The 115343-nt window shown below is 66.0% G+C and carries 102 protein-coding genes, 2 pseudogenes and 1 riboswitch (2 of these 105 cut by a window edge); of the genes and pseudogenes, 52 read left to right on the top strand and 52 right to left on the bottom strand.

Going from position 1 to position 115343, the window contains the following annotated elements:
• Positions 1 to 1993, top strand: partial view of a multicopper oxidase family protein gene (locus tag EWV37_RS03035; RefSeq protein WP_129699718.1) — the 3' portion only. The gene continues 212 nt to the left of window position 1, outside the view; 1993 of the gene's 2205 nt are visible here — the last part of the coding sequence; its start codon lies off the left edge, out of view; it ends in the stop codon at positions 1991 to 1993.
• Positions 1994 to 2218: 225 nt separating this feature from the next.
• Here the strand turns inward: EWV37_RS03035 and EWV37_RS03040 are convergent, their stop codons facing one another.
• Positions 2219 to 2497: a chorismate mutase gene (locus EWV37_RS03040; RefSeq protein WP_095798631.1), complete on the bottom strand. Its 279-nt coding sequence runs from the start codon at positions 2495 to 2497 to the stop codon at positions 2219 to 2221.
• A 105-nt stretch (positions 2498 to 2602) separates the two neighbouring features.
• Here EWV37_RS03040 and EWV37_RS03045 point away from each other — a divergent pair, with 105 nt between their 5' ends.
• Positions 2603 to 3343 (top strand): DNA alkylation repair protein, encoded by a 741-nt coding sequence (locus EWV37_RS03045; RefSeq protein ID WP_129699719.1) that lies wholly within the window; start codon positions 2603 to 2605, stop codon positions 3341 to 3343.
• Positions 3344 to 3371: 28 nt separating this feature from the next.
• Here EWV37_RS03045 and EWV37_RS03050 read toward each other — a convergent pair whose 3' ends face one another.
• The 5 genes from EWV37_RS03050 to EWV37_RS03070 form a co-directional block, all read right to left on the bottom strand.
• Positions 3372 to 4595, bottom strand: coding sequence for an amidohydrolase (locus EWV37_RS03050; RefSeq protein WP_129699720.1), 1224 nt, complete (start codon positions 4593 to 4595; stop codon positions 3372 to 3374).
• 12 nt (positions 4596 to 4607) lie between these two features.
• Positions 4608 to 5351, bottom strand: a complete 744-nt coding sequence (locus EWV37_RS03055) for a hypothetical protein (protein ID WP_129699721.1) — start codon at positions 5349 to 5351, stop codon at positions 4608 to 4610.
• 31 nt (positions 5352 to 5382) lie between these two features.
• The gene (locus EWV37_RS03060) at positions 5383 to 6135 is read right to left on the bottom strand and encodes a DUF5058 family protein (RefSeq protein ID WP_129699722.1); all 753 of its coding nucleotides are present in this window, start codon (positions 6133 to 6135) and stop codon (positions 5383 to 5385) included.
• Positions 6136 to 6273: 138 nt separating this feature from the next.
• Positions 6274 to 7359 (bottom strand): DUF808 domain-containing protein, encoded by a 1086-nt coding sequence (locus EWV37_RS03065; protein WP_129699723.1) that lies wholly within the window; start codon positions 7357 to 7359, stop codon positions 6274 to 6276.
• A 55-nt stretch (positions 7360 to 7414) separates the two neighbouring features.
• Positions 7415 to 8005, bottom strand: a complete 591-nt coding sequence (locus EWV37_RS03070) for a class I SAM-dependent methyltransferase (protein ID WP_202976173.1) — start codon at positions 8003 to 8005, stop codon at positions 7415 to 7417.
• A gap of 225 nt (positions 8006 to 8230) precedes the next feature.
• Between EWV37_RS03070 and EWV37_RS03075 the strand changes: the two genes are divergently transcribed.
• The 9 genes from EWV37_RS03075 to EWV37_RS03115 all read left to right on the top strand — a co-directional run bounded on the left by EWV37_RS03075 (position 8231) and on the right by EWV37_RS03115 (position 15356).
• On the top strand, positions 8231 to 8533 hold the full coding sequence (locus EWV37_RS03075) for an urease subunit gamma (RefSeq protein WP_031272590.1): 303 nt from the start codon (positions 8231 to 8233) through the stop codon (positions 8531 to 8533).
• A gap of 9 nt (positions 8534 to 8542) precedes the next feature.
• Complete coding sequence (locus EWV37_RS03080; protein ID WP_129699724.1) at positions 8543 to 8851, top strand: urease subunit beta; 309 nt, start codon at positions 8543 to 8545, stop codon at positions 8849 to 8851.
• Positions 8852 to 8863: 12 nt separating this feature from the next.
• Positions 8864 to 10591, top strand: a complete 1728-nt coding sequence (gene ureC / locus EWV37_RS03085; RefSeq protein WP_129699725.1) for an urease subunit alpha — start codon at positions 8864 to 8866, stop codon at positions 10589 to 10591.
• Between the two features lie 61 nt (positions 10592 to 10652).
• Positions 10653 to 11138: an urease accessory protein UreE gene (gene ureE / locus EWV37_RS03090; protein ID WP_095798622.1), complete on the top strand. Its 486-nt coding sequence runs from the start codon at positions 10653 to 10655 to the stop codon at positions 11136 to 11138.
• 8 nt (positions 11139 to 11146) lie between these two features.
• Entirely contained in the window at positions 11147 to 11911 is a 765-nt protein-coding gene (locus EWV37_RS03095) for an urease accessory protein UreF (protein ID WP_165189199.1), read from the top strand.
• Positions 11912 to 11968: 57 nt separating this feature from the next.
• Complete coding sequence (gene ureG / locus EWV37_RS03100; RefSeq protein ID WP_016996236.1) at positions 11969 to 12580, top strand: urease accessory protein UreG; 612 nt, start codon at positions 11969 to 11971, stop codon at positions 12578 to 12580.
• Positions 12577 to 13497, top strand: a complete 921-nt coding sequence (locus EWV37_RS03105; RefSeq protein ID WP_238663031.1) for an urease accessory protein UreD — start codon at positions 12577 to 12579, stop codon at positions 13495 to 13497. The genes ureG and EWV37_RS03105 overlap by 4 nt, the downstream gene beginning before the upstream one ends.
• 13 nt (positions 13498 to 13510) lie before the next feature.
• Positions 13511 to 14596, top strand: coding sequence for a HoxN/HupN/NixA family nickel/cobalt transporter (locus EWV37_RS03110; protein ID WP_375545514.1), 1086 nt, complete (start codon positions 13511 to 13513; stop codon positions 14594 to 14596).
• A 10-nt stretch (positions 14597 to 14606) separates the two neighbouring features.
• Positions 14607 to 15356 (top strand): sulfite exporter TauE/SafE family protein, encoded by a 750-nt coding sequence (locus tag EWV37_RS03115; protein ID WP_095798621.1) that lies wholly within the window; start codon positions 14607 to 14609, stop codon positions 15354 to 15356.
• Between the two features lie 67 nt (positions 15357 to 15423).
• Here EWV37_RS03115 and EWV37_RS03120 read toward each other — a convergent pair whose 3' ends face one another.
• The gene (locus tag EWV37_RS03120) at positions 15424 to 16632 is read right to left on the bottom strand and encodes an MFS transporter (RefSeq protein WP_095798620.1); all 1209 of its coding nucleotides are present in this window, start codon (positions 16630 to 16632) and stop codon (positions 15424 to 15426) included.
• Complete coding sequence (locus EWV37_RS03125) at positions 16629 to 17240, bottom strand: GntR family transcriptional regulator (RefSeq protein ID WP_095798619.1); 612 nt, start codon at positions 17238 to 17240, stop codon at positions 16629 to 16631. The genes EWV37_RS03120 and EWV37_RS03125 overlap by 4 nt, the downstream gene beginning before the upstream one ends.
• 124 nt (positions 17241 to 17364) lie before the next feature.
• Between EWV37_RS03125 and EWV37_RS03130 the strand changes: the two genes are divergently transcribed.
• From EWV37_RS03130 to EWV37_RS03155, 6 genes are all read left to right on the top strand, one after another.
• Positions 17365 to 18402, top strand: coding sequence for a LacI family DNA-binding transcriptional regulator (locus EWV37_RS03130; RefSeq protein WP_165189202.1), 1038 nt, complete (start codon positions 17365 to 17367; stop codon positions 18400 to 18402).
• Between the two features lie 61 nt (positions 18403 to 18463).
• A complete protein-coding gene (gene uxaC / locus EWV37_RS03135; protein WP_129699729.1) occupies positions 18464 to 19873 on the top strand; it encodes a glucuronate isomerase in 1410 nt (469 codons plus the stop codon).
• Positions 19870 to 21291 carry a mannitol dehydrogenase family protein gene (locus tag EWV37_RS03140; protein ID WP_193554292.1) on the top strand — a complete coding sequence of 474 codons (1422 nt, stop codon included), beginning with the start codon at positions 19870 to 19872 and terminating at the stop codon, positions 21289 to 21291. Before uxaC ends, EWV37_RS03140 begins: the two co-directional genes overlap by 4 nt.
• 41 nt (positions 21292 to 21332) lie before the next feature.
• On the top strand, positions 21333 to 23123 hold the full coding sequence (uidA, locus tag EWV37_RS03145) for a beta-glucuronidase (protein WP_129699731.1): 1791 nt from the start codon (positions 21333 to 21335) through the stop codon (positions 23121 to 23123).
• Between the two features lie 239 nt (positions 23124 to 23362).
• Positions 23363 to 24796 carry a glycoside-pentoside-hexuronide (GPH):cation symporter gene (locus EWV37_RS03150; protein WP_165189205.1) on the top strand — a complete coding sequence of 478 codons (1434 nt, stop codon included), beginning with the start codon at positions 23363 to 23365 and terminating at the stop codon, positions 24794 to 24796.
• Positions 24797 to 25085: 289 nt separating this feature from the next.
• On the top strand, positions 25086 to 26036 hold the full coding sequence (locus EWV37_RS03155) for a glycoside-pentoside-hexuronide (GPH):cation symporter (protein WP_129699735.1): 951 nt from the start codon (positions 25086 to 25088) through the stop codon (positions 26034 to 26036).
• Here the strand turns inward: EWV37_RS03155 and EWV37_RS03160 are convergent.
• Positions 25989 to 26999 (bottom strand): IS481 family transposase, encoded by a 1011-nt coding sequence (locus EWV37_RS03160; protein ID WP_129699737.1) that lies wholly within the window; start codon positions 26997 to 26999, stop codon positions 25989 to 25991. The genes EWV37_RS03155 and EWV37_RS03160 overlap by 48 nt on opposite strands.
• A 148-nt stretch (positions 27000 to 27147) precedes the next feature.
• Here EWV37_RS03160 and EWV37_RS15460 point away from each other — a divergent pair, with 148 nt between their 5' ends.
• The 3 genes from EWV37_RS15460 (at position 27148) to EWV37_RS03175 (ending at position 29416) form a co-directional block, all read left to right on the top strand.
• Entirely contained in the window at positions 27148 to 27486 is a 339-nt protein-coding gene (locus EWV37_RS15460; protein WP_420843744.1) for an MFS transporter, read from the top strand.
• 164 nt (positions 27487 to 27650) lie between these two features.
• Positions 27651 to 28880, top strand: coding sequence for a D-mannonate dehydratase ManD (gene manD, locus EWV37_RS03170; RefSeq protein ID WP_129699741.1), 1230 nt, complete (start codon positions 27651 to 27653; stop codon positions 28878 to 28880).
• A gap of 5 nt (positions 28881 to 28885) precedes the next feature.
• Complete coding sequence (locus tag EWV37_RS03175; RefSeq protein ID WP_231885481.1) at positions 28886 to 29416, top strand: gluconokinase; 531 nt, start codon at positions 28886 to 28888, stop codon at positions 29414 to 29416.
• 167 nt (positions 29417 to 29583) lie between these two features.
• On the opposite strand, the gene rlmC is transcribed toward EWV37_RS03175, so the two are convergent.
• Positions 29584 to 30723: a 23S rRNA (uracil(747)-C(5))-methyltransferase RlmC gene (gene rlmC, locus EWV37_RS03180; RefSeq protein ID WP_129699743.1), complete on the bottom strand. Its 1140-nt coding sequence runs from the start codon at positions 30721 to 30723 to the stop codon at positions 29584 to 29586.
• A gap of 124 nt (positions 30724 to 30847) precedes the next feature.
• On the opposite strand from rlmC, the gene EWV37_RS03185 reads away from it, so the two are divergent.
• Both EWV37_RS03185 and EWV37_RS03190 read left to right on the top strand, forming a co-directional pair.
• Entirely contained in the window at positions 30848 to 31801 is a 954-nt protein-coding gene (locus tag EWV37_RS03185; protein WP_238663032.1) for a serine/threonine-protein kinase, read from the top strand.
• Between the two features lie 215 nt (positions 31802 to 32016).
• Positions 32017 to 33768, top strand: coding sequence for an alpha/beta hydrolase (locus tag EWV37_RS03190; RefSeq protein WP_129699745.1), 1752 nt, complete (start codon positions 32017 to 32019; stop codon positions 33766 to 33768).
• A 162-nt stretch (positions 33769 to 33930) separates the two neighbouring features.
• On the opposite strand, the gene EWV37_RS03195 is transcribed toward EWV37_RS03190, so the two are convergent.
• From EWV37_RS03195 to EWV37_RS03230, 8 genes are all read right to left on the bottom strand, one after another.
• A complete protein-coding gene (locus EWV37_RS03195) occupies positions 33931 to 36696 on the bottom strand; it encodes a glycoside hydrolase family 2 protein (protein WP_238663033.1) in 2766 nt (921 codons plus the stop codon).
• A gap of 5 nt (positions 36697 to 36701) precedes the next feature.
• On the bottom strand, positions 36702 to 37811 hold the full coding sequence (locus tag EWV37_RS03200) for a DUF1839 family protein (RefSeq protein WP_129699749.1): 1110 nt from the start codon (positions 37809 to 37811) through the stop codon (positions 36702 to 36704).
• The gene (locus EWV37_RS03205; RefSeq protein ID WP_129699751.1) at positions 37808 to 38749 is read right to left on the bottom strand and encodes a class-II aminoacyl-tRNA synthetase family protein; all 942 of its coding nucleotides are present in this window, start codon (positions 38747 to 38749) and stop codon (positions 37808 to 37810) included. Before EWV37_RS03205 ends, EWV37_RS03200 begins: the two co-directional genes overlap by 4 nt.
• Positions 38746 to 39951, bottom strand: coding sequence for an acyl-CoA dehydrogenase family protein (locus EWV37_RS03210; protein ID WP_098053639.1), 1206 nt, complete (start codon positions 39949 to 39951; stop codon positions 38746 to 38748). The genes EWV37_RS03205 and EWV37_RS03210 overlap by 4 nt, the downstream gene beginning before the upstream one ends.
• Positions 39944 to 40198, bottom strand: coding sequence for an acyl carrier protein (locus tag EWV37_RS03215; protein ID WP_064845610.1), 255 nt, complete (start codon positions 40196 to 40198; stop codon positions 39944 to 39946). The genes EWV37_RS03210 and EWV37_RS03215 overlap by 8 nt, the downstream gene beginning before the upstream one ends.
• Positions 40199 to 40280: 82 nt before the next feature.
• The gene (locus EWV37_RS03220; RefSeq protein ID WP_129699753.1) at positions 40281 to 40736 is read right to left on the bottom strand and encodes a holo-ACP synthase; all 456 of its coding nucleotides are present in this window, start codon (positions 40734 to 40736) and stop codon (positions 40281 to 40283) included.
• Positions 40733 to 41878, bottom strand: coding sequence for an alpha/beta hydrolase (locus EWV37_RS03225; RefSeq protein ID WP_129699755.1), 1146 nt, complete (start codon positions 41876 to 41878; stop codon positions 40733 to 40735). The genes EWV37_RS03220 and EWV37_RS03225 overlap by 4 nt, the downstream gene beginning before the upstream one ends.
• On the bottom strand, positions 41866 to 43539 hold the full coding sequence (locus tag EWV37_RS03230) for an alpha/beta hydrolase family protein (RefSeq protein WP_238663034.1): 1674 nt from the start codon (positions 43537 to 43539) through the stop codon (positions 41866 to 41868). Before EWV37_RS03230 ends, EWV37_RS03225 begins: the two co-directional genes overlap by 13 nt.
• A gap of 523 nt (positions 43540 to 44062) precedes the next feature.
• On the opposite strand from EWV37_RS03230, the gene EWV37_RS03235 reads away from it, so the two are divergent.
• The 4 genes and pseudogenes from EWV37_RS03235 to EWV37_RS03250 all read left to right on the top strand — a co-directional run bounded on the left by EWV37_RS03235 (position 44063) and on the right by EWV37_RS03250 (position 48383).
• Positions 44063 to 45322: a glycosyltransferase family 4 protein gene (locus EWV37_RS03235; RefSeq protein WP_129699757.1), complete on the top strand. Its 1260-nt coding sequence runs from the start codon at positions 44063 to 44065 to the stop codon at positions 45320 to 45322.
• A gap of 51 nt (positions 45323 to 45373) precedes the next feature.
• Positions 45374 to 46414: a GDP-mannose 4,6-dehydratase gene (gene gmd, locus EWV37_RS03240; RefSeq protein ID WP_035964951.1), complete on the top strand. Its 1041-nt coding sequence runs from the start codon at positions 45374 to 45376 to the stop codon at positions 46412 to 46414.
• Between the two features lie 59 nt (positions 46415 to 46473).
• Complete coding sequence (locus EWV37_RS03245; RefSeq protein WP_165189220.1) at positions 46474 to 47475, top strand: GDP-L-fucose synthase family protein; 1002 nt, start codon at positions 46474 to 46476, stop codon at positions 47473 to 47475.
• A gap of 206 nt (positions 47476 to 47681) precedes the next feature.
• A pseudogene (locus tag EWV37_RS03250) lies at positions 47682 to 48383 on the top strand (zinc-binding dehydrogenase).
• Here EWV37_RS03250 and EWV37_RS03255 read toward each other — a convergent pair.
• The 5 genes from EWV37_RS03255 to EWV37_RS03275 form a co-directional block, all read right to left on the bottom strand.
• Positions 48370 to 48720, bottom strand: coding sequence for a phosphatase PAP2 family protein (locus tag EWV37_RS03255; protein ID WP_129699759.1), 351 nt, complete (start codon positions 48718 to 48720; stop codon positions 48370 to 48372). The pseudogene EWV37_RS03250 and the gene EWV37_RS03255 sit on opposite strands and share 14 nt — an antisense overlap.
• Positions 48721 to 48758: 38 nt before the next feature.
• The gene (locus EWV37_RS03260; protein ID WP_129699761.1) at positions 48759 to 50018 is read right to left on the bottom strand and encodes a lipopolysaccharide biosynthesis protein; all 1260 of its coding nucleotides are present in this window, start codon (positions 50016 to 50018) and stop codon (positions 48759 to 48761) included.
• Positions 50012 to 50866, bottom strand: coding sequence for a glycosyltransferase family 2 protein (locus EWV37_RS03265; protein ID WP_129699763.1), 855 nt, complete (start codon positions 50864 to 50866; stop codon positions 50012 to 50014). The genes EWV37_RS03260 and EWV37_RS03265 overlap by 7 nt, the downstream gene beginning before the upstream one ends.
• A 68-nt stretch (positions 50867 to 50934) precedes the next feature.
• The gene (locus EWV37_RS03270; protein ID WP_129699765.1) at positions 50935 to 52347 is read right to left on the bottom strand and encodes a hypothetical protein; all 1413 of its coding nucleotides are present in this window, start codon (positions 52345 to 52347) and stop codon (positions 50935 to 50937) included.
• Between the two features lie 17 nt (positions 52348 to 52364).
• Positions 52365 to 53711 (bottom strand): tyrosine-protein kinase domain-containing protein, encoded by a 1347-nt coding sequence (locus EWV37_RS03275; RefSeq protein WP_129699767.1) that lies wholly within the window; start codon positions 53709 to 53711, stop codon positions 52365 to 52367.
• Between the two features lie 564 nt (positions 53712 to 54275).
• Between EWV37_RS03275 and EWV37_RS03280 the strand changes: the two genes are divergently transcribed.
• From EWV37_RS03280 to EWV37_RS03295, 4 genes are all read left to right on the top strand, one after another.
• On the top strand, positions 54276 to 54812 hold the full coding sequence (locus tag EWV37_RS03280) for an LbetaH domain-containing protein (protein WP_064845620.1): 537 nt from the start codon (positions 54276 to 54278) through the stop codon (positions 54810 to 54812).
• Positions 54813 to 54817: 5 nt separating this feature from the next.
• Positions 54818 to 55933: a glycosyltransferase gene (locus EWV37_RS03285; RefSeq protein WP_129699769.1), complete on the top strand. Its 1116-nt coding sequence runs from the start codon at positions 54818 to 54820 to the stop codon at positions 55931 to 55933.
• Between the two features lie 127 nt (positions 55934 to 56060).
• The gene (serA, locus tag EWV37_RS03290) at positions 56061 to 57257 is read left to right on the top strand and encodes a phosphoglycerate dehydrogenase (RefSeq protein WP_129699771.1); all 1197 of its coding nucleotides are present in this window, start codon (positions 56061 to 56063) and stop codon (positions 57255 to 57257) included.
• A 193-nt stretch (positions 57258 to 57450) separates the two neighbouring features.
• Complete coding sequence (locus EWV37_RS03295; protein WP_129699773.1) at positions 57451 to 59139, top strand: SLC13 family permease; 1689 nt, start codon at positions 57451 to 57453, stop codon at positions 59137 to 59139.
• Between the two features lie 93 nt (positions 59140 to 59232).
• Here EWV37_RS03295 and EWV37_RS03300 read toward each other — a convergent pair whose 3' ends face one another.
• Complete coding sequence (locus tag EWV37_RS03300; protein WP_129699775.1) at positions 59233 to 59892, bottom strand: Dps family protein; 660 nt, start codon at positions 59890 to 59892, stop codon at positions 59233 to 59235.
• Between the two features lie 188 nt (positions 59893 to 60080).
• On the opposite strand from EWV37_RS03300, the gene EWV37_RS03305 reads away from it, so the two are divergent.
• Positions 60081 to 62141: an NADPH-dependent 2,4-dienoyl-CoA reductase gene (locus EWV37_RS03305; protein WP_129699777.1), complete on the top strand. Its 2061-nt coding sequence runs from the start codon at positions 60081 to 60083 to the stop codon at positions 62139 to 62141.
• Positions 62142 to 62205: 64 nt separating this feature from the next.
• Here EWV37_RS03305 and EWV37_RS03310 read toward each other — a convergent pair whose 3' ends face one another.
• On the bottom strand, positions 62206 to 62862 hold the full coding sequence (locus EWV37_RS03310) for a PepSY domain-containing protein (RefSeq protein ID WP_095798608.1): 657 nt from the start codon (positions 62860 to 62862) through the stop codon (positions 62206 to 62208).
• A 210-nt stretch (positions 62863 to 63072) separates the two neighbouring features.
• On the opposite strand from EWV37_RS03310, the gene EWV37_RS03315 reads away from it, so the two are divergent.
• Genes EWV37_RS03315 through pknB form a run of 7 tightly spaced genes read left to right on the top strand, consistent with a single transcriptional unit; the run spans position 63073 to position 72805 of the window.
• The gene (locus tag EWV37_RS03315; protein WP_129699779.1) at positions 63073 to 63894 is read left to right on the top strand and encodes an FhaA domain-containing protein; all 822 of its coding nucleotides are present in this window, start codon (positions 63073 to 63075) and stop codon (positions 63892 to 63894) included.
• A gap of 1 nt (position 63895) precedes the next feature.
• Positions 63896 to 64414 (top strand): FHA domain-containing protein FhaB/FipA, encoded by a 519-nt coding sequence (locus EWV37_RS03320; protein ID WP_095798606.1) that lies wholly within the window; start codon positions 63896 to 63898, stop codon positions 64412 to 64414.
• Between the two features lie 3 nt (positions 64415 to 64417).
• Positions 64418 to 65962, top strand: a complete 1545-nt coding sequence (locus EWV37_RS03325; protein WP_095798605.1) for a PP2C family protein-serine/threonine phosphatase — start codon at positions 64418 to 64420, stop codon at positions 65960 to 65962.
• Positions 65959 to 67563, top strand: coding sequence for an FtsW/RodA/SpoVE family cell cycle protein (locus EWV37_RS03330; RefSeq protein WP_238663035.1), 1605 nt, complete (start codon positions 65959 to 65961; stop codon positions 67561 to 67563). The genes EWV37_RS03325 and EWV37_RS03330 overlap by 4 nt, the downstream gene beginning before the upstream one ends.
• Complete coding sequence (locus tag EWV37_RS03335; RefSeq protein ID WP_095798604.1) at positions 67560 to 69005, top strand: peptidoglycan D,D-transpeptidase FtsI family protein; 1446 nt, start codon at positions 67560 to 67562, stop codon at positions 69003 to 69005. The genes EWV37_RS03330 and EWV37_RS03335 overlap by 4 nt, the downstream gene beginning before the upstream one ends.
• Entirely contained in the window at positions 69002 to 70798 is a 1797-nt protein-coding gene (locus EWV37_RS03340) for a protein kinase domain-containing protein (RefSeq protein ID WP_129699781.1), read from the top strand. The genes EWV37_RS03335 and EWV37_RS03340 overlap by 4 nt, the downstream gene beginning before the upstream one ends.
• Before the next feature lie 6 nt (positions 70799 to 70804).
• Positions 70805 to 72805 (top strand): Stk1 family PASTA domain-containing Ser/Thr kinase, encoded by a 2001-nt coding sequence (gene pknB, locus EWV37_RS03345; protein ID WP_129699783.1) that lies wholly within the window; start codon positions 70805 to 70807, stop codon positions 72803 to 72805.
• Positions 72806 to 72943: 138 nt separating this feature from the next.
• Here the strand turns inward: pknB and EWV37_RS03350 are convergent, their stop codons facing one another.
• On the bottom strand, positions 72944 to 73585 hold the full coding sequence (locus tag EWV37_RS03350) for an anthranilate synthase component II (protein ID WP_129699785.1): 642 nt from the start codon (positions 73583 to 73585) through the stop codon (positions 72944 to 72946).
• 172 nt (positions 73586 to 73757) lie between these two features.
• On the opposite strand from EWV37_RS03350, the gene EWV37_RS03355 reads away from it, so the two are divergent.
• Entirely contained in the window at positions 73758 to 74210 is a 453-nt protein-coding gene (locus EWV37_RS03355; protein ID WP_095798600.1) for a cell division protein CrgA, read from the top strand.
• Positions 74211 to 74255: 45 nt separating this feature from the next.
• Positions 74256 to 74546, top strand: coding sequence for a hypothetical protein (locus EWV37_RS03360; protein WP_095798599.1), 291 nt, complete (start codon positions 74256 to 74258; stop codon positions 74544 to 74546).
• A gap of 38 nt (positions 74547 to 74584) precedes the next feature.
• Here the strand turns inward: EWV37_RS03360 and EWV37_RS03365 are convergent, their stop codons facing one another.
• The 5 genes from EWV37_RS03365 to EWV37_RS03385 all read right to left on the bottom strand — a co-directional run bounded on the left by EWV37_RS03365 (position 74585) and on the right by EWV37_RS03385 (position 78586).
• Positions 74585 to 75136, bottom strand: a complete 552-nt coding sequence (locus EWV37_RS03365) for a YceI family protein (RefSeq protein WP_095798598.1) — start codon at positions 75134 to 75136, stop codon at positions 74585 to 74587.
• A 185-nt stretch (positions 75137 to 75321) separates the two neighbouring features.
• The gene (locus tag EWV37_RS03370; protein WP_095798597.1) at positions 75322 to 76359 is read right to left on the bottom strand and encodes a pirin family protein; all 1038 of its coding nucleotides are present in this window, start codon (positions 76357 to 76359) and stop codon (positions 75322 to 75324) included.
• Between the two features lie 48 nt (positions 76360 to 76407).
• Positions 76408 to 77097, bottom strand: a complete 690-nt coding sequence (locus EWV37_RS03375) for a flavin reductase family protein (RefSeq protein ID WP_238663036.1) — start codon at positions 77095 to 77097, stop codon at positions 76408 to 76410.
• A 185-nt stretch (positions 77098 to 77282) separates the two neighbouring features.
• Positions 77283 to 77810: a flavin reductase family protein gene (locus EWV37_RS03380; protein ID WP_095798596.1), complete on the bottom strand. Its 528-nt coding sequence runs from the start codon at positions 77808 to 77810 to the stop codon at positions 77283 to 77285.
• A gap of 104 nt (positions 77811 to 77914) precedes the next feature.
• Positions 77915 to 78586 carry an alpha-ketoglutarate-dependent dioxygenase AlkB family protein gene (locus tag EWV37_RS03385; RefSeq protein ID WP_095798595.1) on the bottom strand — a complete coding sequence of 224 codons (672 nt, stop codon included), beginning with the start codon at positions 78584 to 78586 and terminating at the stop codon, positions 77915 to 77917.
• Positions 78587 to 78703: 117 nt separating this feature from the next.
• On the opposite strand from EWV37_RS03385, the gene EWV37_RS03390 reads away from it, so the two are divergent.
• Entirely contained in the window at positions 78704 to 79684 is a 981-nt protein-coding gene (locus EWV37_RS03390) for an LLM class flavin-dependent oxidoreductase (protein ID WP_095798594.1), read from the top strand.
• 3 nt (positions 79685 to 79687) lie between these two features.
• Here the strand turns inward: EWV37_RS03390 and EWV37_RS03395 are convergent, their stop codons facing one another.
• The 3 genes from EWV37_RS03395 to EWV37_RS03405 all read right to left on the bottom strand — a co-directional run bounded on the left by EWV37_RS03395 (position 79688) and on the right by EWV37_RS03405 (position 83392).
• The gene (locus EWV37_RS03395; RefSeq protein WP_129699787.1) at positions 79688 to 80503 is read right to left on the bottom strand and encodes an alpha/beta fold hydrolase; all 816 of its coding nucleotides are present in this window, start codon (positions 80501 to 80503) and stop codon (positions 79688 to 79690) included.
• A gap of 192 nt (positions 80504 to 80695) precedes the next feature.
• A complete protein-coding gene (locus tag EWV37_RS03400; protein ID WP_129699789.1) occupies positions 80696 to 81853 on the bottom strand; it encodes a CaiB/BaiF CoA transferase family protein in 1158 nt (385 codons plus the stop codon).
• 33 nt (positions 81854 to 81886) lie between these two features.
• A complete protein-coding gene (locus tag EWV37_RS03405) occupies positions 81887 to 83392 on the bottom strand; it encodes an SLC13 family permease (RefSeq protein ID WP_202976174.1) in 1506 nt (501 codons plus the stop codon).
• Between the two features lie 196 nt (positions 83393 to 83588).
• On the opposite strand from EWV37_RS03405, the gene EWV37_RS03410 reads away from it, so the two are divergent.
• On the top strand, positions 83589 to 84257 hold the full coding sequence (locus EWV37_RS03410; protein WP_238663037.1) for a GntR family transcriptional regulator: 669 nt from the start codon (positions 83589 to 83591) through the stop codon (positions 84255 to 84257).
• Positions 84258 to 84317: 60 nt separating this feature from the next.
• Here the strand turns inward: EWV37_RS03410 and EWV37_RS03415 are convergent, their stop codons facing one another.
• Complete coding sequence (locus tag EWV37_RS03415) at positions 84318 to 84863, bottom strand: MaoC family dehydratase (RefSeq protein WP_129699791.1); 546 nt, start codon at positions 84861 to 84863, stop codon at positions 84318 to 84320.
• A gap of 43 nt (positions 84864 to 84906) precedes the next feature.
• Positions 84907 to 86076: an acyl-CoA dehydrogenase family protein gene (locus tag EWV37_RS03420; RefSeq protein ID WP_129699793.1), complete on the bottom strand. Its 1170-nt coding sequence runs from the start codon at positions 86074 to 86076 to the stop codon at positions 84907 to 84909.
• 194 nt (positions 86077 to 86270) lie between these two features.
• Here EWV37_RS03420 and EWV37_RS03425 point away from each other — a divergent pair, with 194 nt between their 5' ends.
• Positions 86271 to 87194 carry an HpcH/HpaI aldolase/citrate lyase family protein gene (locus EWV37_RS03425; RefSeq protein ID WP_129699795.1) on the top strand — a complete coding sequence of 308 codons (924 nt, stop codon included), beginning with the start codon at positions 86271 to 86273 and terminating at the stop codon, positions 87192 to 87194.
• 190 nt (positions 87195 to 87384) lie between these two features.
• On the opposite strand, the gene EWV37_RS03430 is transcribed toward EWV37_RS03425, so the two are convergent.
• The 11 genes from EWV37_RS03430 to EWV37_RS03480 form a co-directional block, all read right to left on the bottom strand.
• Positions 87385 to 88098, bottom strand: coding sequence for a hypothetical protein (locus EWV37_RS03430; RefSeq protein WP_095798588.1), 714 nt, complete (start codon positions 88096 to 88098; stop codon positions 87385 to 87387).
• Positions 88098 to 89045: an ATP-binding cassette domain-containing protein gene (locus EWV37_RS03435; RefSeq protein ID WP_095798587.1), complete on the bottom strand. Its 948-nt coding sequence runs from the start codon at positions 89043 to 89045 to the stop codon at positions 88098 to 88100. Before EWV37_RS03435 ends, EWV37_RS03430 begins: the two co-directional genes overlap by 1 nt.
• Positions 89042 to 89404 carry a GntR family transcriptional regulator gene (locus EWV37_RS03440; RefSeq protein WP_095798586.1) on the bottom strand — a complete coding sequence of 121 codons (363 nt, stop codon included), beginning with the start codon at positions 89402 to 89404 and terminating at the stop codon, positions 89042 to 89044. Before EWV37_RS03440 ends, EWV37_RS03435 begins: the two co-directional genes overlap by 4 nt.
• A 262-nt stretch (positions 89405 to 89666) precedes the next feature.
• Positions 89667 to 90536, bottom strand: a complete 870-nt coding sequence (locus EWV37_RS03445) for a prenyltransferase (RefSeq protein ID WP_129699797.1) — start codon at positions 90534 to 90536, stop codon at positions 89667 to 89669.
• Positions 90529 to 90954 carry a lycopene cyclase domain-containing protein gene (locus EWV37_RS03450; protein ID WP_129699799.1) on the bottom strand — a complete coding sequence of 142 codons (426 nt, stop codon included), beginning with the start codon at positions 90952 to 90954 and terminating at the stop codon, positions 90529 to 90531. Before EWV37_RS03450 ends, EWV37_RS03445 begins: the two co-directional genes overlap by 8 nt.
• Positions 90951 to 91391 (bottom strand): lycopene cyclase domain-containing protein, encoded by a 441-nt coding sequence (locus tag EWV37_RS03455; protein ID WP_129699801.1) that lies wholly within the window; start codon positions 91389 to 91391, stop codon positions 90951 to 90953. The genes EWV37_RS03450 and EWV37_RS03455 overlap by 4 nt, the downstream gene beginning before the upstream one ends.
• Entirely contained in the window at positions 91391 to 93067 is a 1677-nt protein-coding gene (gene crtI, locus EWV37_RS03460) for a phytoene desaturase family protein (RefSeq protein ID WP_129699803.1), read from the bottom strand. Before crtI ends, EWV37_RS03455 begins: the two co-directional genes overlap by 1 nt.
• Positions 93064 to 94059: a phytoene/squalene synthase family protein gene (locus EWV37_RS03465; RefSeq protein WP_129699805.1), complete on the bottom strand. Its 996-nt coding sequence runs from the start codon at positions 94057 to 94059 to the stop codon at positions 93064 to 93066. Before EWV37_RS03465 ends, crtI begins: the two co-directional genes overlap by 4 nt.
• Positions 94060 to 95220: a polyprenyl synthetase family protein gene (locus EWV37_RS03470; protein WP_129699807.1), complete on the bottom strand. Its 1161-nt coding sequence runs from the start codon at positions 95218 to 95220 to the stop codon at positions 94060 to 94062.
• Positions 95217 to 95681 (bottom strand): MarR family winged helix-turn-helix transcriptional regulator, encoded by a 465-nt coding sequence (locus tag EWV37_RS03475; RefSeq protein WP_238663038.1) that lies wholly within the window; start codon positions 95679 to 95681, stop codon positions 95217 to 95219. The genes EWV37_RS03470 and EWV37_RS03475 overlap by 4 nt, the downstream gene beginning before the upstream one ends.
• A gap of 245 nt (positions 95682 to 95926) precedes the next feature.
• Positions 95927 to 96787 carry a fructosamine kinase family protein gene (locus EWV37_RS03480; RefSeq protein ID WP_129699811.1) on the bottom strand — a complete coding sequence of 287 codons (861 nt, stop codon included), beginning with the start codon at positions 96785 to 96787 and terminating at the stop codon, positions 95927 to 95929.
• Positions 96788 to 96845: 58 nt separating this feature from the next.
• On the opposite strand from EWV37_RS03480, the gene EWV37_RS03485 reads away from it, so the two are divergent.
• The 6 genes from EWV37_RS03485 (at position 96846) to EWV37_RS03510 (ending at position 105022) form a co-directional block, all read left to right on the top strand.
• Positions 96846 to 97589 (top strand): SDR family NAD(P)-dependent oxidoreductase, encoded by a 744-nt coding sequence (locus EWV37_RS03485; RefSeq protein WP_095798577.1) that lies wholly within the window; start codon positions 96846 to 96848, stop codon positions 97587 to 97589.
• A gap of 121 nt (positions 97590 to 97710) precedes the next feature.
• Positions 97711 to 98682 carry an SDR family NAD(P)-dependent oxidoreductase gene (locus EWV37_RS03490; RefSeq protein WP_129699813.1) on the top strand — a complete coding sequence of 324 codons (972 nt, stop codon included), beginning with the start codon at positions 97711 to 97713 and terminating at the stop codon, positions 98680 to 98682.
• Between the two features lie 65 nt (positions 98683 to 98747).
• A riboswitch (SAM riboswitch) is annotated at positions 98748 to 98865 on the top strand.
• 42 nt (positions 98866 to 98907) lie between these two features.
• Positions 98908 to 99903 carry a methylenetetrahydrofolate reductase gene (locus EWV37_RS03495; protein WP_129699815.1) on the top strand — a complete coding sequence of 332 codons (996 nt, stop codon included), beginning with the start codon at positions 98908 to 98910 and terminating at the stop codon, positions 99901 to 99903.
• 130 nt (positions 99904 to 100033) lie between these two features.
• Positions 100034 to 102478, top strand: a complete 2445-nt coding sequence (gene metE / locus EWV37_RS03500) for a 5-methyltetrahydropteroyltriglutamate--homocysteine S-methyltransferase (protein WP_129699817.1) — start codon at positions 100034 to 100036, stop codon at positions 102476 to 102478.
• Complete coding sequence (locus tag EWV37_RS03505; protein WP_165189211.1) at positions 102475 to 103845, top strand: aminotransferase class I/II-fold pyridoxal phosphate-dependent enzyme; 1371 nt, start codon at positions 102475 to 102477, stop codon at positions 103843 to 103845. Before metE ends, EWV37_RS03505 begins: the two co-directional genes overlap by 4 nt.
• Positions 103832 to 105022, top strand: coding sequence for a cystathionine gamma-synthase (locus EWV37_RS03510; protein ID WP_129699821.1), 1191 nt, complete (start codon positions 103832 to 103834; stop codon positions 105020 to 105022). Before EWV37_RS03505 ends, EWV37_RS03510 begins: the two co-directional genes overlap by 14 nt.
• Before the next feature lie 63 nt (positions 105023 to 105085).
• On the opposite strand, the gene EWV37_RS03515 is transcribed toward EWV37_RS03510, so the two are convergent.
• Both EWV37_RS03515 and EWV37_RS03520 read right to left on the bottom strand, forming a co-directional pair.
• A complete protein-coding gene (locus tag EWV37_RS03515) occupies positions 105086 to 105985 on the bottom strand; it encodes a VOC family protein (RefSeq protein WP_129699823.1) in 900 nt (299 codons plus the stop codon).
• Positions 105986 to 106157: 172 nt separating this feature from the next.
• Positions 106158 to 107096, bottom strand: coding sequence for an SDR family oxidoreductase (locus EWV37_RS03520; RefSeq protein WP_129699825.1), 939 nt, complete (start codon positions 107094 to 107096; stop codon positions 106158 to 106160).
• Between the two features lie 178 nt (positions 107097 to 107274).
• Here EWV37_RS03520 and EWV37_RS03525 point away from each other — a divergent pair.
• Positions 107275 to 107721 (top strand): annotated as a pseudogene (locus tag EWV37_RS03525) (NAD-dependent epimerase/dehydratase family protein); the annotation flags it as partial.
• A gap of 98 nt (positions 107722 to 107819) precedes the next feature.
• Here EWV37_RS03525 and EWV37_RS03530 read toward each other — a convergent pair.
• Positions 107820 to 108818 carry a LacI family DNA-binding transcriptional regulator gene (locus EWV37_RS03530; RefSeq protein ID WP_238663039.1) on the bottom strand — a complete coding sequence of 333 codons (999 nt, stop codon included), beginning with the start codon at positions 108816 to 108818 and terminating at the stop codon, positions 107820 to 107822.
• Between the two features lie 375 nt (positions 108819 to 109193).
• On the opposite strand from EWV37_RS03530, the gene EWV37_RS03535 reads away from it, so the two are divergent.
• Positions 109194 to 112259 carry a glycoside hydrolase family 2 TIM barrel-domain containing protein gene (locus EWV37_RS03535; protein WP_129699829.1) on the top strand — a complete coding sequence of 1022 codons (3066 nt, stop codon included), beginning with the start codon at positions 109194 to 109196 and terminating at the stop codon, positions 112257 to 112259.
• A gap of 35 nt (positions 112260 to 112294) precedes the next feature.
• Complete coding sequence (locus tag EWV37_RS03540; RefSeq protein WP_129699831.1) at positions 112295 to 113689, top strand: MFS transporter; 1395 nt, start codon at positions 112295 to 112297, stop codon at positions 113687 to 113689.
• Between the two features lie 33 nt (positions 113690 to 113722).
• On the opposite strand, the gene EWV37_RS03545 is transcribed toward EWV37_RS03540, so the two are convergent.
• Entirely contained in the window at positions 113723 to 114634 is a 912-nt protein-coding gene (locus EWV37_RS03545; protein ID WP_129699833.1) for an aldose epimerase family protein, read from the bottom strand.
• Positions 114631 to 115343, bottom strand: the 3' portion of a protein-coding gene (gene galK, locus EWV37_RS03550; RefSeq protein WP_129699835.1) for a galactokinase. 526 nt of this gene lie beyond the right edge of the window; the window shows 713 of its 1239 coding nt (coding positions 527-1239); its start codon lies off the right edge, out of view; the stop codon is at positions 114631 to 114633. Before galK ends, EWV37_RS03545 begins: the two co-directional genes overlap by 4 nt.

Raw genomic sequence — 115343 nt, forward strand, 5'->3', positions numbered from 1 at the left:
CGATTACTACGAGATCTCGATGAAACAAACGACACAGCAGATGCTTCCGACCGGAATGCCCAAGACCACCGTGTGGGCCTATGGGCCGACAGGTGGTTCCGATTCCGCTTTCACGTCACCTGGTCTGAGTATCTCGGCGCTGCAGAACCGGCCCGTACAGATCAAGTGGACCAACGAACTGGTCGATCGCTACGGCCGTTACCTGCCGCATCTCTTTGCCGTGGACCGCTCGCTGCACTGGGCCAACGTGCCGCAGGAGCCCGGTCACGAGGGACTCGTCAGCACGGACATCAAGCCCACGCTCGAGGGCCGCCGTTATGTCACGCCGGACAAGTACACGGACCCGGAAACCCAGTACACGGACTACACCGGGCCGGTCCCGATCGTGACCCACTTGCACGGTGCGTTGGCGGTCAAGGACCACTCCGACGGCTATTCGGAGGCCTGGTACCTTCCCCGTGCCAATAACATTCCCGTTGGCCACGCAAAGTACGGCCGGTGGTGGGACTTCCTGAAGGAAAAGCACCGCCGCGAAACCGGCGTGGACTGGGGCGAGGGACACCAGACGGTGACCTACCCCAACACCAACCGCGCCACCAGCCTGTGGTTCCACGACCACGCGCTGGGCCTCACCCGTCTCACCGTCTACGCGGGTGCTGCAAGCTTCTACCTGATGCGCGGTCTGGAGTACGAGGTGCTGGATTCCCGCACCGGACGCACCGCCCGCGCACCAGCCGGCCCCAGCAACGTGTACGGACAGAACTCGCCGAACCCCGGTGCGGACCTCGCCCTGGCCATTCAGGACCGTTCGTTCAACAACGACGGCTCCCTGTTCTACCCGTCTTCCAGGTCGTTCTTCGACGGCTACCAGGGACCCTTCTACCCGGAGGAGCCGGGCATCCCGCCCAACTGGGTGCCCGAGTTCTTCGGTAACACCATGGTGGTCAACGGCCAGACGTGGCCCTACCAACGTGTGGAGCGGCGTCGTTATCGCATGCGATTCCTGAACGCGTGTGGTTCGCGCACCCTGTACCTGGATTTCCGGGGCATCCCGGGCGTGGAGGTGTGGCAGGTCGCCAACGACGGCGGTTACCTGGACGAGAAGGTCAACATCATGCAGCTCGAGGGCTGGCGCCGTGGCCGCGTGATTCTGGCCCCGGCCGAGCGCAACGAGCTGCTCGTTGACTTCACCAACGTGCGCACCGGTCGTTACACGCTGCGCAACGTGGGGCCCGATGCGTTCTTCCCGGGCGGTCGCCCCGCGGAGAACGGTGAGGAACCGCGGGTCAAGCTGTACCCGTTCGAAGAGCGCGACGTGGTGTTCCCGCCGGCGGATCCGAACACCACCGGCAAGGTCATGGCCTTCGATGTGGTTCCGTACTGGGGTATCGACACGTCTACGCCGGGACGTTATCTGAGGATGAAACCTCAGCCCAAGCTCCCCGCGCCCGTGCGTACGCGGCGCCTGGCCACGACCATGAGCTTCCACAACGTCAACGAGGATCCCGCGCCGTACGCCTCGCACACCATGCTGGGGGTGCTGCACGGTGAACCCGGCGGCAAAATGCACATCCAGGACACCATGTGGAGTGATCCCGTCACGGAGAACCCGCAGCCCGGTGACGTGGAGGATTGGGAGATCTACAACCTGGTCCAGGACGCCCCGGTACCCCACCCCATCCACATTCATGAGACCGCTTTCGAGATCCTCGAGCGCCGCATGATTTGGTACAACTGGGACACCGGCGTCATGGAAATGGGACCCGAGACCCCGCTGCTGCCGGGTGAAACCGGTCGCAAGGACACCGTGTTCGTCTACCCGGGCGAAATGATCCGGCTGCGCATGCGCTTCACCACCCCGGGCCAGTACATGTGGCACTGTCACCTGCTGGAGCACGAGGACAACGAGATGATGCGCCCGTTCCGAGTCGGCCCCGAGCAGCCCGGCCAGCCCGGGGACCTGCCGAGTCACGACATGCCCCACGCTCACTGAGTTCGGCCTTCACGACGACGCCGCCCGGCCACCTCGCGCTCCCTCGCGCGGGTGGGCCGGGCGGTTTCGTTGCCGGTGGTGACCGCGGTTGAGCCTGAGTGCACTCTGATGAACGCTACGACCCGCCTTTTTGGGCCACCGTAATCTGATAGACGTTGCGACCAAGATCTTCGATCTTTTCGGCATTATCGTCGATCAGGTTGCAGCCCACAGCCACGGATGGCTTTACCGTGCAGCGTTCTGCTCGTAGTCGGTGAACGCTGCCAGAAGTTCCTTCCAGATCCGCTCGGCGACCTCAGGGTCCAGGCCTGCATCGAGTGCCTGTTCGCGGCGTGCGCGCAGAATTGACTCCACGCGTTCAGGGTCGTGGGCGTCTTGAATGCCCTGGCCGGCTTTCACTTCACCGGCACGAGTCACGAAGGACTGCCGCTCGGCGAGAAGTGAGATCAGCTGCGCGTCGATGTTGTCGATCGCGGCGCGGACCTGTTCGATGTTGTGAGGCATTTGAGCGTCCATAAAGCCACACTAACGGCTCTCCCACGTGCTCGAACAGGACTGCTTCAAGCGGAATTGGCTCCAGTTAACTGGGGAACCGCTACGCTCCTTTGCGTGAACACTCCCTCGGCCGATCTGCCCACCCAACTGATCGTGAAGCTCATCAGCATGGGCAACGAACGGGACGCCCAAGCCAAGGCGAAGTACCTCCAGGCAGTGCCCGGCGGTTACGGCGAAGGCGACCAGTTCGTAGGAGTCCGAGTTCCCGCCATCCGATCACTGGCCAGGGAGGCTAGGAAGCAAGCCACCTTGGACGACGCCGCTGTCCTCCTCGATCATGAGATTCACGAGGTGCGCCTGCTGGGCGCCGTCCTGCTCGTTGAGCTGTTCAAGCCCACGCGGGCCGACAAGAACGCCGTCATCCAACTGCTTCTGGCCAAGGCTGATCGCCTCAACAACTGGGATCTCGTGGACACAGTGGTTCCGTACACGTTGGGTCCCTGGCTACTCGCGCAGCCGGCAGACAAGGCGACTGCGATTCTCGACGGCTTAGCAGACTCTCTCGTTCTCTGGCGGCGTCGCATGGCCATGGTCTCCACGCTCGGCCAGATCCGCCTGGGCCACCACGACCAGGCCCTCAGATTGGCGGCCAAGCTCCAGACCGACCCGCACCACCTCATGCACAAAGCGGTCGGGTGGATGCTGCGCGAAGTGGGCAACAAGAACCGTGTCCTCCTCGACGCGTTCCTCGATGAGCACGCTGCCACTTTGCCTCGCACCGCCCTTCGCTACGCGTTGGAAAAGCACGACGACGGCGCCCGCGCCCGCTACCTAGCCATGGCCCAGGAAGGGTGACGAGCGGCGTCGTCGACATGCGGGACCGCTACTTCCCGACCCGCGAGGCCAACGCGGTGACCGCGGCCTTGACGCCGGTGGATAGCGTGGGCTCCATGACCGGCGCGAAGAACGGCGAGTGGTTCACGGGAACGGGACCGTCGCCCTCCATGACCTCAGCGGGGTGACCGCCGAACATCCAGAACACGGAGGGCACGTCGATGGCCTCGGCCAGCGCACCGAAGTCCTCCGAGCCCATCATCGGCTCCACCTCGACCACGTTGTCCTCACCGAGCTCGCGCTTGAACTCGTCCATCACCGCAGCGGTGGCCTCGGGATTGTTGTAATTACGAGGAAATTGCGACAGCACCTCGATGGTCGGCTCGGGAGCACCGGATGCCGCTGCCTCCGCGGAAATGATGCGGCGCAAGGACGCCAGCACCTTCTCGCGAATCGCCGGATCGAACGTGCGCACGTTCAGTGTGAACTCCGCGGACCCCGGGATGATGTTCTCCTTCAACCCGCCGTGGAACGTGGCGATCGTGACCACGGCAGCTCGCCGCGGATCGATCTCGCGCGAGACCACGGTCTGGATGCGAGTGATCATGTGCGCGCCCAACACGATGGGATCGGTGGAATCCTGCGGCTGCGACGCGTGCGCACCCTGCCCGTGAATCGTGATCTTCCACGAATCCGCCAGAGCCATGGCATCGCCCACCGAGTAGTTGATGGTCCCGGCCAGCGAGGGCATCACGTGCTGACCGTAAACCACCTCGGGTTTGGGCGCCTTATCCCACAGCCCGTCCTCGAGCATCGCCTTGGCGCCGGCCGCGGTTTCCTCACCCGGCTGGAAGATCCACACGATGGTCCCGGACCACGCGTCCGTGGCGCCAGCGAAGATCTCCGCGGCCGCGAGCGCCGCGGACATGTGCGTATCGTGCCCGCACGCGTGCATCACCGGCACCTCGGTGCCGTCGTCAAGCTGGCCCGTTGCCGTGCTCGCGTACTCCACGCCGGTGTCCTCGGCCAGGGGCAGGGCGTCCGTGTCCGCGCGGAAGGCGACCACGGGCCCCTCCCCGTTCTTCAGCACGCCGACGACGCCGCTCCCACCACAGCGGAAATTCTCGATTCCCAGCGCGGTCAAGCGCCCCTCGATCAACTCCGCGGTGCGGTGTTCCTGCATGGACAGCTCCGGGGCAGCGTGAAGTTCGCGGTAGAGCTCATGCATACGGTTCCGGAGGTCATCGGTGAGTTCGAGTGACTGAGCGGTCATGGAAGTCGCTTCCTAACGGTTACGGGTATCGGCAAGCTGGGCGTCTTCGGAGTCATCCAGGAGGCGCGCGGAGCGGTCCCTCAGGAACCATGCCAACACGGCGGTGGCGATCACGGCAATGGCCGTGCTGAAGAACGCCAGCGACGGAATGGCCGGAACCAGAAGGAACACGACCGAGGCCGACACCACGATGGCAATGATCGTGGCGCGCAGCTGCTTGAGCGAGACGATGGCCTGGACGACCACGGCACCCAGCACGGAGGCCAAGATGTAGGTCTGTACCACCTTGGTGACGTCCTCCGGGATCACGCTCACGAGCCACGTACCCATGAAGCCAACAAAGATCAGCAGCGAGAACAAGTGCACCATGGCCGCACCGCTGATGGCCATAACCGCGGCCAACTCGCCCCGGCGGGTACCCGGCTTGGCGTTCACCGCAGACTGCGCGATCAGCGCGGAGGGCAGCAACTTGTTGGAGATGTTGCCGATCATGAAGGCCTGGTACATCGAGGCCTGCCCGAGGATCGGATAATAGGTCAGCGGTTCCACGATCCAGATCACCGCGAACGTTCCGGCAATCGCCAGGAAGGCGGTGAGGATCTTGGTCTGGTCCACTTCCAGGCCGCTGAAGAACACCAGGTACGCCGGGCCCGCGAGCGAAATCAGCAGGCCCACGATCATCGTGAGGCGACCCCAGCGGGCGGTGGTGCGGTCGAAAGTCTGGAGAGCGGCGTCGTGGCCGGTCACTGTAGTCATGAGTTAGTCCTTTGAGATCTCAGAAACCGGTTCAGGCCGCGAACAGCCCGGAGGAGACAGCCACGTAGGTGAGCACCAGGGCCGTGAGGATGGCGATGCCCAGGGCCCATTCGCGTAGCCACTTGAGATTGAGCTGCTTGGCCAGGAACAGGCACGCGCCCATCACGGCCGCCGACGAGAAGAACGCGACCACGTGATAGCCGGACTTGGGCAGCTCGGCGAATCCGAGGGCGAAGAACGCGGCAAGCATGGCAGCACCGGGAACCACGATCATCACGGCCGGGTTCACGCGGCGCAGCTTGGCGTCACCGCGCTTGAGGATGGGCGTGAAAATCAAGGTGGCGAGCATCCACATGGCACCGCCCAGGCTCATGGCCATGAACGCGACGGCGAACACGCTCTGCGTGTAGGTGGGCCCACCCAGCTCGGCCTCCATGGTGCCGGCGGCGATACTCGCGGCGGCCGTTTCGTAGGAGACGGAGCCGATCAGACCGATGCGAACCAGCACGGCGGGCGTGCCGAACACGGTGAGCAGCGCAACGGCCACGAGCACCACGGCCAGCGACGGGCCGATGGCGGATACTGCGCCGGTGCGGAACGATGTCTTGAGTTCGTCGGAGGTCATACCCACGGCGGGTGCGGCTTGCCGGACCGCGCGGACGTAAATCAGGGTCTGAACGATGATGACCGCAAAGACACCCAGGGCGCAGATCCACAAGATGGGGGTGTTGGCTGCGGCCAGAATGTCCGTTGAACCGCTGTCGAAAGCAGTGGGGATGTGCATGGGGACTCCGAAGATCGGGCAAGTTGAACGCCCCCATCAGAACACAAGGCGTGACCCCTGTCACGAAAAATCTCACATTTCGTTCTACGGGCCACGCCTTGGGTGGAGTTTTTTACATGATTGCGGTGTTTTGCGTGATCAATCCTTCACGGGCCGGTCCCCGCCCGAATCCGCACGATAGGCGCTCGAGCCGGCGCCAGCGGCGTCGTCGTTGATCGTGTCGACCTTGGGTGCGTCCTCAGTGTGCGCATCCGCGTGCTTGTCGGAACCCTCGTGGCCGTTCGCGTGGCCGTGACCCTTCTTACCGAAGGGCAACAGGTGCATGATCACCACGATGATGGCGCCCCAGATGAGGCCCAGCAGGAGCGAGAAGAACGTCTCGATCAGCCACGCCAGCGCGCCGCCGATGCCTGCGACGTGATGGGCCGGCTCCGCCAGGTGGTGAACCCACTCGTAGGGGGCGGTGAGGCCCAGCTCGTCCATGCCCACCAGGATGATGTGGCCACCCACCCACAGCATGGCGAAAACGCCCACAATGGAAATCACCTTGAGCACGATGGGCATGGCCTTGACCAGCGCCATGCCGAATTTCTGCGCGCCTTCGGATTCGCGCTTGGCCATGGACAGGCCGATGTCGTCCATTTTCACGATCAGCGCGACAAAGCCGTACACGGCCACGGTGATGCCGATGGCCACGACGATCAAGATGACGGCGCGCGCCCAGATGCTTTCGGCGGCGACCTCGTTGAGGGCGATCACCATGATCTCCGCGCTGAGGATGAAGTCCGTACGGATCGCGCCGGACGTCACCTTCTTCTCGGCTTCAGGTCCGCGTTCCGACGCCGGCTCCTCCGGAGCGTGGTCCTTCTTGGAGAAGTGCTCGTAAACCTTTTCCGCACCTTCGAAGCACAGGTACGTGCCGCCGAGCATCAGCAGGGGCGTGAGCAGGAACGGCGCGAACTGGCTCAACAGCAGCAATGCCGGAAGGATGAAGAGTAGTTTGTTGCGCAGCGAACCCTTGGTGATCGTCCAGATGATCGGGAGTTCCCGCTTGGGATCCACGCCGTGCACGTAGCGCGGGGTCACCGCAGCATCGTCCACGACGACGCCCGCGGCCTTCGCGCTCGCGCGACCGGCCGCCGCAGCGACGTCGTCAACGCTGGCCGCCGACAACTTCACGAGAGCGGCAATGTCATCCAGTAATGCGGCCAACCCAACAGCCATGACCGTTCCTCAATTCGGTGGGAAGCAATGTGTCTGGAGTAAGGGTAAGGCCAGATCAGCCCGCCCGCTTGCCCAACACCGCCACCAAGAACTCGCTGTCTTCACTGAACGGGCGCAGGTCCCAGGTCGACAACCGAAGCTGCGGCTCGAGACCGGCCGCGGCGGCGTCGTCGAAGAATTCCTGGAATGGATAGCCGCGGCCCGCGCCGAAGCCGATCACCGCGCGACCGTCCTCAGCAAGGTGGGATGCGAAGCGTCGCAGCACCTCGACCCGCGTGCTCGGCGCGAGGAACGTCATCACGTTGCCCGCGCAGAGGATCGCGTCCAGGGGTTCGGCAATACCGTGTGCCGGAAGGTCCATTTCCGCGAGGTCGGAAACCACGTAGTCGGGGCCGGGGTAGTCCTCGCGCGCGGCCTCGATCAGGGCCGGGTCCACGTCCACGCCGACGACGCCGTGCCCCACCGCATGCAGGTAACCGGCGTTGCGTCCGGGGCCGCAACCGGCGTCCAGAACCCGGGAGCTGCGGCCCACCATGGCGTCGATCAACCGAGCCTCGCCCACGATGTCGTCACCGGCGGCGGCCAGCTGCCGGAACCGCTCGATGTACCACTGTGAGTGCCCGGGGTTGGCCTCGACCTGTTTCATCCACTGACTCTGTTCAACCACACGGCCAGCGTACCGAGCGCGAGGGTCCGCTGATGCATCGCCTAATTGATGGACCGGCCGCCATTTAACACGCACGAAACACAACGGTGCTTTTTCTGACTCATGGGTCTAACAACATGGTCATCGAACCGAGCGGTAGGTGGAGCTCACAACGTGAGCTCGCCGCGCTCGACCCTTAAACCACGGATGAACCACGGAGCCACCATGCACCTGCTACCGCGCGAGCACGAGAAACTCATGATCGTCGTGGCCGCGGACCTCGCCAGACGCCGCCAAGCGCGCGGTCTCAAACTGAACCACCCCGAGGCCGTGGCGATCATCAGCTACGAGCTGCTCGAGGGCGCCCGTGACGGCCGCACGGTGGCGGACCTCATGAGCTGGGGCACCACCATCCTGACCCGCGAAGACGTCATGGAGGGCATCCCGGAGATGATCCACGACGTCCAAGTGGAGGCGACCTTCCCGGACGGCACCAAGCTCGTGACCGTCCACGACCCCATCCGATAAGGACTCCCCGTGATCCCCGGCGAATACCTGCTCTCCGACGAACCCATCCTGTGCAATCCGGACCGCCCCACCGTGGAACTGGAGGTTACCAACATCGGTGACCGCCCGGTTCAGGTGGGGTCGCACTTCCACTTCTACGAGGCCAATGCGGCGCTGGACTTCGACCGCGAGGCCGCTCGCGGTTTCCACTTGGACATCCCCTCCGGCACCGCCGTGCGCTTCGAACCCGGCGACCAGAAAACCGTGCGCCTGGTGACCATGGCGGGCGCACGCGCCGTCCACGGTTTCCGCAACGCAGTCAACGGCCCCCTCGACTAGGCAAGGATCCCCATGAGTTTCGAGATGTCCCGGCAGCAGTACGCCGGGTTGTACGGCCCCACCACCGGGGATGCCATCCGCCTGGCTGACACCGAGTTGTTCCTGGAGATCGAGGCGGATCACACGGTCCGCGGCGACGAAACGATCTTCGGTGGCGGCAAGGTCATGCGCGAGGGTATGGGTCTGAACGGCCAGGCCACGCGCGACGGCGCTCCCGGTGATCTACCCGTGGCCGACACCGTGATCACCAACGCGATCGTGCTCGATTACACCGGTATCTACAAGGCGGACATCGGCCTGCGGGATGGCAGGATCATAGCCATCGGCAAGGCCGGGAACTCCAACATCATGGACGGGGTGGACTTCACGATCGGCCCCGCCACGGAAGCCATTTCCGGCGAGGGGAAGATCCTCACCGCGGGCGGGATCGATTCGCACATCCACTTCATCAGTCCGGAGCAATTCGGCACCGCGCTGAATTCCGGGATCACCACCATGATCGGCGGCGGCACAGGCCCGGCGGAAGGCACCAAGGCCACGACCGTCACACCGGGCGCGTGGCACCTGGCCAACATGCTGCGAGCAGTGGAGAACTTCCCCATGAACGTGGGCTTCCTGGGGAAGGGGCACGCGAGCGCCGTCGAACCCCTGGCCGAACAGATCGAGGCCGGGGCGATCGGACTGAAGGTGCACGAGGACTGGGGTTCCACGCCGGCGGCGATCGATAACTCGCTGCGCGTGGCGGACGAATACGACGTTCAGGTGGCCATCCACACGGACACGCTCAACGAGGCCGGGTTCGTGGAGGACACCATCAATGCCATTGCCGGGCGCGTGATTCACACGTACCACACGGAGGGCGCGGGCGGCGGGCATGCCCCGGACATCATCAAGATCGCGGGCATGCCCAACGTGTTGCCGGCGTCCACCAATCCCACGCTGCCGTTCACGCGCAACACCGAGGAAGAGCACCTGGACATGCTCATGGTGTGCCACCACCTCAATCCAGATATCCCGGAGGACGTAGCTTTCGCGGATTCTCGGATCCGCCCGGAGACCATTGCCGCGGAGGACGTCCTGCAGGACATGGGCGTTTTTTCCATCACGAGCTCTGACTCACAGGCCATGGGTCGGGTGGGCGAGGTGGTGCTACGGACGTGGCAGGTCGCGGACAAGATGAAGAAGCAGCGCGGCAAGCTCCCCGGTGACAGCGAGCGCGGGGACAACGCTCGGCTCAAGCGCTACATCGCCAAGTACACGATCAACCCGGCGCTCACCCACGGGATTTCAGGGCACGTGGGCAGCGTGGAAGTCGGCAAGCTGGCGGATCTGGTGTTGTGGGATCCCGCGTTCTTCGGGGTGAAACCAGCCCTGATTCTTAAGGGCGGGCAGATCGCCAGCTCGGTCATGGGTGATCCGAACGCCTCGATCCCCACGCCGCAGCCGCAGTTGATGCGCAACGCCTTTGGCACGTTGGGCTCGGCGGTGTATTCCTCGTCGATCACGTTCATGTCCCAGGCCGCCGTGGACGCTGGGGTGCCCGATCAGTTGGGGCTGCGAAAAATGGTGGAACCCGTGCACGGGATCCGATCCCTGCGGAAAGCGGACCTCCCCTTCAACGGTGAAACCCCGCAGCTCGAGGTGGACCCGGAAACCTACGAGGTACGCGTGGACGGCCAGACCATCACCTGTGAGCCCTCGGACGAGTTACCCATGGCGCAGCGTTATTTCCTCTTCTAGCCCCCGCTTTCCGGCTCGATTTTTCGGGCCATTCCCCGACAACTTTTGAAAGGAACCACCCATGATCGTTGAACAGGTGATCGGCAACGTGGCCGATCTGCCGCCCGCCGAACGCGAGAGTCTCCACGTAGAGAAAGTGGTCCTGCCCAGCGCCGACCTGGTCAAGCGCATCCAGCGGGTCACCACGGATCACGGCCGCACCCTTGGCTTGCGCTTGAATTCCCCGCACGGCCGGGACGGCGATCTGAAGGACGGGGACATCCTGCTCCGGGATGAATCCGGCGTGGTCGCGGTGTCCGTGGAAGCCACAGACGTGCTGGTCATCGCGCCGCGCTCCATCACCGAAATGGGCGTGACCGCGCATGCGCTGGGCAACCGCCACTTGCAGGCCCAGTTCTTCGATGCCTCCTCCGAGTACGGCGCTCAGGTCATGGTCGTCCAGTTCGATCACACCGTGGCCGACTACCTGGACGCCCAGCAGGTCCCCTATCAGCGCCAGGACCGCGTGATGCCCGTTCCGTTCCGGCACGCCGAGCACACGCACTAGGACTTTTCATGCTCAGTTCGACGACGCCGCACGAGCCCTTACTCACGCTCCTCCAGTTGTGCGATTCCGCCCTCCCCACGGGCGCGTTCGCGCACACCTTTGGCATGGAGACGTATCTGCAGCGCGGCACCGTGCACGACGAGGCCACGTTCCAGGAGTGGCTCGCGCAGTTCGTGGATCACCAGTTGGTCTACGCGGACGGGCTGGCCGTGCGATTGACGGCGGAGGCGTGCGCTGCGCCTGGCACTGGCACTGGCACTGGCACTGGCACTGGCACTGGCACTGGCGAGGATGCTCAAAGTGGCATCGACTTTCTGATCGAACTGGACGACCTCATGTACGCCCAGGCCCTGCCCTCACAGGTCAGGCAGGCCGGACTGACCATGGGTAAGCGGCTGCTCGACATCGGCCGGCTGTCCCTGCCCGGTCCCTGCCTGGAGAAATACGCCGCACTGGTCGACGCCGGACCATGCCACGGTCACCAGGCCATTGCATTCGGGCTGATTGGCACGGACCACGGCGTTCCCGCTACGTCACTGGTGAGCGCCTATTTGTTCTCCACGGTCACTGCATTGATGCAGAACGCAGTGCGCGGAATCCCCATCGGCCAGAACGCAGGGCAGCGGGTCCTGGGGGTCATGCGTAGTCATGTCACCCGAGCGGAGGCCCGGATTGCCCAGCTCACGCTCGACGATCTGGGGGCCGTCTCCCCCGGACTGGAGATCGCCCAGATGCAGCACGAGACCCAGCGAGCCCGCATGTTCATGAGCTGATCACCGACTCACCACCCACCCAGCACTTCGCAGACCCATCGCAAGGAGATTTTCACCATGAACGCCATCAAAGTCGGCATCGGCGGACCCGTCGGAGCGGGTAAGACTCAGCTGATCGAACGCCTGACCCGTGCCCTGAGCGATGAGATGTCCTTGGCCGCGATCACCAACGACATCTACACGATCGAGGACGCCAAGATCCTCTCGCAGAACAGCGTGCTGCCCCTGGACCGCATCATCGGTCTGGAAACCGGCGGCTGCCCACACACCGCTATCCGCGAAGACACCTCCATGAACCAGGCGGCCATCGACAAGCTGGAGGCCGAGCACCCTGACCTGGACGTGATTTTCGTGGAGTCCGGCGGCGACAACCTCTCCGCCACGTTCAGCCCCGAGCTGGTGGATTTCTCCATCTACATCATCGACGTGGCCCAGGGTGAAAAGATCCCCCGCAAGGCCGGCCAGGGCATGATCAAGTCCGACCTGTTCATCATCAACAAGACGGACCTGGCACCCCACGTGGGCGCGGATCTGTCCGTCATGGAGTCGGATTCCAAAGACTTCCGCGGTGACAAGGCCTTCTGCTTCACCAACCTCAAGACCGACGAAGGTCTGGAGCATGTCATCCAGTGGCTGCGTCACGACGTACTCATGCTGGATTTGGCATGAGTTCCCCGATCCTCACGGGTGCTCTGAACGCACCGTCCACGGGCCACAACGAACCTGCGAGCCTGGCGCGAGCGGCGTCGTCGTCCGTGGAAAATGGCACCTGGCGTGGCGAACTGGACTTGACCGTGGCCCCGCGCGCCGGGCGATCCGTGGCCGTGCGGCAGTTCCACCGGGGCTCGCTGCGGGTGCTGCGGCCGCACTATCTGGACGCGTCCGGGCAGGTCACGTACGCGGTGGTCAATCCCGGCGGCGGGTACCTGGACGGCGACCGCTACCGCACGAACCTCGCGCTCGAGCCGGGCGCGGACCTGCTGCTGACCACGCAATCGGCGACCAAGGTTTATCGCTCGCCGCGCGACCACACGCTGCAGGAAACGGACGTGCGGCTCGGTGCCGACAGCCGGCTCGAATACCTGCCGGACCAGCTGATCGCCTATCGGGATGCGCGCTACGACCAGGTCACGCGCGTGGCCATGGAGCCGTCGGCGAGCCTCGTGCTCGCGGACCTGGTCACGCCCGGCTGGTCCCCCACCGGCGAACCGTTCCGCTACGACCGCGTGCGGCTGCGCACCCGCGTGAGCATGGCGGGGCGGCCCGTGGTGGTCGACAACTTGCTGCTGGAGCCCGGCGCTCACGGGCTCGACGGTCTCGGATTCTTTGAGGGCTACACGCACGTCGGCTCGCTTCTGGTGATCGATCCCCGCGCCGACGACGCCGCTCTGGCCGACGTCCGCGCCCTGCTCGCCGAGCGCTCCGGCCACGTTAGAGCCGGTGCCACTGCAACGCCCGTGCCCGGCATGGCCGTGCGTGTCCTGGGCCGTTCCACGCCCGAGGTCTCCGAGGCCATCGAGGCCGTGGTCAATCTGCTGCGTGAGCGTTGGTTCGGGCAGGGCGCCGTCGATCTTCGCAAGTACTGAACAGGAGAATTCCGTGTCTGCACTCTCGACTCTGAACCCCGCTGTGGGCCGCCCATCGGTGGACGATTGGCCGTTCCGCACGCGTGTGCTGTGCACTCTGGGTGCCGTGGCCGTTCTGCACCTGGTCGCGCTGGGGCTGTGGGGGTTGGGAAGCCTGGGCGGCTCGGTGCCCCTGGCCATCGGCCTGGTCATCACGTGCTATCTGACCGGGGTGAAGCACAGCTACGACTGGGACCACATTGCCGCGATCGACAACTCCACGCGGCGCTTCGTCGGTCAGGGGAAGCGCCCCGCGAGCGTGGGCCTGGCCTTCAGCATGGGACACAGTTCCGTGGTGATTCTGGCCGGAATTCTGGTGGTGCTCGGCGCGACGTTCGTGTCCTCGTTCATCTCCGAAGGGACCGCGGCGAACACGACTCTGGGGATCATTGGCGGAACGGTGTCCGGGGTGTTCCTGCTGCTGATCGGCCTGTACAACGCGGGTGCGTGCGCCCACAGTTGGAGGCTGCGGCGGCGCGTACGCGACGGCTACGCGGTGGGTGAGGAGGATCTGCACGCTCAGGGCCTGGTCTCGCGGGTGATGGCCAAACCGCTGGCCCGGGTGCAGCGGCCGCGCAACATCTTCACGCTGGGGTTCTTGTTCGGACTCGGTTTCGATACCGCCAGCACCATTTCACTCTTAGTCCTGACAGTCTCCGCGTCCGTGGCGGGAGTGTCCGGGTGGACGCTGTTGTCGCTGCCGTTCTTCTTCGCCGCGGGCATGTGCCTGTGCGACTCGCTCAACGGGCTGGCGGTGCTGCGCATGTACCGGTCGGCCTGGCGGGATCCAGCCCGCAAGCTGGGCTTCAACACCGCCATCACGGGACTCTCTGCGGCCGCCGCGCTGTTCATCTCGGTCATCACACTGGGCGGGGTGCTCAACACTGCGTTCGGGCTGAGCGACCCGGTCACCTCGTGGCTCGCGGACATCGACTTGGGCGACGCCGGACTGCTGCTGGTTGCCTCGCTGCTAGCTGTTTGGGGTGGGTTCGTCCTGGTGCGGAAGGCACGGAGCGGCGCAAACTCAGATGTAGGCTCGGAGCAGCCGATTCACCCGTAGAAAGTGCCCCATGCTAATCCTCACCGCCGCGCTGATCGCTGTCCTGGTGGGCAGTATCCTGCAACGGGTCTCAGGTATGGGCGTGGGGTTGGTCGTAGCTCCGGTGTTGTCCCTGCTGATGGGCCCGGCCACTGGCGTGCTGGTGACCAACGCGGCCACGGTGTGTTCGGGGTTCATGATCACGTTGTCCGTGCGGCGGATGGTCGAATGGAAGCACGCGGCCATCCTGATCGCTGCGGCCCTGCCCGGAGTCATCCTCGGGGCGCTCGTGGTCAGTTGGGTCTCTGCAGAGTGGCTTCAGATCGGAGTGGGCGCAGTGGTTCTGCTGGCCCTGGCCATCACCAAGTTCTCCCGGAGCACCGGTGACGTGCAACAGCGCAAAGCCGTGGTACCGGCCGGCCTGATCGGTGGATTCTTCAACTCTACGGCGGGCGTCGCCGCTCCGGCAATGGTCGTGTACTCACGCATCACCAATTGGGATCAGCTGCGATTCGCCGCCACCATGCAACCCGTGTTCATGTCCCTGGGCGCATTGTCCGTGGGTTCCAAACTGATCGCGGGGGTGCCGTTTGTGCTCCCGGTCCCGGTGTTTGTGGCCTTCGGCTCCCTCATTGCCACGATCTTCGTGGGCATCACCGTTGGCACGTGGCTTTCACGTCGCTTGGACAAGGCCGCGGCCTCCAAACTGGCGATGACGCTGGCGGCGGTGGGCGGCGTCGTCGTCATGGTGCGAGGCGCGTTGGCTCTGATTCTGGCGTGAGGATTTAGGGTTCCCTATTACCGAATCCGAGACGGAAATCAGTAATAGGGAACCACGAATCACCCCGCTACCGACGGGCGGGCAACTCCCGCACCTCATGGCGCTTGCCGTACGCCATGATGCCCAGGCAGACGACGGCGATAACCGCGCCGGAGAGGAACAGCCACGGGTAGGTGGTGACCTCGGAGATCACGGCGAGGACCATGGGCACGAAGAAACCGATGTAGGTCAGTGAGTAGAAGACGGCGGTGAGCCCGGCCAGGTCGTCCACGCGCGCGATGCGCTGAACCTCTTGCAGACCGGAGACCAGTACCAGGCCATAGCCGCAGCCCAGGATTGCCGCGGAAATCAGCACGACCGGCAGCGACAAAGTGGCCGATGCTAAGACGGCGCTGAGCATGCCGATGACCACGGCAATCATGCCGACCACGAGGGAGCGGATGGAGCCGTCTCGGTCCAGACGCTTGCCCAGCGGTTGGATGAAGAAACCGAAAGTCAGGCAGACCAAGCACAACAGGCCCGAGAACGCGATCCCGTAGTCCGGCCCGACCACCTCCGCCATGAGTGCTGGGAGGATCGCATAGCCGGAGGCCGCGCAGCCGAAGACCCATGGCGCGGACGGTGCAACCACGAACCAGAAGCGATGCTGTTTGGCCGCGGGGATCTTCAAATCGGACCACAAGGAACCGATGTGGCGACCGGTCTCACGCGTCTCCGGCGCACCGGCCACAAGGAACACCGTGGGGATGCAGATCAGAATATTGATCAGGTAAGGCAGGACCGTTTGCAGAGGAGCGAACTGGGCAAGGGTGGCGGCCACCGCGGCGCCCAGGGCAAAGCCGGCGGTCAGGGACAGGGACGCTCGGCGTGCACCGGACACCTTTTCAGGGTGAGATTCGTACGGGCGCCCGGAGAGTTCCTTGACCCACGATGTGCCCACGGCCATTCCCAATCCGAGAGCCACGCCGGACAGAACCCGGCCGATGAACAACAGGGTGAGGCTGCCCGATCCCAGCGCCAACAGGCCGCTGCCCAGCATGGCGATGATGGGCGCGGGAATCATCAGTGCCCGGCGGCCGTGTCTGTCCGACAGCGGCCCGCCGATCAGCAGCGCCGGAACGATGCCCAGCACGTATGCCGCCAAAAGCATATCCACGGCGACCTGTTCGAAACCCTCCACATGGCGATACATGACCAGTAGCGGTGTGAATTCATTGCCACCCCAGGCGACCGCGAACAATCCGGCGGCCACCCGCTTCCAGGGTTTGATCCTCATTCGACGATTCCTTCGTAGACGTGGCGCAGGTGATCGGACAGCAACGCTCGCACTTGCTCCGCATCACCGTTTTCAACGGCGCGAACGATGTCACGGTGCTGATCCAGAATCTCGGAGGCTTTTTCATCCACGGTGCGAACGGCCGTGGCGATCAGCCGCATCTGCCGGTCACGCAGCCCCGAGTAGAAGGAGCTGAGCAGTGAGTTCTCAGCGGCCTCGATGATGGCCGTATGGAAGGCGGCGTCCAGCTCAGTGAACCGCTCCGTGCCAACTGCCTGAGATTGCTGCTCGAGTAGCTCATTCAGGGTGGCGGGCAACGCAGGGTCCCGCAGCGCCGCGGCCACGCATCCGCATTCGACGACCCGGCGGGCTTCGATCACTTCGCGCGCCTCGGACGGACCCACCGGAACGACCAGGGCACCCCGCTTGGGGTAGAGCCGCATGAGGCCCTCGGCCTGCAACCGCAGGAACGCCTCGCGCACGGGAGTGCGAGAGACCCCGAGTTCCTCCGCCACCGTTCCTTCGGACAGAAGTTCGCCATCCAGTTCTCCGGACAAGATGCGCGCCTTCGCGTGCGCATACGCGCATTCCGCTGCGTTGGTTGGCACAGTTCTCCCCGGTCATCGGCGCTTAGATACAAGATGCATGCTAAGCGTGGATGGGTTGGATCACCAATTAAATGGAGTTGTCCGGCCTTTGACACCCCCGCGGCGACTCATGACAATCGAGAGTATGAGCGCAGATCATCGGGACCCACAGGCATCTCCGATCATCGCGCCCACTATTTACGACGTCGCTCGGCACGCGGGCGTCGCACCCTCCACCGTTTCGCGCACCTTTGCACGCCCCAGCCGGGTTTCGTTCGATACCGCTCAGAAAGTTCGCGCGGCCGCCGAGGAACTGGGTTACCGCGTCAAGTCCGCCAACCGTGCGGGACTGGACGGCGAGCGCCGCACCAAGATGATTTCGTTAATGCTCGCGGACATCTCCAACCCCGTGTTCTTCGAGCTGATTCGCGGCGCGGAGGAAGCGGCGTCGGAGGCCGGGTATCTCGTGCTGCTGAACAACACGCACGAGGACGACCGCGTGGAGCGAAACATCATCGAGCGCACTCTTCCCATGGTGGACGGTGTACTGCTGACGAGTTCTCGCATGTCCGATTCCGCGATCCGCATGATGGCCAAGCAGAAGCCCACGGTGGTGGCCAACCGGGCGGTGAACGGAGTGGCGTCCGTGGTGCCGGACAATGCCCGGGGGATGCGCCGAGCCGCCGAACATCTTGCTTCATGCGGGAGGCGGAATATTCTCTACGCCGCTGGCCCGGAGGCCTCCTGGTCGGACGGTATGCGGTGGCGGGCGCTGCGGGAATCCGCCCTGGAACTTGAGCTGAAAGTCCACCGCATGGGACCGTTCGAACCCACCTCGGCGGGTGGTCGCAGGGCGGCTCAGCATTGGCTCGACCACCGCGCACCCGCGGTCGTCCTCTACAACGACCTCATGGCCATGGGGTTCCTGCGCGAGCTGCGCCAACACAACGTGCGGATCCCGCAGGACGTGGCCGTGGTGGGTTTCGACAACGTTCAGGAATTGGACCTGATCAGCCCGTCACTCAGTTCCGTTGCCGCACCCATGCACGCGATCGGTGCCACGGCCGTGCAGAATCTCCTGGCCATGGTTCGAGGAGCCACGCACACGGCGTCGAAACCCGTAGTGGTACCGTCCCGACTGGTCGTCCGCGAATCCAGCGCACTGCCCCTGCTGGGCGGCTGAAAAACTCAGCAACTCACGGCAACCCATTGCCCGAGCCGGTTTTCGCGGCTGGGATGGGGGTATGTCAACGTCGATAGCAGCCCACCCTGACCGATTGTTGCCGGCTGACCCGGGCACCCGGAGCATCGCCCGCAACCTTCTGAAGCAGGTCGAGGACCTGCCGATCGTCTCTCCGCACGGGCACGTGGATGCCCGGATCATCGCGAACAACACCCCGTTCCCGGATCCCACGGAACTGCTCATCAGCCCGGACCACTACGTGACCCGGTTGCTGCACGCCAACGGCGTGAACCTCTCCGACCTCAACGTGGGCAAGAGCAACGGCGCCGACCCGCGTGAGGCCTGGCGGATCTTCTGCCGCAACTGGCACCTCTACGACGGCACGGCTTCCGGCTACTGGCTGCGGTCCGAGTTCGTCAACGTGTTCGGCATCGATGACTCCAAGATCAACGAGGCCAACGCTGACGAGATCTACGACCGACTCCAGAAGATCGTGGAGCAGCCCGATTTCCGCCCGCGCGAACTGTTCGAGAAATTCAAGCTCGAGGTCATGGCCACCACGGACGACCCCCTGGACGATCTCTCCGCCCACGAGCAGATCGCGGCGGACAGTTCCTTCTCGGGTCGCGTGCTGCCCACCTTTCGCCCGGACGCCTATGTGAAGTTCCACGGCGCCGGCTTCGAGGACAAGGCGCAAAAGCTCATCGACACCGCCGGCGACGGTCTCACCGGCTACGAGGGCTACATCCGCGCCATGGAGAACCGCCGCACGTACTTCATCGACCGCGGCGCCGTCTCTGCCGACCACGGCACGCTCAATGCCAACACCCTCAAGCTGGATCCGGCGGAAGCCGCCCGCTTGTTCGAGAAGGGCCTGCGCGGCGAAGCCACTGTCGAAGAGGCCGACGCGTTCGAGGCCCACATGACCTACCAGTTCGCGCGGATGTCCGTGGAGGACGGCCTGGTCATGACCATTCACCCGGGTGTTTACCGTAACCACTCCCCCGAAACGTTCGACAAGTTCGGTGCGGACACCGGCCACGACATCCCCTTCGCCATGGAGTACACCCGTGGTCTGCAACCGCTGCTCGGGGATTTCGGCAATCGCGAGGACTTCCACTTCGTCCTGTTCACGATCGACGAGACCGTCTACTCCCGCGAGATCGCGCCGCTGGCCGGCTTCTACCCGTCCGTGTACGTGGGCGCGCCGTGGTGGTTCATCGACGAACCGGACGCCATGTTCCGCTGGCGTTCCGCCATCACCGGCACCGCAGGGTTCTCGCGCTCGTCTGGGTTCATCGATGACACCCGCGCGTTCTGCTCCATCCCGGCCCGGCACGACGCTTCTCGCCGCACCGAGGCCTCCTTCCTGGCCAAGTACGTGGCCGAACACCGCATCAGTGAGGATCGCGCCGCCGAAATCATCGTGGATCTCGTCGACGCCGCTCCCATAAGGGTTTTCAAGCTGTGACCACCTCAAACACCACCGAACCGCGCCCCTTCAACCGCAGCACGGTGGACGTGCCCCCGGCCCCGCAGCCGCGCCTGGTCCACATTGGCCTGGGCGCCTTCCACCGCGCGCACCAGCTCTGGTACACCCAGCATTCCGAGGACGACGCCGCTCACCCCCAATGGGGCTACGCCTCCTTCTCGGGGCGCTCGGCAGATCTCGCTAATGCCCTGCAATCCCAGGACGGGCTCTACACGCTGGTGGAACGCGGCCCCGACAGTGACGAGTACGAGGTGATCAACGGCATCGTCGAGGCCCACCCCGCCGAGAACGTGTCCCGGCTGTGGGAACTGCTGGCCGCGCCGAGCACCGCAGTGCTGACCATTACCGTGACCGAAGCCGCCTACAACCTGGGCGAAGGCCTCGCCTTCGACCCCGAGCAGTCCGCTGTGGCCGCCGACCTGGAGACGCTCAAGGCTGCCATCGACGGCGCGTTCGGCCTCTCCGAGGCGGGCGTCCCGGCCACGATGGCCGGCAAGGTGGTCGTAGGACTGGCCGAGCGACGTCGTCAGGACGCCGGTGGCCTGGCCGTGGTCTCGTGCGACAACTTGTCCGCCAACGACTTGGCCGCGCACAACGCGATCCAGGGACTGGCCGCCGCCGTTGACCCGGAGTTAGGTGCGTGGGTCGAGGAGAACGTGTCCTTCGTGGCCACCTCGATCGACCGCATCACCCCGCGTACCGAGGATTCGGTGCTGGCGGACGTGGCTCGGGAAACCGGCTACACGGACCAGGTGCCCGTGGTGACGGAACCGTTCCGCAGCTGGGTGCTGCAGGGCGAGTTCCCCGCGGGCCGCCCGGACTGGGAGAAGGCCGGGGCGGAGTTCGTGGCGGACATCGAACCCTTCGAGCGACGCAAACTGTGGCTGCTCAACGGCTCGCACTCGCTCATGGCCTACGCCGGGCAGCTGCGCGGGCACGCCACCGTGGCCGAGGCCATCGGCGACCCCGTGTGCCGGATGTGGGTGGAGGAATTCTGGGACGAAGCAGCCCAGCACCTCACTACGCCGGGACTCGACGTCCCCGACTACCGCGACGCATTGCTGGACCGGTTCTCCAATCCGCGGATCGCGCACAACCTGGCGCAGATCGCGATGGACGGCTCCACCAAGCTGCAGATGCGCGCCGTGCCGGTGCTCAAGGCTGAACGACAGGCCGGTCGCGCCGGAACCGCCGCGGCCCGGGCCATAGCGGCATGGATCGCCTACCTCGATGGCCGCACGGAGGTGTCCGACGCGCGTTCCGAACTCGTGTTGGAGGCGAACCCGAAGCCCGTGGATGAGCGAGTTCGCGCGCTCATCGCCGTACTGGATGCGGAACTCGCGCAGCAGGAGGACGTGGTGGATCAGATCAACGAACTCGTCGACTCACTGAAGTAAGCAATTCCTCGCCTGGACCAGGCAAGAGAAAGGACGACACTATGTTGCGACCGCAGAATTCCCCCACTCGAGAAATGGTCAATTTGGACGGGACCTGGCGCCTTGCCGTGGATTGGGACCGCACGGGCTTGACCGACAACTGGCAGAACCGCCCCCTCAGTGGCCGGCTGGAGGCCCCGGTACCCGGGTCCATCAATGATTTATTCCATGACGAGCGAATCCGTGATCACGTGGGCTTCTACTGGTACCAACGTGAAGTGCGGGTGCCTCGGGGCTGGGACGGAGAGCGAATTTTCATTCGTTTGGAATCAGCTACCCACGAGGGCTTGGTTTTCGTGAACGGCACCAAGGTGGCAGAGCACTCGGGCGGTTACATGCCGTTCGAAGCTGACATTACGGATTATGTGACCGCGGGCGAGACCTTCCGTCTAACTGTGGCGGTGAACAATGAATTGACCAACTCGTCCATCCCCCCGGGAGAAATTATTGAGTTGGACGATGGCCGACGTCAGCAGGAGTACAAGCACGATTTCTACAACTACGCAGGACTTCATCGCTCCGTGTGGTTGTACTCGGTCCCCGGGGTTCGGGTTGACGATGTCACGGTCACCACGGATTACCAAGGCAACACCGGGCACGTGGATTACTCTGTCGTGGTCGCGGGCACTTCAGATGCCGATGTGCGGGTCAAGATCGTGGACGAAGCAGGTACCCAGGTTGCCGAAGCCACCGGGGATTCCGGCTCTGTGGACATTCCTGACGTGACTCTGTGGCGGCCGGGCGCGGGCTACTTGTACGAGCTGGTCGTCGAGGTTTCACAGAACGGTGAGCTCAAAGACTCGTTCACCCAAAGATTCGGCGTGCGAACGATTGCTGTGGAGGGAAAGCAATTTCTCATCAACGGTGAACCGTTCTATTTCACCGGTTTCGGTATGCACGAGGACCACGAGACTCTTGGTAAGGGCCATTCCGATGCCCACATGACTCAGGACTTTCAGCTGCTCGAATGGATCAATGCCAACTCGTTGCGCACCTCCCACTATCCCTACAGTGAAGACATCATGGATTACTGCGACCGACACGGCGTAGTAGTGATTGATGAGACTGCCGCTGTGGGCCTGAACTGGGCCATCGCCGGAGGCATCATGGGCGGAACAGCGGGTGGCACCTACGAAAAGGGCCACATCGATGATTCCACCCAAGCCACTCACAAGGAGGCAATCCGGGAACTTGTCGACCGGGACAAGAACCGGCCTTCTGTCGTGCTGTGGTCCATTGCTAACGAGCCCGACACGGCTGTCGATGGCGCTCGACCCTACTTCGAGCCGCTGGTAGAGCTGACCCGCGCCTTGGACCCGTCACGCCCTGTGGGGTTCGTGAACGTGATGATGGCACCCGCCGATCAGTGCACGATCTCCGATCTCTTCGACGTGCTGATGCTCAACCGCTATTACGGGTGGTACTTCCAGACAGGCGACCTACAAAGTGCCGAAAAGTCATTGGAGCAAGAGCTGCGACTTTGGGACGAAAAATTCGGCAAGCCGACCATCATGACCGAATATGGTGCCGATACTGTCGCAGGCATGCACTCGATTTATAGCCAGCCCTTCACCGAGGACTACCAGGTTGCATTCCTGGATATGTACCACCGTGTTTTCGACCGAGTGGAATGCATGATCGGTGAGCACGTGTGGAATTTCGCGGACTTCCAGACGAAGTACGGCTACGCCCGTGTGGACGGCAACAAAAAGGGCGCTTTCACTCGTGATCGTCGCCCCAAGGCTGGCGCCAGGGCCCTCAGGCAGCGTTGGGCGGATAAGCTCGGGCGCTGACTTAGCGACCACCCCGTGGAGTGGGACCCCGTTGGGAATCCCGCGGCACGGGGTGTTTTGTGTCCTTTTCGCCCTAGTCATTGGGATAACAAGCCGAGTCCGGTGGCCCCGTTGGCAATACATGGCAACGAGGCGAATGTCAGGGGGGATCCAAGGAAACTCATGAGCACTTGGCAATGACGCCAGTCACAGTCTTTGAAAATCGTTGGCTGTGGCATGACCCGTCGGAGGATTACCCCATGAGCTCGTCAGATACTCTCACGAACGCGACTGCCGTTCGTGGAGCTAAGCGCTTGTCGCTCAAGCAATATTTCGGTTATGGATCCGGAGACATGGCCAACAACATGGCCTTCTCCTTGGCCATTACATTTTTACCGCTTTATTACACTGATGTTGCCCTCATCAGCCCAGGAACCGTCGCCACGATATTCCTGGTGATGCGATTCATCGATGCCTTTACGGATGTCCTTGTCGGGTCGTTCGTCGATCGGGCGAATACAAGGTGGGGCAAATTCCGTCCCTATATCTTGTTCGGCAGCGTTCCCCTGGTACTCAGTGTGATTCTGGCCTTCTCAATCCCTGGATCACTGCACGGCACCACTGGTGCAATCATTTGGGCTTGCGTCACATACTTCCTCATGGGCTCCATCGCGTACACCGCCGTGAACATCCCCTACGGCTCGTTGGCGGCCGCTATGACCGACAACAGCGAGGAACGCTCCAAGCTGGCCGTGTTCCGCACCGTGGGTTCTGCGCTCATGCAAATCACTACGGCTTTGGCTATCAGCCCAGCCTTGCAGGCCAACCGCGGAGATCCCGAGGCTCTGCAGTCCTCGCTGACGACCACTTTGGTCATACTGGGAATCGTTGCGATCCTGCTTTATCTCTTCTTGTTCGTCACCGCTAGGGAAAACGTTGAACGCAAGATCCCGCGCGTTGGTTTGAAAGACAGCCTCCGCACACTGGCGGCAAATCGGGCCTTGCAAGCACTAGCCATTATCTCCGTCATCTATCTCGCGGGCGTCTTCAGCTTGTCGGGAATGATGGCCTACTACGCTCGCGACGTCCTGGGTGACGCCCGATATTTGGCCATTTTCGGCCCCCTGCTCTTCGGTATGATCCTGGTCTTCGGCTGGGCCATCCCAACCCTTGCTCGAAGGATCGGCAAACCGCGTTTGTTCCAGCTCGCCGCTCTCCTCGGAACCATCGGTGGTGTCATGATCTGGCTGGTCCCCGGCCAGTCAATCGTGTTGGTTGTTATTGCGTTCGTTCTCGTTGGGACAAGTAGCGGGTTCGTGAACACTCTGATGTGGAACATGGAAGCCGATGCCGTGGAATTCGGCGAATGGAAGACCGGTTTCCGTTCGGAAGGCACCACGTATGCCGTCTTTTCATTCGTGCGCAAAATGGCTCAGGCGCTGGGTGGTTCCCTGGGACTCTGGATTATCGGATGGTTCGGCTACCAAGGCGGTGCAACCATGCAGTCTGAGTCCGCGCTCCAGGGGATTCGATTGTCCATGGGTCTTTTGCCTGCAGCATGTTTCCTGGTCGCAGCCGTTCTAGTGCAGTTCTACCCCCTGACAGATTCGCGCCACAAGCAAATCCTCACTGACTTGCGTTCTCGTAAGGAGACAGGAATCCTCCCGCAGACGCCTGAAGCCAGAACGGACTGAGGTAGCCCAGCTAGTCGTCCCTGACATCATCTCTTCCGGTTCAAAGTCGCGTTGCGAGTGCCCCTGGTCATCGACCGGGGGCACTTTCGCTGGCGGCAATTCCTGGAAACCACAAGCCTCAGATTTCATGCAGAGAGACACTCGTAGTCATAGGAAGGTATATCCCGCAGAACCACTTTTCCGACCATCGTGTACCGACATCACGAATCGGCACTGGGCAAAGGAGCCTAAATTGTCGACCCAACCTCACTCCTCTCCACACACCGTCCGCCCTGGCACCAACGAGGCAATGAAGCCTCTCCCCTGGCGAGCTGTCTTCGGCTACGGCGCTGGCGACGCAGCCAACAACGTGGCCTTCATGACCACCACTATGTTCTTGCTGGTCTACTACACCGACGTAGCAGGCATTTCAGCCGCGGCCGCGGGCACTCTTCTCGGCCTCGTCCGCATCTTCGACGCTTTCGCGGATGTCTTCGCGGGCCGCGTTGTCGACGGAGCAAAAGTCACCCGCTGGGGCAAGTTCCGCCCCTTCATACTTTTCGGCTCCATCCCCCTGCTGATCCTGGCATTCCTGAACTTCCATGTCCCTCAGATCGGTGAGAGCGGGATGCTGATCTACGCATACCTGGCCTACGCGGCTATGGGACTGGCGTATTCCTTGGTGAACATCCCCTACGGCTCCATGGCTGGTGCCATGACACAACGTGACGGCGACCGCGCCAAGCTAGCATCCGCCCGTGTCGTGGGCGCCACTCTGGTGTCAGCGGCCCTGGGTGCCTTGGTCTCCCCCATGATTGTGCCTGGTCCGGGTCTGCAGAATATCTTCACGCGCGTACTGCTCATCCTCATTGTGATCGGTTTTGTGCTGTACATGTTCTGCTTCTTCAGCACCAAGGAACGTGTGCACAGGCCAGTAGCTCGCGTGTCCTTGAGGGACAGCATGAAGTCTGTGTCGAGCAACAAGCCTCTCCTGCTCCTCATGGCCAGCTCGGTGTTCTTCCTGAGCGCCTACCTTTGCCTGAACACCGTACAGATCTACTACGTGCGCGACGTCCTCGAACAGCCCACTTTGTTCCCCCTGATCGCGGGCGGACAGATGATTCTCACGCTGATCATGGTCGTTGCCATGCCCAAGCTCGTAACAGCATTCGGCAAGAAAAAGCTCTACATCGTCTTCAGCGCACTGGTAGTCCTAGGTGTAAGAGGGCATGACGTTATTGGCAGGGGCCGGGACGCGTGAGGCCGGGGGATGATCGCCACAGGCGGTATGGGGCCGATGGTAATTGAAGTGGTTCACCCACACCCCGATCGCGTCCCGGCGGGCCTGCTCGCTGGAATAGGGGCGGGCGTAGAGGACCTCGTCGGCCAGCAGGCGGTTGTACCGCTCCACCTTCCCGTTGTGCCGCGGCGTGTAGGGCTTGATGCGCTGGTGGCGGCCGGCGAGGGCTTCCACGCAGCGGGTGAAGTCGCGGGCCCGGTAGTTGGCGCCGTTGTCGGTCACGACCCGGTGCAGCCGCCTGATGCCATGGGCGGCGAAGAAGGCCCTCGCCCGGCAGAAGAACCCGATCGTGGTCACCGCCTTCTCGTCGTCGAGGGCTTCGGTGTAGGCCAGCCGCGAGAAGCCGTCCACGGCGGAGTGCAGGTAGGTGTAGCCGACCTTCGCTCCGGGCCCGCGCTTGGCCGCCTTCGCGGCGGTGGATCCGCGGCCGTGGGCCCGCCAACCGCCGCCGTCGGGGATCTTGCCGACCTTCTTCACATCCAGGTGGACCATGTGCCCGGGCCAGGCGGCGCGGATGCGTCCCGGGGCCCTGCGGGAGTTCTCGCCTGCGGGGGTGAGGTCGCGCAGCCGGGAGATCCCGAGTCGGTGCAGCCAACGGCCCACGGTACGCAGACTGATCGCCACGGCGCGGTCGGCCAGGTGACGGTGGATGCGCCGCGCCGACCATTTGCGGCCCCGGCGGAGCGTCTCGATAAGGTCGACGACCGCCGCCGGGGTGCGGGTGCTGCTGTGCCGCGGGGTCGAGGGCCGGTCGGTGAGCCCGGCTTCGCCGGACTCGAGGTAGCGGGCCACCCAGGTCGCCACCGTGGGCCGGCTGACGCGGAACTCGGCGGCCACGTGGGCCTTGGGGATCCCGTCGTCGAGGTGGCGCAACACCATGCGCAGCCGGCCGGTCGGGGTCAGGGGTGCATTAACGTGGGTCATGAACGGGCTCTCTCGTGCGGGCGGACGGTGTAGGAACTTCCATCCTGTGACGAGGAGCCCGTTCCTCATCTCATCGACGCACCCGCGCCAAGAACCTCATGACCCACAACACCTAGGCGATGTCATCGTCTCCAGTATTCCCCGCGAGATGGTCTGGCTGGGATTCGTAGGACTGATGATCGCGCTACTCGGTGTGCTGGGCAACAACGTTGTGGTCTTTGCACTCGAAGCCGACACCGTCGAGTACGGCGAGTGGAAGACCGGTGTTCGTTCCGAAGGTTCCATTTACGCTGTCGTCTCGTTCACACGTAAGTGCGGCCAGGCAATCGGTGGCGCTCTCGCAGGCTGGGCCCTTTCCATTGGCGGTTATGTCTCCGGAGCGACAGACCAAACGGCCGAAGCCATTGGCGGGATCCAGTTCGCCGCCGGCTACGTCCCCGCAATTCTGGCTCTCATCGCCACCGCCATCATGATCAAGTACCGCTGACCGAAAAAGCTCACACGGGCATCATGGAACAGATCAAGATTCGCCAAGAAACAGGCATGCTGCCGCAGGTGGATCCCTTCGAGGAAACCAAGAAGAAGTAATCAGTTCCCGCCGCGCTGCCGCGGCGACAACACACATTGACGAATCCACGAGAGGATAAATCCATGAAGATCACCTCGGCCAAGGTCATCGTGACCAGCCCCACCCGCAACTTCGTGACGCTGAAGATCACCACCGACGAGGGCGTCACCGGCATCGGTGACGCCACCCTGAACGGCCGCGAGCTGTCTGTCGCCACGTACCTGTCCGACCACATCGTGCCGCTACTGATCGACCGTCACCCCGCGAACATCGAGGACACCTGGCAGTTCCTCTACCGCTCCGGCTACTGGCGCCGCGGCCCCGTGACCATGGCCGCGATCGCCGCGGTGGACATGGCCCTGTGGGACATCAAGGGCAAGGTGGCCGGCATGCCGGTGTACCAGCTGCTCGGTGGCGCCTCCCGCCGCGGGCTGTCCACGTACGGCCACGCCTCCGGGCGGGACACCGAGGAGATCTTCGACTCGATCCGCTCCGAGCAGGAGCACGGCTACACCGCGATCCGCGTGCAGTCCTCGGTCCCGGGGATCACCGCGCTGTACGGCGTGGCCGCCCAGCCGCAGGCCTCCGGCGAGCGCTCCGACTACCAGCCGGCACAGCGTGCCGCGCTGCCCGCGGAGGAGAACTGGGACACCCGCGCGTACCTGCGCCACATTCCGTCCGTCTTCGAGGCCGTGCGCAACGAGTTCGGCCCGGAGCTGCCCCTGTTGCACGACGGCCACCACCGCATGACTCCCATCCAGGCCGCCAAGCTCGGCAAGTCGCTCGAGCCCTACGACCTGTTCTGGCTCGAGGACTGCACCCCGGCGGAGAACCAGGAGGCCCTGCGGCTGGTGCGTCAGCACACCACGCAGCCGCTCGCCATCGGCAAGGTCTTCAACACGATCTGGGACATCAAGGACCTGATCTCCGAACAGCTGATCGACTACGTGCGCTGCGCGTCCACGCACTTCGGCGGGATCTCCCCGCTGAAGAAGGTCATGGACTACGCCGCGATGTACCAGGTCAAGTCCGGCTTCCACGGCTCCACGGACGTCTCCCCCGTGGGCTTCGCGGCGCAGCTGCACGTGGGCATGGCCATCCACAACTTCGGCCTGCAGGAGTACATGCCTCACTCGGAGAAGACCAACCAGGTCTTCCATCAGCACATGACGTTCGAGAACGGTCTGCTGCACCCCTCCGACACCCCGGGCCTGGGCGTGGAGATCTACGAGGATGAGGCGGAGAAGTACGAGTACACCACCGCGCACCTGCCCTACAACCGCCTCACCGACGGCACGGTGCACGACCGGTGAGCGGGGTGAGCACGGACATCGCACCGCTCGTGGTGGTCATGGGCGTCTCGGGGTCGGGCAAGACCACGATCGGCACGCTCGTGGCCCACGAGCTGGGTGTGGACTTCGTCGACGGGGACAGCCTGCACCCCATCGAGAACGTCCAGAAAATGGCCTCGGGCACGCCGCTCGACGACGACGACCGCTGGCCCTGGCTCGAGATCGTGGGCCGCACACTGCACGAGCGGGGTGAACAGCACGAGGGCATGGTGATCGCGTGCTCCGCGCTCAAGCGCAAGTACCGGGAACGGATCCGCTCGCAAGCGCCGTCGGCGTTGTTCCTGCACCTGGACGGGTCCGTGGCGGTGCTGACCCGGCGGATCGAGGGCCGCAGCGGGCACTTCATGCCGGCCACGCTGTTGCAGTCCCAGCTGGACACCCTCGAGCCGCTCGCGCAGGAGGAGGGCGGCTACAAGCTCGACATCGATCAGTCCGTGCCGGACATGGTGAACGAGGCAGTGACCAAGCTGCGGGCCATCGCGGCGGCGAACTCGTAGTCCACGCCTTCGCGGTAAGCATCCGAAGCGTCCCAGGGTGCTCGACAGGGCACCCCGGGACGCTTCTTCGATGCGCGTGCCCGTCCGCGACCCGGGACGACGGCGCCGGGCCCGGCGCCGTCGTCAGCCTCGTCGGGTCGCCGGCATCGAACCGGTAGTCCCGCCCCTCACCCTCTGCGCAGCAGGACCGCGACCTCGTAGTGTCCGGTGTGGGGGAACATGTCCAGCAGTCGTGCTTCCACGGGCCGCAAGGACGGCATCCGGCCCAGGTCCCGCGCGAGCGTCGTGGCGTTGCACGACGAGTACACGACATGATCCACCGATGAGTTCTCGAGCCACGCACACAGGGACGCTTCCAGCCCGCGGCGGGGCGGGTTGACGATCGCGAGCTCCGGGGTGCCGGGCAGATCCGCGGGGGTCGCGGCGGCGTCGTCGGCGAGGAAACGCACGGAGCCCGGACCCTCATCCGGTAGCCCCATGGCGCGGGCGGTGTCCCGGGCGGAGGCCACGGCCTCGGCGGAGATCTCGGTGCCCACGACCTCGCGCGTGGGAGCAGCGACATGCAGCGCGAAACCCCCGACCCCGCAGTACAGGTCCCACACGCTCGCCGGGTCCACCGCGTCCACCCAGTCCGCGACCTGGCGGTACAGCTGCTCCGTGACCCGTGTGTTCGTCTGGAAGAACGAGCGCGGCCGGACTCGCAGGTCGATGCCGTTGACCGGCATGATCAGCTCGCCCTGCCGCGAGAGCAGGATCTCCTCGGCGCCCTCGATCACGGCCTTGTGCTCGGGCTGGATGTTCACGGAGAGCACGTCCGCGTGCGGCACGAGCTCGCGCAGCAGATCCGTGTTGTCCCGGATCTTGGCCAGCTGCCCGGTGCTGCGCAGCACGAACCGGATCATGAGCCGCCCGTCCGGGTTCCCCGTGACGATCAGGTGTTTGAGCTCGCCGCGCCGCTTGGCCACGTCGTACGGCAACAGCCGCACCCGCGCGATGAACTCGGCGAGCGCGTGGATCGCGCGCGTCAAGGGTTCGGGGTAGAGCGGGCAGTCGCGCAGGTCGATCCCGCGGCCCCCGCGGTCCAGGATGCCTAGGGTCGGTGCGCCGACCTTCCCGGCCACGACCATCTTGGCCTTGTTGCGGAACCCCGCCTCCACGGACGCAACCGGCTCGAGCCACCGCGGCTCACCGTGTGAGTCCACGAGGTCGCGCACGAGCTGTTGTTTGCGAGCGAGCTGCCGCGCGTAGGGTACCTCGATCACCGTGCAGGATCGGCACAGGTCCCGGTCGTAATATCCGCATTCCACCCGCTCGATTCTACGACGACGCCGCACGCGCCCCTTCCCCGCTCGGGCCGCCCGCACGCTGGTAATCCCGGCGGTATCGTGACAGCGTGGCACGGACACCGCCCCTTCCGCCCGAGGACCTGCCATGAGCACCCCACACCCCTCCCCCGCCGCGATGCGCGGCCGCAAGGACCCCGCACTGGGCGTCCGCCCGGTGGACTACACCTCGTGGCGCCCTTCCGAGCGGCAAGGGGACGCGGACGCCGTCGGCGATGACTCCGAACCTCGGGCCGGAGCAGCGCCGGACGGGACGCCTCGGTCAGGTCCCGGGCCCCGAACAGTTCCCGGCGCGGACGGCACCCGTGCTGTTCCTGCCGCGGGCGGGGCACCCAAACCGGGCCCCGGGCCGCGCACGGTCCCCGCCGGGGAACCCACCACACCCATCGCGTCCGAAGCACCACGCGAGCTCACGGTGGACCCGCAGCTCGCGGAGTTCGTTCGCCTGTTGCGCGCGGGCATCACCCCCGACACCACTGCCCCCGAGCGTGCGTTCTACACCGTGGACTCCGATCTGTCGGGGGCCCCGGCGCTCGAGGTACCCGCGGACGGCGTCGTCGTACAGGGCGTGTGGGACGTGAGCGAGAGCGCGCTGCAAGCCGTCGTGGCGGACCCCGAGGACACCTGGACCGCGGACCTCGGGCGCACCGACTACTACGTGCGCGGCCGGCTGTGCGTGCAGGTGACCCGGGCGGAGCACCGCGTGGTGGGGATCTACCGCAGCGGGTGGGCGATCGCCCGGCGCCCGGACGAGACCTGGGCGGACACCCCCGACTCCCTCGAGCACACCGGCGCGAAACCCGGGGGCAGCGGCACCCGCTATCCCACCAACCGCAGGGAACTGCTCGAACGGTTGCGCGGGGCGGGCTTCGAGGTCACCACGTCCGGGCCCACCCACGGGAAGATCACCCACCCGGACGTCCCCGGTAGGTTCCTGCCGTTCTCCTCGACGCCGTCCTCGCAGCGCTATGGCCGCCACGTGACCACCGCGGTGAAGCGGGTCTTCGGGATCGACCTGCGGGACCCCGCGAAAACCCGGTAACTGCCCTAAGTACCCCCTAAAGGGAGGGCAGGCATTTCCCCTCGGGAACCCCGGAATCACGTGCCAAAGGCGTATGCTTTTGCACAGTTCACTCCGCCCGTCCCGGGGAAAATGGTTAGTCTGGGCAAAAGTTCGTCAGGGGGCAAGCGCGCCGAGGTTCTTGGGGAAGAACCGGACGCCCGCGGCGGAGACACGTATTACTTGGGGGATCATTCATGCTCACGTACTCGCAGCTGCGCCGTTCCAGGCCCGGCCACCGCTCACGCGTTCGCGAGGAGGACTCCGTACGCCACGGGTGGGTGCCTGCCGGGAACCGGTGGATCGCGGTGGACGTGCACGAACCCACGGCCACCGAGCGCGGCGAGACCGTCATCATCGTGGGGTCCCCGGGACGCGATCGCGTGACCCTGACCCGCAGCATGATCCACACGGCCCGGGCGCTGGCCGCTCACGGGTGGCGTGTGGTGCGCCTCGACTGGTCCGGGACCGGTCAGAGCCCCACCGCCGAGGAAGCCGTGGACGCCGGACTGTGGGTCGACGACCTGACCACCGTCCGCGATTGGGCGAGCTCCCACGGCCCCGTCCACGGGGTGGGCTTCAGCCTGGGCGGCACCGTGCTCGCCGCCACCGAGGATCATGGCTGGGCCTCCCGGCTGGTGCTGGCCCCCGTGTCCGGTAAGCAGTGGGTGCGCCACCAGAGCGCGCTGCGCCGCATGGGCGGGCCCGACCTACCGCCCCGCGTGAGCGAGGGCACGGAACTGATGAACCTGCAGCTGTCCTCGCACGGCGCGGCCGCGCTCAAGGCGCTTCCCGAGCCCGCGGACGGTCCCGATCGTCGGATCCGCATCCTGTCCGACGAAGAAGCAGGCGCACTCCCGATCAACGTGCACCCCCGCGCGGCTGCCGTCCCCGCCCGTCTGATCGCCACCGTGCGCACCGCGCTGGACGCCGCCCCGGCCGGGACGACGCCGGATGACACCGCTCGTCCCGGCGGGGACGGCCTGGTCCCCGAGCAAGAGATCACCGTGGACGTGGCCGGGACATCCGTGGTGCTGCGGCGCTCGACCAGCGGGGCCGCCCGACGCCCGGCCATCATCACCGAGCCGGTGACCCGCGACCACGACGCCCCCGGGCTGGCGTTCATCTCCCCGGGTTCGGAGGTCATGGAGGCCTCCGGCGGTCTGTGGCTGCGCACCGCGCTGCTCGCGTCCGCGCGCGGCGCCGTGTGCTTGCTTGCCGAACGCTCCGACACCGGCGAGCTCGTGCGCTCGGACATCACGCAGGACTCCAACCCGTACGCGCACCACACGCTCACCGAGTCCCGGGAACTCGTGATGCACCTGAGCGAACTCACGGACGGTCCGCTCCTGGGGGCGGGCATCTGTCTGGGCGCGTGGGGCCTGGTGGCCTCGGCCCACGAACTGCCCGCAACCGTGAGCGAACGACTCACGCTTATGGTCATCAACAACGTCGCGTGGCAGCGGGCACCGTGGCGCTACTGGCGCCAGGGCCTGCGCGGCGGCCCCCTGGCCCCTACCCTGCCCGGGCAGGATGAGGCGGCGGCAGCGCCGTCGTCCGCTCCCGCCGCCGACGACGCACCCGCCGGCTCCCGCTGGGATGCCGTCCTGGCCGGGCTCAACGCCTACGTGGGGACGACGGCGCGCACCGTGGTACGCGGCACCCGTCACCGCGCCCGCAACGCGTCACCTCGGGTCAATGCGCTCGCGGCCGGGGTGGGGGTCATCGACGTCCCGCAGCCCACGCTGCGCCGGCTCGCCAAGATCCCCGGACTCACGGTGGACGCGGTCTTCGGACCCGCCGATGCCAAGCACTGCGGGGTCACACCCCAGCGCCTGGGCCCGCGCAGCACGCTCACCGTCCTGGACCCGTTGGACCACTCGCTGTTCGCCACGGAATCGTGCCGCCGGATGGTGGATTACGTCCTGGCGTACGTGCCCGAGGTGTGAACCGCGGCGCGTACGGGACAGCGGGCCGATGACAGCCGCCGGCAAATGACTCAGGAGCCCCGCACGGGTGGCGTTACCAGCACGTGCGGGGCTCTCTCGTCGATACGGCTCATGGGGCCGTCATGAGGTGACGCTTCACCCGGCCCGTTGAGAGATCGTCGGCTACTCGGACTCGGCGCCCACCGGTACCGATGGGACGCCCAGCGCCCGCACCCGCGCGGCCGCACGGCCCTCGTCGGCGAGGGCTCCGCTGACCGGAACGTGCACCGTCTCACCCGGGAGTACATGGACGTAGCCGTCCTCGGCCACGGCCCCGCGGGGCAGGTCCAGGGCCACGAATCGCGCAAGTCCGAACGCCGTCACGGCCACCGACCACTCCCCCTGTTCCGTCCTGACCCAGTGAGCGTCGAGTCCCGGATCGGGTGCATCGTTGCGTCGCGGTCCGCCGGTCAGGTGGACGTCCCGGGCGAGCACGCGACCGGAGGGGTTCACGAGCTGGGCGGACACGGCGTCGTACTCCCGCTCGCCGAAACCGTACGCGTGGTCGAGGTCCCGGAACGTACCGTCCGCGAGGTCCGCGCGGATCACGGTCTCGCCGCGCGCGGGCACCGTGACCGGGATGTCGAGGGGTTGCTGGCAGCCGCCGTGCACCGTGGCCACGGTCAGTCGCAGTGTGGCCGTGAGCGGGGTCGGGCCGTCGTTCCAGACATGGACGGGTAGTCCGTCGCCGCCGGCGGGGAGGAAGGACACGGCCACGGGCGCGCACGCCCGGCGCATCCCGTACCACGCGGCGGTGGGCCGCCCGGAAGCATCCAGGACACCCCACCCGGGCCCCGCGGCCATGGACAGCGCCGAGAGCACGAGCGCTCCCCGGCACGGCGACTCCTCGCTACGCCACTGGGCGAAAGTCCGCTGGAACACGTGGGCGAGCGCGGCGCGCTCGTACTCGAGGCGCTCGACGTGACCCGTCCCTGCGCCGTCGGACGCGGGCTGCCCCGGGGTCGCCAGACCGGCGTCCGGATCGCTGTCCCGGTCCAGGAACAGTCGGTGGACATAGATCGCGGTGGTGTCCTCGAAGGTCCATTCCGCCCCCGGATCGTGGGCCACACCGGCGCGCCACGCGTCCGCGGAATCCCCATCGTCCAGCGGACCGTCCGTCCCGAATTGCTCCCGCACCGCGGCGGGTTCCGGCGGCACCGCGAAGGCCAGCGCCTCCGCAGCGAACCGCACCCCGCGGGTCACCGCGTCCTCGAGCGGTCGCCCGTAGGCCCCCACCCCGAAGTAGTGGGACACGCCATCGGCCGCGTCCGTGGGAGCGACGGTCGGCACCGACGACGACGCCCGCTCCCCCGAGGCCTCGCCCGTCTCGTACGCGTGCTGCGCGGCGTCCAGGTCCGCGTCCGAGCACGGAGAGGACGGGACGACCACCACGTCCGCATCGGCCTCCCCGACCGCGCGGGGAACGTCCCGCAGGACCACGTCCGTGCGCCACTGCTCGGCGGGCCGGCCCGCGAGCACGGGGGCCTGGATGACCTCGGTGCCCCCGGAGATCACGACCGTGGACGGATGAGAGGCCAACCGTGAGGCGAGGTATCGGACCTCGTGGCGCAGCCCGGCGCGCCACTCGGGATCGTCCGGCGGGTCCTGAGGCCCCAGGGCCACGTCTTGCCAGACCATGAGACCCAGCTCGTCGCACGCGCGGTGGAAGTCCTCGGTCTCGTAGCACGCCGTTCCCGGGACGCGGATCATGGTGCTGCCGCCCGCGTGCAGGCGTTCCAGCACGTCGCGGGTGCGCTGCGGGTCCGCGGCCACCTCGAAGGGGTCCGCACCGGCCCACACGGCACCCCTCGCGAACACGGGGACGTCATTGATCCGCAGGGCCAAACCGCGATGGTCCCGGTCCCGCGGTTCGGCACACACCGACCGGAACCCCACGGCGTACGTGCATTCCCCCTGCCCGGTGCGCACCCGCACCCGGTACAGCGGTTGCTCGCCCATCCCGTGCGGCCACCACAGCGCGGGGTCGGGCACGGCCACGTCCACGGTGAACGTTTCGCGCGATGTGGCATCGGACGCGGTCACGACGCACTCGGCGGTCACCGGCTGCGCGTCCACCTCATAGGGAGGCTCCACGGTGATGTGTACGGTTTCACGCGCATGTTCCACCGCAGCGCCGCGGGCCACCAAAACATCCGGGTCCGCTGAGCATCCGACGCACGCCAGCTCCGCGGCCGCGCCCGCGCTCCCGGCCGTGTCCGCGTAAAGATCCGGGGTCGTACCCGTGGTCGGGCCGAGTTCCACGGTCACGACGCCGCTACCGTCCTCCCCGACCCGCGTGCGCACCGCGCGCGGTACGAGTCCGAGCGAGGGGTGGGGAGTGTCGTCGTCGGCGGAAGAAGGAAGTGGGACAGCGCGCAGGCCGCCCCACGGACCCAGGACGGGCAGCGCACCGGGCCAGTCGATCGAGCCGATCAGCGGGGTGCGGCGCCACCGCAGGGAGCGGTCGGACACGAGCGGCGACAACCAGCGGGCGCGCGGCTTGCGCGGCACGCTCACAGACGCCAGGGGCAGGACCCGCAGGGCGATCTCACACGGCCCGGACGGCAGCTCCACGATCACGTCCCACGGTGCGAAGGCACTGTGGGACTCGTGCACGACCCGGTCCGCGACCAGCAGCTGCGCCACGGTGGCCACGCCCGTGGACATGAACCGGTGCTGACCACCGGCGGTGGTGACCCGGGTGCGGTACTCCCACACGGTGTCGGGACCGTCAGTGGCCAGCACGGTGGCCACGCGGTCCTCCCCGAGGGCGTCCCGCAGGGCACCGGACACCGTCCCCGGGACCCGCGCGGGAATCCCACGAGCGAGGGCATCGCCCGGGTCCTGCGACGGGTCGAGGCGCCGGAGCGTCCACGCGGCGTCGCGCACCCCGGTCACTCCCCCAGGCCCAGGGCCTCACGCACCGCGCGCATGCCCGCGGTGTGCCCGGCCACGAACGCCTCCGCGGACGACTCGATGCGCGGTGTCCTGCCCGAGGCCGCCCGGGCGAGCTTGAACTGCAGGGCCTTGGCGGCGCCGGCGGCGGCGTCGAACTGCTCGGCGGCCTCGATCAGCTGCTCCGCGTCCAAGTCGCTCGGCCACTCCTGCGCACCGCGGGACAGGTACCGGCACGCGTGGGCGGCGAGCCCGGACGTGAGACCGGCCTGGCGCGTCGTCGCGAACGAGTACTGGTGGAAGTACTCCATACCCCGCTCGGCGAGCACCGGGACGTGCTCCCGGATCGCGGCCACGAGCCGGTCGGCCGCCGGATCGGGGTGCGCGGTATTGCCCGTCCCGGCGTCCGGGGCGCGGCGCACGTGCCCCCGCGCGGTCTCGACGGCGCGCTGCCACAGCGCCTCGGGCGCCAGGGACCGGATGCCGTCCAGGCGCACGAGTTCCACGTACGGGTACGGGACCCACCCGGAACCCACACCCGTGCCCAGCGCGTTGTCGAGGTCCTCCCCGTGCAGCACGTGGACACCGTCGTTGTGCAGGTAGACGAGTTCCCCCGCGACCGGATCCAGGCGCAACGGCACGATGGACGTCTTGGTATGGGCCCGCCCGTAGGACACGCCCTCGGTGTCCGGGAGGTGGTAGGCGTCCACCTCCACGATCAGGGCGTCCCCGCGGGACATCACCAGCTGCACGTGTTCGGCCAGGGGCCGCCACGTGTCATACTCCCCTACCGTGAGGCCGTAGAGCGTCTCGAGGTCCTCCTGCCGGGGCTTGAGGAACTCCCACTGGTCCCCCAGGAAGTCCGCGCTGAACGCGGCCCCGAGCATGGGCAGCGGGTCCAACCCGAGGGTCGCGGTGAGACCGATCCACACGTCCATGTAGCAGTTCGTGGGTGACCACGGTTCCGCCGGGTCGTGCAGGACGGAGCGCGGTGCGTTCGCCACGGTGAGCGACTCGCACCCGCGCACGGCCAGGACCTCGTGGCCGAAGGGCTCCCGCACGGACGCGGTACCCGCCGACCCACCGTGGTTCACGGTCACGGCGGTCATGGCAACCCCAGTTCCTGACGCACGGTCGCGGGCCACGCGGCGGTGTCGAAACCGTGGCGCATGGCCAGGGCCAGGGCCACCCGCTCCAGACCGAAGCCGAAGCACGCGGAGTGGGCCACGGCACCGTCGGCGGTGTGCATGCTGAAAGCCTCGCCGAAGTGGTCCTCGTGCAGGTTCGCCGAGGCGATCGCCGTGGGGTGGCCCGGGTAGACCTCCGTGAGGATCTCGAACTTCAGCTGCGCCTCACGCTGACCCGCGCTGAGCAACTTGCCCGCGCGGCCGAAGAACGGGTCGTTGGCGGTGTCCGCCTGGACCTCGAGCCCCAGGGAGCTCAGCAGGTTGGTCCCCGCCTCGAGCCACTTCTCGCGGTGCTCCCGGGCCTCCTGCGGCGTGCCCAGGCAGACCGCCTCGAACATCCGGAAGGTCACGAAACGCATGGGGTCCGGGCTGGGCTCGTGGCGGTAACACTCGCCCACGAGCTCGAACACCGAGCCGTCCACCTGCGAGCCCTCAAGGTACGCGTACAAGGGGTGGCACACCGCGGGGACCAGCGCGTGGCCGGCCGGGGTGAGCTGGGCGGACCAGTCACCGTGCTCCTCGTACGTGGCGAGCAGCTTACGGTGGGCCTTGTTGTCGCCCTCGAACGCGGAGATGGTCCCGAGTAGTTGCGGGAAGGACGCGACGTAGTCGGTGCGCTCGAGCAACCGGGTCCCGTTGACCGGTGGGAAGCGCAACCGGCGCGTGCCGGCGTCCGGGGACAGCCGCGCCGCGACCTTGCGGGCCGCCGCGGCGATGCCCTGCACGACGTCCTCGGCCTGCGGACCGAGCCCAATCACGCCGTTCCCGAGGGTGGGCAGGAACCAGCCGTGGGCCTCGAGGCCCTCGCGGAAGGTGTCCTGCAGCTGGGAGAGGTCCTGTGTGGTGTCCGTGGCGCTCATCGTTGCCCCCTGGAAACGAGTTGGAGTGTGGCGGTGTGGAGCAGGATGCGGTCGTTGTTGACCATGACCGAGGGCCCGATGCTGTCCCGGTACAACCGGGCCAGGCTCACGGGCGAACGATTGGCGAAAGCGGTGATGCCCACGATCACCATGGCGTCCCCCACGATCCGGCGCACTGCTTCCGCGCCCGAGACCTTGAGGGTGTTCATGGCGATCGCGAACTGCATGGACTCGGTCACGGCCGGATCGTCCCACGCGGCCTCGTAGCGGGCCACGCTCGCACGCACCACGTCCGTCATGGACTGCAGCTGCACCTCGAGTTCCGCGAGTCGCAGCGCGGACGGCGGTGTGGTCCCCGGGGTCTTACGCGCGGCCTTCTGCACCACGGACCGGGCGGTGAGCCCGGCCTGGGTAGCCATGCCCAACCACGCGGAGGCCCACAGGCAGTGGGCCGCCGGGAGCATGGTCTGCGCGGAGATCGTCTCGAACAGCACCGTGAACATGGCGTCCGCGGGCGTGGTGGCGTCCAGCTCGAAGGACTCGGAGCACGTGCCCCGCATCCCCAGGGCGTCCCAGCCACGCTGGCGGTCCAGCTGCAGGTTCTCGGCCTCGACCACCAACAGCACCTGGTCGCTCGACGCCGCGTCCTCGCTGCGCCGCGCGGTTACCAGGATCGCGTCCGCGTACGCACCGTAGGAGATCACGGGGCAGCTCTTGTGCAGGGCCACCCGGCCGTCCTCGATCGGGCGCACGGCGCACGTGGAATTGCGGGTGTCCCCGCCGATCTGGGCCTCGGTCGTGGCGGAGGCCAACAACAGCCCCTCGGCGGCCACACGGCGGGTGTAGTCCCGCAGGAAGTCGGTGTCCGCGTGGCGGGTGAGGCACAGCACCTGGGAGTGGTGCATGGCCAGGATCATGGCCGTGGAGGTGCACTCCCGACCCACGCGCTCGAGCATCCGGCACAGCTCGGTGATGCTGTAGCCCAGCCCGCCGTCCGCCTCCGGGATCGGCGCGGCCAACAGGCCCTGGGCGCGGGCCTCCTCGATGGCCTCCCGCGGGAACCGGGACTCCGAGTCCACCGCGTCCGCGAACTCGCGCGCCACGGCGGCCACGGCCTCCGCGCGCGCGGCGACCCGCTCGGCCCGGTCGGTGTCCTCGGCACCTCGCTGCGGGGTGTCGGTCAATACTGCATGATCAGTCATTGTTGATCGCCTCCACGGCCTCGGTGATGGAGTTGATGGACGTGAACGTGGCCTTGGTCAGGCGCTCCTCGGGAAACTCGATGTCGAACTCGTCCTCCAGGCCCAGCATCACGTTCACGGACGCGTGGGAGGTCATGCCTGCGCGGTACAGGTCCGCATCCGCGGCGATCGTCCCGGCGTCCTCGGACAGCTTCCCGTGCTGGCCCAGCACGGAGCGGACGGTGGTCTCGATGGCGGTGGAATCCATGGGGTGAACCTCTTTCGGTTGATGTGGTGGTTTTCGATGTCCGCGCCCCGGGTACCGGTCGGCGCGGTGGTCTGGCCTCCGGTCAGGGCTGGGGTGAGCGGATGGCCAGGGCCACGGCCATCGCGAAGCCTCCGTCGTGGGACGTGCTCACGCTCCACGCCCCGAGTCCGGCGCCGCGGGCCAGGCGGGCGGCCGTGCCCCGCAGTTCCACGCGAGGGGCACCGTGGGCGTCCGAGCGGATCATGATCTGGGGCCAGGCCACGGCGTCGTCGGCGCTCGGGCGCAAGACCTTCAGCACGGCCTCCTTGGCCGCGAAGCGCCCCGCCACGGACTCCGCCGCGAGCGGGCGTCCGTCCGGACGCGTGAGGTCGGCGATCTCCTCGGGCGCGAACAGTGCCCGCAGGTACCGCTGCCCGCGCTGCGCGAGCGCTTCGGCCACGGGCGCGACCTCCTGCAGGTCGCAGCCCACGCGGGGTACGCCCACGACACCGTCCCCGGCCTCGGTCCCGCGTGTCACGGCCACGGGCGCGCTCGTCATGACGAACTCCGTGAGGTCACGTCCTCGAATGCCGAGGGCACCGACGGCTGGGGCGAGGTGCGCTTCACGCCCACCCGATCGGCCCAGCGCCCGAGGGCGACCGTGGCCGCGGGGGTCCAGCACGGGAACTCGTGGCCGCCGTTGCACTGGCCCGCCTGGCCGTACTCGGTGTACTGGTAATCCACTCCCTGTGACTCGAGCTCGCGCGCCATGGTCACCGTGGTGTCCTTCAGAGCGGGTTCGATGTCCCCCTCCTGGCCGTTGCCCCGACCGGCGAAGAGTTGCACGTGGACATTCTTGAGCTCCCCGCTCCGGACCGCGGGATCGTTCGCACGCCACTGTTCCTCGGTCGTGACCGAGCCGTTGCCGAACACCGAATCGGTGCGGCCCGTGGCCTCCTGGGATCCCGTGGCGATCGTCTGCTTGGCCTCATCCGAGGACAGGTCCAGCAACCCGGACAGGCTCACGGCCTCCCCGAAGAGATCGGGACGTTGCTCGGCGTAGCGCATGGCGCCGTACCCGCCCATCGAGTTGCCGATGATCACGCGGTGCTCGCGGTCCGCCCTGGTGGACAGGTGCTGATCCACCCACGGGACCACCTGGTCCAGGTGGAATGTCTCCCAGTTCTGCGTGAGTTCCTCCTGGGACGCCCAGTCCGAGTACCAGCCCACCTTGCCCCCGCTCACGATGACAGTGATCACGGGCAGACCCTGAGTGAGCTGCTCGGCCTGACCCGCCTCGTACCACTGCAGGGCAGGGGACTCCGTGGCACCGCTGCCCGGGAGGAGATACACCACCGGGTACTTCTTCGCGGGGTCGTAGTCCTTCGGGGTGATCACCACCACCGAGTTGCGCCCGCCCGGGGCCTCGGCAGAGACCTGGTCCGTGCTCACCGCGAGTTCCGCGGCCCGCTCCGAGAGCCCCCGCGCACCCGTCACGGTGATCCCGTGGGACGGTTGCGTGAGTTGCTGCGGGTCCGCGAAACCCACCTGGGACAGCGCGGCGTCGTCGAAACCCAGGCTCTCACCGGAGGAGGACGGCGCGTGGTCGCCGGACCCGCCGGCCGCGCAGCCGCTCAGCAGCACGGCCGTGAGGGCGCACCCGGCGAGCGCGCGGGCGCTGCGTGTTCTCAGACGGCGCACGGGACGACCTCCTCGGCGGGTGAGGGGCTCAGGCCCAGGGCGGCGTCCACGATCTCGAGGGCCGTGAGGCGTGAGGCGTGGGCCTGGAGGGAGTGGTCCAGGGCGGGCACGTGGGCCACCCTGATCCGGCGGCCCTGGCGCTGCAACCGGGCCAGACCCTCCTCCCCGCGTTCCTGCTGGAAGAGCAGACCGTCCTCCGGCCCGAAGTAGAACGTGACCTCGGCGCCCCGGGACGCGTACTCCATGACCACCTCGGGAACGTTGGGGATGTTGCGCCGGCCCAGCGCGAGCCACGCGATGTACGGCATGCGGCGGCGCACCCGGTCCTTGGCGCGCGTGCGCCAGCTCGTGGTGACCTCCACGTCGCTCATGGTGCGCAGCTGTTCCAGCACGGCGTCCACGTCCCAGTTGCGATAGAGCTTGTCGTAGTAGCTCTCCGCCGCGCGCCACGCCACGTTGTTGAGCACCACGCGGGTGGTCATGGCGCTCGTGGGCGGGGCCATGGCGACCAGCCAGCCGCCCACGCACAGCCCCACCCCGGTGACTTTCTCCCCGGTGCGCTCGGCCAGCCACGCGGCACCCAGGTCCAGGTCCGCCACGCCCTGCCCCGTGTAAGGGTTGATGTCCTTGACCTCGTCCAGGCCAGCGGCGTCACCGCAGTGGTGACGCTCGATGCGCAGCGCGGGGACACCGCGCGCGGCGAGTCGGCGTGCCTGCACGGTCCACAGTCCCGTGGGCCCGTCCTTGGGGTCCGCGGACGGCGGTGCGAGCACCACCGCGCCGGCCCCGGTGCCGTCGCGGCCCACGGGGTGGGTGTAGGAGGCCGGCAAGTGGTCCGGGCCCAGCTCCAGCAGGTCCTCCTGGACCTCCGCGCCGAACTCCGCCACATGGAAGCACGCGGTCGTCGTGGGACGCCAGCCGCTCACGTCCACCCAGTCCTCCCTGTGGGACGTGGTGGGGACGGAATCGTCCAGTCGACCCACGAGGGCGGCGATCGCCTCCGGACTCGCCTTCGCGTAGATCGCGGCCACGCCGTATAACTTCTTGGCGATGCGCCGGTCCTCCTCGCGCACCGTGATCAGACCCGGGGTCTTGATCTTGCGGGGATCCGGTAGGGCGCGGATGGCCGCGGCTTCGGCGTCGGTGAAGTGTGCGCCGCCGATCTCCACGCCGTCGGGGACCTCAGGCGGCAGGATCAACCCGCTCGTGCGCCGCAGGCCCGTGTACTGGCGCATGTAGACGGCGCCCGAGACCGGTTCCCACAGCACGCGCCGATCGAACGGCAGGGGTGAGGTCGCGAGCACACCCGCACCGATGCGCAGCCCGATCCCGTGCACGGGCAGATCAGGTCCTACGAGCTCCCGCGCGGCACTGTGGGCCACCGCGAGGTCCTCGTGCCACACCTCGAGCGGGTTGCTCAGGACCGGACGCGCACCGGATTCGGAGGTCCCGCTCCACGCCAGGCGGATCACGAGCCACCCGGATTCCGCGGCGCGCGCGGCCACGAGGCGCATGCTGCGGTGACTCACGACCTCCTCGCGCGCCAAGGCCGGCGCCACGATCACGGCGCCGCGCACACGATCGTCCGCGGGGCCGTGGACCCACGCGTGGATGGTGTGGTCGTGGTCCGTCAAGAAAGTTGCCTGCCCGGCAATACGCATGAAATCTCCCCCAGTTCTGCTCCGGTGCGCCTCAGCCGCGCCCCTTCGCACGTCCCCCGTGGCGATGGGTGCCCTCTCTAAGACCGGGCCCCACCCCGAAGTGCGGATCGATGCCCCGAACTCCGCGTCGCTTCGGCGTTCCCCCGCGGGAGTCGTGCATGTTTGCACTCATAAAGCATAGCCAGGGAGACACCGGTCGTGACCGAGATTACCGTCCCCTAATGTGTGGTTTTACATCAAGATCACTGTTTTTCGCGCTCCCACCTGAGGCGATACCGACGTGTACCTATATGAGCCCACACAGAATTGTCACCACTGTGGTGTTAGGTACTTGTGCACACGATTATGATGGCAAACGTCGGGACACGCGGGATTCGTGTTTCGGCGACATTCACCGCTCCCGGTGGGACAGCCATGAGGCATCGCTGCACCACGTGGCGCGGAGGCGGACTGGGGAAGTCCGCCCATTCGGGAAAAGCGGCAGCGGCTGAGCTGCTCCGCTTTTCATGGGGGAGGAGATAGCGTGGCAGCACGCGTCCTGATCATCGGACTCAACTATTCACCGGAACACACGGGCATCGCGCCGTACACCGCCGGCATGGCTCGCGCGCTGCGCGAGGAGGGATGGGACGCCCGGGTCATCACGGGTCTCCCGCACTACCCGCAGTGGCGCATCCACGAAGGGTATTCGCACCGCCGCGCCGCGCACGAGGAGATCGACGGCGTGCCCGTCCTGCGCGTGCCGCACCCCGTTCCCCACGACGCCGGACAGCTGCGCCGGCTGGGGATGGAGATCGTCTTCGGTCTGCGTGCCGCGACCGCCGCGTGGGGCGATCCCGACGCCGTCGTGGTCGTGAGCCCCGCCCTGTTCTCGTCGGCGATCGTGCGGGTGCGCGCCGCGCTGAGCCGCACGCCGGTGATCGCGTGGGTGCAGGACATCTACACCGCCGGGCTCACCGAGACTGGCGCGGCGAGCGGACCCGTGGCGCGCGTCATGCGCGGTATCGAGAGCACCTTCCTGCGCTCGTGCCAGGGGGTGGTCGTGATCCACGACCGCTTCTCGGACTACCTGCGCCGCGAGATGGCCGTGCCCGCGCGCCGGATCAGCACCGTGCGCAACTGGACCCACATCTCCCAGACCCCCTCGGTGGACACCGACGAACTACGGCGTCGTTTCGGGTGGGGCGCGGGCGACGTCGTCGTCCTGCACACGGGCAACATGGGTGCCAAACAGGACCTCGCGAACGTCGCCGCGGCCGCGGACGTTGCCGAGCGCACGGGAGCGCCGCTGCGGTTTGTGCTCGTGGGCGGCGGGCACCAGCGCCCGCAGCTCGAGGAGCTGGCCCGACGCACGCCGCGCTTCGAGGTCCTGCCCGGGGTCGACGACGAGACCTACGCCGGACTGCTGCGCGCCGCGGACGTCCTGCTGGTCAACGAACGACCGGGGCTCAAGGAGATGTGCGTCCCGAGCAAGCTCACGAGCTACTTCACCGCTGGCCGTCCCGTGCTCGCGGCCGTCGAGGCCGAGAGCCCGTCCGCCGCCGAGCTCGACGCCGCGGACGCGGGCATCCGTGTGGCGCCCGGGGATCCCGAGGCACTCGTGGCGGGCGCCCTGCAACTGCACGAGGAGTGGATCGCGACCGGCGGCGCCACGCACCGCGGCGGACGCCGCTACGTGCGCGACGTGCTCAGCGCCGGCGCCGCGGTCCGCGCCTTCAGCACCGCGCTGCGCGCACTGCTACCCACCGAGACCACCGCACCTGCGGCGGCACTGCATTCCTGATCGGCCGGGACACCCGTCCCGACGTACCACGTCACACAGGGGAGACCACTCATGACCAAGAAAGCACTCATCACCGGCATCACCGGGCAGGACGGTTCCTACCTCGCGGAGCTGTTGCTCGCCAAGGGCTACGAGGTCCACGGCCTGATCCGCCGCGCGTCCACGTTCAACACGTCCCGCATCGACCACCTGTACCAGGACCCGCACGACCCGCAGGCGCGGCTGTTCCTGCACTACGGCGATCTTTCCGACGCCGCCCGTCTGGTCACGCTGCTGGGCGAGATAGACCCGGACGAGGTCTACAACCTCGCGGCCCAGTCGCACGTGCGCGTGTCCTTCGACGAGCCCGAGCACACGGGTGACACCACGGGCCTCGGCACCGTGCGTCTGCTCGAGGCCGTGCGCCGCGCCGGGGTGAAGTGCCGCTTCTACCAGGCCTCCACGTCCGAGCTGTTCGGGGCCACTCCCCCGCCGCAGAACGAGGACACCCCGTTCTACCCGCGCTCCCCGTACGGCGCGGCCAAGATCTACTCCTACTGGATCACCAAGAACTACCGCGAGGCGTACGACATGTTCGCCGTGAACGGGATCCTCTTCAACCACGAGTCCCCGCGCCGCGGCGAGACGTTCGTGACCCGCAAGATCACGCGTGCCGTGGCCGCGATCGCGGCGGGCAAGCAGGACCTGCTCTACATGGGCAACCTGGACGCCGTGCGCGACTGGGGCTACGCGGCGGAGTACGTGGAGGGCATGTGGCGCATGCTCCAGGTGGACGAACCGGAGGACTTCGTGCTGGCCACGGGCCGCCCGTCCACGGTGCGCGAGTTCCTGGAGACCGCGTTCGAGCACGCCGGGCTGGACTGGGAGAAGCACGTCCGCTTCGACGACCGTTACCTGCGCCCCACCGAGGTGGACGCGCTCATCGGTGACCCGTCCAAGGCCGAGCAGAAGCTCGGGTGGAAGGCCACGGTGCACGCCCCGGAGCTCGCGCGGATCATGGTGGACGCGGACCGCGCTGCCCTGGAGTGCGCCGGTTCCCCGTGGATCGACACCGTGTCCGAGCGCATCTGGACGCCGGAGCACGCGGCGTGAGCGCGGACGTGGCGAACCGCCGGGACACCGCTGCCGGCCAGGAGCACTGGCCGCACACGGTGAGCGACCCGGCCGATGCCCGCACGACCGACGACGTCGCCTACACCCCCGGCGCGCTGGACCGCTCCGCGCCGTTCTACGTGGCCGGTCACCGCGGTCTCGTGGGTTCCGCCATCTGGCGTCACCTCCAGGACGAGGGTTTCGAGAACCTGATCGGTGCGAGCTCCCGTGAGCTGGACCTGCGGGACCGTGCGGCCGTGGAGGCGTTCATAGCCGAGCACAGGCCGCGCTACCTCGTGCTCGCGGCGGCCAAGGTGGGCGGGATCGGCGCGAACAATTCCCAGCCCGTGGACTTCCTGTCCGACAACCTGCGGATCCAGCTCAACATCCTGGACGCCGCACGCACCGCGGGCGTGGAACGCGTGCTGTTCCTGGGCTCCTCCTGCATCTACCCCAAACTCGCGGAACAACCGCTGCGCGAGGACTCGCTGCTCACGGGGTACCTGGAGCCCACCAACGACGCCTACGCGATCGCCAAGATCGCCGGCATCCTGCACGTGCAGTCGATGCGACGCCAGTACGGGCTGCCGTGGATCTCCGCGATGCCCACCAACCTCTACGGCCCCGGGGACAACTTCTCCCCGTCCGGCTCCCACGTGCTGCCCGCCATGATCCGCCGCTACGACGAGGCCGTGCGTGCCGGTGACACCGAGATCACCAACTGGGGTTCGGGTTCACCGCGGCGCGAGTTCCTGCACGTGTCGGACCTGGCCACGGCGTGCCTGTACCTCATGGAGCATTACGACGGGCCCCAGCAGGTCAACGTGGGCACCGGCGAGGACGTGACCATCAAGGAACTCGCCGGCCTCGTGGCCTCGGCCACCGGGTACGAGGGCACCACCTCGTGGGACACCTCCAAGCCGGACGGGACGCCCCGCAAGCTTATGGACGTCTCCCTGTTGCGCTCGCTGGGCTGGTCCGCCTCGATCGACCTGCCCACCGGGCTCGACGACGCCGTGGCCTGGTACCGCGCGAATCGCGAGCAGGCGCGGGGCGCCTGAGCGACGGGATGCCCCACTTGATGCGGGGACACTCCGTGTGATGAAGGGACACTCCGTGTCATGGGCGAACTCTCCGCATGATGCCGTGACGACCCGCGCGATGCGGGTCGTCTCCGCTGCCCCGCGGGGATGGCCGCCGCGTGCCGACCGCAAATAGCAGGGGAGCCCGGCGTTCAGAGCCGAGCGCCCTGCTCGAGAAGGCAACCATGGACATCCACGCCTACGTGGTCGATCACGTCGATGCACCGTTCCGGTGGGAAGAACTCACCGTGGACGAGTCCGTTCCCCTGGAACTCGCGGGCCCCCTCGCGTGCGGTATCACCACCGGGGCGGGAGCCGTGCTCAACACCGCGAATCCCGGCCCGGGTGAATCCGTGGTGGTCTACGGTGTGGGCGCCGTGGGGCTCGGGGCCATCATGGCTGCCCGCAATTCGGCCGCGGCCACGATCATCGCGGTGGACCTGCATGACTCCCGCCTGGAGCTCGCCCAGCGCTACGGGGCCACGCACGTGATCAATTCCGGGTAGGAGGACTCGCTGGAACGGATCCGGGAGATTACCGGAGGGGCAGCGGACTACGCCATCGAATGCACCGGTGTGATCGCCGTGCTCGAGGAGGCCATCGAGGCGATCGGCATGCTCGGCACGTGCCTCCTGATCGGCGGCGCACCCACGGACGCCCGGTTCTCCGCGGACCACATGCGCACGCTGTTCGGCAAGCGGATCGTGGGCGCCCTGGGCGGTTCACGGACCTCCCAGGAGATGATCTCCGCGCTGCTCGCCCTGTGGAAGGTCGGGCGGTTCCCCTTCGACGAGCTCGTGCGGACCTACCCCATGGCCGAGATCGAACAGGCCATCCGGGACACTCGCTCCGGGGAGGTCATCAAGGCGGTGCTCACGCTCGAGTGAGCTCCGCCCGCCGCGTCGTGGGGCGCCACGCGTCCACGCCCACGACCAGGCCGAGGATCGCGATCACCAGCAGCAGCGAGGCCGTCACGTCCGTGAGCCAGTGGTACCCCAGGTAGAGCCGACTGAACGCGACCACCCCGATCAGCACCACCCCCGCCGCGGCCACCCACCATCGGGTGATCGGGGAGCGGGAGGGGCGCAGCGTCGTCGTACCCGTTGCGGCCTCAAAGGACGACGCCGCCGCGGGACCCGCCGCCGGTGACCGCGGGCTCGTCGAGGCGCCCGCGCAGGAAGGTGGACCGTCCGGTCGCCGGGGTCGAGGTGGTCGTGGCGTCATGCTGCGCCCGCAAACCGGGAACGAGCTGTGCGTTGGCCCTACGCCACCAGGAGCCAGCAGCCCGCCAGCCCGATGGTCGAGAGAACCGCAGCCACCAGGAACGACCGCCACGGCGCACTGCGTCCCACCAGGACGTATGCGACGAGGACCACGGCGAACTCACGGATGACCAGCAGCGTGGCCGCGAGGTGCAGGTCGAACGACGCGACCCATGCGATCAGCGCACCGAAGACCACGCCGATCACCGGACCCACGAACGTCTTCCAGGCCGCACCGGTGCGCACGAGCAGCACGGAGGCCGCCCAGGACAGCACTACGGGGAAGGACACCATGGCGATGAACGGCACCATGGACATCGCGGGTTTCCAGTCGCCACCCAGCAGGGGCGTGAGGACCACGCTCGCCGTAAGGGCGATCAGCACGCACGCGAACGCGAGTATGAGCGCGCGCAGCAACAAATGGTCACTCGCGCTCCGGATCTCCTCCGGGGTCTCCTTGTCCGCGATCCCCACGCGCACCACGTTCGCGGTGGACGCGGCCAGGGCGTCCCCCGGGGCGCGGCCCACGGCGCTGCCCGCGGTGTAGGTACCGAGGACGGCGGTGCCGGCGAACACGGCCATGAACAGTCGCTCGGCCTGGCCCTGGAACCAGGACACCAGCGCGTAGCCGGACATCGTGCCCATGTCGGAGAGGATCGAACGCTCGCCCGGCGTGGAGTGCGGCAGGGGCCGGGTGTTACGGCGCGCACGGCGCCAGCACAGCAGGGCGAACATGCCCTCCGTGACGGCCAGCTGCAGGGCCGGGCCCAGCAGCGAGTGGGTCAGCACCAGGATGGTCCCGCCCACGAGCAGACCCACGAGGGAGGCCCGCAACTGCATCCGGGCCAGGGTCCCCCACTGGTTGGTGGCCTGCAGCGTGCCCACGTACAGCAGACCCAGGGCCCCGAAACCGGGCGCGAGCGCCACGGGCAGCACCTGGAAGAACTCGCCCCAGTTCTCGAGCGTCCCGTTGTGCAGAAGGAACAGCATGAGCCCGGTAAGGATCACGAAGGCCAGGACGGGCATGATCACCCGGTAGCGGTTCATGATCTTCATGCCCCCGGGTTCGGTCAGCACGCGGATCACCGCGAACCGGGCCCCGGAGTCGATCGTGACCTGGATGGCCGTGTAGAGCAGGGTCACCACGTTGTAGATACCCACGTAGTGCGGGGACGTGAACGCGGCGAGCGTGAGGATCACGATCGCGGAGGACATCCGCGGGATCGCGCGCTCGATGAGCGACTTGATCTGGTTCAGCATACCGGCGCCGGGATGAGGGTGGCGGCTCTCGCCAACTGACGCCGCGCGTAGTGCCGCGTTCCGGGGCGCACCCCGGCCACGATGGCCTCGAGCTGTCCCCGCGTGCCCCGGATGGATCCGGGGACCCCGCCGTTGGCCTCGAGCCACGGCCGCCCGGACGCGTGGGCCCACGCGGTCCACGCGCGCCGGATCTCGGGGTCGGAGACGATGCGCTCCAGGTAGGTGTCCGAACTCGACAGCTGGCTCTCACTCAACCGGTAGGCCACCACGGGGGTGGCCAGTTTCACGATCCGGGCCCCGGCGCGCAGGGCGTCGAGCCACAGGACGTAGTCCTCCGCGGTGTTGGGCCGCGCGTAGGCGTCCGCGGCCACGAGCGCCTCCCGGGTGGCGAGCATGCTCGAGTGGAACAGGGGGTTGACGAACGGCAGCAGCAGTCCGATCTCGCGGGTCGTGAGACTGCCCGGGTACCCGGGGCGCGGGAGCATCCCCCGCCCGAAGCGGATCCCCGTGCCGCACACGATGTCCGCGTGGCGCACGGCCCGGAAGCCCACCCGGAAACGCCACGGCAGGGAGATGTCGTCCGAGTCCATGCGGGCCACGAGCTCGCTGTCCGTGGACTCCAGGGCCCGACGCATGCACGCCACGGTCCCCCGGTTGACGGCATCGGTCCGGACGACGACGCGGCGGTCCGTCACCCGGCGGGCCGCACGTTCGGTCTCGGCGTCCGGGCCGTCCACGGACACCACCAACTCCGCGTCCCGCGGCATGGCCCGCAGCGTGGAACGCATGGCGCTCTCCACGGTGGCGCCCGCCCGATAGGCGGGCATGATGACAGTAAGCCTGGGCATGGTGGTCCTCTCCCCGTTGATGAAGCCCCGCGAACGCGAAGGTCGCCCCCCACACCCGTTGAGCTGATTTATTTGTGAACTGCCGGTGTCCGCGGTGAAAGCTCCGTGGCCGGTGAAGATCTTATTCCCGCGGGCGGTGATTTCGTATCACCACGGCCGAAGATGCGTTCAACGATCCACAACCCCCACAGGGGCAGGATCGACAACGTCAAGAACACCTCGAGGGACTCCAGCTGCCCCACGATGCCCTGGAAGACGAGCGTGGATCCTACGGTGGCCAACAACAACCGATTGGTTTCACTCCGGCTGCGACTGTAGGCATCGGAGACCATGGCAGACACCAGCCCCAACACGAAGTAGCCGACGATCGCACCGAGCAGGCCGAAATTCAGGATCATTTCTGCGCTGAGCCCCGGAACCACGTAAATCTGGTCTTCCCCACCCAACAAGTCGTATCCCGAGACCTGCACCATGGACCGGAAAGGATTCTCCGCCGGGATACCCGCGAAATGCAGAAGCGCAAGCGGGACGTTGAGCAGGGCGCTCAACAGGGTCTCACCGTGGAGCGCCCCGTGGAACTGGACGTGGTTCTCGGCCCAGGCGGCCATGGAGAACCGCCCCCATTGCCAATCCACGAACGACCACGGGTCCGTGGTGGCACCTACGCGCCGGGCCGTGGTCGCGATGATGAACCCCACGAACACGGTCACGCCCACCACGATCAGCGGCCACCGCAGGATGTTGATCCGGGGCAGCATCAGAGCCAGCAGGGGAAATGCCACGTAGGCGATCTCGGAACGCCCACCGTTCCACGTGGCGCTGACGCCCAATGCGGCCAACCCGGCCACCAGGATGATGGTGTTCCACACCGCTGGGCCGGGCACACGCTTCCGGCTCGCGAGCGCCAAGACCAGGATCGTAATGCCCCACGGCAGCCAACCCGCCAGGAATGCGTAGCGGGCATTGCCGCCGTCCACGGAAATGATCCGCCCGCCGGTCTGGTCGGTCGTGGCGCCCATCACTCGCACGAGTCCCACGGCGCCCGCTGCTACGAGTATGAGAGCCAGGCCCCCCATGCTGACCCGGTGATGGGATACGAAGGAATACAACTGTTCGGGTACCAGGGGGCGCCGGGGAACCTGTCGGGGCCCACGGTGTGCGGTCAGGATCCGCGGCCGCGGGATCGTCAGCCCCGCCCAGAGGGCACACATGCCCAAGAAGGTCGCCCAGGCGGCCGTGGTCAAGCCGGATGTAGCACCTGCGGGAGTACCGGACATGGCCTCGTAGAATCCGCGGTCCCTGGACCACCCCAATACATGGGCGAATCCGGACAGGACGTTGGCCACGAGGAAGTTGATCACGAGCCACATCCGCAGGTTCAGCCCGTCCACCCGGTCCCTGGTCCAGATGTGGATGAGCGCGAGCGCACCCACGGCGGTCGTGGCCCCCAGGAGGAACACGGCCCAGCCGAAAGGAGTCATCGTGTTCATCGTGGGCTTCAGAGAACGCCGGAGTGTGCGCGCGAAAGGCGCACCTGGTTGGCCACCAATGCCACGGGCGTTTCGCGGAATCCCTGAACCGAGAACTGCAGCTGATCGGTCGAGGTCTTCCCGGGCACCGTGACCAGCAGGACCTCATCCGCCAGTTCGCCCAGCACCGCCGCGTCCACGGAGTCCTGCAACGGGGAACAATCGAGGACGACCACGTCGAATTCCGAACGCAACTCACCCACCAACGCAGCCATCGGTTCCGAGCACACCAGGTCACTCGGGCGCGGCGTCGGCGTACCCGCGGGTAGGAAGGTCAGCCCCATCTCGAGGCGAACAGTGCTCTGGTCTGCCCCGGCCCGACGTTCCACGAGATCCGAGACACCGAGGTGATTGTGCTGGGCCAGCAAAACAGTTGCCCCGCGGTCGGAGAGGTTGGCATCCACGAGAGCCACGCGGCTGCCCAGACCGGCAAAGCTACGCGCGAGTTCCACGGCGACCGTGGTGGCACCGTCGCCCGAACGCTGACCGGTCACCACCAGTACCGCGCAGCCGGCCACATGGGGCAGGACCTCGGCATGACCCTGTTGGATGCGCGAGCGCAGCGAAGTGACGTGAGGTGACACCTCCCGCGCCGGCGCGGATTCGCCACCCGCGGGAAAGAAGCTGCGCGCGTCAGTCCTGTGCTTCAGTCGCGGAACGGACGCGACCAGCGACGCACCCGGCACACGACGCAGCTCCGTCGTGGTCCGCGGCCGCCGAACCAGACTCTCCAACACGAAGGCGAGGATCACGCCCAACAGCGCGCCGCCGACCACACCGAACAACGGATAGAGCCACGACGGCAGGCCACTGGTTTCATCCGGGAGCTGCGCCCGGCTGAGAACCGTGGCCTGAACGGCGCCTCCCCGGTTGGCGACCTCGGGGGACAGTGACCCGACCCCTCTGGTCAATTGATCCGCGACCCCGTTGGCAACCGTCTGGGCCTCCTGAGGTGAGTCCGCGGTGGCATCGACCTGGATGATGGAGGTGGCCGTCGGATTGGTGACGTCCAACATGTCCTGCAATTGCGCGACCGTCTTATCCACACCCGTGTCCTCGACGACGGGTTTGAGGATGTAGGGGGACGTCGCCACGGTCGCGTACGACTTCAGCTCTCGCGAAAGGTACGTAGCTGCCTGGTTCAACTCCGTGGCGGAGTCACTCGCGGGAATGGAGACGTAGAGGGATGACGTGGCCTTGTACGTGTCCGGAGACACCAAGGCGTAGATCCCCCCGGCCAACAAGCCCACCACGGTCAGTGTGATGACGGTTTTCCACCATTTCTTCAAAATATCGACGTAATCATGCAGCGTCATGTGCCCTCCCAGCCCCTGATCACAATGAAAGACGGTTCGTCTCGGACGCTGCCCAGCCCCCGAGCACGTCCCACCAGTCTCTTCATCGCTCCCCTGTAATGGGCCTCAGTCTAACGCGCGAAATCATGTCGATGAACACGCAGGTAGTTTCTCTGGAATTATTTTGTACCCAAATTGGGGGATAAACCTTCATCGGCAGATCTCGACAGCAATTGGAACCCGCAGGAAATGAGGGCTGCAAAACTGTTCGCAGAAGCAGAAACATTCCCACGACAAGTACGTTGCCCTCAGCAACGAGACAGTGCGCGACCTGCGCCGTTGCGGAAAGTCTTCCCGTACGCATGCGGGCAAGGACCCCGCCCCAGGCGCCCGTCGGCGTCGAGGAGATATCGAGGACGAAGCGACGGCATTACCCCCGGTGTCTCCACTTATGGGGTCAGAAGCAGGCGGATCGACGAGCGCAGTGTGCCAAGCTTGGATCCCGTAGCCGCGCGCCCGCGGGGAGAGCGGACCGGTTGCGCGCAGCGCGCAGCCCTATTTGCGGCTCGACGACAGGGGGAGACCATGACACACACGACGAGACGCCTGGCCACCTTCACCGGCCGCGGCTACGACAAGGGCCGGGGAACGCTGCAGTGCGCCGCGTGGGCCCTCGTGGCGGAACCGCTGCAACGGTCCGTCCTGTGCCCGCCGAGCGTACGCACCCGGATCCTGCGGGCCTTCGGCGCGCAGATCGGGGAGGGCACACTGATCCGCCACGACGTGCGGATCCACTGGCCGTGGAAACTGACCGTGGGCGAGAACTCGTGGATCGGCGTGGGCGCATGGTTGCTCAATCTGGAGCCCATTACGATCGGCTCGGACGTGTGCGTGTCGCAGGGCGCCATGCTGTGCACGGGCAGCCACCGCGCGGACGACCCGGCCTTCGAGTTCGACAACGCACCCATCACCGTGGCCGACGGCGCATGGATCGCCCTGCGAGCCACCGTCCTGCGCGGCGTCACGGTGGGCGAGGGCGCCGTCGTGGGAGCCACCGCGCTCGTCACGCGGGACGTCCCGGCCGGGGCGCGCGTGCTCGCCCCCGTGGCCACGAAGGCGTGAGCGGCATGCGGATCCTGCAGGTCGTCGCCCTGGTCTCGGGCACCAACGCGTACGGCGGGCCCACCACGGTGGCCCTCAACCAGTGCCGCGCGCTCGCCGACGCCGGACACGACGTGATCCTCGCCGCGACCGGCTCCGATCTGGGCGCGGCCCTGCCCACTGAACGCGACGGCGTGCGCACGCAGCTCTTCCGTCCCGTCCAGGCCCTGCCGGGTGCGGGTTTCGCAGGTCTCACATCGCCGGCCATGCTGTCGTGGCTGCGCCGGGTCGCGCCGACCGCGGACGTGGTGCACGTGCACACGGCGCGTGACCTGCTGACCCTGCCGGCCGCGTGGCTCGCGGAGCGCGCGGGCACCCGAACCGTCCTGCAGACCCACGGGATGATCGACCCGTCCGAGAATCCCCTCGTGGGGCCCCTGGACGCCCTGCTGACCCGGCGGGTGCTGCGGGACGCGCACCGGGTCTGCTATCTCACCCCTCAGGAGGAACAGGACCTCACCGAGGTCGCCCGCGGGCCCGTGAACCTCATGGAACTGCACAATGGGATGCCCGCATCCTCGCGCCCCCGCGTGCCGCGGGAAGACGACGAGTGTCGCGTGCTGTTCCTCGCGCGTCTGCAGGATCGCAAGCGTCCGCTCGCGTTCGTGGCCGCCGCGCGATCCCTGGCCGAGCGGTTCCCGCGCGCCACGTTCACGCTCGTGGGCCCGGATGAGGGCCAGGGGGACGCGGTGCGCGCGGCGATCGCGGCCGCGGGCCTCGGCGAGCGCCTCACGTGGGCCGGCCCGGTGGACTCCTCGGGCGCGGCGCGGTGGATGGCGGAATCGGACGTGTACGTCCTACCCTCCGTCCACGAGCCGTACCCCATGTCGGTTCTCGAGGCCATGTCCGCGGGACTGCCCGTGGTCGTGACGGACACGTGCGGGCTCGCGCCCACGGTCGCGCGAACGGGGTCCGGCGCGGTCGTGGACGACACCCAGCCATCCCTCGAAGATGCCCTCGCGCAGCTGATCGCTGATCCCAAGCGGCGACGGCGAGCGGGTCGGGCGGCCGCGGACACGATCGCGCGCGAGTACGGGATGCGCGCCGTCGTCGAGAAGCTGCTGGGCGCGTACCGGGACTGAGCGGACGGCGCGGTCCCGGAGGACGACGCCGCCGGGTCACCCCGCGCGCGAGCGCCGCGCTCGGGGGTGACCCGGAATGCTACGTCGTGAAACGGGGCGCCCGCGCCCCACCCCATAGGATGGACGGGTGAAGGCCTTACTGCTTGAGAACATCCATACCGACGCCGTTGACCTCCTGCGCAGCCGCGGAGTGGAGGTCGAGACCCGCAAGGGTGCACTGGACCCCGCCGAACTGAAAGAAGCGCTGCACGGCGTGGACCTGTTGGGGATCCGATCGAAGACCCAGGTCACGCGCGAGGTGCTGGAAGCGCACCCGCAGCTGCAGACCATTGGTGCGTTCTGCATCGGCACCAACCAGATCGACCTGACCGCCGCCACGGACACCGCCACCGTGGTGTTCAACGCTCCGTACTCCAACACCCGATCCGTGGTGGAGCTGGCGATGGGCGAGATCATCGTCATGGCACGCCACCTCACCGACAAGAACAAGGCCATGCACGAGGGCGTGTGGGACAAGTCCGCCAAGGGCTCCCACGAGGTGCGCGGCCGCACGCTGGGCATCGTGGGCTACGGCAACATCGGCAAGCAGCTGTCCGTGCTGGCGGAGGCGTTCGGCATGAAGGTGTACTACTTCGACACCGTGGACCGCCTGGCCATGGGTAACGCCACCAAGTGCGACTCACTGGACGAGCTGCTGCAGTCGGTCGAGACCGTGACCCTGCATGTGGACGGCCGCCCCAACAACGCCAATATGTTCGGCCGCGAGCAGTTCCGCAAGATGCGCCCGCGCTCACTGTTCCTGAACCTGTCCCGCGGTCACGTGGTTGACCACGAGGCGCTGCGCGAGGCCCTGGTCTCCGGCCACGTGGCGGGTGCCGCGGTGGACGTGTTCCCCACCGAGCCCAAGGTCGCCGGCGATCCGTTCACCTCGCCGCTGCAGGGGCTGCCCAACGTGATCCTCACCCCGCACGTGGGCGGCTCCACTGCGGAGGCACAGGAGAACATCGGACAGTTCGTGGCCGGCAAGCTGGTCGACTACAGCCGCTACGGTTCCACGAGCCTGTCCGTGAACTTCCCGGAGGTTCAGCTGGATCCGGAGATCGTCGGCACCCGTCTGCTGCACATCCACAGCAACCTGCCCGGCGTGCTGGCTCGCGTGAACTCGGTGCTGGGCGAGCACGGCATCAACGTGGACCGGCAGCAGCTGGTCACCAAGGGCCAGACCGGCTACCTGGTCACCGATTGCGGCAACGGCGTGACCCCGGAGGTCGTGGCAGCCATCGAGGCACTGCCCGAAACCATTCGGGTGGCCACCGTCAGCTAGCGCCACTCCCCCGCTGGCACGTCTTCAAACGCGACCGACCCGGCGAGAATCCGAACCAATGGCCCGCCCCCATTCACCGGGGCGGGCCATTGGCGCTCGTGACCCGCCGCGCGTCAAGGTTACGGGCGAAATACTCAGTAACTTCATAGAATAAATACCACGTAATCCCCATCACAATGACGTGGAGATCCCCATGAGCCACCCAGCGGTGCCCGGCGCGCACCTCAAGAACCTTGATCCAGATCCGCACCGCGGTGAAGAGGTCAACTTCCAATCCCCCGGCGAACGTGCAGAGGCCGAGGACCCCAAAACCCACCGCATCAAGTGGCTCGGCCTGATCGCAGGTCTTGCGCTGGCACTCCTCGTGTATTTCTTGATGCCCGGCGACGTAGCCCAGGGCGCCCGCCTCACCGCGGCCACGGCCGTTCTCATGGGTGCATGGTGGATGACCGAAGCCCTCCCGCTCCCGGCCACCGCCCTGGTTCCGCTGGTGGTCTTCCCGGTCCTCGGTGACGACGTCAAGTTCGACGACGTGGGAGCTTCCTACGGCAACAACGTGATCTTCCTGTTCATGGGCGGCTTCCTGTTGGCCCTGGCCATGCAGCGCTGGAACCTGCACCGCCGCATCGCCCTGCTGACCGTCAAGGTCATCGGCACCAAGCCCACCCAGATGGTTGCGGGCTTCATGGTCGCGACCGGCTTCCTCTCCATGTGGGTCTCCAACACCGCAACCGCCGTGATGATGCTCCCGATCGGCGTGTCCGTGCTGCTGTTGGTCACCAAGATCGGCGACGGAACCGACACCGGTGCCGACGCCACACCTGAGGGCGCCGCATCCGACGCTCGCCAGGCAACCGACGACGCCGCTCCGGCCACCTCCCAGGCCGGCCCCGACACCGAAGTTGACCCCGAGGACAGCTCGGTGAAGCAGGAGATCATCAAGTCCAACTTCGGTACGGCGTTGATGTTGGGGATCGCGTATGCCGCCTCGATCGGTTCGCTGGGCACCATCATCGGCACCCCGCCGAACACCCTGATGGCCGGTTACCTGTCCGACACCCATGACATCCAGATCGGCTTCGGCCAGTGGATGCTGGTGGGAGTCCCGCTGGCGGTCGTGATGCTGGCGATCTGCTGGTTCTTGCTCACCAAGGTGTTGTTCAAGCCCGAAATCACCGAAATCCCGGGCGGCAAGGAACTCATCCAGGACGAACTTCACAAACTCGGCCCCATGTCCTCCGGTGAGAAGCGTGTGCTGGCCATCTTCATCCTGGCTGCCGTCTCTTGGGTGTTCATTCCGATGATTTTCGACACCCCGCCGATCTCCGACGCGGGAATCGCCATGACCATTGGTTTGCTGCTGTTCTTCTGCCCCGCCGGTGCCGCCCGCGGCGTGCGCCTGCTGGACTGGGATTCTGCCGTCAAGCTGCCCTGGGGTGTTCTGTTGCTGTTCGGCGGCGGTTTGGCGCTGTCCTCGCAGTTCTCGGGTTCCGGCCTGACCGAGTGGATCGGCGAGCAGGCCCAGGGTCTGGGTGGCGTTCCCATGATCCTGATGGTGTTGGTCTTCGCGGCCGGCATCCTGTTCCTGACCGAGTTGACCTCCAACACCGCAACCGCCGCCACGTTCTTACCGGTTGCCGGCGGCGTGGCCATGGGCCTGGGAATCGACCCGATGCTGCTGGCCATCCCCGTGGCACTGGCCGCGACCTGCGCGTTCATGCTCCCGGTGGCCACCCCACCCAACGCGATTGCGTTCGGCTCCGGGTACGTGACCATCTCGCAGATGATCCGCGGTGGCATCTGGCTCAACGTGTTCGCCATGGTCGTGATCACCATCGCCACCATGACACTTGCGGTCTGGGTCTTCGGCCTCACGTACTAGTGTTCACTCGTTCATGACCCCGACGAGGGACAGAACATACTGAGGGCCCGGAACCGTGCGGTTCCGGGCCCTCAGTATGTGTTTGGAAGGAGGTTACTTCTTCTTGTCGGCCTTCTTGTCCGACTTCTCCGCCTTCGCGGACTTGCTGGACTTGGTCGACTTAGTGGACTTGGTCGACTTTCCCGACTTGTCCGTGGCCACCGAATTGGCGGCACCCTTCTCAGTGCTGGCATTGGAGTTCTCCAGCTGCCCGGACACGGACTCGATGTGCGAGCGCATGAACCACTGGAACAGCTCGAGTCCCTTGACCTGACCGATCAGCATGTCCTCGGTGATCGGATCGACCTTGCCGGCCTTCTCGATGGCCTTGCGGTGGTCCTTGATCACACCGGAGTAGACCAGATCCAGAGCGGCCAGGTGCTCCACACCGGTGGCGCGCATCACGTCGTAGTCGTCCCACTTGCGGGACGCGACGATGGCTCCGGGCAGACCGTTGGGCGACACGCCCATGGTGGCCATGCGCTCGGCAACCTCGTCCACGAAACCGCGAACGGTCTCGATCTGCGGGTCCAGCATCTCGTGCACGGAGATGAAGTTGGGGCCTACTACGTTCCAGTGCGCGTGCTTGAGCGTCAGCTGCAGGTCGTTCAGGGCGTTCAGGCGCTGCTGCAGCGTGTCAGCCAGAGCGTGACCCTCGGTGGTCGTGAGACCCGGAACGGTGTAGCTGGCGTTCTTGGTGGACTTCTTAGCCATGTGAACCTCCTTGTGCACCCGGCGTACTGAAAACTCGCCGCTGTCATGGTGCGGTTTATTTTGATGTATTCATAATAACAACTTCCGAAACGCTCCACCAGGCAGGACGGTTCGCCCGCGGAGTAATTAGTGACGCGGGTCACCGATCACCTAGTCTGGGAACAAGTACCTGAGACTTGGAGTATCGGATGACCGCGCGCTACCAGCACTTACTGTCCCCCCTCACCGTGGGTTCCACAACCCTCCCCCACCGCGTGATCATGGGGTCCATGCACACCGGCTTGGAAGAGAAGGAGGGCGGTGAGCATGAACTCGCAGCCTTCTACGTCGAGCGCGTTCGCGGCGGCGCTGGCCTCATCGTCACAGGTGGCATTTCCCCCAACGCCGAGGGGGCCACACGGAAGAACGGCGCCCACCTCAGCTCCCAGGACCAGTTGCCCCGCCATCAGGTCGTCACCGAAGCCGTCCACGACGCCGGTGGCTTCATCGCCCTGCAGCTCATGCACTCCGGTCGCTACGGCATGCACAAGCACGCGGTCGCGCCCTCACCCATTCGCGCCCCGATCAACAAGGTGACGCCGCGAGAACTGTCCGACAGCGACGTCGAACGCACCATCGAGGATTTCGCTCACGCCGCGCAGCTGGCCCAGCGGGCCGGCTACGACGGCGCGGAGATCATGGGCTCCGAGGGCTACTTGATCAACGAGTTCCTGGTCGAGCACACGAATCAGCGCACCGATCGCTGGGGCGGCTCGCCGCAGGCCCGGCGCCGCTTCGCCACAGAGATCGTCCGACGCGTCCGCGAGCGCACGGGCCCGGATTTCCTGGTGATGTACCGTCTCTCCGCCCTGGATCTGGTGCCGGACGCCCAGGAGTTCGAGGATGTCCTGGCCCTGGGCCGCGAAGTGGAAGAGGCCGGCGCCTCCATCATCAACACAGGCATCGGCTGGCACGAGGCTCGCATCCCCACCATCGCCACCAGCGTGCCCGGCGCGGGATTCACGTGGGTCAGCCGCGCGCTGCGCGAGAACCTGAGCATTCCGATCTCCACGGTCAACCGCATCAACACTCCCGAGCTCGCCGAGGAGGTCCTGGCGCGCGGCGAAGCGGACCTCGTGTGCATGGCCCGCCCGTTCCTGGCCGACGCCGCATTCGTCGCCAAGGCACGCGAGGCTCAGCCGGACCGGATCAACACGTGTATTGCGTGCAACCAGGCGTGCCTGGACCACACGTTCACGGGTCAGCGCATGTCCTGCCTGGTCAATCCGCAGGCGATGCGGGAAACGGACCTGATTCTCGGCCCCACCCGCACGGCCGAACAGATTGCCGTGGTGGGTGCGGGACCCGCTGGGCTGGCGTTCGCGGAAGCAGCGGCGGAACGCGGTCACCGCGTCACGTTGTTCGAGGAGCAGCCCGAACTCGGTGGCCAGTTCCAGCTGGCCCGTCGAATTCCCGGCAAGGAGGACTACGCGCACACGATCCGCTACTTCTCCACTCGGTTGAAGGAGCTGGGAGTCACGGTGCGCACCGGCCACCGTGCCGCCCAGGAGGATCTGGCCTTCGCGGACCGGGTGGTCATCGCGGCCGGTGTGGACCCCCGTCAACCCGGAATCCCCGGGGTCACCGGGCCCACGGTGCTCGGCTACAAAGAGGTCTTGGAGGGCGCCCCGGTCGGTCAGCGGGTCGCAGTGATCGGCGCGGGCGGCATCGGGTACGACGTCGCGCACTTCCTCACGCACAATCCCTCCGCGGACTTCTATGCCGAATGGGGCATTGACCGCTCGCTGGAAGCACGCGGCGGGCTACTCGCACCCGCACCCGAGCCCCCGTTGCGTCAGGTCACCGTCCTTCAGCGGAGCACCACCAAACCCGGCTCACGCCTGGGCCCCACCACGGGCTGGATCCACCGCTTGGAACTACGCATGGCCAACGTGGTGTTCATCACCGGAGTGGAATATCAGGACATCACGGACCGCGGCGTCCGCATCTCCGTGGCCGCGCCGGGACCGGCCGGAGGTGTCATCGAGGAGGGCGGCGGCGTCGCCCTCGAGAACCCGCGCACGGAAACCCTGGTCGAGGTGGACACCGTGGTGCTGTGCGCGGGCCAGGAATCCCGCAACGAGCTGGCTCGGGAACTGGCCGGGGACTCGCGGCCCGTCCACGTGATCGGCGGCGCGGATGTGGCCGCGGAACTGGATGCCAAACGGGCCATCAAACAGGCTGTGGAATTGGCAGCGGCCCTGCCCTGAGCACCCACCGAAAGGTAGTGCAGGGCAGAGCCGCTGTTCACGAACGCAAGACCCGAGCTGCGGGTCAGTTGTCGGCGCGTACCGAGCCCTCGGTCGCATCCACGTAGTACGTGGCATCGCGATCGTCGATGTCCAGCTCAACTTCCCAGTTGAGGGTGCCGTTGTCCTCGTCCAGGGAGGCGTCGTCGAACAGCACGGTGCCGTCCTGTGACGAGGCCTCTTCGAAGACGCGCTTGATGGCCTCGTCGATGGAGATGGAGGCCTGACCCAATTCGTCCAGGTCATCCTGGTCCGCGTTGCCGTCCTCCCGCTCGTTGGTGATGTTCTGGCCCGCACCATCCACGGTGACATCGTGCTTGGTGTCGTTCTGGATGACCTCGACCTCAAAGACGTTGTTCCGACGGTCGTAGTCGATGTCCGCCACGTCGCCGCCCTCGTACTTGGCAAGAACGGTCTCCACCGCTGCCAGCGACGCAGCCTCGCCGCCGTCCTCGTCACTCGCCGACGCGGAGCCCGAGGCGTCCTCGCTGGGGTCGGAGGCCTGGCCGTCGCTGGGATCATCGGTGATCTCGGCGGTGGACTCGTTTTCGGGCACGGCCGCGGTAGTCTCCGCGGGGGCTTCCGCGGCGGGTTCGTCGTTGTTGGCTCCGCAGCCGGTGAGCAGGAGCGCACCGATCACGGCGGAGGAGCTCAGGGTCAGAATTTTCTCAGTGTGCTTCATACGTCAATTATCCCGCTTACCCGCGAGTTTTAGGGGATTACCTCGGACTCTTCGCTCGCAATGAAAACTGCCGACGGGCACCCCCCTGACTTTCACCGGCTACTCAGCCAGGGTGTCTACTATTCTGGGGACTACTCACCGTCACACGCCCACCTCCCCCGGTCGGCGCGCACACGAGACCGCCACGGGTTGGCGTGGAAGGAGGCGGCAGTGGGTTTTTGGACCGGTTTGGAAAGCGGTATCGAAAAGGCCGTACGCACCGCTTTCACCGCGGGTTCCCGCAAACGAGTTGAAGCCGTGGAGATCGCCAGCGCCCTGCGCCGTGAACTCGATCAGGAATCGTTCACGATCTCCGCCGGGCGCACCATGGCGCCCAACGTCTTCACTGTCCAGTTCTCGGACGACGATTTCCCCCGCGCCCAGGAATGGGGCACGCAACTGGCCGAAGAACTGTGCGACGTGATCATCCGGCACGCGCGGTCCCAGGCCTACACGCTGCAGGGTGCCGTTCGGGTCAGCTTCATCCGCAACCCGGATCTCGAGGCCGGGGAGTTCCAGATCGTCTCGTCCTCCGAACGCACCGACGTTGGCACCGTGTCCTCGGGGAGTTCCTCCGGAGCGGCGTCGGCCTCGGTACGCGCCCCGGAACCACCACCCGCCCCGCGTCAGGAAACACGCCCGGCCCCGTTCGACGCCGCTCCCGGCCCAGGCCACGAGCCGCACCAATCCGTCGAGTACGTCCCGGTCATCGAAGTCAGCGGTGAACGTTTCTCCCTGAACGCCCCCGCCGTGAGCGTAGGCCGTTCCACCGAGGCGGACATCACCGTGGAGGACACCGGCGTTTCCCGAAAGCACCTGGAAATCCGGCGGCAGGGCCAGCACTACATTGCTGTGGATCTGGGCTCCACCAATGGTTCCTACGTTGACGGTGAACGCGTGCAGGGTCGTGCCGAGCTGGTCAACGGATCCGTGATTACCATGGGGCGAACCCGTTTGGTGTTCCGGTTGCTACTCCCCAAGGAAGGGCGCTGACGTGTCTGAGCTGACCATCACGCTGTTGCGCTTCGGTTTCTTGGCGTTGCTGTGGATCTTCATTTTCGCCGTCATTGCCTCGCAGGCGCGCGACCTCGCGGTGGGCAACAAGGCCCGGGCCGCTGTGCAGAACGCGCGGAACAAGCGCACATCCGCACGCAAGGAACGTCCCGCCAAGCAACCCGCCGCCAATGGATCCGGTCCCACCACCACGGGTGGCACACGGCACCGCCCCCGAAACCTCATGATCATCGAAGGGCCCCTGTCCGGCAGCAGTTTCCAGCTCGGTTCCGCGCCCGTCCTGCTCGGTCGCTCCAACGAAGCCACGGTTCCGCTCGAGGACGACTACGCCTCCGGCCGCCACGCCCGACTGTTCCCCCAAGGTTCACGCTGGTTCCTCGAGGACCTGGGCTCCACCAACGGCACATTCGTGCAGGGTCAGAAACTCTCCCGCGCGGCGGCTGTCGAACCCGGCATGCAGTTTCGGGTGGGGCGAACCGTCATGGAACTGAGGCCCTAACTCATGCCCATTGCTTTCCGCTTTGCCGCACGCTCGGACGTCGGCCGGGTCCGCTCCAAGAACGACGACTCCGCGTACGCGGGTCGCTACTTGGCCGTGGTCGCCGATGGCATGGGCGGCCACGTGGGTGGCGACGTCGCTTCGGCATCGGCCGTCATCGACCTCACCCACCTGGATCACCCGGGTCACGAAGGTGAAGCCGAAACGATCTTGGCGGACGAGATCCAGAACGCCAACCAGAACCTGGCCAAGCTGGTCCAGACCAACCCCCGTCTGGGTGGCATGGGCACCACGGTGACTTCGCTGCTCATCGACGGCGACTCGATTTCCGTGGCCCACATCGGTGATTCACGTGCGTACCGCTGGTCCGAGGATGAAGGCTTCAGCCAGGTCACCACGGACCACACGTTTGTGCAGCGACTCATCGACGAAGGCCGGTTGCGGCCCGAGGAGGCAGAAAGCCACCCGCACAAGAACGTGCTCATGCGCGTGCTCGGCGACGTGGACGCCTCCCCCGAACTCGAAGTACAAACCATTGCCCCCAAGGTGGGTGAACGCTGGCTGTTGTGCTCGGACGGCCTCAACGCGGTGGTCAACGCGCAGACCATCGAATCGATCATGCGCTCGACCGGAGACCTCAACCAGATCGTGAACTCCCTGGTGGAACTCACCCTGGACCGCGGAGCCCCGGACAACGTGACCGTGGTGGTCGCCGAGGTCCAGGAAATCCCCCAGGGCAGCGAACCCGCCCCCACCACGGGTGAAACCGTGGGTGCAATACCGGACGAGAGCCGCACCTCGGACGAACAGCTCGCGGACGAAGAGCTCTGGAACTCGAGCCTGGACTCCCCCGTGGCCGGTGCCGGCTACACGGACAATCACCGCACACCGGCGGAAGCCGAAGAATCCTCGGCCGCCGCGTTGCGTCGGGACCTCTCAGAACGCCCCCACCTGCTGGTGGGCGCCGCGGCAAACGCCACCCAGACGGGTCGCATCCCCACCGTGACCGATTCCGTGGCCCAACGCCGCGCCACCCTGCTGCGCACCTCCACCCTGGACATCCCGTCAGACCCGGACGAGGTCAGGAACGCCCTGTTCGGCGAGGGCCGGCAGCGAAAGGGCGGCAAGCGGCGTCGTGCGCTGGTCATCGGTCTGTTGGGCCTCGCGGCGCTCGCGCTACTGCTGGGCGGCTGGGCCGCCAAGTCCTGGACCTCTTCGCAGTACTACGTGGGCGAGAACGACGGGAAGGTGGCCATTTACAACGGTGTGTCCCAGAGCCTGGGCCCCATCAGCCTGAGCGAGTTGAACAGCACCACCACCATTGAGGTGGACAGTCTGCCCAATTACGTACAGGAACGCGTGCGCGGAACCATTCCCGCGGGAAGCCACCAAGAGGCCGAACGCATCGTGACCGAGCTGGCGAGCTCCGGGGACGGCGAACCCAGCCCGCAGCCCACGGGCCAGGTCAGGGTCATCACGCCCACGCCGGAGGATTCTCGCTCCCCCTCCGCCACTCCGGAGAACAGCAATGGGGGTGATGGCTCGTGAGCAATGCCGTGACAAGCGCTCCCCCGAACGCTCCTGACGAGCAGGTCACGCCCAAACCCCGGCGGATCACGGAGCTGTTCCTGCTGCTGATCGCCTTGGCCATTGGAATCGGCGCCAACATCCTGGTGGATCCTGATCAGCTGACCGAGGACCCGGGGCGCATCATCACGAGCGGTGCGGTACTGGCCGGCGGCGGCTTATTGATCCACGTGGTGTTGTGGATCCGCGCCCGCTACGCGGATCCCTACCTGCTGCCCATTGCCGTGACCCTCAACGGTCTCGGCCTGGCCATGATCCACCGCATCGATCTCTCCACGGGACAGACCGCCTCCGACACCCAAGTGGTCTGGACCGGGTTGGCCATGGTGGTCGCGTGCGTCGTGCTCTGGTTGCTCAAGGACCACCGCCTGCTCCGCAAGATCACCTACATTTCTCTTCTGTTGTCCGCGTTGCTCCTGCTCTTGCCGATGGTGCCCGGCCTGGGTGTGGAGATCAACGGCGCACGGCTGTGGATCTCCGTGGCCGGACGGACGTTCCAGCCCGGTGAGATCGCCAAGATCACCCTGGCCATTTTCTTCGCCGGATACCTGTCCACCAACCGCGACCTGATCATGCTGGCCGGCCGCAAGATCGGCCCGGTACGGCTGCCGCGTTTCAAGGACATTGCTCCGATGTTCGCCGCATGGCTGATCGCCATCGGTGTGCTCGTGCTGCAGCGTGACCTGGGCACCGCGATCCTCTTCTTCGGCCTGTTCCTGGTCATGATCTACCTGGCCACCGGCCGCATGGGATGGATCGTCCTGGGCGTGACGCTCATGCTGGTGGGCGGCTTCGTGGCGAGCCGCATCTTCTCCCACGTGAGCCTGCGTCTGGATTCCTGGCTCAACGCCTTTGAACCCGAGGTCTACAACCGCTCTCCAGGTGGCTCCGGTCAGATCGTCCAGGGACTGTTCGGGCTGGCCTCCGGTGGGTTGTTCGGTCAGGGGCTGGGCCAGGGCCGCCCGGATCTGGTCTCCTATGCCAATTCGGACATGATCATCACCGCGTTCGGTGAGGAGCTCGGCCTGATCGGTCTGGGCGCCATTCTGTGCATGTTCCTGCTGTTCGCAACCCGCGGCCTGCGCGCCGCCCTGGGTACCCGTGATCACTTCGGCAAGCTGCTGGCCGCGGGACTCTCCGCGCTCATGATCATCCAGTTGCTCGTGGTCATCGGCGGTGTGACCCGGTTGCTGCCGCTGACGGGTTTGACCACGCCATTCATGTCCGCCGGTGGTTCCTCCTTGCTGTCTAACTGGATCATCACCGCGGTCCTCCTGGCCATCTCGCACACGGCTCGTCGACCGGTCCTGACCGGCCCGGCCACCGACGAGGACTACGCGGAACTCCAAGCTCATGTGAAGGCCACGCGTGATGACCAGGAGCGGGAGGGTGAGCTCGATGACTCCGAGCCCACCACCGAGTTGTCCTCCTCGGTCGCCGGTACGGGTGGACCCCACGACGACGCAGGCACGGCCACCGAAGTCATCTCCCGGATCCGAGGGCGTTCCGGTTCGAAATCTTCAGATCAATCGGGCTCGACCCCGGAAGGAGGAACACAATGAACACGTCCATTCGTCGACTGTGGTTCGCGTCCGTGGCCATTGTGATGGTCCTTCTCCTGGCGCTGACCTACGTGCAGTTCTTCGCCGCCAAGTCACTCGAGGCCAATCCCTGGAACAACCGGGCCCTGTACGAGCAGTTCGGCTCGGATCGCGGGTCCATCCTGGTGGGTGGCGAGGAGATCGCGAAGTCCGTTCCGTCCCAGGACGATTTCGAGCACCAACGCGTGTACGAATCCTCTCCGCTGTACGCACACCTGACCGGGTACTTCTCGCTGGTCTACGGCGCCACCGGGCTGGAAGCGACCATGGGTGAGCAACTGTCCGGAGCCTCGGACGAGCAGTTCTACAACCGTGTGGTGTCCCTGTTCTCGGGTAATCAGCCCACCGGTGCTTCCGTGGAACTCACGCTGGACCCCGAACTGCAACGCACCGCGCACGATCTGCTGGAGGGCCACAAGGGATCAATCGTGGCGGTGAATCCGCAGACCGGCGAGATCCTGGCCATGGCCTCCAGCCCCGGTTACGATGCAAACCGCTTGGCGTCCCACAACGCGGACGAAGTGGTCTCCGCCGCCGACGAGCTCAACAGCGACCCGGACAAGCCCTTGGAGAACCGCGCCATCGCCGGCGACCTCTACGCACCGGGGTCCACGTTCAAGATCATCGACACCGTGGCGGCCCTGGAGTCCGGTCAGTACGACACCGATTCCACGCTGCCCAACCCGGCGGAACTTCCGCTACCGGGTACCACGGTCAACCTGCCCAACTACCGTCAGGGTGGCTGCGCGGCCCGCACCGAGGTGAACCTGGAGTTCGCCCTGGAGCAGTCCTGCAACACGCCGTTCGCGTCGATCGCCATGGACCTCGGTCAGGACGCCATCAGCAAGACCGCGGAGAACTTCGGCTACGGACAGGACCTGTCCATTCCGCTGCAGGTGACTCCCTCACTGTTCCCGGAGGACATGAATGACTCCCAGCTCGCTCTGTCCTCGATCGGCCAGTACGACGTCCGCACCACTCCCCTGCAGGTGGCCATGATGTCCGCCGCGATCGCCAACGACGGTGTGATGATGAAACCTCAGCTGGTGAAAACCGTGCGCTCTTCCGATTTGTCCGTGATCCAGGACTTCGAGGCCGAGCAGCTGCGCCGTTCCACGGATCCGGAGACCGCCCAAACCGTCAAGGACCTCATGGTGCAGGTCGTCAGTGACGGTATCGCCGGCGGCGCTGCCGTTCCCGGTGTGGAAGTAGGCGGCAAAACGGGTACCGCAGAGCTGGGAACCGAAGCAGGATTGAACGACTCGTGGTTCACTGGTTTTGCGCCCGCAAACGACCCCCAGATTGCGGTGGCAGTGGTTATCGAAGACGTAGACGTAACCACCGGTGCACAGTTGACCAGTCCGAGCGCTAAGCAACTCTTTGAGGCGGTGTTGAACCAGTGAGACCATCGTCGAACACCATTTTGGGCGGGCGCTACGCACTCACAGAACGTATCGCCATAGGCGGCATGGGAGAGGTCTGGAAAGCAAAGGACCAGGTCCTGGGCCGCATCGTGGCCGTCAAGATCTTGAAGGACGAATACAACGGCGACCCGACCTTCTTGCAGCGATTCCGTGCCGAGGCTCGGCACACCGCGCTGCTCAACCACCCCGGCGTGGCCAATGTCTTCGACTACGGCGAGGACGAAGGCTCCGCGTTCCTGGTCATGGAGCTGGTTCCGGGTGATCCGCTGTCCAACGTGATCGATCGCAAGAAGTCGCTCGAGCCGGACACCGTTCTGAACTACATCGGGCAGACTGCCCGCGCCTTGGCCGCTGCTCATGCGCAGGGTCTGGTACACCGCGATGTGAAGCCGGGCAACCTGATCATCACCCCGGACAACCGGGTCAAGGTGACGGACTTCGGCATCGCCCGCTTGGCGGATCAGGTGCCGCTCACTGCCACCGGTCAGGTCATGGGCACCGCCCAGTACCTGGCGCCGGAACAGGCCACGGGCCAGACCGCCACGGGCTCCTCCGATATCTATTCGCTGGGCATCATCGGCTACGAACTGCTGGCTGGGAAGCGACCGTTCACCGGTGAATCCCAGATCGCCATAGCCCTGGCCCAGGTCAACGATCCGCCACCGCCGCTTCCGGACAGCATTCCGGAACCGGTTCGCGCGCTGATCATGTCCATGCTCGCCAAGGATCCGCAGGACCGCCCGGAGAACGCCGGCAAGCTGGCCAACGCCGTGGATGCACTCCGACGCAACGACGTGAAGTCCGCCGTGGCCATGGTTCCCGGGATGGCTCAGTTCCTCCCCGACCACCCCGAGGACGACCAACCCACCGAGGCGATCTCCCCGGTCAAGGATGATCGCACCCGGCCCATGCCGCGTTCCACGGGTTCGGCAGCCGTACCGGCGGTCGTCGGTTCCGCAGCCGCCGCCAATAGACCGGATCCCAAGTACAGTGCCCACCCCTCCACCGCACAGTTCGACGCCGTGGAGCACTCCGACTCCACGGGCAAGGGTGGCTCCGAATCGGCTGGTCGGCGTAAGTCTCCGTGGCCCTGGGCGCTGCCCCTGGTGTTGCTCTTGCTGGGCGGCGTGATCTTCGGACTGTGGGCTCTGGGCAACCGAGACGATGGCGATTCCACTCCGCAGGGCACCGTGACGTCTTCCACCGCGAGCCCCTCCGCGGAGATGGTCACGCTTCCGGCGAGCATCGTGGGCCAGAACGGTGACGAGATAGCCAATGACATCGCCCAGCTCGGTGTGAACGTGGACAAGCGGCTGCAGCAGGGAAGTGGTAACCCCGATGGCACCGTGATCTCCTCGGACCCTGAAGCGGGCACCGAGGTCGCCGTGGGTTCCACCGTGATCCTCTACGTCGCGTGGTCTCCCGAGGCCGGCAACAATGGCGGCGGCCAGCAGGATTCGGAGGCTCCCGCGCAGGATGCCCCGGCCACACAGAACCCCGCGCCGGAGCAGACGCAGGCACCGCAGCCCGCCGAGCCCGCCCAGGCTCCCGACGACGCCCCGGCCGCCACCCAGAACCCCGGGGCCCGCGATGATTCCGCGGCCACCCCGGCGGCAGAAGCCGCCGCCGATCCCGACGCCGCGGCGTCGTCACCCGCGGACGGTCAGCTGCAGAGCGTGGCCGAGGCTCCGCGCTCGGATGCTGCCCAGGGCCAGCAGAGCGTGAGCGGCGCCGAGCAGGGTTCCGGTGCCGGCACCGGAACCGAGGGGTGACCCAGCATGCCGATGCCCGCAATGCCAGACCTGATCAACGACCGGTACAAGGTCGGTGAGGTCATCGGTCGCGGTGGCATGGCCACTGTGCACGTGGGTGAGGACACCCGTCTGGGGCGTCGCGTAGCCATCAAGGTATTGCGACCCGAACTCGCCGCGGACGATACGTTCCACGAGAGGTTCCAGCGCGAGGCACAAGCAGTGGCCTCCCTGAACCACCACACGATCGTCTCGATTTACGACACCGGCGAGATCAAGCCGCAGGGCCCGGACGGCGTGACCCGACCGTACATCGTGATGGAGTACGTCCCCGGGCAGACCCTGCGGGAACTGATCCACGGTAAGGGCATCGACCCCGAGCAGGCCATCGAGTACATGTTCGGCATTCTGGATGCCCTCTCCTTCAGCCACCGCGCGGGCATCGTGCACCGCGATATCAAGCCGGCCAACGTGAAGGTCACCCCGGACGGCGGGGTCAAGGTCATGGACTTCGGCATCGCGCGCGCCGTGGAGGACACCCAGGCCGCGCTCACGCAGTCCCAAGCGGTCCTGGGCACCGCGCAGTACCTGTCCCCCGAGCAGGCCCGCGGTGCCTCGGTGGACCCGCGCTCGGACCTGTATTCCGCGGCGTGCGTGCTGTTCGAGATGCTCACCGGCCGCGCACCGTTCGTGGGCGAGTCCTCGGTCGCGATCGCAGCGCAGCACGTGCGGGACGCACCGCCCGCGCCGTCGGCGTTGAACCCCCAGCTGCCCAAGTCCGTGGACCGGTTCATGGAACGGGCGCTGGCCAAGGACCGGGACCATCGCTTTTCCGACGCCGCTCAGATGCGTCGCGCGTTGCGTACAGTTCTCGTGGAGTTGCCGGATGATCTCGAGGCCACTCAGGCGATGGATCCGACGCAGACCGCGGACACCAACACCAAGACACTTCCTGCGGTGGGTGCCGGAGCCGCCGCCGGCGCCGTAGTCGCAGCCGGACGCAGTGAGACCGCCGAGCAACCGGTCGACGCGAATGATGACCCCCTGCACTACGAACTCGATCCGGATGAGGACACCGAGGACGTGCGACCGGGTGCCGCGGCTGCCGCACCTGCCAAGCGGGACAAGCAGAAGGGCGGAAACGGTTGGATCCTCCCCGCGGTGCTGATCGTCCTGCTCATCACGGGGCTCGGAATCGGCGGTGTCCTGGGCGTGCAGTGGTGGCAGAACCAGCAGGTGGAGCAGCCGTCCATGGTTTCCGTTCCGCAGGTCGTGGGAATGGACCGCACCACAGCGGAGAACACGCTGCGTGACGCCCAGCTCGAGCCCACCTTCAGCACCGAGAACAGCGATTCCGTGCCGGAGAAGCACGTCATCACCATGGATCCTTCCGCGGGCGATCAGGTGGCGGTGGGTTCCAGCGTGGCTGTGACCGTCTCGGACGGGCCCGGCACCGTGGACGTCCCCAATGACCTGGTCGGTCAGACCCTGGACAACGCCCGCAATGCCCTGCGTGAAGCGGGCCTGAGCGTGGGCATGGTCAGCACGGCCAACAGCGCAACCGTTCCCGAGAACGTGGTGATGTCCACCGATCCAGCTGGCGGCACCTCGCTCGACAAGGACAGCCCCGTGCAGTTGCAGGTCTCCAGCGGTCGGGTGACCGTGCCGGACGTCGTGGGCATGTCCCGCGCCGAAGCCGAGAGCGCCCTACGCGCGGACAACGTTCGGTTGAACTTCAACATCGCAGTCCGGGATTCCCGGGATGAGGCCACGGACACCGTGCTCGAACAGTCCGCCCCGGCCGGTTCTTCGGTGGCCCAGGGGTCCACGGTCACACTCACCATTGCGCGTCAGGTCACGCCGTCACCCACGGCCACACCCACCCCCACGCCGGAGCCCAGTGAGGAGCCGACGGCGGAACCGACCTCGGCCGAGCCCACACCGTCTGCCGAGCCCGAATCGGCCGGCAATGGTTCGGACGAACAGGCTGAGAGGCCGACCCCGGCATCTACCCGCTCCCGGGGTTAGCCGCTCCACAGACGACGACGCCGTGCTCCCCCTTCTCGGGGAGCACGGCGTTTCCGTGAAGGTCACCGCTGATACCGGTCATGGTTGTGCGTGATGTCGCGTCCGGATGAGACCCGAACGTAGCGGGACGCTGATCTCTCAGGCGGTCATGAGCGGGGACAACCCGGCGGCCGCGGCTGCGGCACCCACCTGCCCGACCTCTTCGAGCCACGTGCCGAGCATGAGGTACCCGCCCTCGGTGAGCACGGACTCGGGGTGGAACTGCACGCCGTGCAGGGGCGCGGTGCGGTGCTTGAGCCCCATGACCACCTGGCCGTCCTCGGTGGTCGCGGTGACCTCGAGGCAGTCAGGGACCGTTGCGGCGTCGACGGCGAGCGAGTGATAACGCGTGGCCGTGAACGGGGACGGCACGGAAGCGAACACGCTCGCACCGTGGTGGATCAACTGGGAAGTCTTGCCGTGCATCAATTGCTGCGCGTGACCCACGCTGGCGCCGTAGACCTCGCCGAGCGCCTGGTGACCCAGGCACACACCCAACAGCGGGGTCCTGGTCTGTTCGGCCCAGCGGATCAGGTCGGGGCAGACACCGGAATCCGCCGGTGCGCCGGGCCCCGGTGACAGCAGGACGCCCTGGTGCTCACCGGCCAGAGCGGTCACCGCGGCGACATCGAGGTCGTCATTGCGGATCACCGTGGTTTCGGCCCCCAACTGTTGGAGGTAACCCACCAAGGTGTAGACAAAGCTGTCGTAGTTATCCACCACGAGAATCTTCACGGACACGAAAGCTACTCCTGCGCGTACAAGCGATTAGACGGAACTATCGCGCAAGTCTACGCCCGCGTGAGCGGTAGACTGAACGCCGGCTTTACGCCCAGGCGTCTCACGCTCGCAATGCGTACCGTGGAGGGGTCCGAACCCCGCACGTCCCACGCAGCAGGAGGAATGATCAGTAGTGTCCCAGCCCAAGAAGCGATTCGGTAAGTCCCGCGAGTCCCTGGAATCCAACCAGAAGTACGCGATCACGGACGAGGATCGTCAGCTGACCGAACTGGCCGCCCAGAACCTGCCCCGCAATCGTCATGCGGAAGCGTTCGAGAAGTCGGTAGCCCGTGACAACGGTGGCTCCACCTCCGCAACGGCGGACGGCACGGACGAGCTGGAGGGCGAGAAGAACAAGAAGGCCCTGCGCAAGGCAGCCAAACGCGACCGCACCGGCGAGCCCCAGCCGACCCCCATGTGGTACAAGGTGGTTATGATCGGCCTGATGATCGTGGGCCTGCTGTGGATCATCGTGTACTACCTGTTCCAGGGCACACTTCCCATTCCGGGGATCAACGTGTGGAACCTGATCATCGGCCTCGTCTTCATGATGACCGGGCTGATCATGACCACCAGATGGCGTTGACCCGCACGCTTGCGCTCATAGAATTCTCAGCCCAGGAGGCACATCGTGGCCACGTCACCGCAGCAACCGGGTTCGGATCCTGACCCAGTTGGCCCCGCCAGTACCGGAGACGCCGGGGACACCACCCCGCGCTCGGATCAGACTCCGGACAGGGAAAAGTCCCGGCCGCAGGAATCTGCGACCGGGACAGCCCCGCTCATTGAAGACCGTCAGGACACCGGGGGGAACAAGCGTCAGATCAACGCCGCTCGCATGGAAGTGCGATTGCGGCGGATTGCCCTGCTCGGACTTGTACTGGTGCCCTTGGTGTACTTCATCGTGCAGTCGCTGCGCTGACCCTCTCCCCGGCCCGCGCAGCGACCGCACGTGCGGGATCAGTTGGCCTCGGGAGCCACGAACTCGACGTCCAGGTCGATGCTGACCTTGTCGGACACCATCACGCCGCCGGCTTCGAGGGCAGCGTTCCAGGTCACGTTGAACTCCTTGCGGGAGATCGCGGTGGAAGCGGTGAAGCCCGCACGGGTCACGCCGAAGGCGTCAACGGCCACACCGTTGAACTCGGCTTCCAGCTCGACCGGCTTGGTCACGCCGCGCAGGGTCAGCTCGCCGGACACGGTGCCTTCGCCGTCGGTCAGGTTCAGGCCCAGGATGCGGTAGGTCATCTCCGGGTGGTTGGCCACGTCGAAGAATTCCTCGGAACGAACGTGGTTGTCACGAGCTTCGTTCTTGGTGTCCACGGAAGCCATGGCCACGACGATCTCGCCGGTGGACTGTGCTGCGTCCTCAGCCACGTTGAGCTGGCCGGTGACGTCCGAGAACTGACCGCGGACCTTGGAGATGCCAGCGTGACGAACGCTGAAGCCGATTTCGGTGTGGGCGGGGTCGAGGGTCCAGGTACCGGTGGTCATGCCGTTCAAAGTAGTCATGGGGGTTCTCCTTGAAATTGTCGCGTTCCCCGTTTATCCGGGGAACTATTGCTTGCTTCGGAAACTACTTTACTCGCCCGTGTTGAGATGTCAACCAATTCCGCAGAAAGTATTTATATGATCTGCGTCATAGGAAAACCCGATCCGGGATCGGATCGGGTTTTCCTCTAATTGCCAGCGCAGCGCTACGGCCTGGGCTTGAGCCGCACGTTGGGCAGCGTGGGCGCCGGAAGAGCGCCGTCATCGTGCGAATCAACGACGACGCTCGGGAACCTGCCGTGCGGATCGGCGTCCTCGACGGTCGGGGCGTCGTCGGCGTCGATCGCGGACTGCCAGGCGTCACGGTAGGCGACGATCTCGTCGTGGGACCGGCCCACGAAGTTCCACCACATGGTGATCTGCTCACCGAACGGGGTACCGCCCAGGATCAGAAGGATCACCTGCTCGCCCTGTGGGACCCGGAACCTCACTGTCCGGGCACCGGTGGCGATGTGTGCCAGCTGCGCAGTCTTGAGCACACACCTGGGGCCGCCGTCGTCGGGGTCCACCTGGATCAGGGTCTTGCCCTCGTCCAGCAGTACGCCGTGTTCGAAGTCCTCGTTCAGGTCGAACTCGACCTCAACGGTGTGCTCGGTGGCGTCGACCACGAGCTCCGCGCCCAGCACGGGGTGGAAGGAATGCACCGGCGAGCGCTGCCCGGCGAATTCACCCAGGAACACGCGCAGGTCCCAGTCCTCACCGCTCAAGGGCTCCGGGGTGTAGGCCTCGAAACCAGGGTCGGTGTCGCGGGACGCGTCCGGCAACGCCAACCACAACTGGGCACCGTGCAACACGGTGGTGTCCGCTGTGGAGTATTCGGTGTGGCTAATGCCGCGCCCGGCGGTCATCAGGTTGATGCTGCCGGGAGTCACGGTGGCCTTGTGCCCGGCCGAGTCTTCATGGTCGATGCGGCCGGTGAACAGCCACGACACGGTCTGCAGACCGGTGTGCGGGTGCGGCGGAACGTTCATGCCGCCGGTTTCCGAGACGTCATCGGGGCCGTAGTGGTCCACGAAGCACCACGGGCCGATCATGGTGCGACCGCGCGCCGGAAGGGTGCGGCGCACCTGCATGGCACGCGGCCCGCCCAGCGGAACCTCACGGGGGTCGATGATCTCGAGGCCCTGCGCGGGCTCGTCCTCACCGCACAACTGTTCTGAGGGGTCCGGTTCGATATTGCTCACTGCGTGCCTCTTTCCTTGCCCGTTTCCTTACGCGCGGCGTTCCCGCGTTCAGATCTGGTAATCGATCACGGACTGTTGGCTGAGCCCGTGGAACTGCCGCTGGTGATACACCAGGGGTTCCCCCGAGCCCTGGTCGCCCAGATTCTCCACGACAGACGCGTTGAAGACCAGTGCGGGGCCCGCCTTGACCCGGGCGAGCGGCACGGCACGCAGCACACGACGCACGCCCAGCAGGCGAGGCTCACCGGTGGGCAACGATTCCCACGGCATGTCCTCGCCGAAGCGCGGGGCGCCGGAGATCGAGAAGGCACGGGCCAGGTCGATATTGTCCGCGTCCAGGAAATGCACCAGAAATGACTCCGCGTCGGCCACGATCGCGGCCGAACCGCGTTTGGCCTGCAGAGAGAAACCCAGGATGGGCGGTTGCGCAGAGATCGACGACAATGAGGACGCCGTGAGACCCACCGGGCCCTCCGGTCCCGCCACGGTGATGATCGCGATTCCCGCGGGGTGCTGACCGAAGGCGGCCTTGAACCCGTTGATCAGGTTGTCGTCCTCGATGAGGTCCTCCGTGGGTGCCACGAAGTCGGCGACCTTGGCCGAGGCGTGCTCCGCTTCTTTCCCGGTGGCGGGCACCGAATCCAGGACGTGCTCGTGACGGTCCGGCGACATCAGATCAGCAGAGTCCGCGCCGGGCTGCGAAGCTCCGGATGGTGCGTTGCGAGGCTGATCTGTCATGGAAAGTCCTTCCAAAGGTGGACGTGGTCGACGGCCTCAAACACTGCGAGGCGCGTGGTAGCTGTAACGGGGGCTGACTCTCCACAATTCCAGGCCGCTCCGGATTTGTTCATCCCGCAGCGCAACAGTCCGTCACAATTACTGCCTGCTCCCCGGTGCTCACGTGGTCGTGTCAGCGCGGTTGGCTAGCGCAACGAACGGTATTCCTTGGCGAAGTGCACGAGCGGTGCGTCGGCGTTGCCCGCACCCTCGCCCCGGCCCATGGCCACCACGCGGCCGATGAACACCTCATGGGTGGCCGCGGTATGACTCGAGACGGTCTCGAGTTCGAACCACGCCAGCGAGCCGTCCAGCACCGGAGTTCCGGAACTCTCCGTGCGGTGGAACGGAACGGAATCGAGCAGCCCGTCCACGGGGTTACCGGGACTCGCCAACCAATTGGCCACGGATCGCTGGGACGAGTTCAGCAGGCTCAGGGTCCACACACCGGAGGTTTCCACGGCCTCGCAGATTCGCCCCATGTCGTAGAGACACACAAGCATGGTGGGCGGATCGTAGGAAACATCTGCGAATGCCGTGACCGTGGCCGCGTGGTCCTTACCCCGGTGCCGCGCGCACACCACACCCACGCCGGCCGCGTGGTCACCGGCCAACAACCGATAGCGGTCGACTTGTTCGTCGGTGGGTTCCGGATCTACTGCCTCAACATCCATGCGTTCAGTCTGGCATTTCCGCCGACGACGCCGCGCCCGACCCCGCCCCGCTACCTCACCTTTCCCGGCGGGGCCGCTCGCTCATTCCCCAGCCAAGCCACTCGCTACCCCTGCCCCCCGGTCATCCGCAGCGTGATGTTGAGCCTGCCGCCGTGCTTCATCCCCAACTGCGGACCGCCGGTTCCCGGATACACCTTGGGTACACCGTGGAACGCATAGCGTGAGGGGCCGCCGAACACGAACAGGTCCCCGGAGCGCAGTTCGATGTCCTGATAGGGCGCGGTACGGGTCTCGGTGTTGCCGAACCGGAACACGCACGTATCCCCCAGCGACAGGGACACGATGGGCGCGGCCGAGTACTCATCCTTGTCCTGGTGCATACCCATGTGGGCCTGGGAATCGTAGTAGTTGATCAGCGCGGAGTCCGGCTCGAAGTTCAACGCGAGTTCATTCAGCTCGCCGTACGCGTCCGCCGCGGCACGCTGCCCCATGTGCACGAGCCACCCCGGCAGCTCTTGGACCCCCGGCCCAGCACTCGCGCCGTACCGGTAGGGCCGCCAATTACGACCCAGCATGACCGACTGCACGGACATCCGACCCCCGCCGGGCATGACCTGGTGCCGCATGGGAGAATCCCTGACCCAGACGCGGCATTGGGTCACCAATTGGGCCTGTTGTTCGGTGTCCAGCCAGTCAGGGATATGCACCGCACCGGGCGCCGGTTCCTGGCGCTCACGCGGTACGGAGAACAATTCGTTGACCTCGAATTCGGCCATGCATCAAGCCTACGCAGCACCCCCGACAGCCATAAGCGCCCCAAGAACCGTGGGAATTATACCGCCGCACGAGCCGTTATTTCCCCTAGAAACCATCATCGAGAAGTGAGGTATTACGTGCGCCAGCCGCTGTCCGTCATTGATTTCGCAACCGTCCGCAAGAACCAGTCCGTGGGTGAGAGCTTCGCGGATTCCGTTACCCTCGCGCAGGAGGCCGAGCGACTCGGCTACACCCGGGTTTGGTACGCGGAGCACCACAACATGCCCACCATTGCGTCCTCTGCGCCGGCCGTGTTGATCTCGCACATTGCGGCTAAGACGGAATCGATCCGGCTGGGTGCAGGCGGCGTGATGCTTCCCAACCACTCGCCGCTCACGATTGCCGAGCAGTTCGGCACTCTGGAGGAGCTCTACCCGGGACGCATCGACCTGGGCCTGGGCCGCGCTCCCGGAACCGATCAGCGCACGTTGCAGGCCCTGCGCCGCTCCCCGCAGTCCGCGGACAGCTTCCCGCAGGACGTCAAGGAACTGCAGGGGTACCTGACCGGAAACTCCCGTATCCCCGGCGTCTCCGCCATGCCCGGCGCCAACACCAACGTGCCGCTGACCATCCTTGGATCATCACTGTTCGGTGCGCAGCTGGCGGCCTCTTACGGCCTGACCTACGGATTCGCCTCGCACTTCGCCCCGGACGCCCTGGCGGACGCGGTCAACACGTACCGCACCCAGTTCCAGCCCTCCGAGCAGCTGGCCGAGCCCTATGTGATCGCGGCGGTCAACGTGATCGTCTCCGAGAATCCTGAGGACGCAGCTCGCCAGCTCGAAGCCACCCAGCGCGCCCGTGTGCGCATGATGGTGGGCCGTGGCCGCGAGTTCACCGAGGACGAGATGGACATGGTCATGGCCTCGCCCGCCGCGCAGCAGGTACTCCACATGCTCAAGTACACCGCGGTGGGCACCCCGGACACCGTGGTCGACTACCTCGAGCGTTTCGCCCAGCACGCGGATGCGGATGAGCTGATGATCTCCCCCGTGGCCACCCGCCAGGAGGACGTCCTCGGGGGCATGGAGCTGCTGGCCAACGCCTGGAACAAGTAGGCCCTAGGCGAGCTTGCCGAGGAAGGCGCCCAGAGCGGCGTCGAACTCGGTGGGGTTCTCCATGTTGGGCGTGTGGCCGCTGTTGCTGATCACCGCCAACTCGCCGTGCGGCAGCAGCTCGGCCATGCGCTGGGCTGCGCCGCCGTCGAAGGCGTCATTGTCGCCGGCGATCACCAGGGCGGGTTTGTCGAAGTTCTTGAGCGTTTCGACAAAGTCGTTGCGTTCGGCGCGGCCGCGCATGGCCGCCGTGGCACCCTCGAGCGGTGACGCCTGAATCATCTCGAGCACGGTCTTGGCCACGTCGGGCAGCCGCGCCACGTTCTCTTCCCAGATCATCTTGGGCAACACGGCCTCGCCGTAGGCGTCCATGCCGCCGCTCACGATTCCGTCAGCGGCCACGTGACGACGACGCCGCCCCGCCGGGTCCTCGGCCTGCGGCACCGTGTCGTTGATGATCAGAGCGCTCACACGCTCCGGGTGGGATTCAGCCAGCTGCATGGCCACCTGTCCGGCCATCGAGAAGCCCAGCAGCACCGCCCGCTGGACCTGGAGCTCGTCGAGCAGAGCGATCACGTCCGCCACGAATTCCTCGGTGTACACGATCCCGGGAGTGACCTCTGATGCCCCGAATCCGCGCAGGTCCGGGGCGATCACGCGCCAATCCTGCTCGGTGAAGGCCTTGACCTGGCCGTCCCACATGGAACGGTCGTAGGCGTGACCGTGCAACAACACGAGCGGGGCCCCCTGGCCCTCATCCGTGTAGGCGAGGTCAATGTCGTTGACGTGTGCGGTGTGCGTGGTGAATGCGGAACGGCTCATGGCTCCCATGATGCCAGCCGCCCGGCGGGGGGCTCCACGATGCACCCTTTGATGACGCCTTACTGCTGGGTAGGGTGCCTTACCGCGCAGTAAGGCGTTACGACATGGTTCGCATGCGCAGCGCAGACGCCGCGCGCCCCGGGAAGGGTGCGAGCGGCGTCGTCAATCTGGGTGAGGCCCGGGCACGGACAGTTAGGCCTCGCGCAAGAACTCTTTGATGACCGCGTCCGTGTGCTCACCCAGGGCGGGCACGGGCTTCATGGCGGGCTCGGTGCCTTGCAAGGTGGCCGGGGGCATCATGGAGCGCACCGGGCCGGCCGGGGTGTCGACGTCGCGCCAACGATTGCGCTCGGCCAGCTGCGGGTGCGCGGAGAACCCGTGCATGTCTCGCAACTGCGCGTTCGCGATCCCCACGGCGTCCAATCGTGCCTGCAACTCCTCGGTGCTGAGGGTGGAGGTGGTTTCGGCAATGATGTCGTCCAGTTCTTCCCGGTTGTCCACGCGGCGGGCGTTGGGCGTGAACCGCGGATTCTGTGCCATGTCCGGGCGCTCAATCACCTGATCGCAGAACAACTGCCACTCACGCTCGTTCTGGATCCCCAGGAAGACCGTGCCCTCCGAGGTCTGGAACGGGCCGTAGGGGGCGATGCTCGCGTGGGAAGCTCCCGCACGACGCGGAGCCTTACCGCCGTATTCGGCGAAGAAGTAGGTCTGCTGCACCCACTCCCCCAGGGACTCGAGCATGGAGATGTCGAGCACCTGACCCTTGCCGGTCTTCCCGCGCTGAATCAAAGCCGCCAGGATCCCGGAGTAGGCGTACATGCCCGCGGAGATGTCCGCGACGGACACGCCCACCTTAGCCGGAGCCTCCGGGGTGCCCGTGACGGAGAGCAACCCGGACTCGCACTGGATGAGCAGGTCATAGGCCTTGCGCTTGGTGTAGGAACCGCCCATCCCGTAACCGGAAATCGACACGTGGATCAGCTGGGGATTGATCTCGTGCAGAGCTTCCGCCCCGAGCCCCAGCCGTTCGGCCGCACCGGGTGCCAGGTTCTGCACCAGCACATCGGCTTCCTTCATGAGCCCGCGCATGACCTCTTTGCCCTGCTCGGATTTGAGGTCGAGCACCACGGACTCCTTGCCGCGGTTGAGCCACACGAAGTAGCTGGCCATGCCGTTGACGGTTTCGTCGTAGTTGCGAGCGAAATCACCCTCGGCACGTTCGATCTTGATGACGCGCGCACCCAGGTCCGCCAGTTGACGAGTGGCGAACGGAGCGGCCACGGCCTGCTCCATGGACACCACGGTGATGCCGTCCAGGGGAAGCGAGTTGGTTGCTGACGTAGTCATGAAATCTCCTTCGGGGATTAGAACTACAGGTCGTTAGAAGACGAGGGGCACCAGGAACAGGCCGGCTGCCACGACCACGAAGATCGCGCCGATGTTCATGTAGATACCGGTGCGCACCATTTGCTGCATGGTCACGGCGCCCGAGGCGAAGGCAATTGCGTTGGGCGGCGTGCCGACGGGCAACATGAACGCGCACATGCACGCCAGGCCTGCAGCGACCACGAAGACAGCGGGGTCTGCGCCAATTCCGGCAGCGATACCGCCGACCACCGGGACGAAAGCCGCCACCGTTGCCGTGGAGCTCGTGAACTCGGTCAGCATCAACAGCACGGCCACCATGACGCACAGGATCAGCCACACGGGCAAAGCTCCCAGGCCGGCCACGGCGTCACCGATCCATGTGGACAGGCCGGTACCGGTGATCTGAGAGGACAGCGCCAAGCCGCCACCGAACAGGATGAGGATCCCCCATGGAAGTTTCTCCGCAGACTTCCAGTCCATGAGCATCACACCGCGAGACGGGCGTACAGGCATCAGGAAGGTCAAAAGACCGGCGGTCATGGCGACCACGCCGTCCGTGATCCAGGTATCCGGGAAGATCAAGGGCAGGACGATCCAGCAGATGGCGGTAGCGCCGAAAATCACGGCAATCATTCGTTCGCCGGTGGACATTTTGCCCATCCCGGCCAGCTCCGACTCAAAGAGTTCGCGGCCGCCGGGCAGCTCATCGACCTCGGGGCGCCAGACCCACTTGGTCAGTACGAACACTCCCATGACGTACATGACGGCCATGACGGGAACGCCCACGAGCATCCACTGCAGGAAGGTCACGGGCACACCCAGCGATTCACGCAGGTAACCCACCACGATCAGATTGGCCGGGCTGCCGAGCATGGTGCCGAACGAACCAATGGTCGCACCGTAGGCGATGCCGAGCACCAGAGCGATGCCGAACTTGGAGTTCTTCTGCAGCCCGATCCGGCGCTCCTCGACCATCTTCACCACGGCCATACCCATGGGGATCATCATCATGGCGGTCGCGGTGTTGGACACCCACATGCTCAACAGGGCCGTGGCGAGCATGAAGCCGGCCACCAACCGTGTCGGTTTGGTGCCGACCCGCAGCACGACGTTCAACGCAATGCGGTAATGCAGGTTCCACCGTTCCATGGTCAATGCCAGCAGGAAGCCGCCCATGAACAGGAAGATGATGTCGCTAGCGTAGGAGGGCGCGATGTCCTCCAACGGCGCCACACTCAGCGCCGGGAACAGCACGAGCGGCGTCAGCGCGGTGACGGGGATAGGTACGGCCTCCGAAACCCACCACACACCCATGAGGATGCCGATGGCGGCTGTCACACGGGTCTCGTGCGGAAGATCGGAAGGCATCAATATATAAACCAGAGCACCCAGGGCGATACCCCCGAAGACTCCAATGAGTCTGCGGTTGTAATGACTGGCCTCACCGACGTTTTCGGCCATTCCGGGAGACTGCTTCATCCCGGTACTGCTTATAGAGCGTGAGTTCTGATCACTCATACCCGCCACCTTTGCTTGAGACATGCACTTCAATATATTGGATACTGTGACGCCTGTCACCCCCTGGGACCAATAATCTTTTGAAGGCCCATCTGCCGCGAAATCTCGGGGATGTCAGCCCCTGTTCAGAACTGAGAAGCCATATAGTTCAAGGGGAAACAGCAGCCACCTACCGTCAATCCACCGAGGAGAGGCCATGTCCGGGCCCAACCAACCCCCGGCCCATCGCCGCGGGACCATGAGTCGCCGTGCTATGGAGCACATCCGTGCCCAAATATTGGACGGTCATTACTCCGCCGGGGACGTGATCCGCCCCGAAACCGTTGGCCCGGAAATCGGCATCTCCCCCACCCCCGCCCGGGAGGCCCTCCAGGCGCTCACCACGGAGGGCTTCCTGTCCTTGATTCCGGGCAAGGGATTTACCGTGGACCCGCTGACGCCCCAGGACATCGAGGACGTCTTCACCGCTCAACAACTCATCGCCGGAGAGCTCGCTGCGCGCGCCGCCCAACGCGCGACGCCTCAGGACGTCGACGAACTGGAAGCCATTCATTTCGAAATCAACGCCGCCGCAGTGCGACGCCTGGTCGACGTGGTCGAGGAACGCAATCACGCGTTCCACCGCCACATCACCCTGCTGGCGGACGCCCCCAAGCTCGCGCGCATCCTGGCGATCGTGACCCACTACGTGCCGCGCAGCTTCTACGGCTCCATCGAGGGCTGGCCCAAGGCCTCGGCGGAGGACCACGCTCGCATCATCGCGGCGTTCCGCTCCAACGACGCCGACGCCGCTCGGGTCGCCATGGCCGAGCACGTCGCCCACGCGGGTGAGCTGTTGGCACAGCACATCGCCGCCCAGAAGTGATCCGGACGGCGATGTACGTCTTGCGAGCGCTCTAGCGCTCAGCAATTGGGCACGGACTGTCTAATTCTGGATACCCGCTGCCTTGAGGGAACGTTCGTCCCACACGGGATCCTTGCGACCCAGCGCGGGGCTGTGTGCCTTGCGATAGACCAGGATGGTGCGCTCGAAGGTGATCACAATGACCCCGTCCTGGTTGTAACCCACGGTCCGTACCGTGACGATGCCGACCTCCGGTCGGGAACTCGAGTCGCGCTTGGACAGCACCTCGGATTCGGAGTAAATGGTGTCACCTTCGAACACGGGGTTCGGCAGCCGCACCTTGTCCCAGCCCAAGTTGGCAAAGACGTTCTGGGAGATGTCCGTGACGGACTGCCCCGTCACCAGAGCCAGGGTGAATGTGGAGTCCACCAGCGGCTTCCCGAACTCGGTTCGAGCGGCAAGATGTGCATCGAAATGAATGGCCGCGGTGTTCTGGGTCAGCAGCGTGAACCAGCTGTTGTCCACGGGAAGCACGGTGCGTCCCAGCGGATGCCGGTAGCGATCCCCCACTTCGAAGTCCTCGAAGAACCGGCCTTCCCAGCCGGATTTGTAGTTCGACTCGCTCACGGGAGTCTCCTTTCACATCTCAAGAAATTGAAGGGCTCCGCGCTCAGTAGGAGCGAGGCATGCTCAGAACCTTGGTGCCGATGAACGCCTTGATCATGTTGTTGTTCACGGGAGCCACCTGGTACATGCGGTTCTCGCGGAACTTCCGCTCCACGTCGTACTGGTCCACAAAGCCGTAACCGCCGTACGTGTTGAGACACACGTTGGCAGCCTCCCACGCGGTCTCGCTCGCGAGGTACTTGGCCATGTTGGCCTCCACACCGCAGGGCTCGTTGGCGTCGGCCAGCTCGCAGGCCTCCCAGCGAATGGCATCCGCGCCACGCAGCTTCATGTACGCCTCCGTGATGGGGAACTGCACACCCTGGTTGGCGCCGATGGGACGACCGAACACCTCGCGGCTCTTGGCGTAGTCCACGGCCTTGTCGATGAACCAGTAACCGTCACCGATGGCCTCGGCGGCCAGCAGGATGCGTTCCATGTTCCAGCCGTCGATCACGTAGCGGAAGCCCTTACCCACTTCGCCGACCACTGCGGAGGAGGGCACACGCAGGCCTTCGTAGAAGATCTGGTTGGTGGCGTAGTTGAACATGGTGCGCACCTTGACCGGGCGCAGCGCGTCCGGCTGCTCGGCACGCACCTGGCGCAGATCAACCAGGAACAACGTCAAGCCGGCGCTGCGGTCCGCCGCGTCCTTGTCCGCCGTGCGGGTCAGGACGAGCAGGAGATCGGACTCATCGATGCGGCTGGTCCAGTTCTTGTGGCCGGTGATGACCCAGTCGTCGCCGTCCTTGACGGCGCGGGTCTGGATGCTGGAGGTGTCCGATCCGGCTGCTTCTTCGGTGATGGAGAAGGCCTGCAGACGCAGGGAGCCATCCGCAATGGACGGCAGGTACTCCTTCTTCTGCCACTCGGAACCATGGTTGAGCACGGCCTTCATCGTGTACAGCTGGGCGTGGCACGCGGCGGCGTGACCACCGGAGCGGTTGATCTCCTCCATGATGATGGACGCCTCGGAGATGCCCAGACCCAGTCCCCCGTACTCTTCCGGGATCAGCGCGGCCAGCAGTCGCTTCTGGGTGATTCCGTCCACGAACTCCTGGGGGTAGGAACGCTCCAGGTCTTTGGCTCGCCAATATTCGTTGCCGAAGTCGGCGCAGAAATCGCGCACGGTCTGTCGGAGTTCTGCTTGCCGTTCAGTGTCCTTGTGAACCACGCCGGGCTCCCTTCACAGTGTCAGTCGCGCTCCAATGGGTGATTCAAACCACACGCCATCGCGAGTAATGTTCAATATATTGCAGTACTGCGGTGAGCTTTTCAACCCCCTGCCTGAGATTTCAGGTCACATATTTCCGCACAGATGCCGCGGGAACTCTGGCAGTAGTAGCTCTCCTGTGCGAATATATTTTCATGACCTCAACGGAACAGCACGAGATTCTGAGTACCCGCACGGCGTTGTTCGCCCCGCTCACGCGCCCCGATCGCGTCCACAAGGCGCTAGCCGCCAGTCCCGCGATCGCGGATTTGGAGGACGCTGTGGGCCCGGACGACAAGGACTCCGCACGCGACAACCTCGCCGACCTCATCGGAGACGTCACGCCGGGTCGGCTCACCGTGCGCATCAACGACATCGCGACCGAGGTGGGCCAGGCCGACGTCGCCGAACTCGCTCGTTGCCTCGAGGCCACTCGCGGCTCGGCCGGGAGCAAGGCGGAAGGAGAGCTCGGGCAGACCACCGGCGAGACACCCCCCGCTGGACGAGAGAACGGAACTTCCATTGCCCCGTTCGCGGTGATGATTCCCAAGGCCGAATCCGCGGGACAGGTCATGAAGGTTGCCGAGCAGCTTCCGGACATTCCCATCGTGGCGCTGGTCGAAACCGCCCGAGGCGTCGCCAACACCACCGAGCTAGCCACGTGCACCCCGGTGGTCCGATTGACACTCGGTGCACTGGATCTCGCCGTGGATCTCGGCTGTGAACCGCAGGGTGCGGCGATATCCTTGGCGCGAGCCAATGTGGTGCTGAGTTCCCGGCTGGGCAATTTGCCTGCACCGTTGGACTCTCCCGAACCGGACGTACGCAATGCAGAGGCCACGGAGGGTGCCGCCCAGCGTGCGATGACCGATGGCTTCGGCGGAATGCTGTGCCTGCACCCGACCCAGGCACAGATCATTGCGAAGGCCTATCTCCCCAGCGAGGCGGACGTCGAATGGGCCAAGGAAGTTCTCGCCGTGGCCGACGGCGTCGGAACCGTGGGCGGTCAGATGGTCGACCGCCCCGTAAAACTGCGAGCCGAGCGCATTCTCAAGGACGCCGAGCAGGCCGCCTCCTAGCCGCGCGAGCCCGCCGGAACGTCTCACCGGCAACCCCACAGGCCCGATCGCCATTTGATGACGCCTTACTGCAGGGTAGGGCACCTTACCGTGCAGTAAGGCGGCACGAAATGGTTCCCACACACATGCCGACGCCGCCCGCCCCGGTGGGGAGCGAGCGGCGTCGGCGGGTGCGTGGCTGGGGTTGCGGCTAGATCTCCGCGAACCGCACCACGGTACGGCTGGCGATAGCCGCGATCACCGTGACGATTGCGAGACCCAGCGGGATGGTCCAGCGTCCGAGTTCGCCCACGAGGTCAACCCAGAAGTCCGGCCAGGCCACGACCGCCGCAATCAGTCCGAGCAGCAAAAGCACCACTGCCACTACCGAGACCACAGTCCAAATGACACCAGCCGCACGGTAGATGCCGCCGAAACCCATTCCCGCAAACAAGCTCATGAGGCACATGAGGAACAGGGAGATAGCGACGATCAGCGGATTGCCGTTGTCCATGGCCGTGACGGTCAAGTAGCTGACGCCCACGCCGTATCCGGTCGCGGATTCAATGGCCAGCAGCACGAGGCCCACCGCCACGACCACGAGTGAAGTGATCACGAACCCCAGGGCCGTTCCGGCCCAGAAGTTATGGCGGGTACTGCCGAACGCCAATGAGCCGGCGAAACCACGATTGGCGGTCAGTGCACCGTGGGAGATCAAGAAGCCCGGGATCGCCCAGAAGATGGCCTGGTTGTACTTGAAGCCATCACTGACCTCTGGCGGCAGCGGCAGGCCTGTGCGAATGCCAATGATGAGAGCGATGATGATCATGATGACGGCCACCATCAGCAGGATTGCCGGAGCAATCACGAACGAGTTGACCCTGTTCGTCAGGTAGAGCGCAAGGTTTCTGCGTACGTACTGCATTACAAGCTCCTTTCCGCATTGTCCGCCCCGCGCATACCGCGTGCGGCTACGAGTTCCTGCAAGGTGACCGGCTCGACCGAAACGTTGACCTCATCGGCCCTACGGTGGTCGTCGTCAGTAGCGGTGCCATCCACCGTGATCGAGAGGATGTTGCCCAATCGGTGTTCGCGGAGAATCTGGCGATCACCGGCCAGGTCACGAACCACGGACTCAAGGCCTCGCAGTACGAACGCACTGTCCCTGGCCTGATCGATGTCCGCGTCCACCGTGACCCGTCCGTCCTCGAGCATCACCACGTTTTCGAGCAGGTCGGAGACCTCGTCAATCAGGTGCGTCGAGAGAATGACCGTGCGCGGGTGCTCGGCCATGGCTCGGGCGAACTCCTCGTAGAACAGCGCACGGTGACCGGGGTCCAGGCCCAGGTACGGCTCGTCCATGAAGGTATACGGCGCCCGAGCTGCCAACCCGATCACGATGACCAACGCACTGCGCTGACCACGTGAAAGCTTCACGGCACGCGTGCCCATGGGCAGGTGGAACCGAGAGGCCAACCGCTCGGCAAGCTCCGCGTCCCAGTTGGGGTAGAACGTGGGCAGGATGCGCAGCAACGATGCCGGGGTGTCGTCGTCGTGGAACTTCTGGTCCTCATGAATGAAACACGTGCGTTCCAGGATCTTGGCATTTTCCCGCGGATCCTGGCCATCGATGAGGATTTCACCCGAACTGCGGAACTTGTGATTCAGAATCACCGACATCAGCGTGGTCTTACCCACGCCGTTCGAGCCGAGCAGTCCGTGTACACGATTGGGTGCGAACTCCACGGTGATGTCCTTCAGCACGTGCTTCTTGCCGAACGACTTGTTGAGGCTTCGAATCTGGATGCCCTGTTGACCCGTGTCCCACGGAGCACCCGTTCGATGATCTGCCTGTGGAGCTTGGGAACTCATGGTGTGTCCTTTCTAATGAGCGCAACCATGTCGTCGAGGGACAAACCCAGTCGCTGTGCCTCGGCCACTGCCGGGCGAATGAAGTCTTCGTCGAACGCCTTGCGGCGTTCCTCGCGCAAAATTTCGGGACCGTTGGCATCCACGAACGTTCCTATTCCACGACGCCGCACCAGGACTCCCTGGTCGACCAACCGTCCCAGTGCCTTCCCCGCCGTTGCGGGGTTGATGCGGTAGAACGCCGCTAGCTCGTTGGTGGAGGGCACAGCCGAGTCCACCGGGTAGTTGCCCTGGAGGATGTCGTCCGCAATCTGGTCAGCCAGGACCATGAAGATCGGGCGACCATCTTGTCTCGGTGTCATGACACCTCCTCTGGTTGTTTGGTTCCTTACTCCACTAATTAACCACTTAACCGATGAGCCGTCAAGAGCTGGGGGCGAGCGGGTTCGAGGGGGCGGCGAGAAAGGTCGCGGGACCGATGAGGGGCAGAACCAAATGATCCCGCCTTACTGCACGGTAGGCGGGTCTACCGTGCAGTAAGACGGGATGAAATGGGTGTGAGTAGGCACCGGGCCGGACAACCATGCCAACAGCTTCAGCGCCGGCCGAGGTGGCGCCCCAGAGCTACCGGACTGCGACCCACCAAATGAGCAGCATGGTCACGAAGAAACCGGTGAGGTAGTTCAGCCACAGGAACGTCTTCCACCCGGCGTTGGCCCGTCCGGAATCGGCGTCCGTGACGGAGCGGAAGCGGAGCACGTTCACCAGGTACGGCACCGCGAGCAGCGCGGCCAGCTGACCTGGCCAGTCGGTCAGGAGCATCAACAAGCCAGCGCCGGCATACAGCGCGGCGGACACCCACACCGTGGGTCGGGCACCGAGCACCGTGGCCACAGAGGCCAGCCCGCCGTCACGATCCGGAACCACATCCTGCACGGCGCCGAACATCTGCGAGGCCATGCCCCACAGGAAGAAGCCTGCCAGCAGGCCCCACAGCCCCACCGTGAAATCCGCTCCCGCCAGTACCAGTCCGTAGACCGCAGGCGAGACGAAGTGCGTGGATGAGGTCACGGCGTCCAGGAACGGCTTTTCCTTGAACCGCAGTCCCGCCCACGAGTACGCCACCACCGCGAACAGGGACACCGCGAGCACCGCGATCGACCACGGATTCCCGGTGACAACGGCCCAGCCCGCCAGGACCAGCACGAAAGGGACCGGCACCAAGCAGGACGCGAGTAGCACCGAGCGCCGTGCAGACCTGTCCACGACTGCACCTTCCACACCTCCCTTGCGGGGATTGCGGAGGTCCGATTCGTAGTCGAACACGTCGTTGATGCCGTACATCGCCAGGTTATAAGGCACCAGGAAGAACACAGTTCCGAGCACCACGAGCCACCATGGCAGTCCCCCGGTCAGCAAGACAGCTGCGGTGAACGGATAGGCGGTGTTGACCCAGCTGAGCGGCCGGGATGCCCAGAACAGTTTGCTAATCACGCGTCTCCCGCGGGTTGTCGGTGTGAGTGCTATCAGCTGCACCCTGAGTGGACTGGCCACGCTGAGCACGGTTTCGGCCTGAATCATGGGATCGCCCCTGCGCGCGCTGCGAGGCATTCACCCGGCCGCCCAACAGCAGCCACAGCCCCGGCAGCAGGATTACCCCGGCCAACGGGTAGGCGAAGTCTTCGAGCGGGGCCAGGCCCACCTGCACACCGGAGATGTTCTGGTCCGTATAGGTCATGATTCCGGCGGCGATCATGAGGTTGTCGAACACGGCGGTGAGGACGAACAGCAGCACGGTCGAGACGCCCAAGGCACCCCAGAAGAGCGGTCCGGGCCTACGCAACACCACAGCCACGATCAGCACCAGGACAGCAAGGCCCAGAAAAGTGAAGTTCACATCCCAGTAGGTCACGGCCGGTCCCCTTTGAGTGCGCGCGGTCCCCCGCCGGAGGAGGTACCATCCGCTGCGGAAGCCCCCGAGCGCCGTCGTTGGTCCAAAGTGCCATCGGCAGAAGAACCGCGCGACGTACCGGCCCGCGAGCGCAACCAGCGCCAGAGCACGGGTGCACCCAGGATGTAGATCATGGTCTGGTAGCAGAGGAACGCCAGGAAGAAGACCTCCTCTAGAGGCAATTCGGGAGCCACGAAGATCCCCAGCGTGAGCGAATTCTCCCCGTGCCAGAACAACCCGTTGATGATGCCCACCACGTCCCACGCGAGGAAGAACAGCACGCCCACGATCAGCACGATCCAGGCTCGCATGGGCGCCCCGGACCAGAAGTAGAGCTTCCAGCGGCGATCGATCAGGGTGTAACAGCCGATGAACACGAGCAACATCAACAGGTACATCAGTCGGTGCGCTCCCCTGGGTGGGCAATGTGGGTAGCGGGCCGGGAGGGTGAGCCCACGGCCGGGTCTGGATCAGACCCGGCCGCGGTGTTCGCCGCAGATTTTTCCCCGGGGGCAGCCTCCCTCACTGCATCAAGTACTACTTCGGACGAGATGAGGCACATAGGTACCCCGATTCCCGGCCGCACGGACGATCCCGCGTAGTACAGCCCCTTGATTCCCCTGTCGCTCACACCTGGCCGGAACAAAGCCGATTGGGTGAGCGTATGCCCGGGGCCAAGCAGAGATCCGCGCCACGCGTTCACGTTGGACACGAAATCAGCGGGACCATAGGTTCTGCGTACCTCGATCCGCTCTGCCAGGTCTTCAATGCCTGCCCATCGGGCGAGTTGGGCCACGGCGGCATCTGCCACCTTTTCGACCTGCAGTGAACCCGGTTGGTTCATCTCGGCCGTGTGGATCCCTCCTCGTCCCCATTCGGGCACGGCGGGCGACGGAACCAGAATGAACAGGTTCTCGTCGCCGTCCGGGGCGGACCCCGGGTCGGTAGCGGACGTCATGCACACGTACATGGATGTCTCGTCCGCAAGTTCTTTGCCCTCCGCGATGCGCGCGAAGTTGTCCAGCCAATCCGCCGTGAACAGCAGATTGTGATGGACCAGTTCGGGCAGCTTTCCGCGCACGCCCAGGCACACGAGCACCCCGGAGGGTCCCGGGTCTCGGCGCTTCCAACGCGATTCGGGCGCACGGAACGGCTGCGGGAGCAATTCAGTTTGTAGGTGGTGCAGATCGGTCGCGCCGACGACGACGCTCGCGGCCTCCCGCTCCTGCGTCCCGTCCTCGAGGCGGTAACGCACGCCGGTGACGGCGCCGCGGCGTCGGCCCAGTCGAGGCGGGAATTGGCCGGAGGAGCTCAGGTCGATGCCGGTGACCGTGGCACCGGTGACGATCTCCACTCCGGCCTCCCGCACGAGGCGTTCCATGGCGTCCACGAGTGCGGCGAAACCGCCCTGCGGGTACTGCACGCCGTCCGTGAGGTCCAGGTGGCTCATCAGGTGGTACATGGCCGGGGCCGAATCCGGGGCGGCGCCCAGGAAGACCGCGGGGTAACCCAGGATCTGGCGCTCACGCGGGTCCGGGAATCGCTTGGCGATGTAGCCCTCCATCGAGTCGCTCAGAAGCGCACCCAACCGGGGCAGGTTCTTGAGCACCTCGGGGGTCATGAGCTCGAGGGGCTTGGTGAAGTTCGTGTAGAGGAAGTACTTCTTGGCCAGCTCGTAGACCTCGGCGCCGGACTCGAGGTAGCGCTGCAAGGCCTTGCCGGAGCCCGGGTCCAGTTGTTCGAAGAGCTCCCCCGCTTCCCCGGACACCACGTCCACGGGTTCGGAATCCAGGTGCCGTTCGAAGAACGTGCGGTAACCGGGGGTGAGCTGACGCAGGTCCAGTTCCTGGTCCGCACCGGAACCCATGAGGCGGAACCAGCGGTCGATGACTTCGGGCATGAGGTACCAGCTGGGACCCGTGTCGAACCGGAATCCCTGCGCGGACCAGCGACCCGAGCGCCCGCCCAGGGTCTCCTGTTGCTCGAGGAGCACAACGTCATGGCCGTCCTTGGCCAGCAGACCGGCCGTGGCCAGGCCCGCGAACCCGCCGCCGATCACCACCGTGCGGCTCATGAGACACCTCGCGATCCCGAGCAGGAACCCGCGTGCGGATCATTGACGGAACCGGGACGCGAACCGGCGCCTGCAGCAACGCCCTCATCGGAGCGCGGCACACTGCGAGATCCTGCGAGCACTCGCGCGGCAATCCGAGCCTTGACCGCAGTGGGCACGCTGATGCGCTGCTGCGTCAACTCGGCCGCGGGAACGGCGGCGATCCTGCGGGCAAGTTCGTGGAAGAGACCGTGGGCCAACAGCACCGCACGGCGAGCGCGCCGGTCGAGGGCGAGAATGCCGGGCACAGCGGCGTCGAGATCCGCGTGCAGATCCGCGAGCAAAAGGTCCTTCTCAGCCTCGCCAAAATCGGCAGGGTCGGTGTCGGGGAAGTAGGTGCGACCCAGCTGATCGTGATCCGCACCCAGGTCGCGGAGGAAGTTGACCTTCTGGAAGGCAGCGCCCAGCCTGCGCGCGGTGGCGCGTAGCATCTCGCGCTGTTCGGGGGTGTCCGCGCGGGTCCCGGGCAGGTCCATGAACACCTCGAGGCACATGAGACCGATGACTTCCGCGGAACCGTAAATGTAGGTTTCCAGCGACTCAGGGTCGTGTTCGGCCACCTCGAGGTCAGCGCGCATCGAGGCGAAGAACGGCACAGTGAGTTCGCTGCCGAAGCCGTGGCGGCGAGCGACGTCCGCGAACGCATGGACCACCAAGTTGGTCGAGAACCCGCTGGTCAAGGCCTGTTCCACCTCACCCTCGAACTCATCGAGAGCCGCGCGCACCGGACCGGTTTCGAGCCCTGCCGCAGAGGCCGTACCGTCCACCACTTCGTCAGCCACACGCACCAGGGCATAGATGCTGGAGATGTCCCGGCGGCACTCGCGGGGCAGGGTGCGGCACGCCCATGAGAACGACGTGGAGTAGCGCCCGATGACCTGCCCGGCCGCGGCTGCGGCGGTGCGGGTGTACAGCGGGAGAGGGGTGCTGGGAGGCGTGACGACTCGGCTCATTTACTTCCTCCGATGCAGCACGTAGTGGCAAATGGAATTGAGCTCGGCTCGTTCCGCGTCGGGCAGGGGCAGTTGATCCAGGGCGTCCTCGGCCTGGGCCACGAGTTCAGTGGCGAGTTCCACCGCGCTGGTTTCCGCGCCCGCGTCCGCGAGGGCCGTTTTCACCTGGGCGACCGAGGCGCGCCCGGCCGCGAAATCCGCAAGTACCTGGCGAGCACGGCCATCTTTCATCCCGTGGGCGGTGAGCACGGTTGCTTTGCCCTCGCGCAGGTCCGCTTCGGTGGACTTGCCCGTGATCCGAGGATCACCAAAGGTCCCCAGAATGTCGTCCACCACCTGGTAGGCCACCCCGATGCGCGAACCCGCATGGGCGAGCCGAGCGGCGTCGTCCTGGTTCGCGCCGGCCAGCAAGGCCCCGGCCCTGAGCGGCGCCTCGAACGAGTAATTGGCGGTCTTGAGTCGTTCCATATTAAGGATGTCCTGCACAGCGGGGTGTTGGCTGCCAAAGCGATGCATCGAGAGCAGCACATCATCCAGCTCGCCCGCCGCCGAGGCCGTCACGGCGTCGAACACCACGGCAGCTACGGGCTGCAGCCGGGCCGGATCCGCCGTACACGTGGTCGCCAGCCGCAACGCACCGGTCAGCAAGAGGTCACCGCCGATGATCGCGGCGGCCTCGCCCAGGTGCTGAGCTTCGTTCGACGGCGCGCCCACGTTCTGCGCGTCCCTGCGGTAGAGCTCCCCCACTGTGGGGCGGCCACGCCGTACGGGATCACGGTCCACCACGTCGTCGTGCACCAGAAGTGCGGCGTGCAGCAACTCGAACGAGGCGGCCAACCGCACGCAGTCCGGATCTGGGATATTGCGTGTCTCACCGCGCATGATTGGCTCGGTGCGTCCGGCGAAGGCGCGCCAGGCCAGGTGGGTCAGGCGCGGGCGCAGAAGTTTCCCGCCGGTGACCTGTTCGCGGACGCGCAAGCGCAGCATGGGAAAACCGGGGCTTTGTGTGACCGAATCCCTGAGCCCCTCGAAGTACGAGTCCAGCTCGTTGGCGACCGCCTCGCGGAAGGCGTGCCAGGCGTGGTCGCCGGACACGGCTGCGTCGTCCCGAAGGGGCGCGGTGCCAGTGTGTTGAGGCTGCGTGAGCCGTGAGAACGTCATGACTGCTCCTCACTCGCTCCGTAGGTCTCCCAGATATCCAGCGTGCCCTGCTCCTGGACGGGTCGCCCCTTGAGCTCGTCCCGATTGGACTCGAGGCAGGAGGCCGTGCCGGTGAGGAACTGCAGAACGGCGTCTCGGCCATGCTGATCGAGTTTTTTCAATTCGTCCTCGACCATGTTCATCATCGGGTGGACATGCTCCATGGTCTTGGCGCGAGAGGCGTCGACGGCTCTGATGATCGTGCGGCGCCGGTCCTCGGGATGGGGTTCTCGTACGGCATGACCCGCACTGACCAGCCGGTCCACCACGGCCGTGGCCGCGGCGCTCGTGATGTGGAGTCCCCGAGCCAACTCCGAGGGCCCCATGGGTTCGCGCATCAAGATGGCCATGGCCGCGTAGTCGGTCTCCTTGAGTCCCATGATCCTGCGGACCTGATAACCGATCTCCTCGTTAAGCTGCACAACTCTTCGCAGTAGTCGGCTTTGAGGGCTGACAAAATCGGGCCTCAACCGCGACTCAGCCATCAACAACCTCAAATTTTTTAGTAGTTAGAAAAGTTGATAACCATGATGCTTGAAGAACCTGGGAGGTGTCCAACTAGTGTCGACGACGGGCGCTAAGCCATCTGATAGCGATTTACTGAAAAGTAACCATCCATACCGTGCAGTAAGACGTCATGACATGGCACCGGGTCCCCACGAGCGCTTCAGCGGAGCTGTTTGAGGGCCCTCATGACGGAGTTGCCGTAGCCACCTCCGAAACGGATTGCGTGCACCAACAACGGGGGCAACTGATACCAGGGCACGCGCTCTTGCCAGCCGCCGGCCAGGGGGTAGACCTCGTCGTAGGCGTTGAAGCAGTCCTCGCCGAAACCGCCGAACAGCAGCATCATCGCCAGGTCGTATTCGCGGTGCCCATAGAACGAGGACGGGTCGATCAGCCAGTTGTGGCCGCTCGAATCGACCACGCGGTTGCCCGCCCACAGGTCGCCGTGGAGCAGGCTGGGTGGCTCGGCCGGCCCGGCAAGTTCGGCCGCGCGCGGTGCCAGGTCAGCCAGCAGGTCCGACGCCGCCGGGTCAAGATGTCCCGAGTCGATGGCCGTGCGCAGCAACGGTTCGATGCGGCGGTGCAACAGGAAATCGGCCCAGTTGTCGGTGGGTGAGAGATCCACCGGGAAGGATCCGATGCGCTGGGGCAGCTCAGGGTCCAGCCCGCCGAAATGCGGTGCGTCGGCACGGTGGATCTGCGCCAGGCCACTACCGCATTCCGCCTCGATCGCGGCGCCGCCCGCGCCATAGGATTCGTCGATCCATTCCAGGACCAGTCCCTGGTCGGTCACGCGGATGACCCGCGGCACCGAGAGCTCGGGCGGTGCCGCCGATCGGAGAGCTTCCAGTCCCGCAGCTTCCAGCTCCAACACACCGGCTGGCGCATCGAGCATGGTCTTGGCGAACAGTTGCCCATCAGAGGTGTCCAGACGATAGGCGGCGGCGGTATCACCCCCGCTCAGCGACTGCACACCGGTGACATCGAGATCGGCAATGAGGTCTTCAGGCAACTGATCCATGTTTCCTCTCTACACCATTCTGGACGGTGCTCACAGGGTCTTTTTCTAGGCTGAACACATGCAACTACAGGACAAAGTGGTCATTGTGACGGGCGGAGCATCGGGTATCGGGGGCGCGCTGAGCCGAGTGCTCGCACGCCGGGGTGCGAGCGTCGTCGCCGTGGATATCAACGAAGAAGCAGGCCAACAGCTGGAGTCGGAACTGGGCGAGAGCGTGGTCTTCGTGGCGGGTGATGTGTCGCTCGAGGAAACCGCGCAGACCGCGGTACGGACCGCCGTCGAACGCTTCGGACACCTGGATGCCCTGGTCAACAACGCGCACGCATCCAAGCAGGCCATGTTCCTGGACCTGGACGGGGACGCCTGGGAGCTGTCCTTCAACACGGGACTGCGTGCCACGCGGCAGTTCATGAAGGCCGCGCATTCCGAGCTCGCCAAGCAGGGCGGTTCGGTCGTGAACTTCGGATCCGGATCCGCGGTGAGCGGGCAGCCGACGCAGGCCGCCTACGCATCGGCCAAGGAAGCAATCCGCGGCCTCACGCGCGTGGTCGCCAACGAGTGGGCTGGAGACAACATTCGCATCAACGCTGTGATGCCCATTGCGCTGACCGAGGGCGTGGCCAAGTGGAAGGAAGCCTTCCCGGAGATGTATCAGAAGTCGCTCAGCCACATTCCGCTGGGCCGCTTCGGCGACCCGCAGGAAGACGTCGCGCCGCTGGTGGCCTTCCTCATTTCCGACGACGCTCGCTTCATCACCGGCCAGGCGATCGCCGTGGACGGCGGGGCCACCAAGCTCTACTGAGCCCTAACGACAGACCCTCGAGGCGTCTGCGGCGGCCCGTTCTCGCGCCGCCGCAGACGCTTTTTCAAGAAACATCTGTCACGGAACCTCCGACAACCACCGGACCGGGGATACTTGAAGCATGGCCCCCGACCAGCCCCCTGCCCATGTCGATCAGCGAGTCACTGATAACGCCCCCGTGGTGATTACCGGCGCCACGTCAGGGTTGGGGCGAGAGACCGCCCGAGTTCTCGCTAGTCAGAGATTTCCTCTGATCCTGGCCGTCCGGGACGTGGCCAGGGGACGCCACCTGGCGGACGCATTGTCGGGCAACGGCATTGCGATTGACGTGAGGCAATTGAACCTCGCTGATCTGTCGAGCGTGAGATCTTTCACCGACGGTCTCCTCAGGGACGGAGTCATTCCCCGAACAATCATCTGCAATGCGGGAGTCCAAACGTTTGATCGGCTGCAACGTTCTGTCGACGCTTTCGAACTGACCATGGCCACCAACGTGATGGGCCACGTGATACTGCTCGAGCCGCTCTTGAAACGCATGGCCCCCGGTTCCAGGGTCATCACGCTGGGCAGTCAAACCCACCGCGGCGGGCTGAGGGCCTTCGGGTTTCCCGGAGCCCGCTGGTCGAGTATGGGCGAACTCTTGAGCCCTCCGGATCCCGAGCCCAACGCCAAGGACAACGGCCTGGTGCGCTACTCGACCTCCAAACTCGCGTGCATCGCCATGGCCTACCAGATCGACCAAACGTGCCGGAGTCGTGACGTGAGGGCCGCAAGTTTTGACCCCGGCCTCATGCCCGACACCGGCCTGGCTCGCAACTACCCCCGAATTGTCCAGAAGATCTACTCGACGCTTGCACCCCTGATCGCTAGGATTCCGGGCGCCAACTTGGTCAAGACCTCGGCCGAGAATCTCGCGTGGCTGGCCACGTCACCGGACGCAGAACCGCTCATGGGCCGCTACGTGGCCGGGCGGAAATCCCGCAAGAGCTCTCCCTTGAGTTATGTCCCTGACCTGCGGCAAGACACGTGGCAGACGAGTCTTGAACGGGCCGGGGCGGCCCTAGAGAACGGCCCCAAGGAACGGCCCGACTGACCCGGTTCACTTCACACGTGTGACTTGCGCCGCCAAAACCGTGTGCTAATGTCTCTCGCAACAAGGATCATGAGTCCCGGTGTGAAGCTCTGGCTAACCGGGCGGCAACCCTCCAGCACGTAGCGGGGTGCCCCAGATGAGGATCCGGCCGCCGCGCAACCGCACGGCGAGCAAGTACGGCGCACGGAGAAACCTCCGGCGTCCTGAACCGCCGGAGGTATTTTTATGCCCGCCCTGTCCACTCCCCAGATCTCGGAGCAGACCGTCACCACGGGGCCGCCCACGGGAACGTCGTGGTTGGTGCGCAGGCCGCGCCGCGAATCCTTGATCTCGTTCGAGGTGTTCCCGCCGCACCCCACTCGCGATCCCGAGGCCGTGTGGCGCAACATCGACACCATGGCCGCGGCCGGCCCGGATTTCTTCTCGGTCACCCACGGTCACTCCGGCACGAACGGGGTGTCCCGCGAAACGCTGCGGCACCTGCTCAAACAGACCAAGACCCCCGCCGTAGCCCACCTGACCTGCGGTGGCACCGATCGCGCGGGTCTGGAGCGCGCCGTCGAAGATTTGCTTGACGACGGCGTTCGCGACCTTCTCGCACTGCGCGGCGATCCGCCCGTGGGTGGTGGCGAGTGGGTCACCCACCCGGGTGGTTTCGACCGCGCTTCCCAACTGGTCGAGTTGATCCGCGAGGTCGAGGAGCGGAAGTTCGGCGCCTGCGAGCGCCCCGGAAAGCGCCCCGTCTCGGTTTCGGTGGCCTGCTATCCCGTGGCCGCGAAGGGCCGCGATTTCGAAGCGGACCTCGCCGCCCTGTGGGAAAAGCAGCAAGCCGGCGCCGACTACGCGATCACCCAGGTGCTCTACGACGCCCAGGACTACGTGCGGTTCCTGGAACGTGCGCGTTCGGAGGGTATCCACATTCCGATCATCGCCGGTCTGGTGCCACTGACTGATATCAAGCGCCTGGGCCGAATGACCGAGCTGACCGGCGTTCCGATCCCCGAGCGGATCACCAAATTCTTGGACACCGATCACCCCGGTGAACTGCGCCGCAGGGGCATTGCGGCAACGCTCACCTTGATCGATGAGCTGCTGGACTTCGGTTGCCCGGGTCTGCACTTGTTCACGTTCAACCGGCCGGACGCCCCGCTGGCCATCCTTGATCATCTCCGGGTGCGCGATGCCGCCCGCGAGTTCCGCGGGAGTACGTCGGCGGCCTAACCGCCGCCCGTCAGTGGCCGCACCACGGTCACGGCAGCACCCGCACTTCCCTTCCGACAGAACCTTTTGGCAACGGTCTCAGTGACCGGGGCTTCCCAAACACACCCTTTTACCCTCAGGAGCACCCCAAATGACTGCTATTTCCAAGACTTCGTTCCCCGCCGCCACCATCCTGGGCTACCCCCGGATCGGCCCCAACCGAGAACTCAAGAAGGCCCTGGAGGCCTACTGGTCCAAGCCCGCGGAGAACCCGGCGCAGTCCGTTCTGGACACGCTCGCCCAGTTGCGTGAACGCACCGTTCGCCACCTCAACGACCTCGGTCTCGCCGACGCCGCCGCCATCCCCGCTGACACGTTCGCCGTGGACCAGACGCTGGACACCGCCCTGGCCCTGGGCGCGCTCCCGGCCAGGTTCCGCGCCGATGGTTTCCGTCCCGCAGCTCCCGACACCCCGCAGGGCATCGAACTGATCACCGCACTGTCCCGTGGAACCGATCACCTGGAGCCGTTGGAGATGACCAAGTGGTTCGACACCAACTACCACTACTACGTTCCGGAGATCGGTCCGGACACCCCGCTGTCCGCGCACCCGGAGAGCCTGATCGAACGCTTCGTGACCGCCCGTGACACCACCGGGGCGATCACCCGCCCGGTGCTGGTTGGCCCCGTGACCCTATTGCTGCTGGCCCGCCCGGAAACCACGGACGCTCCGGGCACCCAGCCGTTCGATCGTCTCAATGACGTGGTGGATCTCTACATCCAGTTGCTCACCGCGCTCAAGGATGCGGGCATTCCGTGGGTCGAGCTGGATGAGCACGCCCTGGCGGCAGAAGGCTGGGGCGTCCCTCGCGACACCATCATCGAGGCCCTGACCAAGGCTTATACCCGCCTCAGCTACCCGTCCGACCGCCCCGACCTTCTGGTCGCCGTGGGCTACGGGGATGCGGGTGAAGACGCTCAGCGGGCTCTGGCCACCACCGACATCGAGGCCCTGGCCATCGATCTGGACCGCGGTGCTGAACCCGGGGTGGCCGCGCTCGAGGCGTGGGGCGAGCGCCCGCTCGTGGGCGGCGTCGTCGGCGGTCGTACGGTGTGGCGCACCGATCTGGAGAAGGCCTCGGAAACCCTGGGCCGGTTCAAGGATGCCGCGCGCGGCCCCGTGACCGTGGGCACCGCGACCCCGTTGCTGCACGTCCCGCACGATGTGGAGCGCGAGACCGCACTCGACCCGGACGTCAAGGAATGGGTGGCGTTCGCGGATCAGAAGGTCGCAGAGGTCGTCACGCTGTCCCGCGGGCTGACCGAGGGTTGGTCCGCCGTGGCCGCCGAGCTCGGCAAGGACGCGCAGATTCGTTCCCGCCGCGCCGCGCACCCGGCCACGAACCGCCAGGAAGTGCGCGCCCGCACCGCGGCCGTGCAGCAGCAGGACCGCGAGCGCGCCTCCGCAGACGAGCGCCGCTCCGCCCAGGCCCAGCGTTTGAACCTGCCGCCGCTGCCCACCACAACCATTGGTTCGTTCCCTCAGACCCCCGGGATCCGCACCACGCGTGCCGATTTCCGCGCCGGGCGCATCGATCAGGCGCAGTACACCGAGAAGATTCGCGCGGAGATCGCCCAGACCGTGCGCAAGCAGGAAGAGCTCGGCCTGGACGTGCTGGTGCACGGCGAGCCGGAGCGCAATGACATGGTGCAGTACTTCGCCGAGGGGCTGGACGGCTTTGTCACCACTCAGCACGGGTGGGTGCAGTCCTACGGTTCGCGCTGCACGCGTCCGTCCATCCTGTTCGGTGACGTCTCCCGCCCCGCCCCCATCACGGTGGATTGGACCGGTTACGCGGCGTCGCTGACGGACCGCCCGGTCAAGGGCATGCTGACCGGCCCGGTCACCATCCTGGCGTGGTCCTTCGTGCGCGACGACGCCCCGGCCCGCGAGGTCGCCGATCAGGTCGCCCTGGCCCTGCGTGATGAAATCACGGACCTCGAGGCCGCCGGAACCGCCGTCATCCAGGTGGACGAGCCCGCGCTGCGCGAGCTGTTGCCGCTCAAGCTGGCCGACCGGCCGGACTACCTGGACTGGTCCGTCGGCTCGTTCCGCCTGGCCACCGGTGGTGCGCAGACCGCAACCCAGATCCACACCCACCTGTGCTACTCCGAGTTCGAGACCGTGCTGGACGCGATCGACGGCCTGGACGCTGACGTCACCACACTGGAGGCCTCGCGCTCGGGTTCGGGCATCGTGGACGGCCTGGCCGCCGGCGACTTCCCGCGTGATGTGGGCCCCGGCGTGTGGGACATCCACTCCCCGCGAGTGCCCACCTTCGACGAGGTCGCCCAGCGCGTGCGCCACGCCGCCCAGGAAATCGGTGCTGACCGCGTGTGGGTCAACCCGGACTGCGGCCTGAAGACCCGCGGCTGGCCCGAGACCGAGGCCGCCCTCGATCGTCTCGTGGCCGCCGCCGTCACCGTGCGTGCCGAGCTCGCCAACGACGACGCCGCGTCCGCACCCGCGGCTGCCGCTGCCGAACCCACCCCCGCCGAGACCCTCGCTCGCGCATCCGAAGGGAGCCTCCTGTGACCGAGCAGACCAAACCCGCACCCCTGGGGAGCCCAATCGTGGCGCCCATCCACCACAGTGCGGCGTACTCGTTCAACACCCTGGCCGACGCCCGCGCGGTTTTCGCGCAGCGCGCCGCCGGGTACACGTACGCCCGCACCGGCAACCCGAACGTCACCGCCCTGGAAAGCGCGGTGACCAAGCTGGAACGTGCCGAGTGCGCCGTCGCCACCTCGTCCGGTCAGGCCGCGGTGACCCTGGCGTTGCTCGCGCTGACCGGGCCGGTCAACGGGCACGTTGTGGCGTCATCGCACCTGTACGGCGGCACCGTGGACCTGCTCACGGACACCCTGGCCGAGACCGGGTTGACCGTGACGTTCGCCGATCCGCGGTATCCGGAGCAATGGGAAGCCGCGGTTACGCCGGAGACCCGGGTGTTCTTCCTGGAGTCGATTGCCAACCCGCTCGCTGACCTTCCCGAATTGGACGCGATTGCGGACATCGCTCACCGCAACGGCGCCGTGGTGATCGTGGACAACACGGTGGCCACGCCGCACCTGTTCACCCCGGGTGAGCACGGGGCTGATCTGGTGATCCACTCGGCCACCAAGTACCTGTCGGGTCACGGCGGCCCCCTGGGTGGCCTGTTGGTGGACACCGGCACCTTCGACCCGACCGAAGATCCGGAGCGGTGGCCCTGGCTCACTACCCCGCATCCCCGCTGGGGCAACCGCTCCCCCGTGGAGGTCTACGGCGCCGAGCGAGCGCTGCTGGGTGTGGCCCGCTGTAAGTACCTCAACGACCTGGGCCCGTGCATGACCGCCATTACCGCGCACGAGATCCTGCAGGGAATCTCCACGCTGGGAGTGCGTGTGGAACGGCAGTCGGCCACGGCGGCGTCGTTGGCGGCGACCCTCAACCGGCACCCGGCCGTGGCTCGCGTGCACCACCCGCATTTCGGTGGCGCGCGGCAGGAAGAGCTCTACGACCAGGGTGGCTACCGAGGCACCGGCGGCGTGTTCTCGATCGACCTGAACGGCACGCCCGAGCAGGTCGAGCAGGTCGTGAACTCACTGCGTCTCATCAAGCTCGCCGCCAATATCGGTGACGTGCGCACCCTGGTGGCCCACCCGGCCAGCATGACGCACTGCCGCCTGACGCCCGAGCAGTTCGAGGCCAGCGGCATCACCGAACAGACCTTGCGGTTCACCGTGGGGCTCGAGGACGTCGCGGACATCACCGCGGACCTGTTCCAGGCGCTGTCCGTGATTGCCGATGCCACCGAGCTGCCGTCCGAGGTGGAACCCGCTGCTGCCCCGCTAGATCCCCGCGCGGCCCACCGCGACCCCATTTACCCGTCGAAGGATTCTTTCCATGACCGTCACTGATTTCTCCCTCCCCGGCCTGGCCACGCGCGCCATTCACGCCGGTCAGGAACCCGACGCGACCACCGGCGCCGTGGTCCCCCCCATTTACCAGACCTCCACGTTCGTGCAGGACGGCGTCAATGAGTTCCGCACCGGCGGTTACGAGTACAGCCGCGGTTCCAACCCCACGCGCAGCGGCTTCGAGGAACAGCTCGCGGCTGTGGAGCTCGGTACCCGTGCGTTCGCGTTCGCCTCCGGAATGGCCGCCGAGGACGCGCTGCTGCGCGCCGTCCTCAAGCCCGGCGATCACATCGTGTTGGCCGCGGACGTCTACGGCGGCACGTTCCGCCTGGTCGATCAGGTGCTCTCCAAGTGGGGCGTGACGCACAGCTTTGTGCCGTCCGCTTCCGCCGACGACGCCGCCGCCACCGTTCGCGCCGGCGAGACCAAGGTGCTGTGGTTGGAGACGCCGTCCAACCCTCTGCTTCGCATCGCGGACATCGCCGCATGGGCCCAGGTCGCCGACGCCGCCGGCGCACTTCTGGTGGTCGACAACACCTTTGCCTCCCCAGCCCTGCAGAACCCGCTGACCCTGGGTGCCCACGCTGTGGTGCATTCGACCACCAAGTACATCGGCGGCCACTCGGACGTGCTGGGTGGTGCCGTAGTGGTGGGCAACACCGAGTGGAACGGTCAGCCGTTGAGCGAACTGATCGGGTTCCAACAGTTCGCTGGTGGCGCGGTGGCAGGCCCGTTCGACTCCTTCCTGGCCGCGCGCGGGTTGAAGACCCTGCCGTTGCGCATGGAGCGGCATTGCTCCAATGCACTTGAGATCGCCCGCTGGTTGCGTTCACGCGAGGACGTGGTGGAAGTTTTCTACCCCGGGCTCGAGGAACACCCGGGGCACGACCTGGCCACGCTGACCCTGAACGGTGGCTACGGCGGGATCATCTCGTTCCGGCCCCGCGGTGGAGAGGCCGCGGCCCACGCGTTCGTGAAGTCCACCCGGCTGTACAACCTGTCCGTGAGCCTGGGTGGTGTGGAGTCACTGACTTGCGTGCCCCACAACATGACCCACGGTTCCCGCGTGGGCACCCCGCACGAGGTCCCCAAGGATTTAGTGCGCCTGTCCGTGGGGATCGAGGACCTCCAGGATCATGTGGCAGACCTGGATCGCGCCCTGACGGCAACACACTAATCAACCTTCTTCGGTTGATCCACCATGGTGGCCGGACTTGCCCCTGAGTCCGGCCACCAGTGTTTAGTCGCCTCGCAGTTGGGCGATGTCGAGCTTTTTCATGGTCAGCATGCGTTCGAACGCCCCGGGCTGTTTCATGAGATCGTCGGTGTCCACCGGCACGACCTGCCAGCTCACTCCGAATTGATCCGTGCACCAGCCGCATTGCTCAGCCTCCGGCACTGCTGAGAGCGCCTCCCAGAACCGGTCGATCTCATCCTGGTCGGTGCAATTGACCATCAATGACACCCCGGGAGTGAAGCTGAAGTCCTGCGTCACACCGGAATCCATGGCCGAGAACCATTGGTCTTCCACCGTGAAGTCCGAATACATGACATTGCCGGGCAATGCAGGACCCGTCTGGTCCGCGTAGGGCACCAAAGCTCCGAGCTTGGCATCCCCGAATACCCCCGTGTAGTACTCAACGGCTTGCTTGGCATGGTTTTGCGCTTGTCCGCCGAACATCAAGGACGGTGTGATGAACGGCCGCGGTTCACCCTCGGGATTGGTGAGCATTAGTTGCCAGCTCACTCCGTAGCGGTCCTGCACCCAGCCGTAGTACTCGCTGAAGGGGTACGTGTCCAGGGGCATGAGCGCGGTGCCGCCCGGAGAGAGTCGGCTCCACACCCGTTGCAGCGTGGTCCTGGCGTTCTCGTCCCTGGACGGATCGAAGTTCAACAGGAAGGAAATGGCCGGGTTCGGCGTGAACTCATCGCCCGCATTGATCAGGAGTACCCGGTACCCCTCTATTTCGAGAACTGCCGTGAGCAGTTCGCCCGCGAGGTCTTGCTGAAACTCCAGGAGTCCTTCCGTCGGATAGTTGGCCGAATCAACCATGTGCGTGTTGGGCAGGGCGTGCTCGTAGAATTCGGCACCTTCCGCTGCGTTGCCCTGGAACCAGACGTTGGGCACGATCTTTTGCATGGGATCCTCCTCGGCCGATTCTGGAGCCGGTTGACCAGCAGGGATCAACGGCGCTGGGTCCAGTATCGGCCCGCCCGGCAGGGCTGGCAATGATCGAGCGGCCCCTTTTCACGGATGCGGACCCGGGCGGCCCGCCCCCATTCCGCGGGGCGGGCCGGCTCAAGCACAACGGTTACGGAGTGGGCATGCCGCCGTTGACGTTGAGGGTCTCCCCCAGGACGTAGCTGGACTCCGAGGAGGCCAAGAACACATAGGCCGGCGCGAGTTCGGCGGGCTGTCCGGCACGGCCCAGCGGAGTGGACTGGCCGAATTCCGGCAGTGACTCCTTCGGCTGACCGTCGCTGACCTGCAGCGGCGTCCAAATGGGGCCGGGGGCCACCGCATTGACGCGGATCCCCTTGGGCGCGAGCTGCTGGGCCAAGCCCTTGGTGAAGTTGTTGATCGCCGCCTTCGTCGAAGCGTAATCCAACAGGATGGGCGCCGGTTGGTAGGCTTCGACCGACGTGGTGTTGATGATGGACGAGCCCGCTGGAAGGTGCTGGAGCGCGGCTTTCGTGACGCGGAACATCGCAATGATATTGACCGTGAAGGTGTCCGTCAGCTGCTCGTCGCTCAGCTCCTCGAGGCTCTCCGAGAAAATCTGTCGACCGGCGTTATTGACCAGGATGTCCAGTCCGCCCAGCTCGTTGACGGCGTTCTCCACAACCGTCGTGCAGAACGCCTTGTCCGAGAGATCACCCGGGATCAGCGCGGCCTTGCGGCCGGCCTTCTCAATGACAGCCTTGACGACTTGCGCGTCCGGCTCTTCGTCCGGCAGGTAATTGAGAGCGATGTCGGCCCCCTCCTTGGCGAACGCGATGGCAACGGCCGCACCGATTCCGGAGTCCGCACCCGTGATCAGCGCCTTGCGCCCCTCCAGGCGACCCGTGCCGCGATAGGATTCTTCTCCGCGGTCGGTCTTGGGTTCGAGCTCAACATCCAGGCCCGGCTCGGGCTGGTGTTGCTCGGGCGGCTGGATGGTCGGGTAGCGCGTCACCGGATTCTGGAAGGTCAACTGGTCCGTTGTCTCGTGGTTCGCATTCTGGTGTGCCTCATGGCTGGTGTCGGTCATGTCCGACTCCTTCCTCGTGGTGGGATAATATTGTAAGCCTACTGATTTTTCCGTGGATCGGGCAGGGGGTGTGATCCGGAACGTGCGCGATACAGGTGGCCGGCGCCCGCGGTGTCGCGCCTCCCCTTTGGACGCCGAGGACCCCGCTCGAAGCCCCGACCGAAACGAGGACCACCCCATGGACCACCCCACGCACACCCGAACCGCCCTGGTGGTGGGTGCCAGTGGCATCGCCGGCTCCGCCCTGACCGACCAGCTAACCCGTGCCAACGGCTGGGAAGTGCTGGCCCTGTCCCGGACCGCAGTACCCGGCAGCAGCGCCCGGCACATCAGCGCGGACCTGCGATCCCAGGACAGCCTCTCCCAGGCCCTGGCCGGGGAGCGCCCCACCCACGTGTTCTTCACCGCGTGGTCGCGGCAGGACACCGAGGATGAAAACATCCGGGTCAACGCCGGGATGTTGCGCAACTTGCTCACCGCCCTGGGCCACGCGCCGGTGGAGCACGTGGCACTGATGACCGGGTTGAAGCATTACCTGGGCCCCTTCGAGGCCTACGGTAAGAGTGAGATGCCCGATACCCCCTTCCTGGAGAGCGAACCGCGCCTGCCCGTGGCCAACTTCTATATCCATTAGGGGCATGTAAGGCATCCCGCGCATTAGCTTTGGCACCAGTGCCATTCGGGCGGCGGTCGCCAGGAGGCCGGGCTCGGCGGTGGGCACGACTAGAGGACTGGCGCCGCCGTGCTGGCCCGCACAGACAATTCAGGGGTACTGAGCGTCTGCCCGGCCGGTGCGGACTGCCCTTCGATCTGCCGACGAAGAACATCGACCAGACGCTCCCCCACTTCAGTGAACCCCTGGTGCACGCTGGTCAGCGGCGGCCATAGGTATTCGGCCAAGACGTCGTCGAACCCGACCACTGAAATCTCGTCCGGCACCTGACGACCCCGCTCATGCAGAGCGCGCAACAGACCCGCGGCCATCTCGTCGTTGGCGCAGAACACCGCAGTGGCCTGCGGGTCCTCGGCCAGCGCGGTGCCAGCTCGGTAGCCGGAGGCCGGCGTCCAGTCTCCAGAATACGGTGCAGGCACGGCCGCCCCCCGCCGAAGCAGTGCCTGCCGCCAACCGCTCTCGCGCAGCTGCGACTGCACCGAATCCTGCGGACCGGAGACGAAGTGCACTGTGGCGTGCCCCAGCCCCAGCAGGTGCTCGACGGCCAGCACAGCCCCTCCAACCTGGTCGATGCCCAAAGTGGGGTGTGAAAGCGCCCTGGAGTCTGCGATAACCACGGGTGTGTGCGGAGGCACCACCAGCTGCTCAATCTGTTCTGCTTCCATCCCCAGCACCACGAGACCGGCCACGTCCTGACGCAGCTGGTTCAGGGCCGTGTTCAGGTCCTCCACCCCGCCAGACCGTGAGTGAGCCAAAGAGACCGCGTAGCCACTTGCGTGCGCAGCGGTGGCAATGGCCTCTGCTGTGTGAGCCTCACCCGTCCGTGCCATGTGGTGAGCCACCAGTCCGATGACGTCCGAGCGCCCCGATCGAAGAGACCGTGCAGCAGCATTGGGGCGGTACCCGATTTTCTCCATGGCATCGAGCACGCGCTGCTTTGTCTCCGGCTTGACGTTCTGAGCCCCGTTGGCCACACGGGACACTGTCTGAGCCGAAACCCCTGACAGCGCCGCGACATCGCGGGCCGTGGCCCTCTGCGCCCATTCCACGCCGCCTCGCCTGCTCTGCGGAGAGCGGGATTTCCCTGTAACCACGTCGCTCCTCAACCACGTCGCTCCTCATCTCCGGGCACCTTAGTTCCGAGCTTACAGCCACGCCCGGCGTCGACGCCCCTACTGTACGTCTCGCCGCTGACAGCCTTCCCCTCTTCAGCCAGCACGAAGCGAGACGCTTATGGTGACGTCACCATTTTGATCTCCCAAAATCCTTGACACACCTCACAATGGATAGGATCATCAGGTTTACGCCGATGTGATAACGCAAATATTTAGAGCAACATCGGCCGCAATCACATCAAGCCTTCTCAGGTCGCTCCCCGCTCTCTGCTGGCAGCGACCACCTCTCGCCCTAAGGCAGGAGCATCAATGACGATCACCCGCCGCCTCCACCTGGACCCCGCCGTCCTGCATGAGAACACTCTGCCGCCGCGCAGCTACTACATGCCTAGCTCGGGCCCCATCACCCCGGGCCCCGCCTCGCGCCAGGATTCGGACCGCATCCAGTTGCTCAACGGCACCTGGAGCCTGCTGCATGCCGAGAACGCCGAGGAGCTTCCGGTGGGCTTCTCCGCGCGCGACTTCCACAGCCCGGACGCGGTACCGCTGACAGTCCCCGGCACCTGGCAGATGCAGGGCATTGGCCAGCAGCAGTACATCAATGTCCGCTACCCATTCCCTCTGGACCCACCCCACGTGCCGTGGGACAACCCCTGCGGCGTGCACACCGTCGACTTCGACCGCCACGAGGACCCACAGGCGCCACTGACCCACCTGGTCTTTGAGGGCGTGGACTCCTGCTATTACGTCTGGCTCAACGGCACATACGTGGGCTACAGCCAGGTTTCCCACGCCACCGCTGAGTTCGACGTCACCGAGCTTCTGGAGGCCGGGGGCAATCGGCTGACCGTGTTGGTGTTCACTTGGTGCGACGGCAGCTATCTGGAGGATCAGGACAAGTTCCGTCAGACCGGGATCTTCCGCGACGTCTATCTGCTCTCGCGGTCCGCCGACGGCATCCGCGACTACAGCGTGCGCACCACCTGGGATCCGTCCTCCGCCGGCGTGACGGTGCGCGCGGACTTCCGCAGTGAGGAGACTCCAGTGCGCGTGCGTCTAGTGGATCAGGACCGCTGCGTGGACGAGAGCGACCTGACTCCCACAGCCGGTGACGACGAGTTCACCCACCAAGCCCAGCTGACCGTGCCGAGCCCGCGCATGTGGACCGCTGAGACGCCGCACCTCTATGAGCTGCAGTTGGTCACAGAGGACGAGACCATCACCGATCGCGTGGGTCTGCGTGAGATCGCGGTCCAGGACGCCGTCGTTCTCCTGAACGGCTCGCCGATCACGTTTCTCGGCGTCAACCGCCACGACTTCCACCCCGAGACCGGCTTCACGGTGTCGCTGGAGGACATGCGGCGGGACCTGGTGCTGATGAAGCAGCACAGCTTCAATGCCGTGCGTAGCGCCCACTACGCCAACTGCCCGCAGTTCTACGAGCTGTGCGATGAGCTGGGACTGTACGTGATGTCGGAGGCGGACAATGAGAGCCACGGCACGCAGGCGCGCTATCTGCGCGACGACAGCTGGGAGCACACGGTCCAGCGCTGGAACGAGCTCATCGCGGACGACTCCGCCTGGGTCGGGGCCACCCTGGACCGCTCGCGCCTGTCCGTGATCCGGGAGAAGAACCGGCCCAGCATCCTCGTCTGGTCGGCCGGCAATGAGGGTGCGTACGGGGTGACCTTCGAAAGGGCCCTGGAATGGACCAAGCGCTACGACCCCACGCGTCTGACCCATTACGAGAGCTCCTACTATGACGACGGCAAGCGCCCGTACGACTACACGAACATCGACATCGACTCGCGGATGTACCTCAGCCGCGAGGACATCCTGACCGAGCTCTCCCAGGGGACCGCCAAGCCCTACCTGCTGGTCGAGTACTCACATGCGATGGGCAACGGCCCCGGGGACCTGGCCATGTACGCGCAGCTGTTCCGAGAGCATCCGCAGATGTGCGGTGGTTTTGTGTGGGAGTGGGCCGATCATGCGATCGCCGCCGGGCAGACCGACGACGGCCACACCACCTACCGCTACGGCGGCGACCACGGAGAGACCCTGCACGACGGCAACTTCTGCGTGGACGGGCTGGTCGCCCCGGACCGCACCCCGCACCCGGGCCTGCTCGAGTACAAGAACGTGCACCGGCCGCTGCGGGCGGTGGCCTTCGACCAGGACGCCGGGCAGCTGATTCTGCGCAACGACTGGGACTTCACCTGGGCGGATGACAGCATCGCGATCCGCTTCGAGCTGGATCACGACGGCGACCTGGTGCACTCCGGTGCTCTGAGCCTGCCGGAGCCGCTGGCTCCGCACGCCGAGATCGAGGTGGAGATGCCTCTGCCTGTGCCGGACTCCGGCCGATGCCACCTGCGGGTGCACACATCCATGGTCGAGGCCACCGCCGCACTGCCCGCCGGACACGCGCTTGGATTCGATGAGATCGAGCTTCGCACCGCCCGGCCCGCCCACCGGCAAGCCGCCGCTCTCTTGGAGCTTTCTGAACGCGACCCCGCGCCCACCGCGATGCGTCAGGGTAGATGGATCACCGTGACCGCACCCGACGCCGAGGCCAGGATCGATGCCTTCACCGGGTTGCTGCACGGCTTGAGCGCGGGTGGACGTAAGCTGCTCAGCGCTCCGGCGGAGCTCAACATCTGGCGGGCCCCCACCGACAACGACCGCAATATCAAGCGTCAGTGGCTGGCCGCGCGCTACGACATGACTCACGTCCACGCCTACGACGTGCAGATCGACCAGTGCAACGGCGCGGCCGTGGTGACCGCGCAGGCCGCGCTGGTGGCCCCCACCATGCAGCCGATCCTGCGCCTGGACCTGGCATGGAGCTTCTTCGCCGACGGCCGCATCAGCTTGTCCGTCCACGGGCACAAGGATCCTGAGATGCCGGACCTGCCGCGCTTCGGCCTGCGGCTGTGGCTGCCGGAGAGCATGAGCCGGGTCGATTACTACGGTATCGGCCCGTTGGAGAGTTATCGGGACAAGCGGCACGCAGGCTGGCACTCAACCTTCAGCGCGCACGTGGACGAGCTGCACCAGGACTATCTGCGCCCGCAGGAGAACGGCAGCCATGACGACTGCGAGATCGTCTCGGTCCGCGGAGCGGGGCTGGGGCTCACGGCTGTGGGACCGGAGCGGTTCTCCTTCAGCGCCTCTCCCTATAGCCAGGAGGAACTCACCGCCCGGGCCCACAACGTGGAGCTGCAGCGCAGTGGGCACACTGTGCTGTGCCTGGACGCAGCGCAGGCGGGCATCGGCTCGAACAGCTGCGGACCGGCGCTAGACCCGCAGTTCCGGATCAGCCAGGAGGAGCTGGACTTCAAGATCACCCTCATCCCCACCATCGACGAGTGACTGCTCGTCCGCACGAGATACGACGAGGTGCAGCTGTGCAGGAGAAGACGTACCTGAAGTGGTACAACAAGTTGGGCTACGGCTCAGGAGACATTGCCGGGAACGTGGTCTACGTCCTGCTCTCGGCGTTCATGCTGGTCTATCTCACCGACACGGTGGGGCTGAACCCGGGCATCGTGGGCACACTGATGCTGCTGGCCAGGGTGCTCGACGGCATCACCGACGTCGTGTTCGGCGCGCTGGTGGACAAGACGAAGTCCCGCATGGGTAAAGCCCGCCCCTGGATGTTCTGGGGCTACTTCGGCTGCGCGATCACCCTGATCGCGCTGTTCGCCATCCCAACGCAGATAGGTGAATTCGCGCAGTACGCCTGGTTCTTCGTGGCATACGTTCTGCTCAACTCGGTGTTCTACACCGCGAACAACATCGCCTACTCGGCGCTGACCGCGCTGATCACCAAGAACGGCGCCGAGCGTGTGCAGATGGGTTCGATCCGCTTTATGTTCGCCTTCGCCACCAACCTCCTGATCCAGGCAATCACCATCGGCGCCGTGGAATCGTTTGGAGGGGGCGCCGAGGGCTGGCGCACCATGGCCATCGTCTATGCGGTCGTGGGCTTGGCGGTGAATTCCCTGTCGGTGCTCTCGGTGCGCGAGTTGCGCGCCAGAGACCTGATGGACCGGCCGGACCAGGAGGCCCCCACCCAGGCGATGAATCTGCAGATGGAGCACTACTCCCCGAGCAGCGCGGCCCGGCTGCTGGTGACCAACAAGTACTACCTGCTGATCCTGGCCGTCTTCATCCTGATGCAATTGTTCTCGGCCATGGTGAACACCACCGGCATCTTCTTCATGACCTATGTGCTGGGGGATCCCGGTCTGCTGGGCACCTTCGCCCTGGCGCTGAACGGCCCGCTGGTCGTGGCACTGGCTGTCACCCCGCTGATCGTCAAGCGCGTGGGCGCCATGTACGGGGTGAACCTGTGGGGCTACGTGATCGCCGTGCTGGGCCGCGTGGGCGTGATCGCGGCCGGCTACGCCGAGTCTGTGCCGCTGATGCTCCTCTTCACGGCCGTCGCCTCGCTGGGCATGGCCCCGCTGCAAGGCACGCTGAACGCTCTGATCGCCGAGGCTTCCGAGTACACCTATCTGCGCACCAAGCAGCGCATCGACGGCACCCTGTACTCGGCCACTTCGCTGGGCGTGAAGGTCGGCGGCGGCTTGGGCACCGCGCTGGCTGGCTGGCTGCTGGCCTGGGCGCAGTACGACGGCATGGCCGACGTGCAGCCGGACTCAGTTATCACCATGCTGCATGTGATGTATCTGTGGCTTCCCGCGGCCTTCAACGTGGTGATTCTGGTGCTGCTGCGCAAGCTCGATGTCGAGCGGGTCAACCGGAGGTTGCGGGAGGAGCTGGAGCAGCAGGTCTGATCCCGAGCCAGCCTCGTCGTCATGGTGCCGCCGTCAGAGAGCGCGAAGGCGCCACTGCAGCCGGTGTGTGCTGCCCGGGGCCAGGTGCACCAGGTCCTGTCCCCTGCGGAAGGCGTCCGGCGGGCAGTCCATGGGCTCGATGGCCACAGCCGCTCGCGGTCCGCCGTTCATGGAGTCCCCGGTGTAGACCTGCACCCATCGAGCACTCCCGTGCCAGCTGAGCTCCACGCCCTGTCCGACGGTTGACCACAGGCGCGCCGTGCACCAGCCCTCGGCGTCGTGGGCGACGTCGGTGAAGGCGTGGTCCAGCTCTGCGCCGGCCAGGCTCCGCGAGGTGCGGAAGTCGAAGGGGGTGCCGGGCACGGGCACCGACTCGACCGGCAGGCGCGTGGCCGGGCTGACCTCCAGACGGGTCCGGGCCGGGAGCTCCAGCCGCCAATCATCGGCCATGCCGGGACCGGCCACCAAATAGGGGTGAGGACAGCTGCCGTAGGGCGCGCTCTCCGCACCGAGGTTGCGCGCGGTGATCTGTGCCTGCAGCCCGTGCTCGTCGACCGCGTAGCGGGCCGTAACCTCCACGTCGAAGGGATAGCCAGGTTCTGTGCGCACATCTTGCGTCAGCTCCACGGAGAACTCGTCCCGGTGAACGATCCGCCACCAGCCGTACTCCGTCAGCCCGTGCAGCGCAGCCCCGTGGGCGGTGTCGTTGAGCGGCAGCTGGTGCCACCGTCCGGCGAACTCGTAGCGTCCCCCGCCCAGCCGGTTCGGCCAGGGTGCACACACCGCACCTCGGTAGTCGTCATAGGCGACTCCCGGTTGCCGCGCTGCCATCAGCGGACGACCGGAGTCCTCCACCCGGCACAGCGCTGCGGTCGACGGATCGACGACCGCGGCCACCCGCCCCCGACGCAGCAGGACCTCGTTAGTGACCTCAGACGCGCTCATGCGCCGCGGTCGGCACCGGCGGAGGGCAGCACGGTGAAGAGCTGAGGCGCACAGAATCCGCTGCGCTCGAAGGCATCGAGCACCCCGGTCCGCACTGTCTGCTCATCCTCCTGGTGGATCAGCGCGATAGCCGATCCCCCGAAGCCACCACCGGTCATCCGCGCACCGAGCGCACCGGCCGCCCGGGCGGCCTCCACTGCGGAGTCCAGCTCGGCACAGGAGACCTCGAAGTCCTCGCGCAGCGAGGTGTGAGAGGCGTTGAGCAGCTCGCCCACCGCGATGAAATCCCCGCGTTCCAGCAGTTCCACGGCTCGGAGCACCCGCCCGTTCTCCGTGACGACGTGCCGAGCGCGACGGGTGGTCTTCGGATCGAGGAGCCCACCGAAGCTGCCGTCCGGTCCAGCCTCGATCTCTTCCAGGGCGACGTCGCGCAGACTGTCCCTGCCCAGCGTGCGTGCCGCGAGCTCGCAAGATGCCCGCCGCTTGGCATATTCCCCGTCAGCAAGGGAGTGCGCGGCCCGGGTGTCCATCACCAGCAGGCGCAGTCCGTGTTCCTGAAGGGGCAGAGGCACGGCGCGAGACTCCAGAGAGCGGCAGTCCAGGAAGAGGGCGGATCCCTCGCGCCCCATCAAGGAGGCGGACTGGTCCATGATCCCGGTCGGGACTCCGATGAAGTCGTTCTCCGCTTGTTGCGTCAGGAGTGCCTTTT

Origin of the sequence: Kocuria carniphila, from assembly GCF_004136555.1 — a bacterium.
Classification (GTDB): Bacteria; Actinomycetota; Actinomycetes; order Actinomycetales; family Micrococcaceae; genus Kocuria; species Kocuria carniphila.

What these genes read in the sequence shown, in the direction of transcription:
- EWV37_RS03040 (WP_095798631.1), bottom strand. Translation starts at nt 2,497, where the DNA reads ATGCCTCACAACATCGAACAGGTCCGCGCCGCGATCGACAACATCGAC.
- EWV37_RS03050 (WP_129699720.1), bottom strand. Translation starts at nt 4,595, where the DNA reads ATGACCGCTCAGTCACTCGAACTCACCGATGACCTCCGGAACCGTATG.
- EWV37_RS03055 (WP_129699721.1), bottom strand. Translation starts at nt 5,351, where the DNA reads ATGACTACAGTGACCGGCCACGACGCCGCTCTCCAGACTTTCGACCGC.
- EWV37_RS03060 (WP_129699722.1), bottom strand. Translation starts at nt 6,135, where the DNA reads ATGCACATCCCCACTGCTTTCGACAGCGGTTCAACGGACATTCTGGCC.
- EWV37_RS03065 (WP_129699723.1), bottom strand. Translation starts at nt 7,359, where the DNA reads ATGGCTGTTGGGTTGGCCGCATTACTGGATGACATTGCCGCTCTCGTG.
- EWV37_RS03070 (WP_202976173.1), bottom strand. Translation starts at nt 8,005, where the DNA reads ATGAAACAGGTCGAGGCCAACCCCGGGCACTCACAGTGGTACATCGAG.
- EWV37_RS03075 (WP_031272590.1), top strand. Translation starts at nt 8,231, where the DNA reads ATGCACCTGCTACCGCGCGAGCACGAGAAACTCATGATCGTCGTGGCC.
- ureC (WP_129699725.1), top strand. Translation starts at nt 8,864, where the DNA reads ATGAGTTTCGAGATGTCCCGGCAGCAGTACGCCGGGTTGTACGGCCCC.
- ureE (WP_095798622.1), top strand. Translation starts at nt 10,653, where the DNA reads ATGATCGTTGAACAGGTGATCGGCAACGTGGCCGATCTGCCGCCCGCC.
- EWV37_RS03095 (WP_165189199.1), top strand. Translation starts at nt 11,147, where the DNA reads ATGCTCAGTTCGACGACGCCGCACGAGCCCTTACTCACGCTCCTCCAG.
- ureG (WP_016996236.1), top strand. Translation starts at nt 11,969, where the DNA reads ATGAACGCCATCAAAGTCGGCATCGGCGGACCCGTCGGAGCGGGTAAG.
- EWV37_RS03105 (WP_238663031.1), top strand. Translation starts at nt 12,577, where the DNA reads ATGAGTTCCCCGATCCTCACGGGTGCTCTGAACGCACCGTCCACGGGC.
- EWV37_RS03115 (WP_095798621.1), top strand. Translation starts at nt 14,607, where the DNA reads ATGCTAATCCTCACCGCCGCGCTGATCGCTGTCCTGGTGGGCAGTATC.
- EWV37_RS03120 (WP_095798620.1), bottom strand. Translation starts at nt 16,632, where the DNA reads ATGAGGATCAAACCCTGGAAGCGGGTGGCCGCCGGATTGTTCGCGGTC.
- EWV37_RS03130 (WP_165189202.1), top strand. Translation starts at nt 17,365, where the DNA reads ATGAGCGCAGATCATCGGGACCCACAGGCATCTCCGATCATCGCGCCC.
- uxaC (WP_129699729.1), top strand. Translation starts at nt 18,464, where the DNA reads ATGTCAACGTCGATAGCAGCCCACCCTGACCGATTGTTGCCGGCTGAC.
- uidA (WP_129699731.1), top strand. Translation starts at nt 21,333, where the DNA reads ATGTTGCGACCGCAGAATTCCCCCACTCGAGAAATGGTCAATTTGGAC.
- EWV37_RS03150 (WP_165189205.1), top strand. Translation starts at nt 23,363, where the DNA reads ATGAGCTCGTCAGATACTCTCACGAACGCGACTGCCGTTCGTGGAGCT.
- EWV37_RS03155 (WP_129699735.1), top strand. Translation starts at nt 25,086, where the DNA reads ATGAAGCCTCTCCCCTGGCGAGCTGTCTTCGGCTACGGCGCTGGCGAC.
- EWV37_RS03160 (WP_129699737.1), bottom strand. Translation starts at nt 26,999, where the DNA reads ATGACCCACGTTAATGCACCCCTGACCCCGACCGGCCGGCTGCGCATG.
- EWV37_RS15460 (WP_420843744.1), top strand. Translation starts at nt 27,148, where the DNA reads ATGGTCTGGCTGGGATTCGTAGGACTGATGATCGCGCTACTCGGTGTG.
- manD (WP_129699741.1), top strand. Translation starts at nt 27,651, where the DNA reads ATGAAGATCACCTCGGCCAAGGTCATCGTGACCAGCCCCACCCGCAAC.
- EWV37_RS03185 (WP_238663032.1), top strand. Translation starts at nt 30,848, where the DNA reads ATGAGCACCCCACACCCCTCCCCCGCCGCGATGCGCGGCCGCAAGGAC.
- EWV37_RS03190 (WP_129699745.1), top strand. Translation starts at nt 32,017, where the DNA reads ATGCTCACGTACTCGCAGCTGCGCCGTTCCAGGCCCGGCCACCGCTCA.
- EWV37_RS03200 (WP_129699749.1), bottom strand. Translation starts at nt 37,811, where the DNA reads ATGACCGCCGTGACCGTGAACCACGGTGGGTCGGCGGGTACCGCGTCC.
- EWV37_RS03205 (WP_129699751.1), bottom strand. Translation starts at nt 38,749, where the DNA reads ATGAGCGCCACGGACACCACACAGGACCTCTCCCAGCTGCAGGACACC.
- EWV37_RS03210 (WP_098053639.1), bottom strand. Translation starts at nt 39,951, where the DNA reads ATGACTGATCATGCAGTATTGACCGACACCCCGCAGCGAGGTGCCGAG.
- EWV37_RS03215 (WP_064845610.1), bottom strand. Translation starts at nt 40,198, where the DNA reads ATGGATTCCACCGCCATCGAGACCACCGTCCGCTCCGTGCTGGGCCAG.
- EWV37_RS03220 (WP_129699753.1), bottom strand. Translation starts at nt 40,736, where the DNA reads ATGACGAGCGCGCCCGTGGCCGTGACACGCGGGACCGAGGCCGGGGAC.
- EWV37_RS03230 (WP_238663034.1), bottom strand. Translation starts at nt 43,539, where the DNA reads ATGCGTATTGCCGGGCAGGCAACTTTCTTGACGGACCACGACCACACC.
- gmd (WP_035964951.1), top strand. Translation starts at nt 45,374, where the DNA reads ATGACCAAGAAAGCACTCATCACCGGCATCACCGGGCAGGACGGTTCC.
- EWV37_RS03255 (WP_129699759.1), bottom strand. Translation starts at nt 48,720, where the DNA reads ATGACGCCACGACCACCTCGACCCCGGCGACCGGACGGTCCACCTTCC.
- EWV37_RS03260 (WP_129699761.1), bottom strand. Translation starts at nt 50,018, where the DNA reads ATGCTGAACCAGATCAAGTCGCTCATCGAGCGCGCGATCCCGCGGATG.
- EWV37_RS03265 (WP_129699763.1), bottom strand. Translation starts at nt 50,866, where the DNA reads ATGCCCAGGCTTACTGTCATCATGCCCGCCTATCGGGCGGGCGCCACC.
- EWV37_RS03270 (WP_129699765.1), bottom strand. Translation starts at nt 52,347, where the DNA reads ATGACTCCTTTCGGCTGGGCCGTGTTCCTCCTGGGGGCCACGACCGCC.
- EWV37_RS03275 (WP_129699767.1), bottom strand. Translation starts at nt 53,711, where the DNA reads ATGACGCTGCATGATTACGTCGATATTTTGAAGAAATGGTGGAAAACC.
- EWV37_RS03280 (WP_064845620.1), top strand. Translation starts at nt 54,276, where the DNA reads ATGACACACACGACGAGACGCCTGGCCACCTTCACCGGCCGCGGCTAC.
- EWV37_RS03285 (WP_129699769.1), top strand. Translation starts at nt 54,818, where the DNA reads ATGCGGATCCTGCAGGTCGTCGCCCTGGTCTCGGGCACCAACGCGTAC.
- EWV37_RS03295 (WP_129699773.1), top strand. Translation starts at nt 57,451, where the DNA reads ATGAGCCACCCAGCGGTGCCCGGCGCGCACCTCAAGAACCTTGATCCA.
- EWV37_RS03300 (WP_129699775.1), bottom strand. Translation starts at nt 59,892, where the DNA reads ATGGCTAAGAAGTCCACCAAGAACGCCAGCTACACCGTTCCGGGTCTC.
- EWV37_RS03305 (WP_129699777.1), top strand. Translation starts at nt 60,081, where the DNA reads ATGACCGCGCGCTACCAGCACTTACTGTCCCCCCTCACCGTGGGTTCC.
- EWV37_RS03310 (WP_095798608.1), bottom strand. Translation starts at nt 62,862, where the DNA reads ATGAAGCACACTGAGAAAATTCTGACCCTGAGCTCCTCCGCCGTGATC.
- EWV37_RS03325 (WP_095798605.1), top strand. Translation starts at nt 64,418, where the DNA reads ATGCCCATTGCTTTCCGCTTTGCCGCACGCTCGGACGTCGGCCGGGTC.
- EWV37_RS03335 (WP_095798604.1), top strand. Translation starts at nt 67,560, where the DNA reads ATGAACACGTCCATTCGTCGACTGTGGTTCGCGTCCGTGGCCATTGTG.
- pknB (WP_129699783.1), top strand. Translation starts at nt 70,805, where the DNA reads ATGCCGATGCCCGCAATGCCAGACCTGATCAACGACCGGTACAAGGTC.
- EWV37_RS03365 (WP_095798598.1), bottom strand. Translation starts at nt 75,136, where the DNA reads ATGACTACTTTGAACGGCATGACCACCGGTACCTGGACCCTCGACCCC.
- EWV37_RS03375 (WP_238663036.1), bottom strand. Translation starts at nt 77,097, where the DNA reads ATGACAGATCAGCCTCGCAACGCACCATCCGGAGCTTCGCAGCCCGGC.
- EWV37_RS03380 (WP_095798596.1), bottom strand. Translation starts at nt 77,810, where the DNA reads ATGGATGTTGAGGCAGTAGATCCGGAACCCACCGACGAACAAGTCGAC.
- EWV37_RS03385 (WP_095798595.1), bottom strand. Translation starts at nt 78,586, where the DNA reads ATGGCCGAATTCGAGGTCAACGAATTGTTCTCCGTACCGCGTGAGCGC.
- EWV37_RS03395 (WP_129699787.1), bottom strand. Translation starts at nt 80,503, where the DNA reads ATGAGCCGTTCCGCATTCACCACGCACACCGCACACGTCAACGACATT.
- EWV37_RS03400 (WP_129699789.1), bottom strand. Translation starts at nt 81,853, where the DNA reads ATGACTACGTCAGCAACCAACTCGCTTCCCCTGGACGGCATCACCGTG.
- EWV37_RS03405 (WP_202976174.1), bottom strand. Translation starts at nt 83,392, where the DNA reads ATGAGTGATCAGAACTCACGCTCTATAAGCAGTACCGGGATGAAGCAG.
- EWV37_RS03410 (WP_238663037.1), top strand. Translation starts at nt 83,589, where the DNA reads ATGTCCGGGCCCAACCAACCCCCGGCCCATCGCCGCGGGACCATGAGT.
- EWV37_RS03425 (WP_129699795.1), top strand. Translation starts at nt 86,271, where the DNA reads ATGACCTCAACGGAACAGCACGAGATTCTGAGTACCCGCACGGCGTTG.
- EWV37_RS03430 (WP_095798588.1), bottom strand. Translation starts at nt 88,098, where the DNA reads ATGCAGTACGTACGCAGAAACCTTGCGCTCTACCTGACGAACAGGGTC.
- EWV37_RS03435 (WP_095798587.1), bottom strand. Translation starts at nt 89,045, where the DNA reads ATGAGTTCCCAAGCTCCACAGGCAGATCATCGAACGGGTGCTCCGTGG.
- EWV37_RS03440 (WP_095798586.1), bottom strand. Translation starts at nt 89,404, where the DNA reads ATGACACCGAGACAAGATGGTCGCCCGATCTTCATGGTCCTGGCTGAC.
- EWV37_RS03455 (WP_129699801.1), bottom strand. Translation starts at nt 91,391, where the DNA reads ATGTACCTGTTGATGTTGCTCGTGTTCATCGGCTGTTACACCCTGATC.
- crtI (WP_129699803.1), bottom strand. Translation starts at nt 93,067, where the DNA reads ATGAGCCGCACGGTGGTGATCGGCGGCGGGTTCGCGGGCCTGGCCACG.
- EWV37_RS03465 (WP_129699805.1), bottom strand. Translation starts at nt 94,059, where the DNA reads ATGAGCCGAGTCGTCACGCCTCCCAGCACCCCTCTCCCGCTGTACACC.
- EWV37_RS03470 (WP_129699807.1), bottom strand. Translation starts at nt 95,220, where the DNA reads ATGACGTTCTCACGGCTCACGCAGCCTCAACACACTGGCACCGCGCCC.
- EWV37_RS03480 (WP_129699811.1), bottom strand. Translation starts at nt 96,787, where the DNA reads ATGGATCAGTTGCCTGAAGACCTCATTGCCGATCTCGATGTCACCGGT.
- EWV37_RS03485 (WP_095798577.1), top strand. Translation starts at nt 96,846, where the DNA reads ATGCAACTACAGGACAAAGTGGTCATTGTGACGGGCGGAGCATCGGGT.
- EWV37_RS03490 (WP_129699813.1), top strand. Translation starts at nt 97,711, where the DNA reads ATGGCCCCCGACCAGCCCCCTGCCCATGTCGATCAGCGAGTCACTGAT.
- EWV37_RS03495 (WP_129699815.1), top strand. Translation starts at nt 98,908, where the DNA reads ATGCCCGCCCTGTCCACTCCCCAGATCTCGGAGCAGACCGTCACCACG.
- metE (WP_129699817.1), top strand. Translation starts at nt 100,034, where the DNA reads ATGACTGCTATTTCCAAGACTTCGTTCCCCGCCGCCACCATCCTGGGC.
- EWV37_RS03510 (WP_129699821.1), top strand. Translation starts at nt 103,832, where the DNA reads ATGACCGTCACTGATTTCTCCCTCCCCGGCCTGGCCACGCGCGCCATT.
- EWV37_RS03515 (WP_129699823.1), bottom strand. Translation starts at nt 105,985, where the DNA reads ATGCAAAAGATCGTGCCCAACGTCTGGTTCCAGGGCAACGCAGCGGAA.
- EWV37_RS03520 (WP_129699825.1), bottom strand. Translation starts at nt 107,096, where the DNA reads ATGACCGACACCAGCCATGAGGCACACCAGAATGCGAACCACGAGACA.
- EWV37_RS03535 (WP_129699829.1), top strand. Translation starts at nt 109,194, where the DNA reads ATGACGATCACCCGCCGCCTCCACCTGGACCCCGCCGTCCTGCATGAG.
- EWV37_RS03545 (WP_129699833.1), bottom strand. Translation starts at nt 114,634, where the DNA reads ATGAGCGCGTCTGAGGTCACTAACGAGGTCCTGCTGCGTCGGGGGCGG.